The 114,905-nt window shown below is 54.8% G+C and carries 108 protein-coding genes, 5 tRNA genes, 1 other RNA gene and 1 other annotated feature (1 of these 115 running past the window's edge); of the genes, 55 read left to right on the forward strand and 59 right to left on the reverse strand.

Features of this window, described 5'->3' with window-relative positions:
- Positions 1–403: 403 nt before the first annotated feature.
- From clpB to rluD, 3 genes are all read right to left on the reverse strand, one after another.
- On the reverse strand, positions 404–2,977 hold the full coding sequence (gene clpB / locus ACMWL8_RS12595) for an ATP-dependent chaperone ClpB (protein ID WP_045260855.1): 2,574 nt from the start codon (positions 2,975–2,977) through the stop codon (positions 404–406).
- Positions 2,978–3,106: 129 nt separating this feature from the next.
- The gene (gene yfiH / locus ACMWL8_RS12600; protein ID WP_045260856.1) at positions 3,107–3,838 is read right to left on the reverse strand and encodes a purine nucleoside phosphorylase YfiH; all 732 of its coding nucleotides are present in this window, start codon (positions 3,836–3,838) and stop codon (positions 3,107–3,109) included.
- Complete coding sequence (gene rluD / locus ACMWL8_RS12605; RefSeq protein WP_028014116.1) at positions 3,835–4,815, reverse strand: 23S rRNA pseudouridine(1911/1915/1917) synthase RluD; 981 nt, start codon at positions 4,813–4,815, stop codon at positions 3,835–3,837. Before rluD ends, yfiH begins: the two co-directional genes overlap by 4 nt.
- Positions 4,816–4,946: 131 nt before the next feature.
- On the opposite strand from rluD, the gene bamD reads away from it, so the two are divergent.
- The 4 genes from bamD (at position 4,947) to pheA (ending at position 7,714) form a co-directional block, all read left to right on the forward strand.
- Positions 4,947–5,684 (forward strand): outer membrane protein assembly factor BamD, encoded by a 738-nt coding sequence (gene bamD / locus ACMWL8_RS12610; protein ID WP_023308867.1) that lies wholly within the window; start codon positions 4,947–4,949, stop codon positions 5,682–5,684.
- Positions 5,685–5,952: 268 nt separating this feature from the next.
- A complete protein-coding gene (raiA, locus tag ACMWL8_RS12615) occupies positions 5,953–6,294 on the forward strand; it encodes a ribosome-associated translation inhibitor RaiA (protein WP_003863162.1) in 342 nt (113 codons plus the stop codon).
- Between the two features lie 103 nt (positions 6,295–6,397).
- Positions 6,398–6,523 (forward strand) — a sequence feature (Phe leader region).
- On the forward strand, positions 6,399–6,446 hold the full coding sequence (pheL, locus tag ACMWL8_RS12620; RefSeq protein WP_100249759.1) for a pheA operon leader peptide PheL: 48 nt from the start codon (positions 6,399–6,401) through the stop codon (positions 6,444–6,446). (Overlaps the previous feature by 48 nt.)
- A gap of 30 nt (positions 6,524–6,553) precedes the next feature.
- A complete protein-coding gene (pheA, locus tag ACMWL8_RS12625; protein WP_028014117.1) occupies positions 6,554–7,714 on the forward strand; it encodes a bifunctional chorismate mutase/prephenate dehydratase in 1,161 nt (386 codons plus the stop codon).
- Here the strand turns inward: pheA and ACMWL8_RS12630 are convergent.
- Genes ACMWL8_RS12630 through aroF form a run of 3 tightly spaced genes read right to left on the reverse strand, consistent with a single transcriptional unit; the run spans position 7,711 to position 10,846 of the window.
- On the reverse strand, positions 7,711–8,583 hold the full coding sequence (locus ACMWL8_RS12630) for an SMP-30/gluconolactonase/LRE family protein (RefSeq protein WP_028014118.1): 873 nt from the start codon (positions 8,581–8,583) through the stop codon (positions 7,711–7,713). The genes pheA and ACMWL8_RS12630 overlap by 4 nt on opposite strands.
- 60 nt (positions 8,584–8,643) lie before the next feature.
- On the reverse strand, positions 8,644–9,765 hold the full coding sequence (tyrA, locus tag ACMWL8_RS12635; RefSeq protein WP_045260857.1) for a bifunctional chorismate mutase/prephenate dehydrogenase: 1,122 nt from the start codon (positions 9,763–9,765) through the stop codon (positions 8,644–8,646).
- A 10-nt stretch (positions 9,766–9,775) separates the two neighbouring features.
- The gene (aroF, locus tag ACMWL8_RS12640; protein ID WP_045260858.1) at positions 9,776–10,846 is read right to left on the reverse strand and encodes a 3-deoxy-7-phosphoheptulonate synthase AroF; all 1,071 of its coding nucleotides are present in this window, start codon (positions 10,844–10,846) and stop codon (positions 9,776–9,778) included.
- A 213-nt stretch (positions 10,847–11,059) separates the two neighbouring features.
- Between aroF and ACMWL8_RS12645 the strand changes: the two genes are divergently transcribed.
- From ACMWL8_RS12645 to ACMWL8_RS12660, 4 genes are all read left to right on the forward strand, one after another.
- Positions 11,060–11,434, forward strand: a complete 375-nt coding sequence (locus tag ACMWL8_RS12645) for a DUF2799 domain-containing protein (RefSeq protein WP_045260859.1) — start codon at positions 11,060–11,062, stop codon at positions 11,432–11,434.
- 228 nt (positions 11,435–11,662) lie between these two features.
- Positions 11,663–12,124: a YfiR family protein gene (locus ACMWL8_RS12650; RefSeq protein WP_370529584.1), complete on the forward strand. Its 462-nt coding sequence runs from the start codon at positions 11,663–11,665 to the stop codon at positions 12,122–12,124.
- Positions 12,117–13,337: a diguanylate cyclase DgcN gene (gene dgcN / locus ACMWL8_RS12655; RefSeq protein WP_045260861.1), complete on the forward strand. Its 1,221-nt coding sequence runs from the start codon at positions 12,117–12,119 to the stop codon at positions 13,335–13,337. The genes ACMWL8_RS12650 and dgcN overlap by 8 nt, the downstream gene beginning before the upstream one ends.
- A gap of 12 nt (positions 13,338–13,349) precedes the next feature.
- A complete protein-coding gene (locus ACMWL8_RS12660) occupies positions 13,350–13,835 on the forward strand; it encodes an OmpA family protein (RefSeq protein ID WP_045260862.1) in 486 nt (161 codons plus the stop codon).
- Between the two features lie 2 nt (positions 13,836–13,837).
- On the opposite strand, the gene ACMWL8_RS12665 is transcribed toward ACMWL8_RS12660, so the two are convergent.
- From ACMWL8_RS12665 to ffh, 7 genes are all read right to left on the reverse strand, one after another.
- Positions 13,838–15,208, reverse strand: a complete 1,371-nt coding sequence (locus tag ACMWL8_RS12665) for a PepSY-associated TM helix domain-containing protein (protein ID WP_045260863.1) — start codon at positions 15,206–15,208, stop codon at positions 13,838–13,840.
- Between the two features lie 39 nt (positions 15,209–15,247).
- Positions 15,248–15,652, reverse strand: a complete 405-nt coding sequence (locus tag ACMWL8_RS12670) for a DUF2946 domain-containing protein (protein ID WP_045260864.1) — start codon at positions 15,650–15,652, stop codon at positions 15,248–15,250.
- A 132-nt stretch (positions 15,653–15,784) separates the two neighbouring features.
- Complete coding sequence (gene rplS, locus ACMWL8_RS12675) at positions 15,785–16,132, reverse strand: 50S ribosomal protein L19 (RefSeq protein WP_002914145.1); 348 nt, start codon at positions 16,130–16,132, stop codon at positions 15,785–15,787.
- A 43-nt stretch (positions 16,133–16,175) separates the two neighbouring features.
- Complete coding sequence (gene trmD, locus ACMWL8_RS12680; RefSeq protein ID WP_003863138.1) at positions 16,176–16,943, reverse strand: tRNA (guanosine(37)-N1)-methyltransferase TrmD; 768 nt, start codon at positions 16,941–16,943, stop codon at positions 16,176–16,178.
- Positions 16,944–16,974: 31 nt separating this feature from the next.
- Complete coding sequence (gene rimM / locus ACMWL8_RS12685; RefSeq protein ID WP_045260865.1) at positions 16,975–17,514, reverse strand: ribosome maturation factor RimM; 540 nt, start codon at positions 17,512–17,514, stop codon at positions 16,975–16,977.
- 15 nt (positions 17,515–17,529) lie between these two features.
- Entirely contained in the window at positions 17,530–17,778 is a 249-nt protein-coding gene (gene rpsP, locus ACMWL8_RS12690; RefSeq protein WP_022649067.1) for a 30S ribosomal protein S16, read from the reverse strand.
- A 116-nt stretch (positions 17,779–17,894) separates the two neighbouring features.
- On the reverse strand, positions 17,895–19,256 hold the full coding sequence (gene ffh, locus ACMWL8_RS12695; protein WP_003863132.1) for a signal recognition particle protein: 1,362 nt from the start codon (positions 19,254–19,256) through the stop codon (positions 17,895–17,897).
- Positions 19,257–19,422: 166 nt separating this feature from the next.
- Here ffh and ACMWL8_RS12700 point away from each other — a divergent pair, with 166 nt between their 5' ends.
- Positions 19,423–20,214, forward strand: coding sequence for an inner membrane protein YpjD (locus ACMWL8_RS12700; RefSeq protein ID WP_032645009.1), 792 nt, complete (start codon positions 19,423–19,425; stop codon positions 20,212–20,214).
- A gap of 19 nt (positions 20,215–20,233) precedes the next feature.
- On the forward strand, positions 20,234–21,520 hold the full coding sequence (locus tag ACMWL8_RS12705; protein ID WP_032644905.1) for an HlyC/CorC family transporter: 1,287 nt from the start codon (positions 20,234–20,236) through the stop codon (positions 21,518–21,520).
- Positions 21,521–21,571: 51 nt separating this feature from the next.
- Here ACMWL8_RS12705 and grpE read toward each other — a convergent pair whose 3' ends face one another.
- A complete protein-coding gene (gene grpE, locus ACMWL8_RS12710) occupies positions 21,572–22,165 on the reverse strand; it encodes a nucleotide exchange factor GrpE (RefSeq protein ID WP_032644906.1) in 594 nt (197 codons plus the stop codon).
- A 122-nt stretch (positions 22,166–22,287) separates the two neighbouring features.
- Here grpE and nadK point away from each other — a divergent pair, with 122 nt between their 5' ends.
- The 3 genes from nadK to bamE all read left to right on the forward strand — a co-directional run bounded on the left by nadK (position 22,288) and on the right by bamE (position 25,390).
- Positions 22,288–23,166: an NAD(+) kinase gene (gene nadK, locus ACMWL8_RS12715; RefSeq protein ID WP_008502500.1), complete on the forward strand. Its 879-nt coding sequence runs from the start codon at positions 22,288–22,290 to the stop codon at positions 23,164–23,166.
- Positions 23,167–23,251: 85 nt separating this feature from the next.
- Entirely contained in the window at positions 23,252–24,913 is a 1,662-nt protein-coding gene (recN, locus tag ACMWL8_RS12720) for a DNA repair protein RecN (RefSeq protein WP_045260866.1), read from the forward strand.
- Positions 24,914–25,051: 138 nt separating this feature from the next.
- Positions 25,052–25,390: an outer membrane protein assembly factor BamE gene (gene bamE, locus ACMWL8_RS12725; protein WP_028014132.1), complete on the forward strand. Its 339-nt coding sequence runs from the start codon at positions 25,052–25,054 to the stop codon at positions 25,388–25,390.
- 102 nt (positions 25,391–25,492) lie between these two features.
- On the opposite strand, the gene ACMWL8_RS12730 is transcribed toward bamE, so the two are convergent.
- Together ACMWL8_RS12730 and ACMWL8_RS12735 are read right to left on the reverse strand one after the other, a co-directional pair.
- Positions 25,493–25,780: an RnfH family protein gene (locus ACMWL8_RS12730; protein WP_045260867.1), complete on the reverse strand. Its 288-nt coding sequence runs from the start codon at positions 25,778–25,780 to the stop codon at positions 25,493–25,495.
- Entirely contained in the window at positions 25,770–26,207 is a 438-nt protein-coding gene (locus tag ACMWL8_RS12735; protein ID WP_008502504.1) for a type II toxin-antitoxin system RatA family toxin, read from the reverse strand. Before ACMWL8_RS12735 ends, ACMWL8_RS12730 begins: the two co-directional genes overlap by 11 nt.
- Positions 26,208–26,363: 156 nt before the next feature.
- Between ACMWL8_RS12735 and smpB the strand changes: the two genes are divergently transcribed.
- From smpB to ACMWL8_RS12750, 3 genes are all read left to right on the forward strand, one after another.
- Positions 26,364–26,846, forward strand: a complete 483-nt coding sequence (smpB, locus tag ACMWL8_RS12740; RefSeq protein WP_045260868.1) for an SsrA-binding protein SmpB — start codon at positions 26,364–26,366, stop codon at positions 26,844–26,846.
- Between the two features lie 89 nt (positions 26,847–26,935).
- Positions 26,936–27,299, forward strand: a transfer-messenger RNA (tmRNA) gene (gene ssrA / locus ACMWL8_RS12745).
- A gap of 204 nt (positions 27,300–27,503) precedes the next feature.
- Entirely contained in the window at positions 27,504–28,745 is a 1,242-nt protein-coding gene (locus ACMWL8_RS12750) for an integrase (RefSeq protein WP_241276885.1), read from the forward strand.
- Between the two features lie 34 nt (positions 28,746–28,779).
- Here ACMWL8_RS12750 and ACMWL8_RS12755 read toward each other — a convergent pair whose 3' ends face one another.
- Positions 28,780–29,544, reverse strand: a complete 765-nt coding sequence (locus tag ACMWL8_RS12755) for a hypothetical protein (RefSeq protein WP_241276884.1) — start codon at positions 29,542–29,544, stop codon at positions 28,780–28,782.
- A 126-nt stretch (positions 29,545–29,670) separates the two neighbouring features.
- Between ACMWL8_RS12755 and ACMWL8_RS12760 the strand changes: the two genes are divergently transcribed.
- The 3 genes from ACMWL8_RS12760 (at position 29,671) to ACMWL8_RS12770 (ending at position 31,927) form a co-directional block, all read left to right on the forward strand.
- A complete protein-coding gene (locus ACMWL8_RS12760; protein ID WP_241276883.1) occupies positions 29,671–29,889 on the forward strand; it encodes a helix-turn-helix transcriptional regulator in 219 nt (72 codons plus the stop codon).
- Between the two features lie 32 nt (positions 29,890–29,921).
- Entirely contained in the window at positions 29,922–30,680 is a 759-nt protein-coding gene (locus ACMWL8_RS12765; protein ID WP_246893660.1) for a hypothetical protein, read from the forward strand.
- A gap of 626 nt (positions 30,681–31,306) precedes the next feature.
- A complete protein-coding gene (locus ACMWL8_RS12770; RefSeq protein ID WP_414751592.1) occupies positions 31,307–31,927 on the forward strand; it encodes an inovirus Gp2 family protein in 621 nt (206 codons plus the stop codon).
- 42 nt (positions 31,928–31,969) lie between these two features.
- Here ACMWL8_RS12770 and ACMWL8_RS12775 read toward each other — a convergent pair whose 3' ends face one another.
- From ACMWL8_RS12775 to ACMWL8_RS12805, 7 genes are all read right to left on the reverse strand, one after another.
- Positions 31,970–32,884 (reverse strand): hypothetical protein, encoded by a 915-nt coding sequence (locus ACMWL8_RS12775; RefSeq protein ID WP_241276744.1) that lies wholly within the window; start codon positions 32,882–32,884, stop codon positions 31,970–31,972.
- Positions 32,885–33,131: 247 nt separating this feature from the next.
- Positions 33,132–33,890: a Qat anti-phage system TatD family nuclease QatD gene (gene qatD / locus ACMWL8_RS12780; protein ID WP_010847071.1), complete on the reverse strand. Its 759-nt coding sequence runs from the start codon at positions 33,888–33,890 to the stop codon at positions 33,132–33,134.
- Positions 33,887–35,152, reverse strand: coding sequence for a Qat anti-phage system QueC-like protein QatC (gene qatC, locus ACMWL8_RS12785; protein ID WP_241276745.1), 1,266 nt, complete (start codon positions 35,150–35,152; stop codon positions 33,887–33,889). The genes qatD and qatC overlap by 4 nt, the downstream gene beginning before the upstream one ends.
- Positions 35,149–35,958, reverse strand: a complete 810-nt coding sequence (locus ACMWL8_RS12790) for a hypothetical protein (protein WP_241276746.1) — start codon at positions 35,956–35,958, stop codon at positions 35,149–35,151. Before ACMWL8_RS12790 ends, qatC begins: the two co-directional genes overlap by 4 nt.
- Positions 35,958–37,835, reverse strand: coding sequence for a P-loop NTPase fold protein (locus tag ACMWL8_RS12795; protein ID WP_241276747.1), 1,878 nt, complete (start codon positions 37,833–37,835; stop codon positions 35,958–35,960). Before ACMWL8_RS12795 ends, ACMWL8_RS12790 begins: the two co-directional genes overlap by 1 nt.
- A gap of 62 nt (positions 37,836–37,897) precedes the next feature.
- The gene (locus ACMWL8_RS12800; protein ID WP_010847067.1) at positions 37,898–39,673 is read right to left on the reverse strand and encodes an ATP-dependent helicase; all 1,776 of its coding nucleotides are present in this window, start codon (positions 39,671–39,673) and stop codon (positions 37,898–37,900) included.
- Positions 39,670–41,421, reverse strand: coding sequence for an ATP-dependent nuclease (locus tag ACMWL8_RS12805; RefSeq protein ID WP_241276748.1), 1,752 nt, complete (start codon positions 41,419–41,421; stop codon positions 39,670–39,672). The genes ACMWL8_RS12800 and ACMWL8_RS12805 overlap by 4 nt, the downstream gene beginning before the upstream one ends.
- Before the next feature lie 461 nt (positions 41,422–41,882).
- Here ACMWL8_RS12805 and ACMWL8_RS12810 point away from each other — a divergent pair, with 461 nt between their 5' ends.
- The 9 genes from ACMWL8_RS12810 to ACMWL8_RS12850 all read left to right on the forward strand — a co-directional run bounded on the left by ACMWL8_RS12810 (position 41,883) and on the right by ACMWL8_RS12850 (position 46,785).
- Complete coding sequence (locus ACMWL8_RS12810; protein WP_241276749.1) at positions 41,883–42,758, forward strand: GTPase family protein; 876 nt, start codon at positions 41,883–41,885, stop codon at positions 42,756–42,758.
- A gap of 212 nt (positions 42,759–42,970) precedes the next feature.
- Positions 42,971–43,672 (forward strand): WYL domain-containing protein, encoded by a 702-nt coding sequence (locus tag ACMWL8_RS12815; RefSeq protein WP_241276750.1) that lies wholly within the window; start codon positions 42,971–42,973, stop codon positions 43,670–43,672.
- 5 nt (positions 43,673–43,677) lie between these two features.
- The gene (locus ACMWL8_RS12820; protein WP_241276751.1) at positions 43,678–44,307 is read left to right on the forward strand and encodes a hypothetical protein; all 630 of its coding nucleotides are present in this window, start codon (positions 43,678–43,680) and stop codon (positions 44,305–44,307) included.
- Positions 44,283–44,804 (forward strand): IrmA family protein, encoded by a 522-nt coding sequence (locus ACMWL8_RS12825; RefSeq protein ID WP_375151381.1) that lies wholly within the window; start codon positions 44,283–44,285, stop codon positions 44,802–44,804. Before ACMWL8_RS12820 ends, ACMWL8_RS12825 begins: the two co-directional genes overlap by 25 nt.
- Before the next feature lie 125 nt (positions 44,805–44,929).
- Positions 44,930–45,349, forward strand: coding sequence for an antirestriction protein (locus ACMWL8_RS12830; RefSeq protein WP_241276752.1), 420 nt, complete (start codon positions 44,930–44,932; stop codon positions 45,347–45,349).
- A 14-nt stretch (positions 45,350–45,363) separates the two neighbouring features.
- Positions 45,364–45,831, forward strand: coding sequence for a RadC family protein (gene radC, locus ACMWL8_RS12835; RefSeq protein WP_241276753.1), 468 nt, complete (start codon positions 45,364–45,366; stop codon positions 45,829–45,831).
- Between the two features lie 10 nt (positions 45,832–45,841).
- A complete protein-coding gene (locus tag ACMWL8_RS12840) occupies positions 45,842–46,168 on the forward strand; it encodes a type IV toxin-antitoxin system YeeU family antitoxin (protein WP_241276754.1) in 327 nt (108 codons plus the stop codon).
- A gap of 30 nt (positions 46,169–46,198) precedes the next feature.
- A complete protein-coding gene (locus ACMWL8_RS12845) occupies positions 46,199–46,579 on the forward strand; it encodes a TA system toxin CbtA family protein (RefSeq protein ID WP_241276755.1) in 381 nt (126 codons plus the stop codon).
- A complete protein-coding gene (locus tag ACMWL8_RS12850) occupies positions 46,576–46,785 on the forward strand; it encodes a DUF5983 family protein (protein WP_241276756.1) in 210 nt (69 codons plus the stop codon). The genes ACMWL8_RS12845 and ACMWL8_RS12850 overlap by 4 nt, the downstream gene beginning before the upstream one ends.
- A gap of 270 nt (positions 46,786–47,055) precedes the next feature.
- On the opposite strand, the gene ACMWL8_RS12855 is transcribed toward ACMWL8_RS12850, so the two are convergent.
- The 3 genes from ACMWL8_RS12855 to ACMWL8_RS12865 all read right to left on the reverse strand — a co-directional run bounded on the left by ACMWL8_RS12855 (position 47,056) and on the right by ACMWL8_RS12865 (position 49,748).
- Positions 47,056–48,102, reverse strand: coding sequence for a bifunctional transcriptional activator/DNA repair enzyme AdaA (locus ACMWL8_RS12855; RefSeq protein WP_028014141.1), 1,047 nt, complete (start codon positions 48,100–48,102; stop codon positions 47,056–47,058).
- Positions 48,086–48,862: an isocitrate lyase/PEP mutase family protein gene (locus ACMWL8_RS12860; RefSeq protein ID WP_045260874.1), complete on the reverse strand. Its 777-nt coding sequence runs from the start codon at positions 48,860–48,862 to the stop codon at positions 48,086–48,088. The genes ACMWL8_RS12855 and ACMWL8_RS12860 overlap by 17 nt, the downstream gene beginning before the upstream one ends.
- A gap of 163 nt (positions 48,863–49,025) precedes the next feature.
- Complete coding sequence (locus ACMWL8_RS12865; protein ID WP_028014143.1) at positions 49,026–49,748, reverse strand: SDR family oxidoreductase; 723 nt, start codon at positions 49,746–49,748, stop codon at positions 49,026–49,028.
- Between the two features lie 98 nt (positions 49,749–49,846).
- On the opposite strand from ACMWL8_RS12865, the gene ACMWL8_RS12870 reads away from it, so the two are divergent.
- The 6 genes from ACMWL8_RS12870 to ACMWL8_RS12895 all read left to right on the forward strand — a co-directional run bounded on the left by ACMWL8_RS12870 (position 49,847) and on the right by ACMWL8_RS12895 (position 67,290).
- Entirely contained in the window at positions 49,847–50,764 is a 918-nt protein-coding gene (locus ACMWL8_RS12870; protein ID WP_045260875.1) for a LysR family transcriptional regulator, read from the forward strand.
- Between the two features lie 402 nt (positions 50,765–51,166).
- Complete coding sequence (locus tag ACMWL8_RS12875) at positions 51,167–51,523, forward strand: hypothetical protein (RefSeq protein WP_028014145.1); 357 nt, start codon at positions 51,167–51,169, stop codon at positions 51,521–51,523.
- An 819-nt stretch (positions 51,524–52,342) separates the two neighbouring features.
- Positions 52,343–62,443: a BapA/Bap/LapF family large adhesin gene (locus ACMWL8_RS12880; RefSeq protein WP_045260876.1), complete on the forward strand. Its 10,101-nt coding sequence runs from the start codon at positions 52,343–52,345 to the stop codon at positions 62,441–62,443.
- Positions 62,444–62,523: 80 nt separating this feature from the next.
- The gene (locus ACMWL8_RS12885; RefSeq protein ID WP_045260877.1) at positions 62,524–63,918 is read left to right on the forward strand and encodes a TolC family outer membrane protein; all 1,395 of its coding nucleotides are present in this window, start codon (positions 62,524–62,526) and stop codon (positions 63,916–63,918) included.
- The gene (locus ACMWL8_RS12890) at positions 63,915–66,110 is read left to right on the forward strand and encodes a type I secretion system permease/ATPase (RefSeq protein ID WP_028014148.1); all 2,196 of its coding nucleotides are present in this window, start codon (positions 63,915–63,917) and stop codon (positions 66,108–66,110) included. Before ACMWL8_RS12885 ends, ACMWL8_RS12890 begins: the two co-directional genes overlap by 4 nt.
- A 10-nt stretch (positions 66,111–66,120) precedes the next feature.
- Entirely contained in the window at positions 66,121–67,290 is a 1,170-nt protein-coding gene (locus ACMWL8_RS12895; RefSeq protein WP_088204896.1) for an HlyD family efflux transporter periplasmic adaptor subunit, read from the forward strand.
- A 152-nt stretch (positions 67,291–67,442) separates the two neighbouring features.
- On the opposite strand, the gene ACMWL8_RS12900 is transcribed toward ACMWL8_RS12895, so the two are convergent.
- On the reverse strand, positions 67,443–68,159 hold the full coding sequence (locus ACMWL8_RS12900; RefSeq protein WP_045260878.1) for an AraC family transcriptional regulator: 717 nt from the start codon (positions 68,157–68,159) through the stop codon (positions 67,443–67,445).
- A 97-nt stretch (positions 68,160–68,256) separates the two neighbouring features.
- On the opposite strand from ACMWL8_RS12900, the gene ACMWL8_RS12905 reads away from it, so the two are divergent.
- Positions 68,257–68,676, forward strand: a complete 420-nt coding sequence (locus ACMWL8_RS12905) for a nuclear transport factor 2 family protein (protein WP_045260879.1) — start codon at positions 68,257–68,259, stop codon at positions 68,674–68,676.
- 45 nt (positions 68,677–68,721) lie between these two features.
- Here ACMWL8_RS12905 and ACMWL8_RS12910 read toward each other — a convergent pair whose 3' ends face one another.
- Positions 68,722–69,903, reverse strand: a complete 1,182-nt coding sequence (locus tag ACMWL8_RS12910; RefSeq protein WP_045260880.1) for a PLP-dependent aminotransferase family protein — start codon at positions 69,901–69,903, stop codon at positions 68,722–68,724.
- Between the two features lie 20 nt (positions 69,904–69,923).
- Positions 69,924–70,811, reverse strand: coding sequence for a LysR family transcriptional regulator (locus ACMWL8_RS12915; protein WP_045260881.1), 888 nt, complete (start codon positions 70,809–70,811; stop codon positions 69,924–69,926).
- A 97-nt stretch (positions 70,812–70,908) separates the two neighbouring features.
- On the opposite strand from ACMWL8_RS12915, the gene ACMWL8_RS12920 reads away from it, so the two are divergent.
- Positions 70,909–71,511 (forward strand): short chain dehydrogenase, encoded by a 603-nt coding sequence (locus ACMWL8_RS12920; RefSeq protein ID WP_045260882.1) that lies wholly within the window; start codon positions 70,909–70,911, stop codon positions 71,509–71,511.
- Here the strand turns inward: ACMWL8_RS12920 and ACMWL8_RS12925 are convergent.
- From ACMWL8_RS12925 to ACMWL8_RS12955, 7 genes are all read right to left on the reverse strand, one after another.
- Positions 71,505–72,239 (reverse strand): class I SAM-dependent methyltransferase, encoded by a 735-nt coding sequence (locus ACMWL8_RS12925; protein ID WP_045260883.1) that lies wholly within the window; start codon positions 72,237–72,239, stop codon positions 71,505–71,507. The genes ACMWL8_RS12920 and ACMWL8_RS12925 overlap by 7 nt on opposite strands.
- A gap of 77 nt (positions 72,240–72,316) precedes the next feature.
- Positions 72,317–73,696: an amidohydrolase family protein gene (locus tag ACMWL8_RS12930; protein ID WP_045260884.1), complete on the reverse strand. Its 1,380-nt coding sequence runs from the start codon at positions 73,694–73,696 to the stop codon at positions 72,317–72,319.
- A gap of 1 nt (position 73,697) precedes the next feature.
- Positions 73,698–74,654: a carbamate kinase family protein gene (locus ACMWL8_RS12935; RefSeq protein ID WP_045260885.1), complete on the reverse strand. Its 957-nt coding sequence runs from the start codon at positions 74,652–74,654 to the stop codon at positions 73,698–73,700.
- Complete coding sequence (locus ACMWL8_RS12940; protein WP_045260886.1) at positions 74,651–76,201, reverse strand: hypothetical protein; 1,551 nt, start codon at positions 76,199–76,201, stop codon at positions 74,651–74,653. Before ACMWL8_RS12940 ends, ACMWL8_RS12935 begins: the two co-directional genes overlap by 4 nt.
- Positions 76,202–76,212: 11 nt before the next feature.
- Positions 76,213–77,628 (reverse strand): DUF1116 domain-containing protein, encoded by a 1,416-nt coding sequence (locus ACMWL8_RS12945; RefSeq protein ID WP_414751593.1) that lies wholly within the window; start codon positions 77,626–77,628, stop codon positions 76,213–76,215.
- Positions 77,628–79,169: an acyl-CoA synthetase FdrA gene (fdrA, locus tag ACMWL8_RS12950; RefSeq protein WP_045260888.1), complete on the reverse strand. Its 1,542-nt coding sequence runs from the start codon at positions 79,167–79,169 to the stop codon at positions 77,628–77,630. Before fdrA ends, ACMWL8_RS12945 begins: the two co-directional genes overlap by 1 nt.
- A gap of 107 nt (positions 79,170–79,276) precedes the next feature.
- Positions 79,277–79,882 (reverse strand): ankyrin repeat domain-containing protein, encoded by a 606-nt coding sequence (locus tag ACMWL8_RS12955; protein ID WP_041908539.1) that lies wholly within the window; start codon positions 79,880–79,882, stop codon positions 79,277–79,279.
- 319 nt (positions 79,883–80,201) lie between these two features.
- On the opposite strand from ACMWL8_RS12955, the gene ACMWL8_RS12960 reads away from it, so the two are divergent.
- Positions 80,202–81,131 (forward strand): LysR substrate-binding domain-containing protein, encoded by a 930-nt coding sequence (locus tag ACMWL8_RS12960; protein ID WP_028014168.1) that lies wholly within the window; start codon positions 80,202–80,204, stop codon positions 81,129–81,131.
- On the opposite strand, the gene ACMWL8_RS12965 is transcribed toward ACMWL8_RS12960, so the two are convergent.
- A complete protein-coding gene (locus ACMWL8_RS12965; RefSeq protein ID WP_032644909.1) occupies positions 81,128–81,286 on the reverse strand; it encodes a YqaE/Pmp3 family membrane protein in 159 nt (52 codons plus the stop codon). The two genes, ACMWL8_RS12960 and ACMWL8_RS12965, sit on opposite strands and share 4 nt — an antisense overlap.
- A gap of 179 nt (positions 81,287–81,465) precedes the next feature.
- Here ACMWL8_RS12965 and ACMWL8_RS12970 point away from each other — a divergent pair, with 179 nt between their 5' ends.
- Together ACMWL8_RS12970 and ACMWL8_RS12975 are read left to right on the forward strand one after the other, a co-directional pair.
- The gene (locus tag ACMWL8_RS12970) at positions 81,466–81,987 is read left to right on the forward strand and encodes a rhodanese family protein (protein ID WP_028014169.1); all 522 of its coding nucleotides are present in this window, start codon (positions 81,466–81,468) and stop codon (positions 81,985–81,987) included.
- 79 nt (positions 81,988–82,066) lie between these two features.
- Positions 82,067–82,246, forward strand: coding sequence for a hypothetical protein (locus tag ACMWL8_RS12975; protein WP_028014170.1), 180 nt, complete (start codon positions 82,067–82,069; stop codon positions 82,244–82,246).
- A 38-nt stretch (positions 82,247–82,284) separates the two neighbouring features.
- Here ACMWL8_RS12975 and stpA read toward each other — a convergent pair whose 3' ends face one another.
- A complete protein-coding gene (stpA, locus tag ACMWL8_RS12980; RefSeq protein WP_028014171.1) occupies positions 82,285–82,689 on the reverse strand; it encodes a DNA-binding protein StpA in 405 nt (134 codons plus the stop codon).
- Between the two features lie 493 nt (positions 82,690–83,182).
- Here stpA and alaE point away from each other — a divergent pair, with 493 nt between their 5' ends.
- Positions 83,183–83,632, forward strand: a complete 450-nt coding sequence (gene alaE, locus ACMWL8_RS12985; protein WP_028014172.1) for an L-alanine exporter AlaE — start codon at positions 83,183–83,185, stop codon at positions 83,630–83,632.
- Between the two features lie 32 nt (positions 83,633–83,664).
- Here the strand turns inward: alaE and ACMWL8_RS12990 are convergent, their stop codons facing one another.
- On the reverse strand, positions 83,665–84,009 hold the full coding sequence (locus ACMWL8_RS12990; RefSeq protein WP_023308923.1) for a DUF2002 family protein: 345 nt from the start codon (positions 84,007–84,009) through the stop codon (positions 83,665–83,667).
- Between the two features lie 160 nt (positions 84,010–84,169).
- On the opposite strand from ACMWL8_RS12990, the gene ACMWL8_RS12995 reads away from it, so the two are divergent.
- The 13 genes from ACMWL8_RS12995 (at position 84,170) to leuA (ending at position 98,889) form a co-directional block, all read left to right on the forward strand.
- Entirely contained in the window at positions 84,170–84,496 is a 327-nt protein-coding gene (locus ACMWL8_RS12995) for a DUF883 domain-containing protein (RefSeq protein ID WP_045260889.1), read from the forward strand.
- 243 nt (positions 84,497–84,739) lie between these two features.
- The gene (nrdH, locus tag ACMWL8_RS13000; protein WP_041908533.1) at positions 84,740–84,979 is read left to right on the forward strand and encodes a glutaredoxin-like protein NrdH; all 240 of its coding nucleotides are present in this window, start codon (positions 84,740–84,742) and stop codon (positions 84,977–84,979) included.
- Positions 84,976–85,386 (forward strand): class Ib ribonucleoside-diphosphate reductase assembly flavoprotein NrdI, encoded by a 411-nt coding sequence (gene nrdI, locus ACMWL8_RS13005; RefSeq protein ID WP_045260890.1) that lies wholly within the window; start codon positions 84,976–84,978, stop codon positions 85,384–85,386. Before nrdH ends, nrdI begins: the two co-directional genes overlap by 4 nt.
- Entirely contained in the window at positions 85,359–87,503 is a 2,145-nt protein-coding gene (nrdE, locus tag ACMWL8_RS13010; protein ID WP_045260891.1) for a class 1b ribonucleoside-diphosphate reductase subunit alpha, read from the forward strand. Before nrdI ends, nrdE begins: the two co-directional genes overlap by 28 nt.
- A gap of 9 nt (positions 87,504–87,512) precedes the next feature.
- Positions 87,513–88,472, forward strand: coding sequence for a class 1b ribonucleoside-diphosphate reductase subunit beta (gene nrdF / locus ACMWL8_RS13015; protein ID WP_045260892.1), 960 nt, complete (start codon positions 87,513–87,515; stop codon positions 88,470–88,472).
- 332 nt (positions 88,473–88,804) lie between these two features.
- Positions 88,805–90,007, forward strand: a complete 1,203-nt coding sequence (proV, locus tag ACMWL8_RS13020; RefSeq protein ID WP_045260893.1) for a glycine betaine/L-proline ABC transporter ATP-binding protein ProV — start codon at positions 88,805–88,807, stop codon at positions 90,005–90,007.
- Positions 90,000–91,064, forward strand: coding sequence for a glycine betaine/L-proline ABC transporter permease ProW (proW, locus tag ACMWL8_RS13025; RefSeq protein ID WP_028014178.1), 1,065 nt, complete (start codon positions 90,000–90,002; stop codon positions 91,062–91,064). The genes proV and proW overlap by 8 nt, the downstream gene beginning before the upstream one ends.
- A 9-nt stretch (positions 91,065–91,073) precedes the next feature.
- Positions 91,074–92,069, forward strand: a complete 996-nt coding sequence (proX, locus tag ACMWL8_RS13030) for a glycine betaine/L-proline ABC transporter substrate-binding protein ProX (protein ID WP_045260894.1) — start codon at positions 91,074–91,076, stop codon at positions 92,067–92,069.
- A 172-nt stretch (positions 92,070–92,241) separates the two neighbouring features.
- Complete coding sequence (locus tag ACMWL8_RS13035) at positions 92,242–93,426, forward strand: MFS transporter (protein ID WP_028014180.1); 1,185 nt, start codon at positions 92,242–92,244, stop codon at positions 93,424–93,426.
- Positions 93,427–93,741: 315 nt separating this feature from the next.
- Positions 93,742–94,272: a transcriptional repressor MprA gene (gene mprA / locus ACMWL8_RS13040; protein WP_041911975.1), complete on the forward strand. Its 531-nt coding sequence runs from the start codon at positions 93,742–93,744 to the stop codon at positions 94,270–94,272.
- A gap of 128 nt (positions 94,273–94,400) precedes the next feature.
- Complete coding sequence (gene emrA / locus ACMWL8_RS13045; protein WP_021241959.1) at positions 94,401–95,573, forward strand: multidrug efflux MFS transporter periplasmic adaptor subunit EmrA; 1,173 nt, start codon at positions 94,401–94,403, stop codon at positions 95,571–95,573.
- A gap of 16 nt (positions 95,574–95,589) precedes the next feature.
- Positions 95,590–97,137, forward strand: a complete 1,548-nt coding sequence (emrB, locus tag ACMWL8_RS13050; RefSeq protein ID WP_028014182.1) for a multidrug efflux MFS transporter permease subunit EmrB — start codon at positions 95,590–95,592, stop codon at positions 97,135–97,137.
- Positions 97,138–97,233: 96 nt separating this feature from the next.
- Positions 97,234–98,889, forward strand: a complete 1,656-nt coding sequence (gene leuA / locus ACMWL8_RS13055; RefSeq protein WP_045260895.1) for a 2-isopropylmalate synthase — start codon at positions 97,234–97,236, stop codon at positions 98,887–98,889.
- Here leuA and ACMWL8_RS13060 read toward each other — a convergent pair.
- From ACMWL8_RS13060 to mltB, 19 genes are all read right to left on the reverse strand, one after another.
- Positions 98,876–99,640 (reverse strand): AraC family transcriptional regulator, encoded by a 765-nt coding sequence (locus tag ACMWL8_RS13060; protein WP_045260898.1) that lies wholly within the window; start codon positions 99,638–99,640, stop codon positions 98,876–98,878. The two genes, leuA and ACMWL8_RS13060, sit on opposite strands and share 14 nt — an antisense overlap.
- Before the next feature lie 53 nt (positions 99,641–99,693).
- The gene (gene luxS, locus ACMWL8_RS13065; RefSeq protein ID WP_008499539.1) at positions 99,694–100,209 is read right to left on the reverse strand and encodes an S-ribosylhomocysteine lyase; all 516 of its coding nucleotides are present in this window, start codon (positions 100,207–100,209) and stop codon (positions 99,694–99,696) included.
- A 153-nt stretch (positions 100,210–100,362) separates the two neighbouring features.
- Positions 100,363–101,907 carry a glutamate--cysteine ligase gene (gene gshA, locus ACMWL8_RS13070; protein WP_045260896.1) on the reverse strand — a complete coding sequence of 515 codons (1,545 nt, stop codon included), beginning with the start codon at positions 101,905–101,907 and terminating at the stop codon, positions 100,363–100,365.
- An 83-nt stretch (positions 101,908–101,990) separates the two neighbouring features.
- On the reverse strand, positions 101,991–102,419 hold the full coding sequence (locus ACMWL8_RS13075; protein ID WP_008499541.1) for a YqaA family protein: 429 nt from the start codon (positions 102,417–102,419) through the stop codon (positions 101,991–101,993).
- Positions 102,416–102,982 (reverse strand): fructose-1-phosphate/6-phosphogluconate phosphatase, encoded by a 567-nt coding sequence (yqaB, locus tag ACMWL8_RS13080; protein WP_045260897.1) that lies wholly within the window; start codon positions 102,980–102,982, stop codon positions 102,416–102,418. The genes ACMWL8_RS13075 and yqaB overlap by 4 nt, the downstream gene beginning before the upstream one ends.
- Positions 102,983–103,099: 117 nt before the next feature.
- Positions 103,100–103,176 (reverse strand) — tRNA-Arg (locus tag ACMWL8_RS13085).
- Between the two features lie 161 nt (positions 103,177–103,337).
- A tRNA-Arg gene (locus tag ACMWL8_RS13090) sits at positions 103,338–103,414 on the reverse strand.
- 29 nt (positions 103,415–103,443) lie between these two features.
- Positions 103,444–103,520: transfer RNA gene (locus ACMWL8_RS13095), tRNA-Arg, on the reverse strand.
- 64 nt (positions 103,521–103,584) lie between these two features.
- Positions 103,585–103,661: transfer RNA gene (locus ACMWL8_RS13100), tRNA-Arg, on the reverse strand.
- Positions 103,662–103,665: 4 nt separating this feature from the next.
- A tRNA-Ser gene (locus ACMWL8_RS13105) sits at positions 103,666–103,758 on the reverse strand.
- 342 nt (positions 103,759–104,100) lie between these two features.
- A complete protein-coding gene (csrA, locus tag ACMWL8_RS13110) occupies positions 104,101–104,286 on the reverse strand; it encodes a carbon storage regulator CsrA (protein WP_000906486.1) in 186 nt (61 codons plus the stop codon).
- A gap of 241 nt (positions 104,287–104,527) precedes the next feature.
- Complete coding sequence (alaS, locus tag ACMWL8_RS13115) at positions 104,528–107,155, reverse strand: alanine--tRNA ligase (protein WP_045261268.1); 2,628 nt, start codon at positions 107,153–107,155, stop codon at positions 104,528–104,530.
- Between the two features lie 131 nt (positions 107,156–107,286).
- Positions 107,287–107,787, reverse strand: a complete 501-nt coding sequence (recX, locus tag ACMWL8_RS13120) for a recombination regulator RecX (protein WP_028014188.1) — start codon at positions 107,785–107,787, stop codon at positions 107,287–107,289.
- Between the two features lie 68 nt (positions 107,788–107,855).
- Positions 107,856–108,914: a recombinase RecA gene (gene recA, locus ACMWL8_RS13125; RefSeq protein ID WP_028014189.1), complete on the reverse strand. Its 1,059-nt coding sequence runs from the start codon at positions 108,912–108,914 to the stop codon at positions 107,856–107,858.
- 89 nt (positions 108,915–109,003) lie between these two features.
- Positions 109,004–109,501, reverse strand: coding sequence for a nicotinamide-nucleotide amidase (gene pncC, locus ACMWL8_RS13130; RefSeq protein ID WP_028014190.1), 498 nt, complete (start codon positions 109,499–109,501; stop codon positions 109,004–109,006).
- 129 nt (positions 109,502–109,630) lie between these two features.
- Entirely contained in the window at positions 109,631–110,509 is an 879-nt protein-coding gene (locus ACMWL8_RS13135) for a metal ABC transporter substrate-binding protein (protein WP_045261267.1), read from the reverse strand.
- A gap of 14 nt (positions 110,510–110,523) precedes the next feature.
- Entirely contained in the window at positions 110,524–111,384 is an 861-nt protein-coding gene (locus tag ACMWL8_RS13140; RefSeq protein WP_045261266.1) for a metal ABC transporter permease, read from the reverse strand.
- Positions 111,381–112,034: a metal ABC transporter ATP-binding protein gene (locus ACMWL8_RS13145; RefSeq protein WP_045261265.1), complete on the reverse strand. Its 654-nt coding sequence runs from the start codon at positions 112,032–112,034 to the stop codon at positions 111,381–111,383. The genes ACMWL8_RS13140 and ACMWL8_RS13145 overlap by 4 nt, the downstream gene beginning before the upstream one ends.
- Positions 112,035–112,290: 256 nt before the next feature.
- A complete protein-coding gene (mltB, locus tag ACMWL8_RS13150) occupies positions 112,291–113,391 on the reverse strand; it encodes a lytic murein transglycosylase B (RefSeq protein ID WP_168733281.1) in 1,101 nt (366 codons plus the stop codon).
- 253 nt (positions 113,392–113,644) lie between these two features.
- Here mltB and srlA point away from each other — a divergent pair, with 253 nt between their 5' ends.
- Positions 113,645–114,208, forward strand: a complete 564-nt coding sequence (gene srlA / locus ACMWL8_RS13155; RefSeq protein ID WP_003862164.1) for a PTS glucitol/sorbitol transporter subunit IIC — start codon at positions 113,645–113,647, stop codon at positions 114,206–114,208.
- Positions 114,205–114,905: the 5' portion of a PTS glucitol/sorbitol transporter subunit IIB gene (locus ACMWL8_RS13160; RefSeq protein ID WP_045261264.1), read on the forward strand. Its footprint extends 259 nt past the window's final position; only the first 701 of its 960 coding nucleotides appear in the window; its start codon is at positions 114,205–114,207; its stop codon lies beyond the right edge, outside the window. The genes srlA and ACMWL8_RS13160 overlap by 4 nt, the downstream gene beginning before the upstream one ends.

The raw sequence follows: 114,905 nt of genomic DNA on the forward strand, positions 1-114,905 counted from the left end.
TCGTAATGAATTACGTATGTTCACTCAGAGACTTGGTATTCATTTTTCGTCTTGCGACGTTAAGAATCCATGTCACTTTGAGTGCCCACACAGATTGTCTGATAAATTGTTAAAGAGCAGTACCGCTTCGCTTTTTCGCTGCGGCGCGGGGTGTGCATATTACGCTTTCCCGCTTCAGAGTCAAGCGTTTATTTCGCTTTTCTCTGCTGACCCGGCGGCGTGTGTGCCGTTGTTCCGTGTCAGTGGAGGCGCATTATAGGGAGTAATTCCGAAGCTGCAAGGATAAAGTGAAAATTATTTACTGACTGCTCACTTTCCAGGCGAAACGCATCCCAGACCTCAATTTTCGCCTGGTTTTTAAACAAAAACGAGCCGCAAGCGGCTCGTTTTTGCGTTTTGTGACTTACTGCACTGCCACAATACGATCGTGGTTGGCTTCCAGACGGATAACTTTGCCCGGAATCAGTTCTCCGGAGAGGATCTGCTGCGCCAGCGGGTTTTCGATCTGCTGCTGAATAGCACGTTTCAGTGGACGCGCACCATAAACCGGATCGTAACCATTCTCGCTCAGCAGCTTCAGCGCATCGTCAGAGATGTGAATTTCATATCCACGCTCTTCCAGACGTTTGTACAGACGCTGCAGCTGGATCTGCGCAATCGACGCAATGTGTTTCTCACCCAGAGGATGGAATACCACCACTTCGTCAATACGGTTAATGAACTCCGGACGGAAGTTATGGCTCACCACACCGAGCACCAGATCCTTCATATGGCTGTAGTCAAGTTCACCGAAACGTTCCTGAATCAAATCGGAACCCAGGTTCGAGGTCATGATGACGACCGTATTACGGAAATCGACCGTTCTCCCCTGCCCGTCTGTCAGACGACCATCATCCAGCACCTGAAGCAGGATGTTGAACACATCCGGATGCGCTTTTTCCACCTCATCCAGCAGGATGACGGAATAAGGACGCCGGCGCACCGCTTCGGTCAGGTAGCCGCCCTCTTCATAACCAACATATCCCGGAGGTGCACCGACCAGGCGCGAGACGGAGTGTTTCTCCATGAACTCGGACATGTCGATACGCACCATCGCATCGTCGCTGTCGAACATAAAGTTTGCCAGCGCTTTACACAGTTCGGTTTTACCGACACCGGTCGGCCCCAGGAACAGGAACGAACCGATCGGGCGATTTGGATCGGAAAGCCCAGCACGGCTACGGCGAATAGCGTTGGAGACCGCTTCAACCGCCTCGTCCTGACCAATCACCCGCTGATGCAGATCCTGCTCCATACGCAGTAGCTTATCGCGTTCGCTTTCCATCATGCGCGCCACCGGAATACCGGTCCAGCGAGCGAGCACTTCGGCAATTTCGGCATCCGTAACTTTATTACGTAACAGACGCATGGTTTTGCCTTCAGACTGCGTGGCGATCTCAAGCTGTTTCTCCAGCTCAGGGATTTTGCCGTACTGCAGTTCAGACATACGTGCCAGGTCACCCACACGGCGAGCCTGCTCAATGGCAATTTTGGCCTGTTCGAGTTCCGCTTTAATGGTCTGCGTGCCAGAGAGGGAGGCTTTCTCGGCTTTCCACTCTTCTTCCAGCTCAGAATACTGGCGCTCTTTATCGTCCAGCTCTTCATTGAGCATATCCAGGCGTTTCTTACTGGCTTCATCAGACTCTTTTTTCAGCGCCTGCTGTTCCAGCTTGAGCTGAATGATGCGGCGGTCGAGTCGGTCCAGTTCTTCCGGCTTCGAGTCAATCTGCATACGAATGCTCGACGCCGCTTCATCGATCAGGTCGATTGCTTTATCAGGCAACTGACGATCGGCGATATACCGATGCGAAAGCGTCGCCGCCGCAACGATGGCCGGGTCAGTAATTTGCACATGGTGGTGCAGTTCATAACGCTCTTTCAGACCACGCAGGATCGCGATGGTATCTTCAACGCTTGGCTCGGCAACAAACACCTTCTGGAAGCGACGTTCCAGAGCGGCATCTTTCTCAATGTACTGACGATACTCATCAAGCGTAGTGGCACCGACACAGTGAAGTTCACCACGCGCCAGCGCAGGTTTCAGCATGTTCCCGGCATCCATTGCGCCGTCAGCTTTACCGGCCCCGACCATGGTGTGCAGTTCGTCGATAAACAGAATGACGTTGCCTTCCTGTTTTGCCAGGTCATTAAGCACGCCTTTCAAACGCTCTTCAAACTCACCGCGGTATTTCGCACCGGCCACCAGCGCGCCCATATCCAGCGCCAGTACGCGGCGGCCTTTCAACCCTTCCGGCACTTCACCGTTTACGATACGCTGCGCAAGCCCTTCAACGATGGCGGTTTTACCGACCCCCGGCTCACCAATCAGTACCGGGTTGTTTTTGGTACGACGCTGCAGTACCTGAATCGTACGGCGGATCTCTTCGTCACGGCCGATAACCGGGTCAAGTTTGCCCTGCTCGGCACGTTCGGTCAGATCGACCGTAAATTTCTTCAAAGCCTGACGTTGGTCTTCGGCTCCCTGATCGTTCACGCTTTCACCTCCGCGCATTTTCTCAATCGCCTGAGTCACATTGGCGGTGGTTGCACCGGCAGATTTCAGCAGGTCGGTCAAGGTACCGCGTGATTCAAGCGCCGCCAGAACAAAGAGCTCCGACGAAATAAAGTTGTCCCCACGTTTTTGCGCCAGCTTGTCGCAAAGGTTCAGCACGCGAACCAGATCCTGAGACGGCTGCACATCGCCGCCGGTACCTTCTACCTGCGGTAAACGGCTCAGCGCCTGATCGATAGCGGTGCGTAACTGGCCAGCATTAATGCCAGCAGACGTTAATAAAGGATGTACCGATCCCCCTTCCTGATTCAGCAAGGCGCTCATTAAATGAAGAGGTTCGATGAATTGGTTGTCGTGCCCCAGTGCAAGGGACTGGGCATCGGCGAGAGCAAGCTGGAATTTATTAGTAAGACGATCCAGACGCATAACTCCTCCCATAACAGGTCAAATTTGCTACTGGAGATTAAATGAGGTCATCCCTCAATTATTCAAGGTTAATGACCTGAATTATGTGAAAAGAAAACGGCACGTGCCGGATCGTCTTGATTCTTTAGGTTATATCAGCCAAATGAAACTTGCCATACGACCCGTCGTCTTGTCGCGGCGATAGGAGAAAAAATCATCCTTTTCGGTGAACGTACAGCGATCGCCGCCGAATATCTGCGTTACGCCAATATTATTCAGACGCTGGCGGGCAAGCTGGTAAATATCCGCCAGATATTTTTCCCCGGCAGGCAGGAAGGCCTCAATGGCTTGCGGATCTTTTTCCATGAATGCTTCGCGAACCTCCGGCCCCACTTCAAAAGCACGAGGGCCAATCGCCGGACCTAGCCAGGCCATGATATTGGCGGGATCATCATTGAAGCAGGCGACGGTCTCTTCCAGCACGCCCTCGCATAAGCCACGCCAGCCCGCGTGCGCTGCTGCTACCTCCGTACCGGCACGGTTACAAAACAGAACCGGCAGACAATCGGCGGTCATTACGGCACAAACCGTGCCCGGCGTATTACTGTAAGAAGCATCGGCGCGTTTGGAAGCGTAAGGTTCTCCCGTCAGCTTCAGTACCGCTTTGCCGTGAACCTGCTCCAGCCAAACCGGCTTCGACGGCAGATTTCCCGCAGCAAACAGACGCGTGCGGTTCTCTTCAACGTGTTCCAGGCTATCGCCGCAGTGTGCGCCGAGGTTTAAAGACTCCCACGCGCCCTGGCTCACGCCGCCAATACGGGTCGAACTACAGGCGGCCACGCCTGCAGGCAGCGGCCACTCCGGGACAATCAGTTTGGTCATAACCAGTCCACTTGATCCTTATGTTCTTCGAAATCGGCACGCATGGCGTCAATGAGTTCCACCATATCCTGCGGGATAGGCGCATGCCATTCCATCTGGATACCACTGATCGGGTGATAAAGACGCAGCATGGTCGCGTGCAGCGCCTGACGATCGAATTTACGCAGTACGCTGATGAACTCATCCGACGCGCCTTTTGGCGGACGCGGACGACCGCCGTACACCTGATCCCCCACCAGCGGATGGGTAATGTGCGCCATGTGAACGCGGATCTGGTGAGTACGACCGGTTTCCAGGCGCAGGCGCAGGCGGGTATGAATACGGAAGTGCTCCATAATGCGATAGTGCGTCACCGCCGGTTTACCCATCGGATGCACCGACATATGGGTACGTTTCGTCGGGTGACGGCTGATCGGCTCTTCTACCGTGCCGCCAGCGGTCATGTGTCCAATCGCCACCGCTTCATATTCGCGAGTAATCTCACGCAGCTGCAGCGACTCCACCAGACGGGTCTGAGCGGGAACGGTCTTCGCCACCACCATCAGGCCGGTAGTGTCTTTATCCAGACGGTGAACGATACCTGCACGTGGGACATCCGCAATCGGCGGATAATAATGAAGAAGTGCGTTAAGTACCGTACCGTCTGGATTCCCTGCGCCCGGATGAACAACCAGGTCGCGCGGCTTGTTGATCACCAGAATGTCATCATCTTCATAGACGATGTCCAGTGGGATATCCTGCGGCTCGAAGCGGATTTCCTCTTCGATTTCAGCATTGATGGCAACAGCTTCCCCACCAAACACTTTCTCTTTTGGTTTGTCCCAGATCTTGCCGTTTACCAGCACGCGCTGGTCAAGGATCCATTCTTTTATGCGTGAACGCGAATAATCAGGGAACAATTCGGCCAAAGCCTGATCTAAGCGTTGACCGAGCTGATTTTCGGAGACTGTTGCGGTGAGTTCTACTCGTTGTGCCATAAACTGCTTCTTTGTTTAACGTTGGGTTTTACGGCTTTGCCGTTTAATATAGTGTGCTATTGTAGCTGGTCTTAATCGGGAGCAGGAACAGAGTTTCTCCCGGACAAACATTTGAGGAAAGTCAAAACGTCATGACGCGCATGAAATATCTGGTGGCAGCGGCCACGTTGAGCCTGGCTTTGGTGGGCTGCTCCGGTTCGAATGAACAGGTCCCTGACAATCCGCCGAATGAAATCTATGCGACTGCACAACAAAAGTTGCAGGACGGTAACTGGAAACAGGCGATAACGCAACTGGAAGCGTTGGATAATCGCTATCCATTTGGTCCGTATTCGCAGCAGGTACAGTTAGATCTTATCTACGCCTACTACAAAAATGCCGATCTGCCGCTGGCTCAGGCAACTATCGATCGTTTCATGCGTCTGAACCCGACTCATCCTAACATCGACTACGTCATGTACATGCGCGGCCTGACCAACATGGCGCTGGACGACAGCGCCCTGCAGGGCTTCTTCGGCGTAGATCGCTCCGACCGTGACCCGCAGCATGCGCGCGACGCCTTCAATGACTTCTCCAAGCTGGTGCGCGGCTATCCGAACAGTCAGTACGTGACCGACGCCACCAAACGTCTGGTGTTCCTGAAAGATCGTCTGGCGAAATATGAGTACTCCGTTGCGGAATACTATACCCGCCGTGGCGCATGGGTTGCCGTGGTTAACCGCGTAGAAGGTATGCTGCGTGATTACCCGGATACTCAGGCTACGCGTGACGGCCTGAAGCTGATGGAAAATGCTTACCGTCAGATGCAGATGACCGCTCAGGCTGAAAAAGTGGCGAAAATCATCGCCGCGAACAGCAGCAACACGTGATATCGCTTCAATGCAAAACGGCAGCCCGAAGGCTGCCGTTTTTTTATTCAATTCAGACATCCGCTGAAGCGCTTTAGCCTCAACACATCCCGTCAACTATGACCGTAATTCGTACCTTCCACAAGGTAAATCTCATCTCTTCCTGCCTTGCCTCACAAAAAAGATTCCCTGACAAAAACCGACAAAATAACGTGATCTAAATCACACATTTTGACATTAGGTTGGGTATGCTGGAATCACCAAGACGGAAAGACAAGAGGTAAAATTTATGACAATGAACATTACCAGTAAACAAATGGAAATTACTCCGGCAATTCGCCAGCACGTCGCAGACCGTCTCGCCAAACTGGATAAATGGCAAACACATTTGATTAATCCACATATCATCCTGTCCAAGGAGCCCCAGGGTTTCATCGCTGACGCAACTATCAATACTCCAAACGGCCATCTGGTCGCCAGCGCAAAACATGAGGATATGTACACCGCTATTAACGATTTGATCAACAAGCTGGAACGGCAGCTCAATAAAGTGCAACACAAAGGTGAAGCCCGTCGCGCCGCAACGTCGGTGAAAGACGCCAGCTTCGCGGAAGAAGTTGAAGAAGAGTAATCCTTTAAATTGAGTGTACCGCCAACGCGCCTTCGGGCGCGTTTTTTATTGACAGGGTGAAAACAGTACGGGTACTTTAACGGTATCAATCACAGGATGACTTTATGAAACTTACGCCGTTCTTCTTCGCATTCTTTTTTACCTTCCCCTGAACGGGAGGCGTTTCGTCGTGTGATAAAGAATGCGAAGACGAACAACAAGGCCTCCCACACCGGGGGGCCTTTTTTATTGATAACGATAAAATGAGACAGGCAACACTATGACACCGGAAAACCCGTTACTGGATCTGCGAGTAAAAATCAGCGCGCTGGATGAAAAATTACTGGCGCTGCTGGCCGAACGTCGCGCCCTCGCCGTTGAAGTGGGCAAAGCCAAGCTGGACTCCCATCGTCCGGTCCGTGACATCGACCGCGAGCGGGATCTGCTGGAACGTCTCATCCAGCTCGGCAAAGCGCATCACCTCGATGCCCACTACATCACCCGGCTGTTCCAGCTCATCATCGAAGATTCCGTTCTGACCCAGCAAGCGCTACTCCAGCAGCATCTCAATAAAACCAACCCGCACTCGGCGCGCATCGCCTTCCTTGGGCCTAAAGGCTCCTACTCTCATCTGGCCGCACGCCAGTATGCCGCACGTCATTTTGAAGAGTTTATTGAAAGCGGCTGCGCAAAATTCGCCGATATTTTTAACCAGGTTGAGACCGGCCAGGCGGATTACGCCGTGGTGCCGATTGAAAACACCAGTTCCGGTGCCATCAACGACGTCTACGATCTACTGCAGCATACCAGCCTGTCGCTGGTCGGCGAGCTGACGATCCCTATAGATCACTGCGTGCTGGTCTCCGGTTCAACGGACCTGAACACGATCGAAACGGTCTACAGCCATCCGCAGCCTTTCCAGCAGTGTAGCCAGTTCCTGAACCGCTATCCGAACTGGAAAATTGAGTACACCGAAAGCACCTCGGCGGCAATGGAAAAAGTAGCGCAAGCTAACTCCCCAACCGTTGCTGCGCTCGGCAGCGAAGCGGGCGGCGCGCTGTATGGCTTACAGGTTCTGGAACGCAATCTTGCTAACCAGACGCAAAACATCACCCGCTTCGTGGTGCTGGCCCGCAAGGCAATCAACGTGTCAGACCAGGTGCCGGCGAAAACCACGCTGCTGATGGCGACCGGCCAGCAGGCGGGCGCGCTGGTAGAAGCCCTGCTGGTGCTGCGCAACCACAATTTGATCATGACCAGGCTGGAATCACGCCCAATCCACGGTAATCCATGGGAAGAGATGTTTTACCTCGATATCCAGGCCAACCTGGAATCTGCATCCATGCAGAAAGCCCTGCGCGAACTGGGTGAAATTACCCGTTCAATGAAAGTGCTGGGCTGCTATCCGAGCGAAAACGTCGTCCCGGTCGATCCAAGCTAGCATTCGATAAAACGGCTTTTCTTCATCCCTGCCACATTAACCGGCAGGGTGAAGACGGCTCCGGAAAGCGGATACTTCGCCACCTCCTCCGCATCCATATTTTCCCGCGTGGTGGTAATGAACAGCGTTTTCATATCATCGCCGCCAAAGCAGACCATCGTCGGGCAACGCACCGGCATGCGGTATTCTTCCAGTTGCTCCCCTTGTGGAGAAAAACGCGCGATACGCCAGCCGTCAAACAGCGCGCTCCAGTAGCAGCCTTCCACATCCATCGCCGCACCGTCCGGTATCCCCTCGCCCTCTTTAAACTGACGAAACACCTCACGCCTGCCGGGTTCACCCTGTTCATCAAGCGGGGTACGGAAGATCACACCGTTGGGCGTGTCTGAGGTAAACATCCACTGCTTATCCGGGCTAAACGCCAGGCCGTTGTGCCCGTGGATATCGCACTGGATCACTTTCGGCGTCAGGTCGTTGTCGATGCGCATCAGCAGGGCGCCGTTGTAATCTCCCGGCCCCCAGAACGTGCCCGCATAGAAGCGGCCCTGGTGGTCGGTGCCCCCATCATTAAAACGTGCGAGCTGCGGGTTAGAGGGGTTATCACACACCTTGCGCTGCAGGAGCCCATGCTTATCGGCAAGCCAGATGCCGTTGCGCATAGCGACGATAAAACCGCCTCGCTCACGCAGGGCAAAGCAGCCCACCTCTTCGTGGAAGGAAAGCACGGTATGTTCCGCCGTCGGCAGGTGGTAGCGGTGGATCTCCCCTTCCAGAATATCCGCCCAGTAAAGCGCATTTTCTTCTGCGCTCCACGTCGGGCATTCGGGCAGATGCCCGGTGTAGTTCAACAGCAGCTGCGGTTCAGCCATGACAGTTCCCCAAAATGAAAAAAGCCAGCATTGCTGGCTTTCAGTATATACATCATTGGATTACTGGCGACTGTCATTTGCCTGGCGCAACAGCGTGCGGCTTTCACTCTGGAAACGCGTGGCGTAATCGCCGAACCAGTGCTCCACTTTGCGGAAGCTGTCGATAAACGCCCGCTTGTCTCCGTGCTCCAGCAGCGTAATGGCTTCGCCAAAGCGCTGATAGTAGCGCTTGATCAGCGCCAGGTTATTTTCAGACGACATGATGATGTCGGCGTAAAGCTGGGGATCCTGCGCAAACAGACGCCCGACCATCGCCAGCTCAAGACGATAGATGGGTGAAGAGAGCGCCAGCAGCTGTTCAAGCTGCACGTTCTCTTCCGCCAGATGCAGGCCGTAGGCAAAGGTCGCAAAGTGGCGCAGCGCCTGAATGAACGCCATGTTCTGATCGTGCTCGACCGCGCTGATGCGGTGCAGCCTCGCGCCCCAGACCTGAATCTGTTCCAGGAACCATTGATAGGCTTCAGGCTGACGGCCGTCGCAGTAAACCACCACCTGCTTCGCCAGGCTGCCGCTGTCCGGGCCAAACATCGGGTGCAGCCCCAGCACCGGGCCCGTATGCGCAGCCAGCATCGCCTGCAGAGGACCGTTTTTAACGGAAGCCAGATCCACCAGAATGCAGTCTTTTGGTAAAGGAGGAAGCTTCCCGATGATCTGCTCCGTCACGTGGATCGGCACGCTGACGATAACCATTCCGGCATCTTTCATCAGTTCCGGTGCTTGTGCCCAGTCCTCTTTTTCCAGAATGCGCACCTGATAGCCAGAAAGCGTCAGCATTTTCTCGAACAGACGCCCCATCTGCCCTGCTCCGCCAACAATCACCACCGGACGCAGGGACGGACAGAGGGTTTTAAAGCCCTTGTCGTTTTCGCTGGAATAGGATTCCCGCATCACGCGACGCAGAACATCTTCAATCAAATCCGGCGAAACGCCCAGCGCCTGCGCCTCTTTACGACGGGAGGCCAGCATTGAGGCTTCGCGCTCCGGGACGTAAATCGGCAGGCCGTATTTGCTTTTCACCTCACCGACTTCGGCAACAAGCGCCATGCGGCGCGCCAGCAGGTCCAGCAGCGCCTTATCCACTTCATCAATTTGATCGCGCAGTGCGGTCAATTCAGCAACCATAACTACCCTCTTAAACCAGACGCGTCGCCAACTGGCCGCTTAAATCTTTATGGATCTCACGCAGCAGCGCATCGGTGGTTTCCCAGCTGATGCAGGCATCCGTCACGGAGACGCCGTGCTTCATCGCGCTGCGCGGCTGTTCTGATGACTGATTACCTTCATGAATGTTGCTCTCAATCATCAGGCCGATAATCGAACGGTTTCCGTCTTTGATCTGTGCGACCACGGATTCCGCAACCGCTGGCTGGCGACGGTAATCTTTATTCGAATTACCATGACTGCAATCTACCATCAGTGCCGGACGCAGTCCCGCCTGTTCCATCTCTTTTTCACACTGCGCCACGTCCGCCGGGCTGTAGTTTGGCGCTTTACCGCCGCGCAGGATCACATGACCGTCCGGGTTGCCCTGCGTTTGCAGCAGGCACACCTGGCCCGCCTGGTTGATCCCAACAAAGCGGTGCGGCATGGCGGCTGCGCGCATGGCGTTGATCGCCGTCGCCAGGCTGCCATCGGTACCGTTTTTAAAGCCAACCGGCATCGACAGCCCAGACGCCATCTCACGGTGGGTTTGCGATTCAGTCGTACGCGCACCAATTGCGGACCAGCTAAACAGATCGCCAAGGTATTGCGGGCTGTTTGGATCCAGCGCTTCGGTTGCCAGCGGCAGCCCCATGCTGACCAGTTCCACCAGCAGGCGACGCGCAATCTTCAGGCCTGCTTCCACATCAAACGAGCCATCCATGTGCGGATCGTTGATCAATCCTTTCCAGCCAACCGTCGTGCGTGGCTTTTCAAAATAGACGCGCATCACCAGATAGAGGCTATCGCTGACCTCCTCCGCTAATGCTTTAAATCGACGCGCATACTCAATGGCGGTTTCAGGATCGTGAATAGAGCAAGGACCACAAACCACCAGCAGGCGCGGATCGCGGCCGGCGATAATGTCAGAAATGGTCTGGCGAGAGTGCTCGATCTGAGCCTCCTGCGCGGCGCTCAGCGGAAACTCCGCTTTCAGTTGATCCGGGGTAATCAAAACCTGTTCGTCAGTGATATGAACGTTGTTCAGCGCGTCTTTTTGCATGATAGCGATCCTGTAAAGCTCGTTTGCGATAGTTGTTTTCCTCAGTGAGGTGAAACCACGATACCATAAAAAGTAAACATTTCAATCCAAAATACGTACACATTAGTTTACATTGGCACAATAAAGGCAAAAATCAGCCGCTAAAATCGTAAAGTTTAAATTACACCCTAAATTTCTCCCGCCAGGCTATGCTGAAGAAAAAGGAGAAGGGTTATGCGATCGATTGCTTTCGTCCTGCTGTCGCTGTTTTTATCGGGCTGTCAGATTAATCCTTACACTTTCCAGCCCAACTGGACGAGCCCGGACTGGTTCAGCGCGGGTAAAGAAGACGCCATAAATGGCCTGCCGGTTAAAGATAACCAGACCCTGGCCGATAGTTTTAACGCCCCCCACATCGATCGTAATGAATATCTTCGCGGCTATGCTGATGGTCAGAAGAAAGTGTGTGAAGAAGGCTTTATTCATGCATGGGGATTAGCGGGCAAATCTTATCCAGCCAGTTGTGATACTGTTGAAAATGCAGCGAAACTGCATGCGTCATGGCAAAAAGGAATGGATGAAAGTATGCGTTCCAGCAGGCTTAATTAAGTCTGCTTTTATTCTTTGGAAAATAAACAACTGTAGGATTTAGCTTAGGTCAGCCATGGGCTATTTCTGACATAATGACGGTTCTGATAAACAATGGTATTCTGCCCGCAACTCTTAAGGACATCTATTTCCGGAGCGGTACGGCGGATTCTGGTGAGAAATTTATACTTGAACTCTTTGTTCCGACTCACTCTGGTGCTAATGCTGTTCCTTATGGTGGGCCCGGCGATGGCAGGCGCGCTCTCGGAGACAGATAAATCGGTACGTTCTATTGTCTCAGGCATAGTGAGCTATACGCGATGGCCGTCGCTTTCCGGTCAGCCTAAACTCTGCATCTATGCCACTTCTCACTATACGCACGCGCTCAGCGAAGACCAGGGGCATAACGAGTTACCTTATACCCCCGTTATTGTACGTAACGATCGGGAAGCCCTGGCCGCGACATGCGATGCTGTTTATTTCGGGACTGAACCACCTGCGAAACAACTTGAATTAATAAGTCAATATCAGGGCAGAGCATTGCTATTAATCTCAGAGCAAAATCCGGAATGTGTTATTGGCAGCGCCTTTTGCCTGATAATCGATCGTGGCCAGGTGCGATTTTCCGTCAATCTGGATGCGTTGACACGCAGTGGCGTCAGGGTTAACCCGGATGTATTGATGCTTGCACGGAATAAGCAGCATGGATAAAGATTTCATCTCGACGCAGCGTCCGACCTTTAAAAGAACGCTGAGGCGAAACAGCATGATAAGCGTCATCATCACAATGACGTTAATATGGCTGTTGCTCTGTTTTGCCTCGGTCGTAACATTAAAACAATACGCGCAAAAAAATCTCGAATTAACCGGCGCCACAATGAGCCACAGCCTTGAAGCCTCTCTGGTTTTCAACGATTCACTGGCGGCCAACGAAACGCTCGCTGCGCTGGGTAAGCAGGGGCAGTTTGCCGTAGCAGAAGTCATCAACGGGCATAAAAAGCGCTTTGCCTACTGGTCCTGGAACCCGAAGGATAATAACGACACGCTGGGGGCGCTGGTCAGCCGCTGGCTTTTCCCCGTTCCGGTTGCGCAGCCCATCCTGCACAACGGCGCGAAGATAGGTGAAATACGTCTTACCGCGCGTGACAGCCTTATCAGCCATTTCATCTGGATGTCGTTTGCCGTCCTCACCGGCTGTATTCTTTTTGCAACCGTCGTCGCACTCACCATTACCCAGTCTCTGCACCGCGGCATGGTCACTGCGCTGCAAAATATCACCGACGTTGTGCATGACGTCCGCACCAATCGCAACTTTTCCCGTCGGGTGAAAGATGGGCGCATTGAAGAATTCCATCAGTTTGGAGAAGACTTCAACAGCCTGCTGGACGAGATGGAGGAGTGGCAGCTTAAGCTCCAGGCGAAAAACGCTCAGCTGCTTCGTACCGCCATGCACGACCCGCTCACCGGTCTTGCTAACCGCGCTGCGTTTCGTAACAGTATTGCGGCATTAATGAATGACCCCTCGGCAAAAACAAACTCGGCCCTGCTCTTCCTCGACGGTGATAATTTTAAGTTTATTAACGACACCTGGGGACACGCGGCAGGAGACTGCGTGCTGATTGAAGTCGCCAGCAGGATGGTGGAATTTGGCGATAAACGCCATCAGTCCTACCGCCTTGGCGGTGACGAATTTGCCATGGTGCTGTACGGGGTGCATTCTGAACCAGAGGTTCAACACATTTGTGCTGCGCTAGCGCAGCAGTTTATCCGTCCGTTTGATCTGCACAACGGACAAAAAGCATCGATGTCACTCAGCATTGGCTTTGCTCTGGCGTGGGAAAATGCTTCCGTGGAAGCATTACTGGAGAGGGCTGACCGCAACATGTACCAGGTTAAAAACCAGCGTACGAAAACAATAAGTTAGAAAGGATACACTATGTTAAAACGTTACTTCGCGCCGTTAGTTATGGCCTCACTGGTTCTGGCAGGCTGTCAGTCGCCGCCCCAGGGCAAATTTACTCCTGAGCAAATCGCGGCGATGAAGTCATACGGTTTTAACGAACTGAACGGCGACTGGTCGCTTGGTATGTCGGACACCATCCTCTTTGATAAGAATGACGCCAGACTGCGTCCGGAAAGTGAAACACAGATCCAGTCCATGGCCTCTCGTCTGGCGAAAACTGGCCTGAATCACGCGCGAATGGACGGTCATACCGATAATTACGGTGAAGCAAGCTACAACGAAGCCCTGTCGTTAAAACGCGCCAATGCCGTGGCCGACGCCTGGGCGAAAGGCGCGAATATCCCGCGCAGCAATCTCTCCACCCGGGGATTAGGCCAAAAATATCCGATTGCGAGCAACAGCACTGCACAAGGGCGCGCTGAAAACCGCCGGGTGTCAGTGGTTATCAGCGCGCCATAGGATTATTTAGCGGATGATTCGGTGAGCGACACGCCTGTTGCCGCTCGCCAGCGCAGCCAGTCAATCAGAACAAACAGCGCCAGACTCACGCCCATCACCGGCAAAGCCAGCCCCAGCAGTGCGCTGATGACCACGGTAGCACCTCTTCCCCACCCTGACAGCGCCAGCCAGCTCTGAGTAAGCGTCTGCACCGGATTCATTGCCGACTGTGCCGGACGACGCATCCACCACATCCGGTATCCCCAGATGATAAGCACGCACAGGGCAAGGCCGAAAGCAACGAGCAGCAGCTGATTCACCAGCCCGAATAAGATCCCCATATGGAAATCCACGCCCCAGCGGGTCAGTTTTGCCATGAGCGGGAAATCCTCGAATCGGGTTCTGTCGAGGATCTGCATCGTACCGGGATCAACCGCAACGGCGTCCACCTGAGTCGGCCAGCTGCGGTCGATCTCCGTCACTGTCCATGCGCGATCCATTGTTTTCGCCGGGCGGATCTCCAGCCTGTTGGCATCAATCCCCGCTTTACGCGCCGCGCTCAACACGCCGTCAAACCGCGTCAGATCCATCGCCATTTCCGGCATCACCATTCCGCCGTGATGGCCACGGTGTTCGGCATGTTCATCCACGACCTCATGTTGGCCGGATAGCGTCGTGTTCACCTGCGGGGTGAGCCAGTTCATCTCTGCACGCAGCTTATCCACGTTCCCGCCCGCCCACTGGGACCAGGTCAGGCCGGTTGCAGAGAAGAGCAGCATGCCCCCCAGTAATATCCATCCGAGCGTCACATGCACCCGACGGCGGTTCTGGAAGCGATTGTTAATCCGGCGTTTTGGTCGGGTATAAAACCACAGGGCAATCCCTCCCAGTGCGGCCACCCACATCCAGGAAGCGGCCAGTTCGCTATAGAGCCGCCCAATATCGCCCAGCATCAGAGAGGTATGCAGATAATCAATGGTCTGACGCAGCGGTAAAATCCCGCTGGTACCGTACACCGTCATATCCCCCAGCACCGTGAGGCTTACCGGATCGATAAAGATTGCCCGGTTTTCCGAGGGCCCCAGCGTCGGGTCCGCAAACATCACGCGGGTGGTTTCACCTTCAACCAGCCCCGGGCGAACGGCGTGCAAACGCAAATCTGAGCCAACGGCCTTTTCCGCCGTGGCGATTTGTTCCGCCAGCGGCTTCGGTTCGCCCACGGAATTCGTGTGGAGCGCGTCCCGGTAGAGCGCATTCTCGAGCTGCGGGGTCGCCACGTACAGCGTACCGGTCAGCGCGGCGAAGAAGATAAACGGGCCGACAAATAGCCCGACGTAGAAATGGAGGCGACGCAGCAGGTTTCCCCATGCCGCGCGCGGAGTGCAGGTAGTCATACATTTCCTTTTTAAGGCAAAAAGTTATCGATTGAGTTTTTAAAGGGAAAAAGCAGACTGCCGCGGCGGCGCGCGGGTATCAGGGTAAAGCCAGGGGAAAAAGTGCCAGTGGCTGACCGCCTGACGCGGCGGCTTAACGCGAAGCCTCTGCAGCACGATACTGAGCAGCACTATCAGCGCGAGCATCACGCCAGGGACATGCGCTAACAGCACGCAGTAGCCGCACGCCTCCGCATGGTCAACCGGCATCGTGTGCGGCATATCGCCGTGATGCTCGTCCATCGACATCATGCTCATGTCATGATGCATGCCCGGCATGGCGCTCATGGGGTCTTTCTGCAACGAGACGGAGATAAGGGGTGCCACTACGATCAGCAGGATCGCAAACAGCGCGGTCAATGCCGCTGCGCGTTTCCGGTTAGGCTGATGCAGTACGTTATCCACGTCCCCTCCATTCAAGAGGCAAGCATTGTAAATGATTTATGACGAAAGGGTTAACGCGAGAGGTGCGATGGGATAAAAAAAGGGCCAGCCTTTCGGCCAGCCCTTTCTAACAGGATGTCGCTTAAGCGAATCTTAGTTCAGACGCTCTTTAATACGAGCAGACTTACCAGTACGCTCACGCAGGTAGTACAGTTTAGCTTTACGTACAGCACCACGACGTTTAACAGCAATGCTGTCAACTACCGGAGAGTGAGTCTGGAAGACACGCTCAACGCCTTCGCCGTTGGAAATTTTACGAACAGTGAATGCAGAGTGCAGACCGCGGTTACGAATAGCGATAACCACGCCCTCGAATGCCTGCAGACGTTTTTTGGAACCTTCAACAACCCATACTTTCACTTCCACGGTGTCACCTGGACGGAAGGAAGGTACGTCCTGCTTCATCTGCTCTTGTTCAAGTTGCTTAATAATGTTGCTCATAATTTAATCTCTTATCCTGGGTAAACTGATATTCGGGAGCGTATCACGCCTTCCCATCATGTTCATGCTGCTGGTGCGCGTGTTCAGTTTTGAACTCGGCCAGCAACTTTGCTTGCTCTTCAGTCAGAGCCAGGTTTTCCAGAAGTTCAGGTCTTCTAAGCCAGGTTCGGCCCAGCGACTGCTTCAAACGCCAGCGACGTATCTCGGCATGGTTTCCTGACAGTAACACTGCCGGTACTTCCATCCCTTCTAACACTTCAGGACGAGTATAGTGTGGGCAGTCCAGCAATCCATCGGCAAAGGAATCTTCCGTTGCCGAAGCTTCATGGCCCAGTACCCCCGGAATAAACCGGGCGACGGAGTCAATCAGCGTCATTGCCGGTAACTCACCACCGCTGAGAACGTAATCGCCGATAGACCATTCTTCGTCAATCTCGGTTTGAATTACGCGCTCATCTATCCCTTCGTAACGACCACAGACCAGAATCAGCTTTTGATTCGTCGCCAGTTCGCTCACGCCCGCTTGATCAAGCTTGCGTCCCTGAGGTGACAGATATATCACCTTTGCGCCTTCACCTGCCGCGGCTTTTGCTGTGTGAATGGCGTCCCGTAAGGGTTGCACCATCATTAGCATCCCCGGTCCGCCGCCGTAAGGACGATCGTCCACGGTACGGTGCCGGTCATGAGTAAAGTCACGCGGACTCCAGCTCTGGATGCTCAGCAGGCCATTCTTTACTGCCCGGCCAGTTACCCCGTAATCGGTAATCGCGCGGAACATTTCAGGAAACAGGCTAATTATGCCAATCCACATAGCGCCGTCTTTTACCGTTTATCCGGAGAATTTAAAAACCAGGATCCCAATCTACTTCAATGGTTTGAGTAGTGAGATCGACTTTCTTGATAACCTGTCCATCGAGGAACGGGACCAGCCGCTCCTTGATGCCAAATGCATCTTTCAGGTTTGCCTTAATGACGAGAACGTCATTTGACCCGGTTTCCATCATATCGATGACTTTCCCCAGGCTGTAACCTTCAGTGGTGACTACCTGGCAGCCCATAAGGTCTTTCCAGTAGTAGTCGCCCTCATCCAGCTGTGGCAACTGCGACGAATCCACGACAATTTCACAATTAGTCAGCGCATTCGCGGCATCACGATCGTCAATGCCTTTCAGCTTGATGATGATGTCCTGATTGTGGTGACGCCAGCTTTCCAGCTCGACCTCTTCCCACTTACCGGCTTTCTGGATGAACCAGGGCTGGTAATCAAAAATGCTATCAGCGTCTTCAGTGGAGGAAAACACTCTGAGCCAACCACGGATACCGTAGCAAGAACCCATTTTTCCCAATACGATCGGTTCAACAGGTGCTTTATTGCTCATCATGACCACCGTGACAGATTAAGCTGCTTTGTTTGCTGCTTTGATCAGCGTAGCAACGCGATCGGAAACAGTAGCGCCCTGGCCAACCCAGTGAGCGATACGATCCAGATCCAGACGGGTTTCTTCTTCTGCGCCAGAGGCCAGTGGGTTGAAGAAACCAACGCGCTCGATGAAGCGACCGTTGCGTGCATTACGGCTGTCAGTCACAACAACCTGGTAGAACGGACGCTTTTTAGCGCCGTGACGTGCTAAACGAATAGTTACCATAACATCCTCTTGTGTGAATAAAACAACCGGGCCCCATCGAGGAACGGAGCCCGGGTGTCATATTAAAAGCCCGAAAATTTTACTCATTTTCGGGCAAAAAGCAATCTCAAAAGCGATTAACGCCCTGGAAAACCGGGAGGCATCATGCCTTTCATGCCGCGCATCATCTTCGCCATGCCGCCTTTCTTCATTTTCTTCATCATGCGCTGCATGTCGTCGAACTGTTTCAGAAGGCGGTTAACGTCCTGCACCTGCATGCCGCAACCGGCAGCGATACGGCGCTTACGGGAACCTTTGATGATTTCTGGCTTGGCTCGTTCTTTCAGCGTCATGGAGTTAATGATCGCCTCCATACGCACCAGCACTTTGTCATCCATCTGGGATTTAACGTTGTCAGGGATCTGGCCCATGCCCGGCAGTTTGCCCATCAGGCTTGCCATGCCGCCCATGTTTTTCATCTGACGCAGCTGCTCAAGGAAGTCGGTCAGATCGAAACCGTCACCTTTTTTCAGCTTGCTGGCGAGCTTTTCAGCCTGCGCGCGGTCGACCTTGCTCTCGATATCTTCGATCAGCGACAGCACGTCGCCCATGCCGAGGATACGGGAGGCGATACGGTCCGGGTGGAACGGCTCCAGCGCTTCGGTTTTCTCGCCCACGCCGAGGAACTTGATCGGCTTACCGGTGATATGACGAATAGAAAGCGCCGCACCGCCGCGGGCATCACCGTCGACTTTGGTCAGCACCACGCCGGTTAACGGCAGCGCTTCGTTAAACGCTTTCGCGGTATTCGCCGCATCCTGACCGGTCATGGCGTCAACGACAAACAGGGTCTCTACCGGGTTGATAGAAGCGTGCACCTGCTTGATTTCGTCCATCATCGCTTCGTCAACGTGCAGACGACCGGCGGTATCCACCAGCAGCACGTCGTAGAATTTCAGCTTCGCTTCTTTCAGCGCGGCGTTAACGATGTCGACAGGCTTCTGGGCAACGTCGGACGGGAAGAAGTCCACGCCGACCTGCTCGGCCAGCGTTTCCAGCTGCTTGATCGCCGCCGGGCGATAGACGTCCGCAGAGACAACCAGCACTTTCTTCTTGTGCTTTTCGCGCAGGAATTTACCCAGCTTACCGACGCTGGTGGTTTTACCCGCACCCTGCAGGCCCGCCATCAGCACCACGGCCGGCGGCTGAGCCGCCAGGTTAAGCACCTGGTTCTCTTCGCCCATCGCCGAAACCAGTTCGTTACGAACGATTTTGACGAACTCCTGACCCGGGGTCAGGCTCTTGTTAACTTCATGACCAACCGCCTTCTCTTTTACGCGGTTGATAAAATCACGAACAACCGGCAACGCCACGTCTGCTTCCAGCAGCGCCATGCGCACTTCGCGCAGCGTTTCCTTGATGTTCTCTTCAGTAAGGCGTCCGCGGCCGCTGATGTTGCGCAGCGTGCGCGACAAACGATCGGTTAAATTATCAAACATTGTCTCTCGCCTGAGTAGAAACGTTGGGCCGCATTGAGCGACACATACACAGAATTTTGCCGGAGTATAACATGAAGGCGCCTTTGTTGTTATGCAACGGTTGGAGCAGGCGTCACGTAACGTTATACTGCTTCTCTTTCTTATTAAGACAACTGTCGATGCCTATATGCCTGTTTTCGCACTGATCGCCCTTGTTGCCTACTCTGTCAGCCTCGCGCTGATTATTCCCGGACTGCTGCAAAAAAACAGCGGCTGGCGGCGCATGGCTATTCTTTCGGCGGTCATCGCACTGATAAGCCACGCGTTTGCGCTGGAATCACGCATTATTCCCGGCGACGGCAGCGTGCAAAACCTGAGCGTCCTCAACGTCGGCTCGCTGGTCAGCCTGATGATCTGTACGGTAATGACCATCGTCGCGTCTAAAAATCGCGGCTGGCTGCTGCTGCCGATTGTCTATACCTTCGCGCTGATCAATCTGGCTTTAGCCACCTTTATGCCTAATGAATTCATTACGCATCTGGAGGCGACACCGGGGATGCTGGTGCACATCGGCCTGTCACTGTTCGCCTATGCGACGCTGATCATCGCCGCGCTTTACGCCATGCAGCTCGCCTGGATTGATTACCAGTTGAAAAACAAAAAGCTGGCGTTCAACCATGAAATGCCGCCGCTGATGGTCATTGAGCGTAAGATGTTCCACATCACCCAGATAGGCGTGGTGCTGCTGACGCTCACGCTCTGCACCGGCCTGTTTTACATGAAGAACCTGTTCAGCGTGGAGAATATCGATAAAGCAGTGCTCTCCATCATCGCGTGGTTTGTCTATATTGTCCTGTTGTGGGGCCATTATCATGAAGGCTGGCGCGGTCGTCGCGTCGTCTGGTTCAACGTCGCGGGTGCGGGTATTCTCACCCTTGCCTATTTTGGCAGCCGCTTCATACAGCAATTTGCTGGCTAAGTTATAAAAGGAGTTCCCCCTGGAACACATCTCTACCACCACGTTGATCGTTATCCTGATCGTCATGGTGGTCATCTCCGCCTATTTCTCCGGCTCGGAAACCGGCATGATGACCTTAAACCGTTACCGGTTGCGTCATCGTGCTAAACAGGGTAACCGTGCCGCCCGCCGCGTTGAAAAACTGCTCCGCAAGCCGGATCGGCTGATAAGCCTGGTGCTTATCGGCAACAACCTTGTCAATATTCTGGCCTCAGCCCTCGGCACCATCGTTGGGATGCGCCTGTACGGCAATGCCGGGGTGGCGATTGCCACCGGCGTGCTGACGTTTGTGGTACTGGTGTTTGCCGAAGTATTGCCAAAAACCATCGCCGCGCTTTACCCGGAAAAGGTGGCCTACCCGAGCAGCTTCCTGCTGGCACCGCTGCAGATCCTGATGATGCCGCTGGTCTGGCTGCTGAACATGGTCACGCGCGTTTTAATGCGGATGGTGGGGATCAAAGCCGACGTCACTATCAGCAGCGCGCTCAGCAAAGAAGAGCTGCGCACCATCGTGAACGAATCCCGCTCGCAGATCTCCCGGCGCAATCAGGATATGCTCCTGTCGGTGCTGGATTTGGAAAAAGTGAGCGTGAACGACATCATGGTGCCGCGTAACGAAATCGTCGGTATCGACATCAACGACGACTGGAAAGCCATTGTCCGCCAGCTGACGCACTCTCCGCATGGGCGCATCGTGCTCTATCGCGACTCGCTGGATGACGCCATCAGCATGCTGCGCGTGCGCGAAGCCTACCGTCTGATGACCGAGAAAAAAGAGTTCACCAAAGAGGTGATGCTGCGCGCCGCCGACGAGATTTACTACGTGCCGGAAGGTACGCCGCTCAGCACGCAGCTGGTTAAATTCCAGCGCAACAAGAAAAAAGTCGGCCTGGTGGTCAACGAGTACGGCGATATTCAGGGCCTGGTGACGGTCGAAGATATTCTGGAAGAGATTGTCGGAGACTTTACCACATCGATGTCCCCTTCCCTCGCGGAGGAAGTGACTCCGCAGAACGACGGTTCGGTGCTGATTGACGGTAGCGCGAACATCCGTGAACTCAACAAAGCCTTTAACTGGCATTTGCCGGAAGATGAAGCTCGTACCATGAACGGGATGATTCTGGAAGCGCTTGAAGAGATCCCGGCGGCGGGCACGCGGGTGCGCATTGAGCAGTACGATATTGATATCCTGGACGTGCAGGACAATATGATTAAGCAGGTGAAGGTGCTGCCCGTTACGCCACTTAGGGAAAGTATTGCCGAATAAAACGTAGGCCGGGTAAGGCGAATGCCGCCACCCGGCACTACAGATAGCAAATTAGGCTTTCGCTTTCGCCACGGTCACCATCGCAGCGCGAATGGTACGGCCGTTCAGGGTGTAACCTTTCTGCATCACGCCCAGCACTTTACCGGCTTCAATCTCTTCAGATTCCACCATCGCAATGGCCTGGTGAACGTTTGGATCCAGCGGCACATCTGTATCCGCAATCACTTCCACGCCAAACTTACGCACGACGTCGAGCATGGATTTCAGCGTCAGTTCGATACCTTCGATCATCGCCGCGTTGTCCGGATTCGCTTTGTCAGCCACTTCCAGCGCGCGGTCGAGGCTATCGATCACCGGCAGCAGTTCGTTGACGAATTTCTCCAGCGCAAATTTATGCGCCTTCTCAACGTCCTGCTCGGTGCGACGACGCAGGTTTTCCATTTCCGCCTTGATGCGCAGAACGGTGTCGCGTTCGCGATTCTGTGCTTCTACCAGTTGGGCTTCCAGATTCGCAATTTTTTCATCGCGCGGGTCCACCTGCTCAGCAGATGCGTCTGGCTCTACAGCCTCAACTTCATCGTGCTGTTCCGTGATAATTTCTTCAGGGGCTTGCCCCTCAGGCGTTTTCTGTTCTTTACTACTCATGAATTTCTCCGCGTTTTTCTGCATTCATCTCGCTAACTTCGCTTATTATGGGGATCAGTTTCCTGGATTCAAGGGAACAAGCGAGATTGTCATCATTCATCAGGCACAAGGACCTCCAGAAAATGAATAATCATTTCAGGTGTATTGGGATCGTCGGGCATCCGCGTCACCCTACCGCATTGACGACACATGAAATGTTGTATCGCTGGTTGTGTAGCAAAGGCTATGAAGTGATGGTCGAGCAGCAAATTGCGCAGGAACTGCAGCTGAAGAGCGTCAAAACCGGCACGCTGGCGGAAATTGGCCAACAGGCCGATCTCGCCGTGGTGGTGGGCGGCGATGGCAACATGCTCGGCGCGGCACGCACGCTGGCGCGTTATGACATCAAGGTCATCGGTATCAACCGCGGCAATCTCGGCTTTTTAACCGACCTCGACCCGGACAACGCGCAGCAACAGCTGGCCGACGTGCTGGAAGGTCATTATATCAGCGAAAAACGCTTTTTACTGGAAGCGCAGGTGTGCCAGCAGGACTGTCAGAAGCGCATCAGCACCGCGATTAACGAGGTGGTGCTTCATCCCGGCAAAGTGGCACACATGATTGAGTTCGAAGTTTATATCGACGAAATCTTTGCCTTCTCCCAGCGTTCTGACGGGTTGATTATCTCCACCCCGACCGGCTCAACCGCCTACTCGCTTTCTGCGGGCGGCCCGATCCTGACGCCCTCTCTGGATGCTATTACGCTAGTGCCGATGTTCCCGCACACGCTCTCCGCGCGCCCGCTGGTGATTAACGGCGACAGCACGATACGTCTGCGCTTCTCGCACCGCCGTAACGACCTGGAGATCAGCTGCGACAGCCAGATCGCGCTGCCAATCCAGGAAGGTGAAGATGTTCTTATTCGCCGGTGTGATTACCACCTGAACTTGATTCACCCGAAAGATTACAGCTATTTCAACACATTAAGCTCGAAGCTTGGCTGGTCAAAAAAATTGTTCTGATTTTGCATCCAGTACTTTACTGTATAAAAAACCAGTTTATACTGTATGGAAACACAGTTATGGTTTTTCATACAGGAAAACATTTATGCTGGCACAACTGACCATCAGCAACTTTGCCATTGTTCGTGAGCTTGAGATCGATTTCCACAGCGGCATGACGGCGATCACCGGCGAAACCGGTGCGGGTAAATCCATTGCCATTGATGCCCTCGGCTTGTGCCTTGGCGGCCGTGCAGAGGGCGACATGGTGCGCATGGGCGCAAACCGTGCCGATCTTTGCGCACGTTTCTCCCTGAAAGATACCCCTGCTGCCCTGCGCTGGCTGGAACAAAATCAGCTCGAAGATGGACGTGAGTGTTTACTTCGCCGCGTGATCAGCAGCGACGGACGCTCCCGAGGCTTTATCAACGGCACGGCAGTCCCGCTCTCCCAGCTCCGCGAACTCGGCCAGCTGCTTATCCAGATCCACGGTCAGCACGCGCATCAGCAACTCGTCAAACCAGAACAGCAGAAAGCCCTGCTTGATGGCTATGCGGGTGAGTACGCGCTTACTCAACTTATGGCGGAGCACTACCGCCAGTGGCATCAGAGCTGCCGCGAGCTCGCCCAGCACCAGCAGCAAAGCCAGGAGCGCGCCGCGCGTGCGGAGCTGCTGGCGTACCAGCTTAAAGAGCTGAACGAATTCAACCCGCAGGCGGGTGAGTTTGAACAAATTGACGAAGAGTACAAGCGCCTCGCCAACAGCGGCCACCTGCTCTCAACCAGCCAGAATGCCCTCAACATGCTGGCAGATGGCGAAGACGTTAACCTGCAGAGCCAGCTGTACAATGTCCGTCAACTGGTCACCGAACTGGCCGGCATGGACAGTAAACTTTCTGGCGTACTGGATATGCTGGAAGAGGCCGCGATTCAAATCTCAGAAGCCAGTGACGAACTGCGTCATTATTATGAACGGCTGGACCTCGACCCGAACCGCCTGTTTGAGCTGGAGCAGCGCCTTTCTCGTCAGATTTCACTGGCGCGCAAGCACCATGTCACGCCGGAAGAACTACCAGGCTATTATCAGTCTCTGCTCGAAGAACAGCAGCAGCTTGACGATCAGGCGGATTCGCAGGAAACCCTCTCTCTGGCCGTGAACCTGCATCATCAGCAGGCGCTGACCACGGCGAAAAAACTGCATGAGATCCGTCAACATTACGCTCAGGAGCTAAGCCAGCACATCACCGACAGCATGCACACGCTGGCGATGCCGCACGGTGTATTCACCATTGATGTCCGTTTTGAAGAGAACCACCTGACGGCAGAAGGGGCGGATCGCATCGAGTTCCGCGTCACCACCAACCCGGGGCAGCCGCTGCAGGCAATCTCCAAAGTGGCATCCGGTGGTGAACTGTCGCGTATTGCGCTGGCGATTCAGGTGATTACCGCGCGTAAAATGGATACCCCGGCGCTGATTTTCGATGAAGTGGATGTCGGCATCAGCGGCCCAACGGCGGCAGTGGTGGGTAAACTGCTGCGCCAGCTAGGTGAGTCAACGCAGGTGATGTGTGTCACCCACCTGCCGCAGGTCGCGGGATGTGGTCATCATCACTTTATTGTCAGTAAAGAAACCGACGGCGAAATGACCGAAACGCACATGAAGCCGCTGGATAAACGCGCGCGTCTGCAGGAGCTGGCACGACTGCTCGGCGGCAGTGAAGTCACGCGTAATACGCTCGCGAACGCGAAAGAACTGCTGGCGGCATAAACTTTTTCGGGATCTCAGGGTCATACAGAACAACAAAAACGCCGCCAGACCGGTTTCAAAGTGGGGCAAGGTCTATTATCATCGGCATATTACATATGAGCCGCGTTCTGCTCGGGCCCGAAAAGGAATCAAATCACTATGCGTTGTAAAATGCTGACCGCTGCCGCAGCGGTTCTTCTGATGTTGACCGCAGGCTGTTCCACTCTGGAGAAAGTGGTTTACCGTCCTGACATCAACCAGGGGAACTACCTTACCCCTAACGATGTGTCCAAAATCCGCGTGGGGATGACACAACAGCAGGTCGCTTATGCACTGGGAACCCCGATGATGACCGATCCGTTCGGCACTAACACCTGGTTCTATGTATTCCGTCAGCAGCCTGGCCACGAAAGCGTGACCCAGCAGACCCTGACGCTGACCTTCAGCAGCGCCGGTGTGTTGACCAACATCGACAACAAACCTGCCCTGACAAAATAATCAGAAGCCAGAAATGCAAAAAGGTGCTCAACGAGCACCTTTTTTGTTTTTCTTTATCCCTTTCCCCCTTTGGGAAGAGAGACAGGGTGAGGTGGAAACACGCTACTTAGCCGACTTCTCCGCGCGCTGGCGACGCAGCTCTTTCGGGTCGGCAATCAGAGGACGATAAATCTCCACCCGATCGCCCTCTTTCAACACGTCGCCCAGCTTCACCGGACGGCTGTAAATCCCGACCTTGTTCTTCGCCAGGTCGATATCTCTGCGAAGCTCAAGGATGCCGGACGCACGGATAGCCGCCTCTACGGTTGCCCCCTCTTCCAGCATTACACGCTGTAGGTACTGCTTCTCCGGCAGCGCGTAGACCACCTCTACAGCAATCTTATGCGACACTGTAAACCTCTTTGGCGCGGGTGGTAAACGCCTGAACCATATTTGACGCCAGCTCTTTAAAGATGCGGCCAAACGCCAGCTCAATTAGCTTATTGGTGAACTCAAAGTCCAGATGGAACTCAATGCGGCAGGCGTCAGCGCTCAGTGGCGTAAACTTCCAGCCACCCATCAGGGTTTTAAATGGACCATCCACCAGATGCATCAAAATACTCTGATTGTTAGTCAGCGTATTGCGGGTGGTGAACGTCTTGCTGATCCCCGCTTTGGAGACATCCACCGCCGCAGTCATCTGCGTCGGGCCAGACTCCAGAACGCGGCTCCCGGTACATCCAGGGATAAACTCTGGATAAGACTGAACATCGTTCACTAACTGATACATTTGTTCCGCGCTGTAAGGAACGAGCGCAGTACGGCTAATCTGAGGCATAGCATTTTCCATGGTCACACAACGGACAAATAATAACATTTATCACCTGTTAAAAAAACGCTAAGCCTCATCTCGTGCTAAGATAGCGCGTTAGACCTCACAGGACGCAATGAGGTGACTTTTTGAAATCAGATTACCGACGGCTTTACGACACTTATGACGAAGAAAAAAGCACATAAACCAGGCTCGGCGACCATTGCGCTCAACAAGCGTGCTCGCCACGAGTATTTCATTGAAGAAGAATTCGAAGCTGGCCTTGCGTTGCAGGGCTGGGAAGTAAAATCGCTGCGCGCCGGGAAAGCCAACATCGGCGACAGCTACGTGATCCTTAAAAATGGCGAAGCCTTCCTGTTCGGCGCGAACTTTACGCCGCTGACCGTCGCCTCGTCGCACTACGTATGTGACCCAACGCGCACCCGTAAGCTGCTGCTGAACAAGCGTGAGCTGGAATCCCTCTACGGACGCATCAACCGTGAAGGTTTCACCGTAGTCGCCCTGTCGTTGTACTGGAAAAATGCCTGGTGCAAAGTAAAAGTTGGCGTCGCGAAAGGTAAAAAACAGCACGACAAACGTACTGACCTGAAAGAACGCGAGTGGCAGTTGGATAAAGCGCGCATCATGAAAAACGCAGGACGTTGATTCTGCACACTTATTGTACTATTCAATAAGTTAGCGTTCCGGGCTGGTATCCAGGAAGTGAAATCTGGTATACTTAGTTCAACACTATTGGGGCTGATTCTGGATTCGACGGGATTTGCGAAACCCAAGGTGCATGCCGAGGGGCGGTTTGCCTCGTTAAAAGCCGCAAAAAAATAGTCGCAAACGACGAAAACTACGCTTTAGCAGCTTAATAACCTGCTCTGAGCCCTCTCTCCCTAGCTTCCGCTCTTAAGACGGGGATCAAAGAGAGGTCAAACCCAAAAGAGATCGCGTGGAAGCCCTGCCTGGGGTTGAAGCGTTAAAACTAATCAGGCTAGTTCGTTAGTGGCGTGTCTGTCCGCAGCTGGCGTGCGAATGTAAAGACAAACTAAGCATGTAGTACCGAGGATGTAGAAATTTCGGACGCGGGTTCAACTCCCGCCAGCTCCACCAAAATTCTCCATCGGTGATTACCAGAGTCATCCGATGAAGTCCTAAGAGCCCGCACGGCGCAAGCCCTGCGGGCTTTTTTGTGCCCTCAATTTGTCCCGCAAAGTCCGAAGTGAACTAATTAAATCCGAACCTTTTAGGCACCTTGTTAGGCACCTCATAAAGCTTTATTGTTTTTGAGGTGCCTAAAACTATGGAAACCCGGCAATGGCAAGACAAACTAAACCTCTCTCCGTTAAGGAAATCGAATCTGCCAAACCCAAGGAAGCGGACTATGTGCTCTATGATGGCGATGGCCTTGAGCTACTGATCAAATCCAGCGGGAGTAAAATCTGGCAATTTCGCTACATTCGCCCCATTACCAAGAAGCGAGCGAAAAAGAGTATTGGACCCTACCCGTCAGTTACGCTTGCCGATGCGCGAAGCTATCGGGCAGAATCACGTTCTCTCCTTGCGAAACAAATCGATCCTCAGGAACATCAGCAAGAACAACTGCGTAGTTCGCTTGAAGCCAAAACCAATACTTTCCAGCTCGTTGCGGAACGTTGGTGGAATGTGAAGAAAGCCAGTGTTACCGAGGACTATGCAGCGGACATTTGGCGATCTCTTGAAAGAGATGTTTTTCCTGCGATTGGTGACGTCAGCGTTACAGATATCAAAGCTCATACTTTGGTTCAGGCCGTGCAACCGGTTCAGGCAAGAGGAGCACTGGAAACTGTTCGCCGCCTGTGCCAGCGCATCAATGAGGTCATGATCTATGCCCAAAACACGGGGCTAATTGATGCGGTTCCTAGTGTCAATATTGGAAAGGCATTCGAGAAGCCGCAGAAGAAAAACATGCCCAGCATTCGTCCCGATCAGTTGCCTCAGCTGATGCAGACAATGCGAACAGCTAGCATTAGCCTTTCAACAAGATGCCTGTTCATGTGGCAACTTCTTACCATTACCCGCCCTTCCGAAGCGGCTGAAGCCCGTTGGGAAGAGGTAGACATGGAAGCACGAGAATGGAAGATCCCTGCATCACGTATGAAAATGAACCGTGACCATACCGTCCCATTGTCAGATGAAGCAGTGGCTATTCTGGAAATTATGAAGCCGTTGAGCGGCAATCGGGAATTCATTTTTCCCAGCCGTATCAAACCAAAGCAACCAATGAATAGTCAGACGGTTAACGCATCATTAAAGCGTGCGGGCTTTGGCGGAGTACTGGTTTCGCACGGCCTGCGATCTATCGCCAGTACGGCCCTTAACGAGCAAGGCTTTCCACCAGATGTGATTGAAGCAGCACTTGCTCATGTGGACAAAAATGAGGTGCGTCGCGCGTATAACCGCAGCGACTATCTTGAACAACGTCGCCCCATGATGCAATGGTGGGCGGATTTTGTAAAAGCCGCAGATACAGGTATTTTATCCACAAATGGCGTTCAAAACCTGCGATTGGTTATTTAACTTTCAATCGATTGCGCCTGATAGGGCGCAAAACTTATAATTTTTTTGGCTTAAGAACTTTTTCATTCAAAGCTGTACCAAGCTCATCATTTTTCTTACCCCATAGCTGGATCTTACTTACAAGATTTTCTTCTTTTAAATCAATAAAGTTATTGTGTTTTTTTTGTTCCTCAATGAACAACCAAAGTGGTCGCTCAATTGCTTCTGCGGCATCAGTCCAGCGCTTCCATCCTCCCACGGGTTGAGGAGTAATTTGCAGTAATCGAATAGCCTCTTCTATTATTGGATTATAGACTTCTGCCTTGGTAGCCCCACCTTTCGCTGCGGCCTTAACTCTCACTTTATGGATTTTTCTCTCTTCATCAATAAGCTCACAGCACATACATGCGCCAGAACACTCATGCAGCAACGTGAGAGCGACATTTAGAGCCTGAATCGATCGCCGTTTGTCATAATTCCAGGCTGCTTTAGCCCATTGATACTCAATACCTGCCAGCAAGAGATTCAATCTGAAATTTTCATTCAGCCCTTTGATCCACCCATTAGCACGCAAGTGCGAAAGCTCTATATCTAACCGAGGCCTACACTTAATAATCGCATCGTCGCACATTGAGTAGTTACTCAACGCCTGAATCAAGAAATCACTAACTATCTGATTGTTATCATCTAATAAAGAAAGCTCATCTAGAATTTTATCACCAGCAGGCCATTTGTCTGATTTGATTTCTTGCTGCAAGCCATCACGCATTCTTACGTATTGCTCACAAATCATACCAAAACACCAGTTCAAATCATCCATATATTAATCAACCAGTTATCTGCATATGCCGTAAAAAAAGTTTTTTATGGCAGCTACATTTTTTCACATGTTCGTAGAAGTTAACCTCAATCTCATTCAAAACCAAACGATAAAGAGGAAGCCAAGATGATCACATCCAATGTAAGAATTTTACGTTTAAACACGATTGTCATTAAAACTGGCATAGCCAGATCCACCATTTACGACTGGCTAAACCCAAAATCACCAAGATACGACTCTTCTTTTCCTAAGCCACGGAAGCTTGGAAAGCAGTCTGTAGGCTGGCTCGAGTCAGAAATTGACGAATGGATCATTGAACGCGCTCAGGCCTTAAATGAAGCTTAATTTCTATTACTCACAGGTTAAGAGGGAAAGTTATGTCACAGCGTATCACATACAGTACACCTAATAATACAACGGTTGAAACTCTCAGAAAATACAGCCGCTTAAAAAAATGCTCATTATCAGCTGTAATTTCATTGGCAACGGATGCCGTCGCGCCAGTTTTAGAAAAAATAATATCACATCATGATGAAGCTAATGAAATTGAAAACAATCTCTTTCAAGCTTGTTTCTTTTCCAAGAACAGACCATTACGTAGCATACCTGTCAGGTCGCAAGAAGAGTATTACCTTGCCATTTGGAATACTTACATCAAATATAACATCGACAACCTTGACCACAATCTTTATAAACACAACTTGCCTAACAGAAGGATTGGGGATAATGAGAAAAAAAAGATAATTGAAAATCAAGAAGGAATTATAGACAAATACAATGCTAAGAAAGGAATATTCATTTATTTAGACAGAAGGATCAACTATGCTCACAAGTTATCAGCTGGGTACTCAAACCTAATATTAATTAAAGAAACATCTTATGAAGATGTTTCCTTTGACTTCAGCAAAATGATTATCGCCCCTATATTAGACCTAATCACATTAGGAATAGATGAAACTGTTCGTCGAAAAAACGGCAACAAAACTGTGCAGTGCATCTGCTGGATTCCAGTTTATTATATAAACAACAAGGTATTAATGATACCAGTAGTTCATGAGGACGATGTTTCTGCCTCAACGAAAAATGGAGGGAAAATCATTATTGTTGAGCCATTCAAAGACGAAGTAAAAATGTAATTAATGATACCAATTTTATGTTTTTTTTGGATAAATGCATAATCCTACTAAATCGCTAAATTTAATAATGACACCAATATTAAGCAAAGCAGAGTACATTGCATAATGAAACACTAAGAACCTAACTTTCAATCACCTATGAGATTTTTATAGAAAACATGAAACCTCACATAAACATTTTGGTTAAAGCAGCAGGTCGCCCACAAGGAAGTAAATATTATAAATATATCCAACTAGCAAAGAAACGTGGTCTCACGCAGTCACAGACTGCAAAACATTTATGCATAAGTATTTCCACAGTGAAAAGAAATTGGGATGGTGCCGTAATAGACTAGCTTATTCGAACTAATTGCAGAGTAACTTTTATACAGTCATCACAGGCTGGGACTAACTTCATCTCAATTTTAGGTGTAGGAAAAGGTATTATAATATAATGGCTATATACCTTTACTACTGATTATGAGTTAGACAATAGATATATTACCAGTTAGATCAGGATAGTATGTCCGTACTAATGTATGATACCAGAATATACTCTTAACTCATAATAAGTATAGCCCTGCGTGTGTGGCAACAACCAATACGGCCCCTGACAGACCGTAGGATCAACCACATAGGTTTATATTATGAACACATACTTAGGATCTCATGGATTACATAACGCAGACAATCTGGATAGAATACTTGAGGTGCTCGGCTATGCCACCGACCAATATACCAGTATTACGGCTGTGCGTGTTGATTTCCATTATCCTCCGATACTTGATAACGGAGATACCATCGGCTGTTTCATTAATTGTGAGCCTGGGGCAATATCTCGATCCATCAACTCACTAAAAGAGATACTTAAAAACAGTGAGCGTCGCAGGAGGCGTAACGGTGTCAGAGTTCATCCCAATACTCTGCGTGACGTATGGGCTAAGGAATTCAGCCAATCAGGGAAATGTCACTTTCACGTTTGCTTTTTATTCAACGAACAGGCTTACAATAAGCTGGGCGATTATAATATCGATACCAGCTTACGCATGATGATCACCAGAGCCTGGTATAGTGCATTAGGATTGGAGCTGGAGGACTACCCAGGGCTGGTTCACTTCCCTGATAACTGCCGGTATATCTTGGACCGAAACTCAGCAGATTATATCTATGAGTTTGGGGATCTGATCCATCGTCTAGACTATCTGACCAAACTCGACAGCAAAATTTACGAAGAAGGTGAACGGAATTTCGGTGGTAGCCACAAGTAGCCATGTGAGCAGGCCTTTCCAATAGGGAAGGCCTTTTTCACGTCAGGGATAAGTGATATGTCCTACAATCGCGCAGATGAGCCGATAGTCGTTAACGTAGAAGATCTCCGGATTTTCTGCATTTTGCTCGCCGATAAAGAAGACCCAAGCTTTATCTTTCAGCCCTTTGTCTTTGGCCTCTATTGCCTCTGTTCGGGCGGCCTCCAGCTCTTTACGAACCACAGTACGCTTGGCTTTTGACCAGCTAGTCCATTCAATGTGGATCTGGTAGCTTCGGGTAGATTTAGGTTTACCTGACTCATCCTTTCCCCATTCGCCAGACAACGGGATAATGAGTTTTTCATCATTTTCTGAAAATTTATTCCAAAGTAGGGGGGCATAAAAGATCTTTGACTCCGGGTAGGGCTGAACTTCTTTCCTGAGCCTTTTAAACGCCGTCATATAGATTTGACCACTGATACCGGGAACGTTAAGCGACATTCCTCGATCATATGGGAAGCGGATGAAGGCGCGACAAATATTACGGATAGCATTCGCTTGACGGCGGGATTGTCGTTCGGGTGAACGGCCTTCGCCAGATGCTGAGGATACTGAACGAGTTGAACGGGCGTTGTTTTCACCACCCGCGATATCTGGCTCAACCACTGGACGTTGTTCAATCAACTTTAATCCCGAGGGCATTAAACCAGGGGCACTGTCCAGTATGTTGCGAACACTCCCCTTTTGGCCCTGCCGAATGACAGTGGTTTCAGCATCAGCATCACAATCATGATGATGTTGAATATGTCGCTTCTTTTTAAAATAGGCTCTGACTTTTTTATCTTTTTCCCATGCAGCAGGATGCATGGTTATACCACACCCCCAGCACACATAGCCTTCAATATCAACGCTATCAAGCAACCACAGGTCCTCTGCTTCTACAATCTCACGGGTATGTTTATCACGTGCAGATTCCATTACACTTTCCTTTTGTAGAATAAAAATCCAGCATACCTAGTTTTGGCAGTCAAATGCGCACAAAGATTATTCTCAATAGACCTCGTCGGTGATATCTCTTGTTGCCAATTCCCACTAAAAGTTATGAGGTTCCTTTGCTTAAATACGTTGCGGTTACTCGCTATGTCAACAAACGGCATGCGCATTGAGACTTACACCATCCGACTAAAATATCTGTTAAATCTGTGGCAATTGAATACCATTTCGTTTAAAAGTTGAGAGCAATTCGATCGTTCCCCATCTGTCTAAGCAACGTTTTCGTATTGTTTAACAATTGTAGCTTTACATCATTTTCAGGCATTGACCACGCCTCGCCCAGCAATCGAACTGTAATATTGAAATCCCATGGCATCACAGTTCGATTGTTAAATTGAGCAAATGGCCCGTCGCTCTCTGGCACAACCCTGTCTTTAGGAAGCTTAGTAGCAAGAGCTTTGCCTGTGGCAGAGTTGAAAGCTGCCGGACCAATACTGAACCAGCATCCTTGTGCTGAAGCATTCCTCAATTCCGTAATAGTTCCGGTGAACCAATGTAAAATAGGAATTCCGTGAGAGGGGAACGCTTTTAACGTAGCTAGCACATCCGGAACGGCCTGTCTTGAGTGGATGCTCATTGCTCGTCCCCCAACATCGTGGCACTTTCTAACCACATCGGAAAACACTCGAAGCTGCATCGCGTAACTGGTGGAGTATCGTTTTGAACCATCCAACCCAACCTCACCTACAGCAGCTACGTTTTGAATCAACTCGAGAAGCATTTCCAATTCCTGGAAACGATCAGCGACAATTTCAGGATGAAGTCCAGGACTGATCATTACAGATTCATGTTTTTCTAAAACATGACTTGTAGCATGGAAAGCCTTTGGGCTCGTAGTAACTAACCAAGTGAAAACATTACGCTTAACCGCACCGGCATAAACATCTCTAGCCTCGGGATACAAATCAACGTGACAGTGAAAATCAATCAAAGTAATTTATCCTGAATGAGTACAGTTTCTAGCTCTTTAATACCTTGTTGCAAAACTCTACGATACATGGGTCGCTCTTTTATCGGTGCAAAAACCAACGAACCACCAAGAAATCTGTCTAGCCCTCTCTTCCTTACATCAAGGATGGCAAGTGCTACAGCCATAGGATCATCTGGTGCACCAGACTTGTCACTGCCAACAACAGATTCAAAGCGATAAGACGTCGTATCCCCATCAGGTTTCCATGCAAAGAATGCAGCCCGACGGATCAAGCATGGAACGCAACGTCCACAGTGCTGTCGATTATAGGTTCGAAAACGGCCACAACTCGTAGAATCAGCAGCCCATTTTTGCAAAAGGTCTTGGTCAAGGCATTCCCGCATCATTTCGCCCTTAGTTTTGAAACGGTACGGCAACTCAAGCTGTACATGGATGCCCAAATTATCCAGAACTCTTTGCAACATATCGATAAACATAGGATGAGTTGTACGAGTACTCAAACTAGATACGCGCCCCGGAACTAAAGGAGGGTTTATAGATATCACCCCATTTTCGGGAATAAATATTGTTGGTTTTGGTAAGTTTATTTTCGTTGAAGCAAGTAATGCAAATGCATAAAAAGCTAATGAGCGACCACGTGTCGAAGGCTCGCGCGATCCTTTGAAACTGATGCCATGACTCCATTGATAATGTGAACCATTTCCCATCAGCATGGATGCGTATGCCCTCTGCCGCTCAGAATCTTTATGTGCGAGTTGAGAGACAAATAGTGGTTTTCGCCCCTTAGCCACCAAATCAATTCCACCTATTAGGCTATCCAGCCCTCCGGATAATAAAGATATGCAATCATTAGTGAGAAAAGCGCCATCTCCTTGAGGAGGTTCCATACCTGCATTATTGAAATTTAATAACCAATAATCACCAGTTAGAACTTTTAGCATATCTTCAAGATCGGATTTTAGCGGTAGCCACTTATCTGGATTGCACAATCCAACCGTAAGCTGAATATTCCGGGTCCAGCCATCTGCACTTGTTTTTCTAGGGCTTGATAGATCCGCGCTACATACCGCGAGGCAAAACTGTACAAAATCCCAAATCTCTATTGAAGGTCGAAACCCACCCCGTTTTAATGCACCATGCCATCGATTCGCAATTGTACCAATACCTGCACGCTTAGCGCCTTTAAAATAGGAGAATACTCGCTCATCAGCAGGAACCTGCGCTGGAATCAGTTCTGCTTTAGCACACATAACTTTAATCATTCTGAAAATACCTCTAGGGCAGACAAGAGAATAGACTGAGCCAAGCTTTTCGGTTCTGTATTTTTTGTAGTTTGTTTTTCCAATACCACCCTAACCTCAGCACCGACCCACTCGCGAATATCAGAACGCCGTTCCTGAATTAATAAAGGATCATATTTTAATTTTTCGTAAGTCTGTCCGAGCTGGAGATCAATTCGATTACAAATCTCATTCGCAATGGTCAACCCCATGACTTCAGCTATTTGCGCATCAGTGAGATTAAATATGTCCACGTCCGGATAAAGTTCATAGAGTTGCGCCATAGCCTCGGCGCCAGCATTACGGAGCGATTCGTCATCAACGCTTCCTGTCGCAGGAATAACCTCTTTCAAAATTTCAAGAGTAAGATCTGTTGCCGAAAGATTCTCTTGACGAACGTGAGTAAGCCAATCAATCACTCGCTGGTCGTTACCATCCCTAACAGACGTCAGGAACTCACCAAGACTACCGACACCGCTGGCAACACCTCGCATAGTAGCAGCAGCTCGTCTCGCGCCTCCCATTCCTTTGGAGACCATGCTTCTTGTCGCACCACGTAAATTATCGTGGCTGCCATTTTGCAGATATCCCCCAAGTAGCGAACGAGCAGGTCCAAACCTTCGTTCTGGTGCTATTGCACCATCAGGAATTACATTTCCATCGTTGTCCTCCGATGGTGAATCAGGCGAATCCCCTCCACCTGTTGTAGAGTCACTTTCAGGTTTTAACCATTCAGGATCAAACGGTGAACCTGCGCGGCCTCCCCCACTAGAAGTTGATGTTCCCATTAGCGCCTCCTCCCAAGGTTCACAATTGCATTCCTAGTCGTTTTTGGTAATTCGTTAAGATCTTTCCATCGTTCTAAAATTTGCTGTGCCCATGGCTGGGCACCAAGAGTTGGGATTAAGCCCGGGCCAATAAGTTTCAGAGGAGCCTGATCCAACAAGCTGACCGCTTTATTTTCAATTTCCGTGTAAACCTTGCAGCACTCAATCAGCATTACAATTTCTTTGCTACTCTTCCAGGTACGTGAGGCACTATTACTCTGCCAGGCCTTAGTCATCGCCAACTCTGTCTGTGCAGGTCCTATTTTCCTCATAAGTTCAACTAAGGACTCATGACCATTAGTTGCAACTTTCAGTGCGTCTCTCAATTTTCTAGAATCAGGAGTCATATTGTCATCACCGAAGTCACGAGTTCCAGAGTCACGACTGAGGTGGAGAAGCGGGCGTAGATCCTCGGTTCCCAAAGCTGGCTGGAGTTGGAGCCATTGCTGAGTAAATGGCGTATTCTTGAAAGGCTCAGGTAAACTACTCTGACCCGCTGCAGCAGCTTCAGCATCCGCCAAAACTTGTACCCGACCGTCATTATCTGAATGAACACGACTAGCAAGTTCTTCAGCAAGGTTTTCGTCGCACCTTTCAAGGAGATGCCATTTTGCCAGTGCGGCTATATCTAACGTTATTCCCTGAGGTGCAGAAAGAGCATCACGCAAATAAACAGTATTTAAAAATCTTTTCATTAGTCGAGGATTAGCGTTTACTGCTAAAGAACTATGAAGAAGAGCCGCAAGTCCTTGGGCTAAATCCATTAAACTTTTGAGTGCATTAACATGTTCTACCAGTTCATATAAAAACTCTTGATTGATCGTTTCACCTTTCCAACTATTACGAAGCTTCTCAGGGATAACGCTAAGAGCATGATCGAATCTTTCCTTACTGAAATGGCCTGCGTTGGTCTCTCGCTCAAGCAGCAAAAGTACCAGATACGCTTTCGCCTCATTCAAACCTAGGCGAGGAACATGGAGTGGAACCTGTATTAATTTATCGAAATAGTTAGTTGCAACATCACCCGTTATTCCTGCGCCATCAAAGTGAACCTTCACTGCAGCTTTTATAAAATCATTATCTGCAGCAATAACGAAAGCGCTACGGCGAATAAATAGTAATAAACGAATTGACTCAAGTGTTGAAATTGCTGTTTGTGGCAAACATCTGTCTAAATCATCCACAAAGATTACTAACGTAATTTTCAACTCTTCCAGAATACTCTCTAAAGTATCCCTGAATGCCTGAATATGGGCTGGCATCGAGAATGGTTCACTCGGTTTTAGAAGACCGCTGGAACTTAGCTCGAGACTATCTGTATCTGATGATTCATTGCTCGATTTGTCATCCGACGTAAACCAACCAGCCAATTTACTAACGGTTTTTCCAAGAGAACCGATAGGAATGCCAGTAGTTAAAGTCAATGCAGCTTCGCCACTTAATTGAGCGACTCGGAGAAGATTTATCCTTCGCCACAGTTCAGATACTTTGTCGGTGATAGTCTTATTTTCATCTGTAAGCCGAACAATCTCGTCCCCCACAATTTGTAGCAATGCACTTCTGGCGGACTCAAAATCTTGGTATAGCCACGGATTGAAAGTGAGTACGACAAAGGAATGCTTTTCTTGATTTCTCTCTTCCACTAACGACTCTTCAACTGAAGAGCTCTCTAGGCGTGATGCAATCATTTTCACCAGAGAAGATTTACCTGCTCCCCAGCCACCTGAAACTCCTATAGAAATAGGTTCCCCATTTGCCTGCTTCAGCAGGCTTGCACATGCATCAGCAACAACACCAAAATTCAAATAATCGACAGTTGTCTCGTTATCATGCCACATAGTGAAAAATCCATTTAAAATTAATTAAAATCAATAGGATATGAAAACTGTTGGTTTCTGGTTCACAAATCCACTCTTGTGTAGGGCACTTGGCCTGTGGCCAGCAAATCAACGCAACGCCCTGCAAAGGCGTTTGGTATCGCAAGAGCAACAAAATTACGAGCACGGGTGAGGCCAACGTAGAGTACGCGCTTTGCCTCTGCATCTACTCGCGCTTGCCATGACTCGAAGAGTGCTTCAATCCTGTTTTCAGGGGCTCGATTCGGCGGGACTACGACGCATACTGCATCGTACTCACGACCTTTCACTTCATGTATGTTGCCACATGCGAAACTGAGAGCAGCGGGCACTTCAAGATGCTTTGACCATTGCGCATCAGGAGGCTGTTGGAAGAAACGACGTAAGCTTACGCCAGCAGGGAGTGGCAGATGCAGCTTCTCAATTTCCGCATGAACACAGGCTATCCAGGCAAGGCGCTCTTCATCGGAATCTCTACACGTTTTTGGAAGGTTAATGAGAAAACTTAGGGCGCATCTCCGATGGGCACGCCGGTCCAATCCAAGACGTTCGATGACTTTAACCAGATGCTCATTTCGTTGACGCACCCCCATTAAATCCAGCAATAATATTTCGACTGACTGGATTACATTCTCCTTCGTTCTTGGGGTTGCGGCAGGTGACCAGAACTCTGACACTTTACGAGCCAGCGACTCAATTCGCGAGTTCCCGGTTGAAATGCTGGAAGTGACGCCAGCTGCCTGCAACGCAACTTTGCCTGAGTGAGCCAAAATAATCGCCTTGGTTGACTCCAGCCCCAGTTCCCTAATCCTTCTAAGGAATGCCTGACCAATAATTGCCGTTGGGCCGCGGCCACCGTAGGTAAGAAGTAAAATTGGATAGTCAACACCTGCACTTTCACCAAGCGACCGATCAACCTGACCTTCTCGCCTTAGGGTGGCTGCTAACTGGCAAATTGCTGGACTACTACGAAAATTCCCCGTCAACCCCTTTTGCGCAGCAATAGGATATGTATCCTTAAATAGCTGTATTCCTTGAGGATTACCATTACGAAATTCGTAGATTGCTTGGTCAGGATCACAAACGAACGTAACATTTACCCCATGTGCTCTGAGCCATGTCAGTATTTGCAGATCGAGTGGATTGCAATCTTGACCTTCATCAACCATAACTTCTTGAAAACGTGCTGCTAATGCGCGAGCAAGTGACTCACCAATCACATTATCTCTAATCAACCGCAATGTTTGAGCACGAGCATCCCCTGCACTCATATAGCCAGCTTGTAACAAAGAACGTCGCCGATTTGCTGCTACTTGTTGATATCGATTCTGATGTTGACGTACATGATTTTGCAAACCTGCATGTCGAATCTTATCAGGATCAATAACGTTGGTTTCTGGATCAAACAAATCTAGACTTACCGGTTGACCTCGAAAGGCAAATTGACCTGATAAACGAATTTCTACACCAAGCGTATCCCAACTATCTAGGATAATTGGCCGTGTTTGACTCGATATCGCACAACTTGGCAGTACAACGAAATGCCTGACGAAAGCATCAAGTGTTCCCATGAAACTAGGATACTTTAAAAGAGTATCGAGCCCAGCAGCCAGGCATCGTTCGCGGAACTCGTCTACAGCGGAGTTTGTAAATGAAAGTATCGCTATGCCCTGACGAGAAGGCAACGTAGCGGCGATCCTCGCTAGCCGAGCAATGATAGTTCGCGTTTTTCCGGCTCCAGGACAAGCATTAACGAAGGCTCCGCCAACGTGAGAAGCAAAATTCTCTTGCTCTGGGGTTAGATTGTAGATGCCAGTCATATACATGAAGCTCCACGAATTGCATCAATAAGATAAGGCGGAACAACAAATGGTTCACCCGCCTCAATGCGCGAAGCCATGGCTTGCGCCAAATCGCCTTTGCGAGTTTTTTTCGTCTCAATTAATTTAAGAAATGCATTGGGACGATCTTGTTCTGGAATGCCCTCTATCTGCGCTTCCCAGTCTCTACGTGAATTACGATGCAAACGAAGAAACACGCTTTTCAGGAAACTTTCGTTTCCAGCGCCAAAAATTTCGTGCTCCAATGTGTGCTGATTGGTTAGAACGATCAAAGCATCTGGAGCTCCATGCGTTGCAGCCAGATTTTCCAGATCAACTTTCCTATTTCCCAACACGGTTGGGTCCGCATCAGTGATCACTATCAGCCTATCAGCAATACGTGCATCACCATATGGCCGTAGCAGTACCTCTACATATGGACGGAAGTCCACACCTTCAATCGGCACAATTACAGCCCCCTTGAACCTAAGCCACCCATCTAAATCATTAGCTAGCACAAGCTTTTGTGCTAACACGGGCAACAATAGTGCTTCCGCGATCCCTTCCACCAAGATAGCTCTGTTACCAAACAGCAAAGCGGAACGAGTCACGTCAAGATATCGGCTAATTTTATCTAATGTCTTTGGCTTTAGCCCTATTTCAGCAATGGGCACACTCACTGATTCTGAGATGGCTTTTCCATCTTGTTCACGATGCCTCGAACGCATTACCACTAGGTGACGTGGAGAAACCCATGCTGTCAGGTTGGGGGAATGGGTTGTCACAACAATTTGGATGCGGCCTTCAGGCTTTCCTGGCTCAATGATACGTGATGCTGATTGGCGTGCTTGATCCAAGAGGAACTCAAGCACAAGTACCTGTAATTGCGGATGCAAATGCGCTTCAGGTTCTTCAACAAGGAAAATCGTGAGGTCTGCCTCTTTGGCCTTATTCAGCTCTACAACCACAGTGGCCATGTAGAGTAAATTTGAGTACCCCAGACCAGAAGACCGAATATCTTCGGGTATCAAACCAGTATCGGCCATACGAAATCTCAAATCACGAGCTACATCGAGTAAGGTTTCGCTGCCAAAATCCAATGCCGCTATCTGCGGACGTACTCCATTAGTGAGTAGTCCGAGAGCAGCACTGATATCCGTATTGATTGTAGTTAAGATCTCAGGCCGATTATCCGCACGCCTGACACCAGTGAGGAAATCCTGCTCCCGCTCTTTTGGCAAGAAATTACGCAGCAATGCCATCACTCTAGTGCCGCTGCTAGTACCCAGCACCTGATGTGCGTCCCTTAAAGGAGGGAGATAAACGTGTCTGATCAACTCAGAAGAACCAAGCTCTGGTCCATTAGTGTCGAAACGTCCAGCCCACACGGTAGTCTTACCACGGGGAGCATGTTCAGAACGCGATTCATATCGATAGCCGAAGGTAGCCTCGCTCTTGGTAGGATCGGGAACTGCAGATATCAATAGACCTTTGAGGGTATCGCTTAGACCCTGGAAAGCCCCTTCGATTTGAAAACTTGGGACTGTCGAATAGCGTCGTACATCCTCATCCTCTGGATATCGTTCGCGGCGTCCACTCAACGGCAAAGTAAGCAATCTGATTGCGTCTACGACATTGGATTTTCCACCATTATTTTCACCAACCAATACAGTCAAATCTGGGCGGAGGCTAACGGTCACATCATCACAAGATCGAAACCGCGAAATTTTCAGCTTACCTAAATACATAAATATCCTTATATTACATAAACATATAAGTCATCATGATAAGACCACGTGGAGGGCTTCATCCAAAATACTTTAATATATTGATAGTCCTGCCCGACTCGAGGTTAACGGCCGTTAACTGTTTACTTTGCAGAGGATAAACAGAATTCGACGAATTTATTAGAATGAAGCGAAGCGATAATTACTGATTAACTACTCTACAATTACAATAATATCAACACCTTCCTTATGGCAATGTGCCAGAGGCATCATTTTTTCACTATTGCCCAAAAAAATGATTTAGATCCAATCTAATAGCTATCTCCGGCTCAAATTGAGATTCTTTATGAATCCTTTGAAATACATTTCATAACTCGGCTAACACACTTCCAATCCAAATAATTTCAGATAGATATTATCTTCATGAATCCCCCTGACGCCTTCTTGCCTCAGGGGTTTTGTTTTTCTACTGAGGTCGTATCGTGAAAAAATCAGAAGGTCTGCAGGCCATCGAAAAGCCACTGGCATCACTTCCCCACGCCATTGGCAAACATATTTTTGACCATATTCAAAAGCTCACTCACTACGAACCGGTCATCGGCATTATGGGAAAAACAGGCGCAGGGAAATCGTCGCTCTGCAATGCTCTGTTCCAAAGTGAGGTTACGCCCATCAGCGATATCAGTGCCTGTACCCGCGACGTGCTGCGATTCCGGCTGCGCAGTGTTCACCACAGCCTAATACTCGTAGATTTACCCGGTGTAGGTGAGAGTGAGCAACGGGATAAAGAATATGAATCTTTATATCGCCGAATCCTTCCTGGGCTGGATTTAATCGTGTGGGTAATCAAAGCCGATGATCGTGCTTTCTCCGTCGATGAACGCTTCTACAAGCGAGTGATGACTGACCACCAGCAGCGGACTCTTTTTATCGTTAACCAGGCTGACAAAATAGAGCCCAGCCATGAGTGGTATGTCACAGGCAATGCGCCATCACCGAACCAGTCGGTTAATATCGAGGCCAAGTTGGAGTCCATTCGCCAGCTATTTTCACCACACCATCCGGTGTGCGCTGTCTCAGCGAGAACAGAATGGAATCTGCCATCAACGGTAGAAACGATGATGCGTTGCTTGCCGGATCGTGCCACCAGCCCATTGGCGGCACAACTGCATGGGAGGTTATGCAGTGAACTGGTAAAAAAGCAGGCTCGTGAGGGCTTTGGTAATGCGGTCGGAGAAGTGTTTGATTCTGCGGAAGCGGCATCATTTGTACCCTCGCCACTAAAAGCGGTCATCCGTACTGTCCGTGAGGCGGTGGTGTCCGTTGCTCGAGCCGTTTGGGACTGGATTTTCTTCTGAGCTGGCCTACCTGCCATTATCCTCGGGACATATCCTGTCCGTTCTGGCGTTTTATAAGGCGCTGAATTTCGACTGTTTCCCCTTGACGCCCCGTCACAGTTGATTTTGGCAACTGTAAAAAATACGTCGTCTGGTGTCCATTCCCTGTCCCACACCCTCGCTAGAATATTCTTTTTATTTTCAGCTAATTATCACACTGGAGAACCTGCCTCATGGCTCAGGTTGAACGTCGTCATGATCGGCTTGCCGTCCGACTGTCGTTAATTATCAGCCGTCTGGTGGCTGGCGAAACACTGGATTTGCATGTGCTGGCAACTGAATTTGGTGTGTCGGTTCGAACCCTGCGCCGGGACTTTCGAGAACGGCTAATGTATCTGGACCTGGAGTATCGTAAAGGCCGATGCCGTTTGTTATCCGGTAGCCGACAGAGAGAGCTGGCGGTAATGACATTTGCTCGCCAGTCAGGCGTTGAAGCACTGTTTCCAGATATGGATAACCATCTGGTCAGTTCACTGTTGAGCGGACCAGGGGAGTCTCCTTGCCTTATCTGGCAGGGAGCAGCTCAGGCTTCATCACCAGACTCAGGCGTATTCACTCGGTTGGTGAGCGCGGTATCTGAACATCGAAAGGTGACGCTGCTCGGTAAAGGCTGCCGCTGTACAGGTCTCGCTCCCTATCGGCTAGTTCTGCGTGAAGGCGAGTGGTATCTGACGGGGGAGCATCAGGCACGGATTGCCGTCTTTCCTTTGACGGATATTCGAACAATCACGCTCCATAAGGATAGTTTTGCCCCGGATATCACGGTGCGCGACATCCTCTCACGCCCGGATTTTCTTCAGGCTTTACCCCTCTTTCGCTTTTTCAATTCATTGCTAGTCGCAACCAACGGCGGCCTTATACATCAAAAGGAATAATCATTATGAAACTGCTTACTACTACAGCGCTGGCTGCCAGCATTTTCCTGGGGGCTGTTTTCCCAACTGAAGCCGGAAATATTGTCGGAACTGTTAAAGCCTGGCAATACATGCAGGCTGAAGGCTGGAAATCTGCCGATGGCATGAATGACAACACACTGCACAACATGCTCTATCAGGCCAGTGTGATTGATAACTATCCGTGGACGAAACAGTTTCTGTTACGTGTCCGTGGTGGCGGTGCGCTTTTTCTTGCCGATAAAAAGACGCACACGATTCGCCAACTGAAAATGGAGCCTGTAGGTGAAACCTACAATGACATTGAAACGGTCTATCAGGGAGAAGACAAAGGTGAAGGATGCTATTTCGCTATTATCGACAATCAATCCTCAGCACGACAAAAAGCGATTGATGATCTTCTTAGCTACCCGCCAGTTGATGATATCGATGCTAAAGCAAAAAAGATCAGACAGCAGATGACCCCGAAAGTCGTTATGGTCATGCCGGATAATTGTGTGAACAAACAGCAGCAGGCTGCTCTGGCAGCTAAACGTTCGGAAGAAGATCAGAAGTTACAACAATGGGTAGCACAACAAAGTTTGACGGAGCTATGTCGTCGTACTGGCAACTGCTAAGGGCCTTCCAACAACAGCAAAGCGATCCCTTACCAAAATCAGGAGCATCATTTTTGAACCAATTTCTTAAAGCCCTACCTTTCATCGCTGGTTTGACGTGGTGCCATTTGCAACCCGCACAGGCCGACGAACAACGCTACATCAGTATCCATAACACCGATACAGTCTGGACTCCCGGCAATATTTGTGTTTATCAGTTTCGCCTCGATAACGGCGGAAGTGGGACAGGTTTCAGCCAACTGAATGTGTCACTGGATTTGAAAGACAAAGCTGGCAAAACGCTCGCGCAGGGCGTCATGGAAGTTGGTCCCTTTGGAAAAAGCGACGCAACACGTTCACAGGACGCTTTTCTGGAGCATGAATGTGTTGAAGGTGTCAGTACCGTTGAAATTTTGAAGGTAACTGAATTACATGCAGGTCATCAGACTGATCTGCCACTGTCCATATTCGATCCGCAGTATTACCAGCCATTGTCAGTATCAGTTGCCGTGAATTAATCGTCGCGGTTGGCTGAGACGGGCATCTGCCACACCTCAGCTACCACTCACTTAAAACATGCCAGGCCATGCCTCCTACGGGAAGCATGGCCTTTTTGTTTTCAAACTACTCATACGGAATCACCATGAATCAAACCACATCACCCGTCACCGCATCACCTGTACCCGACAGGCAGCGTCTTAACTTCTGGCCCAAGCACTTCGGCAAAATCCCCCAGTGGATGCTGCTGGAGCCCCGCGCCTTCGCTTGGATGGATCGCCTTTGTGAAGCCTACAACGGCGGATACTGGAATTATTACACGCTCAGCAACGGTGGTGCCTTCATCGCACCCGACAGTGAGGATAACCGGGCCATGTTCAACAAACTAAATGGCAACTGCGCGGAGATGAGCAGCGAAGCCGCTGGCATCGCAGTCTGCCTGCTGAACTGGAGCCACCACGCCTGCAGAACCGACAGTCCCGCCATGAGCGAACACTACTATCGCCTGCGCGAATTTGCGCTGAGCCATCCTGAAAGCAGCGTCATCATGCACATAATCGACTGATGCCGGAGGACGTTATGGAAACGACTGCATTATCTCTTCCTCTTTCATCACACCGCACCATAAAACGCGCCCTGACGCTGATCGAAAATCACCTGCGTGAACCGGGCGTGTCGTTTACCTCAGCATCACTCACCCGCGACTGGCTGCGGCTGAACCTCGCAGGGCTGGAGCGTGAAGTGTTCATGGTGGTGTTCCTGGACAATCAGAACCGGCTACTGGCATACGAAACACTGTTTCACGGCTCCATCGCCAGCACGGAAATTCATCCCCGCGAAGTGGTTAAAGCCGCACTGCGGCACAACGCCGCTGCGGTCATCTTTGCCCACAACCATCCGTCCGGGTATGCCGAGCCCAGTGACGCAGACCGACGCATCACTGAACGACTGAAAAAAGCGCTGGCGCTGGTTGAGGTGTGCGTGCTGGACCATCTGATTGTCGGCAGCAAAGAGATTGTCTCGTTCGCCGAACGCGGCTTGTCCTGAAGGAGGACATATGCATTCTCAACAATGGGGGCTTATGTGCAGTAAAACGCCGAGCTTCGATGCTAGGCTGGTGCAGGAAGGCAACCGACTGCACTTTCTGGCTGACCGGGCAGGATTTACCGGCGACTTCAGCGACGATGAAGCACTACGCCTTGACCAAGCTTTTCCGCTGATAATGAAACAGCTGGAGCAGATGCTTACAACCGGTGAGCTGAATCCTCGCCTTCAGCAACGTGTTACCCTAAATCACATTGGACTGACCTGCGAAGCCGACACGCTTGGCTCACACGGTTATGTTTACATCGCGATTTATCCCTCTTCGACTGTAACCGGCTGACCGGCCACCTCCCAAAACAGGACACACCCAATGCAAACTTTACCGTTATCCGAGCCACGGGCGGCTGAACCATGCCCGTCGCCCGTGCAGGTCTGGCAGCTGCTGCTCACACATCTGCTAGATAAACATTATGGCCTCACGCTCAACGATACGCCGTTTGGCGATGACAGCGTAATTCAGGCGCACATCAACGCCCGTATCTCTCTGTGTGATGCTGTCAATTTCATTGTGGAAAGGTATGAATTGGTGCGCACCGACCATAGCTGTTTCAGCCTCACCGAACGCTCTTCACTGATTGGTGCCATCGACATTCTGCGTGCCCGTCGTGCGACCGGACTGATAGTAAGCAGCGGCTACAGCACCATTACCCGCATCACAACGGGCCGGTATCAGGGAGGAGAAACACAGTGAAAATTCGCCTGAACCTTAACGCTGACAGCATCAATGTGCTGGCGCTGAACATGGGGAAAATCGCGGTCGATGTTGACGGTGTTGAGATCGTGGAGCTGATAGCTGCCGTTAATGCTCAAGGGCTTACGCTGCGTATCGCGGAGGAACCCGGCGAGGTGATTGTGGAAACCAGCTCTCACCTTCTCCTAAGTAGCCTTGTAAGATAAGGCCAAGCGGACCGATAAAATGAAAATTAGTTTTAGGCACCATCTTAGGCACCAAAGAATAATTGAATTGAAGAATTAGCATTTTAATTCAGGTGGTTAGCGGACTAATTCAGACTCCGCCAGCCCACCAAAATTCTCCATCGGTGATTACCAGAGTCATCCGATGAAGTCCTAAGAGCCCGCACGGTGCAAGCCCTGCGGGCTTTTTTGTGTCTGCATTTTATCCCGCGAAGTTCGTAAAATATCCGGCAATAATGGAACATTACGCCATCAAACATTGTTTCGCTCATGCTCAATGAGCCATTCTTTGCGTGAAATACCACCGCCGTAACCCGTCATCTTTCCATCTTTGCCAATTATCCTGTGACAAGGGATCACAATCGCAATCCGGTTTGCACCATTAGCTGCAGCGACGGCGCGCACAGCATTGGGCTTATTCATCGCTAGCGAAATGGCCTGATAGTGCGAAGTCTGTCCATAGGGAACTGCACGCAACTCATGCCAGACGGATTGTTGAAAATCACTGCCCGGGGCATCCACAGAGAGCTCAAACTGTCGGCGAGTTCCGGCAAAATACTCGCTGATTTCTTTTACTGTCTGCCGGGTATGGCTGTTTTCTCCGGTGACAATTCTGGCGTTAAATAAACGCTGGATATCGCGGAATTCTGTTTCTAACATCCGGCGATCGGTAAACTCCAGCAGACAGACTCCCCGCTCAGTCGCGCAGACAAACATAGGCCCAAGCGTAGTGGTAAACCGATGAATGACAATCACCTCGGTTGCCTGAGTCGGCGCTGCGCCAGTAAGCCGCTTGTAGATGTAACCAAACCCGCTCAGGGATTCATAGCCATTGTCCAGCGCAACGTCAGTAGCCGCTCGTCCGCTTTTTAGCTCCTGCAGGGCAACGTTCACCCGCTGCATTCGCTGGAAAGCCTGGAAAGTGATGCCGTGATGTTGCAGGAACCAGCGTCGTACCCGCTCCGGACTGATTCCGTGCTGGCGAAGCTGTGCGTCAGCCACACGGGATTTAATATCGCGCCTGACAAGCGCAAGCGCCTGTTCAACAAATAATGGCGCGCTGTGCGCATTTTCAGCGGGTCTGCAGACCTTACAGGGACGAAAACCGTCCGCCAGGGCAGATTTGGCATCTTTATAAAATTCAACATTTTCACGCCTGGGCTTTCGCGCCCGGCATACCGAAATGCAGAATACGCCAGTAGTTTTGACGCCAACAAAAAATACGCCGGTATATTCTGAATCTCGTTCGAGTAATGCCTGATACCAGATATCACACAAATTCTTATCGGTTATTTTCATCGCTAAAAAGTCCTGCAAATGACTGACGAGTTCGAATCGCATGCATTACATCACTCAGCGTTGACTGCATGGCTGAATGAACAAAATTGCCCATTGAAATGCGGTTTACCCCGGCCCGTTTCAGCCTGTCGAACGACGGAAGATCGGGCATACACATGACGTTCAGAGGCAGGCCCGTTGCCTCTGCAATGAGGCTGATGTCTTTCTCTGACGTCAGACAGGGAACAAAAAGGCCATCAGCACCTGCAGCTTTATAGCTCTGACCCCGTAATATCGTCTCCTGCAATGCGTCTTCATGTCCGAGCAGGTAAGTGTCAGTCCGAATGTTCAGAAACAGGCTACAGTTTTCGCTTCTCAGCGCATTGCATACTGTTCTCAGATTACGGGAAAAATCAGAGATATCGTCAAGCTGACGCTTACCATTAATGACTCTGCTGTCTTCAAGGTTAACGCCTGCTACGCCAGTCTGAGCAAGGCGCCTGAGATTAGCTACTATCTCTTCGGCTGAATCACCATATCCTGCTTCCATGTCAACGCTCAATGGCAGGCTGCTGACAGCCCGGATACGGGTGACCACATAAAATAACGCATCAAACGGCATTCCCTGCCCGTCTTCATATCCCAGCATGGACGCTATTGCTGCACTGGACGTTCCCAGTGCCTGATAGCCTGCTTCTTGCGCTGCGACAGCACTGGCGGCGTCCCAAACGTTAGCGATAAGCAGGGGCTGATCCTGGTTGTGGAGTTCTGCAAAATTCATATTCATTTCCTCTCGATAGATTGAAAATGAATCTAAGCATTCAGTATGAACGCCACAACCGAAATTCAGACGACCATTTTTTAGCAAGCGTAGTCTGGATTCGCAGACCAGTCAGATCTGTTGTAAACCAGCTGCGCTAACCTGCATTTTTTCATCCGCAACGTTAGTTCGCAGATGCCGTCGGTCTGATCGTAATTTCTGTTGTATCGACACTCTCAGGCGCCTCGATGATGTGGCGCACAGCGCGGGCGATATCAGCAGGTTTGAGGGCAATAGCACGGTACGCGTCCATCGCCGCCATAGTTTCCGGGTGCGTAATGGTCGAGGCCAGTTCGCTTTCCACTACCCCAGGGTTAACGCAGGTCACGCGGATGTTCGAACTTTCCTGACGTAAACCATCCGAAATCGCCCGTACGGCGAATTTGGTCGCACAGTAGACGGCAGCCGTGGGCACCACGGACAAGGCACCAATCGAGCCGATATTAATGATTTGTCCCGAGCCCTGGGCTTCCATAATCGGCAGAACGGCGCCTATCCCCCACAGCACGCCCTTGATATTCACGTCAATGGTGCGCTCCCACTCATCCTGCTTGCCTGCCGAAAGCGGAGAAAGAGGCATGATGCCTGCGTTGTTAATCAGCACGTCAATGCGGCCCCACTTTTCACGCGCTGCCTGTACGAAGTCAGCCATCGACTGGCGGCGAGTAACGTCTAAGACTGCGGCCTCTGCTTCCCCCCCTGCACTGCGGATTTCAGCAGCCAGGGCGTTGATGCGATCCAGCCTGCGAGCGCCCAGGAAAACGTTCGCGCCTGCCTTGCCTAACTCTCTGGCAATACCTTCTCCGATACCGCTTGATGCACCGGTAATTAAGATAACTTTGTTCATGTTTTGCTCCTTACGTTGAGTTCAACGTGATAATAGATACTCACCATTGTTTCTTGTATCCTGCATTTACTGGACTCACTGGTTAGCAATGTTAAACAATGAAAATCGATCTCAATCTGTTACCTGTTTTTCTGGCGGTCGCCGAGGAGCGCAGCTTTAGCGCTGCCGCCGCGCGGCTGGGCATAACCCGCTCCGCTGTCAGTCAGGGGATTAGGCGTCTTGAAGATGGTTTTCAAACCCTGCTGGTGATGCGCACCACGCGCTCGGTAAGCCTCACTGAAGCAGGGGAACGGCTGCGTAAATCGTTGCAGGCCCCTATCGCCAATATTGAAGCAGCATTTGAAGACGTCGCGTCGGACAGCACACCGCGCGGCCAGCTCAGAATCGCGGTCACCTCAATCGCGGAAGCGTTTCTCTCTGGCCCGCTGCTCGCTTCGTTTGCGGCTGCGCATCCTGCGGTATCGCTTGATATCTTCGTGTCGGACGAGGAGTTCGATATCGTGGCGGCGGGCTATGACGCCGGGGTAAGGCTGGGTGAAGTTATTGAAAAAGACATGATCGCCGTTCCCCTTACGGGCCAGCAGCGTGAGAGGGTGGTGGCTTCACCGTCCTATCTGGCGACTCACGGCGTACCTGAGCACCCCCGCGAGCTGGTGGCTCACCGGTGTATCGGCTGGCGCCCAGCCCCGGACGTTGCCCCCTATCGCTGGGAATTTGAGGAGGCGGGCGTTCCTTTCGATGTGGCGATTGAACCGCAGATCACCACAAACGATCTGCGCCTTATGCTCAGCCTGGCACTGGCCGGCGGCGGCATAACCTTAGCCACGGAGGATACATTCACTCCGTATATTGAAACGGGGCAACTTGTTGCCCTGCTGGATGCGTTTCTTCCGTCTTTTCCAGGCTTTTATCTCTATTTCCCCCAGCGTCACAATATGGCGCCCAAGCTAAGAGCCCTGATCGAGCACGTCCGCCAGTGGCGACAGCCAGCGGCAACGCAAAGCGTTCAACGCTAACAAGGCGCAGTAACTTTCATGCAGATTTTCCTTACCCTGCCGCTGCCCTTTGATAAACATCAACGACACCGCCCTCCTCCCATGGAAAAGTAAAAACGGACACAATTCACTCAGGGGATATGTCGTGCCGGGGATGGCTTAACGATGTATCCCGTACGCTGGACAAGACATCACACAAGGATGGAGCCTTAAAATGTACAGACCCATGGTCGTTATTTTCTTTATTCTGCTGACCCTTGCAGCCCTCATAGAAATAGGTTTTTTATCCTTCGGGTGATCCTCAAGCAAGGAGGCGCTTACCTGGGTACTTTGATCTCATTACAGTTTTTTCCTAAAGCCACCCCGCTTCGTCTGTGCCATGCTGAATCACGCTCATAACCGATAACGTTAAATGAGGATATTATGAAAAAAACAATTATCGCATTATCTGCCGTTCTGCTGGCTTCCCCAGTATTTGCTGCGACCACACATGCAACTGACGATACCGTCGCTGCGGCGAACGCAAACGCCAACGAAGCGAAGCAAAAACTGCACGAAGAGCAGAACAAAGGCGAAGAGCTGAAGCTGAAACAGCAGCATGCTGCGGAAGGTAAGAGCGAAAGCTTTGGCAGCAAAGTCAGCGAAGATTCCCAGAAAGCCTGGCATAAAACCAAAGAAGGCACCGAGAAGGGGTGGGATGCCACTAAAGAAGGCGCAGAGAAAGGCTGGAACAAAACCAAAGAAGGTGCCAGCGAGCTGGAAAAGAAAGTTACTGAATAACCGACACACTCACCTCAGGGCCGCGTTAGCGGCCTTTTTTATTGCTTCAAATAAAAGCGATACGTCGTGTATATCTGCCCCTTTTTGTTCGCCGCCTTATGACGACAGAGGGTATTTATGCAAATGTCCGGATGCCCATCCCTGTGGTCATTTTTTTCGACCTCAGTATCAGGCTAATGAATGACCGTATTGAAAATACAGCAGGTTATTATATTTCCGCTCGCAGTAGCATAATTCAAACACCACATAAGAATATATTTTAAATCTCTATTAATATAATATATCCTACATCAAAAATGTTACCATAACTTAAATCATGATTAAGCACCTTTAAATAATATCATTTTTAATTGCATTTAAAAACGTCACTACCAATTATTAAACTACATCTAAAACATAAATAAAAAAGCATACCGCAATCAGAAAAAATCCAACAAAAACAATCTAATAATAAAATAAATACATAAACCCCATCAATAAATTAATGGCCTCTTTACGACCTACCTCTTTATTTACGAAAGCTTAATTTGCACATTCACCGTTTTCTGGCTATATCATTTTTATATCCTCAAAACCAAATCCTCTATTAATTACAGGGTTTTATAAGGCACAAAATACGCATAGCAAACATTCTGTCTCGTAAGTAATTACATTCGCTCTGATGTTGCCACTCTGAATCCTGGCGGGCATCGTTCGCTCTAAAAAAGACGGTGAGTGCTGTTTAAAAAACAGTAACTCCGCCGGGGGCGCCCTTTACCTTCTCCAGAGATGGCTCGTCTTGCTCGTCGTTCACGATAACTCTGCTGGAGTAATACCTAAATGAGCCAAATCTCTGTTATATCAAAACTCACTGGCGTCGAAACGACTACGGAAGGCACACAGGTTACGTTGAGCCATTCCTCTATCGTTGAGCTTCATTTAGAGCGAGCCGATGTCTCCCACTTCGCGCGAAGTGGTAACGATCTGGTGGTGACACTGCACTCAGGGGAAGTGATCACCCTTAAAAATTTCTATGTCACCGACGCGCAGGGCGTGAGCCAGCTGGTGCTCCAGGAGAGTGACGGTGCGTTATGGTGGATTGAAGATCCCACCGGGGCCGCCACGTACGAATCCATCGCGTCCACGGACGCCTTGCTGGCTGCATCCGGGAGTGATGCAGGTGGTGCCGCCATCTGGCCGTGGGCGCTGGGCGGCATTGTCGCGGCTGGCGCCATCGCGGCGGTGGCAAGCTCCAGCGGCGGCGGCGGGGATGACGATGATGGGAATAACAACAATCCTAACCCCAGTACGCCAGTCGATCCCACCAACCCGGATACAACACCGCCGAATGCCCCCTCCAGCCTTCAGTTCTCGTCGGACGGTAAAAGCGTCACCGGTACCGCCGAGCCCGGCAGTACCATCACGCTGAAAGACGCGAACGGCAACGTCCTTGGCACCGGAAAAACCGGCAGTGACGGCAACTTTACCGTGTCTCTCGGCACTCCGCTGACCAACGGCGAACAGGTGACCGCCACCGCGACGGATGCGGCCGGGAATACCAGCCAGGGCACAACGATTACGGCGCCGGATCTCACCGCACCCGATGCCCCAACGATCGGCAGCGTGACGGACGATATTGATCCTCAAACGGGGTCGGTCACCAACGGCGGCAGCACCAACGATCCACGCCCGCAGCTCAGCGGCACCGCGGAGGCGGGCTCCACCGTAACCATCTATGATGGCGGAGTCGCCATTGGCACGGCGCTCGTCGCCAGCAACGGCACCTGGACATTTACTCCGTCAACCGATTTGACTGAAAGCACCCACCAGATTACCGTGCGGGCAACCGACGCCGCCGGCAACCTCGGACCGGCCTCAACGGTATTTACCCTCACCGTGGATCTTACCCCGCCGACCGCGCCGACCGCGATTGTGCTGACCGACGACACGGGTGCGATCAGAGGGACCATAACCGCAGGCACGCCTACCGATGCGTCAAAGCCGATCCTGGCGGGAACGGGCGAGCCCGGTGGCACAATCACTATCTACGATAACGGCGTCGCGGTTGGAACCACAACGGTGCTGCCGAACGGCACCTGGAGCGTCACGCCAGACGGCCCGCTCGCGGACGGAACGCACACGATAACCGTCGTTGAAACCGATGCAGCCGGAAACCAGAGTGCGGCCTCAGAGCCAATCATCTTCACCGTGGACACCACGCCGCCGCTGGCCCCCGGCGACCTCGTCGTATCGAATGATGGCGGCACCATCACCGGCACCGCGGAGCCTGGCAGCACGGTAACCATCCGTGAAGGCGACGCTATCCTTGGCACCCCTGTGGCCGACAGCGAGGGCAACTTTAGCCTGACGCTGACCCCGCCTAAGCTCAACGGCGAAATCCTGACCGCAGACGCCACCGACGCTGCGGGCAACACGGGGCCAGCAACCTCCGCAGCAGCGCCGGATATCACCCCACCGCAGGCCCCGGTTATCGTGTCGGTGATTGACGACGTGCTGAACACAACCGGTCCCGTGGACCAGAATGGGCTGACCAACGACCGGGCGCCGACCCTGAACGGCACGGGCGAACCCGGTTCGACCATCACGATTTTCAACGGCAGCGATATCATCGGCACGGTGGCCGTCCCCTCATCCGGCCTGTGGAACTTTACGCCGCCCTCACCGCTGGCCGATGGTACGTACGTGCTGACGGCGACGGCAACGGATGCCGCCGGCAACCCGAGCGGGCAATCGAACGCGTGGACCATTATCGTCGACGGGACGGCACCGGCCGCCCCGGTGATTACGCAGGTCGTTGACGATGTGCCTGAACGAACCGGCTCGCTCGACCTCAATGAGACCACTAATGATTCAACCCCGACGCTCAGCGGTACCGCCGCGGCCAACGCCACGGTCACCATCCGCGTGGATGGGGTTGATATTGGAACCACCGTCGCCGATGGCCTCGGCGCGTGGAGCTTCACTCCGGACACCCCGATCGCTGAGGGTCAACATACCCTGACCGCCGTCGCAACTGACGCGGCGGGAAACATTAGCGACGTTTCCAACAGCTGGGGCATCATCATTGACAGCGTTGCCCCGGATGCGCCGGTCATTACCCAGGTGGTGGATGACGTGCCAGAGCGCCTCGGCGCGCTCAACTCTGGCGACAGCACCAATGACACCACGCCGACGCTCAACGGCACCGCGGAGCCGGGCTCAACCGTCACCATCCGCCAGGACGGCGTCGATCTCACGACAATTGTGATCGACAGCAGCGGCACGTGGACCTATACCCCAACTACACCGCTTGTTAACGGCACCTATACCTTTACCGCCGTCACCACCGATGGAGCGGGTAATACCAGCCAGCCGTCAGGCGGCTTTACCCTGACCGTCGATACCACGCCGCCAGCGGCGGCCACCATCGCCACCGTAACCGATGACGTCGGCGGCGTTAACGGGCCGCTTACCAGCGGCGACACCACCGACGACACCACGCCGACCCTGAGCGGCACCGCCCCGGCAGATGCGGTGATTACCGTCTATGACGGTACCACCCTGCTCGGCACCGCGACCCTCGACGGCAGCGGCGGCTGGAGCTTTACCCCCGTTATCCCGCTCACCGACGGCCCGCATACGCTGACGGTGCATGCCACGGATGCCGCGGGCAATACCACCATCTCAACGCCGTTTGAGCTGACGGTAGATACCGTTCCGCCAGCAACGCCGGATATCCCGGCAATCACCGTCAATCCTGACGGCACAGAAACGCCGCTGAACCCGGGAGAAACCACCCGCGACACCACGCCGACCCTGAGCGGCACCGGCAATCCGGGCGATACCGTGACCATCTACAACGGTGGGGTCAAGCTTGATGATGTGCTCGTGGACGGCACCGGCAACTGGACCTGGACGCCAGCTACCCCGCTGCCTAACGGCACCTATGACATTACCCTGACCGTTACCAATATGGACGGCACGGGCAACGAAAGCGCCCCGTCCCAGCCGGTCACCATCACCATTGATACCGATGCGCCAACAGCACCAGCAGCACCGGTGATCACCGACAGCGTCAGCCAGATAACCGGCCCCGTTCCCGATGGCGGAACCACCAACGATCCGCGCCCGGTCCTGAGCGGCACCGGTACGGCGAATGACGTTATCAACATCACTGATACCGTTAACGGCACACCGACCATCGTGGGCACCGTGACGGTAGACAGCAACGGCAACTGGAGCTGGCGTCCTGACAGTAATATTGGGGAAGGCAGCCACGTCTATACCGCGACCGCCACCGATGAAGCGGGCAACGTCTCTGACCCGTCGCCAGCGATTACGATTACCGTGGATACCGTAGCACCGGATGTCCCGGTGTTTGACGCCGTCGGGGGCCAGCCGAATGGGGGCTTAATCACCGATGCGACGCCAACCGTCGGAGGTACCGGCACGACTGGCGACACGGTCATCGTTTACAACAACGGCGTTGAGGTAGGACGTGTCGATGTCGTTAACGGAGAATGGAGCTTTGTCCTGCCACCACAGCAGGACGGCCTGCTGAACATCACCGTTGCGGGAGTCGATGCCGCAGGTAACGTCAGCGCGCCGAGCCCGGTCGTTTCCGTCACGCTTGATACCCTTGCGCCGGAAATCCCCGTCATTAGCGCCGTTGCTGACAGCCAGCTCTCCAACAACCAGCTGTATACGCAGGACGGCACGCCAACCCTTACCGGGACCGGTGAGCCGGGAACTACCGTGATCGTTTCCGTAAACGGCACGCCATCTGCCGTGACGGTAACGGTGCAGCCGGATGGCACCTGGAGCTGGACTGCCGACGCGACGCTGCCGGATGCTACATATACCTTCACCGTCTCTTCCAGCGATCCGGCGGGTAACCTCTCTGGCAGTTCAGCACCGCTGAGCGTGACGGTCGATACCGTCGCCCCGGCCGATCCGGGCAACATGCTCCTGGCTGATGAAGGGACACCGCTGACCGGTACCGGCGAAGAGGGAAGCACCATTACCGTGAAAGACAGCGGTGGCACGGTCATTGGTACCGGCGTTGTCGGCAGCGACGGCAGCTTCTCCATTGCGCTGAGCCCGGCGCAGCTGGATCCAACCACGCTGACCGTGACCGCCACGGACGCCGCAGGAAATGCCAGCGCTGACGTGCCTTTTATCGTCACCGACTCGCCGCTTGAGCTGCCGCAGGTTCCCGTTATTACGGCCATCGTCGATGACGTGGACCCGGTAACCGGCGATGTGAAAGGCAAAACCACCAACGACACCACGCCAACGCTTACCGGTACGGCCGAAGCGGGCTGCGTGATTACTATCTATCAGGACGGTAGCACGACGCCATTAACAACGGTGACCGCCGACGGCAGCGGCAACTGGAGCTATACGCCGGCCGCGCTTGGCGAGGGGCTGCACACCTTTGAGGTGACCGCGACCCTCAACGGTGCCACCAGCGGCCGCTCTCCGGCGGCCAGCGTAACCGTCGATCTGACCGCGCCGGGCACGCCAACTATTGGCTCGGTCATTGATGACGTGGGTCCTGTCACCGGTCCGCTGACCAGCGGCCAGACCACCAACGACAGCCAGCCAACCCTCACCGGCACTGGCGCGGTGGGTGATACCATCTCCATCTACAACAACGGCGTGCTGCTGGACAGCGTGGTGGTTGGTAATACCGGCACCTGGAGCTACACCACGCCCGCCCTGCCAGAAGGCAGTAACGTTCTGACCATCCGCGAGACCGATCCGGCGGGAAATCAGAGCGGTCCTTCGGCGGACTTCACCATCGTGGTGGATTCAATTTCCACCACGCCGGTCATCACCAGCGTAACGGATAATGTGGGCAATACCGCCACCCCGGTAGCCAGCGGCAGCGAAACGAACGACGCCACGCCAACCCTTTCGGGGACAGCGGACGCAAACAGCATCGTGACCATTTTCGATGGCGCTACCCAGATTGCCGTGGTTACGGCTGATGGCACCGGCGCGTGGAGCTTTACGCCAGAGACCGCGCTTGTCGAAGGGCCACACGCGTTCACGGTTCAGGCAACCGATCCGCAGGGTAACCTGAGCCTGGTCTCAGCCCCGTGGAGCGTGGTGGTTGACCTCACGGCGCCGACAGTTCCAACGCTGGATACGGTAAGTGATAACGTCCCTGGCGGCGTCACGGGCAATCTCATCAGCGGGCAGGCGACCAACGACAACACCCCAACGATTAGCGGCACCGGACAGACAGGCAGCACCATCTACATCATGAATAACGGTACGCAGTTGGGTACGACGACCGTCGACGGAAACGGTAACTGGTCCTTCACCCCGACCACGCCGCTGGACGACGGCAGCTACTCCCTGCGCGCGTACGCAACGGATGCCGCGGGCAACGCCTCGGCGAACTCGTCGGTCTTCGCCTTCACCGTCGATACCGCAGGCCCCGGCGTGCCGGTGGTGACCAGCGTGATTGACGATGTCGCACCGATCACGGGGACGCTCACGTCGGGTAACAGCACTAACGACGCGCGTCCGACCTTCAACGGTACGGGCGACGTGGGTTCTACGGTGCACGTGATTGTTGATGGCAACGAAATTGGCACCGCCGTGGTCAATGCCCAGGGCAGCTGGACCTTCACGCCGGGTATCGATCTGATCGACGGACCGCATGCCATTACCTTCAACGCCACCGACGCGGCGGGCAACGTGGGTACTGCAACGGCACCGTTTAACCTGACGGTGGATACGGGCGTGCCGTCTGCGCCGGTCATTTCAGCCGCGGCAGATAACGTGGGCAGTATTCAAACCCCGCTCACTTCCGGGCAAAGCACCGACGACACTACGCCAACGCTGAGCGGCACCGCAACGGCCAACGCCACGGTCACCATCTATGAAAACGGGCAGCCTGTCGGCACCGCGCTGGCAGACGGTACCGGAGCATGGAGCTTTACGCCGTCCACGCCGCTGGCGGCTGGCAGCCACACCTGGACCGCCACGGTCACCGATGCCGCAGGGAACATCAGCCCCGCCTCGCCAGGCTTTACGCTGGTTGTCGATAGCACGGCACCCACCGCACCGGTTATCAGCCAGGCGATTGACGATGTGGGGAGCATTACCGGGCCAATCACGTCCGGGCAGACGACCGACGACACCGTACCGCGGCTGGTCGGAACCAGCGAACCGTTTGCCACCGTGAATATCTATGAGGGAACCACGCTGGTCGGGACGGGCACCGCAGACGGCAGCGGCAGCTGGAGTATCTTACTCAATACCACGCTGACAGAGGGGGCGCACAGTTTCACCGCGCAGGCTACGGATGCCGCAGGCAACACCAGCGCGTCGTCCGCAAGCTTCAGTCTGACGATTGACACCGCGCCGCCAGCGCTGCCGGTGCTCACCAGCATTCTGGATGACGTTGGCAATGCGGCAACGCCAGTCGCGAACGGAGGAATAACCAACGACGCGCAGCCAACCCTCAGCGGTACGGCGGAAGCGGGTTCTACGGTGAAAATTTTCGATAACGGCGTGCAGATTGGCAGCGTGGTCGCCACCGGCGGGGCGTGGAGCTATACGCCTTCTCCGGCGCTGGGCAACGGCCCGCACACGTTGACCTTTACCGCCACCGATGCGACGGGCAATGCCAGCGCGCCAACCGCCGGGTACACGATTAACGTCGATACCCTTGCTCCGGCAGCGCCGGTCATCAGCTCGGTAATTGATGATGTCGGCAGCGTCATCGGACCGGTAACCGGCACCAACCCGACCAACGACACGCGTCCGGCGCTTAGCGGGACCGCCGAAGCGAATGCAACGGTACGGATCTACGATGGCATCACGCTGGTGGGCACCGTCACCGCCGACGGCAATGGCAACTGGACGCTGCCGGAAACCACCACGCTGACGCAGGGCACCCACAACTTCACCGCCACGGCCACCGATGCCGCAGGCAACACCAGCCCGGCATCGGCCGTGACGACGATTATCGTCGATCTGACCGCGCCAACGGCACCAACCGGAACCTTCAACGCCGACGGTAGCGTATTAACCGGCAATGCTGAAGCAGGCAGTACCGTCACCATCCGTCTCGCGGACGGCTCAACGGTCACGACCACAGCGGGCAGCAACGGCACGTACAGCTACACCTTCGTTAACAAACAGACTGAAGGCCAGACGCTGCAAATCACCGCCACCGACGCGGCGGGCAATATCTCACAGCCCGGCTCGGCGCTCGCGCCGGTGGTGCCGCTCTCCGCCAGCAATAATGTCGAAGAGCTGGATCTCAGCACCACGGCCACCGTCACCAACAGCCAGTACAGCGACTACGGCTTCCTGCTGGTCGGCGCCGTGGGCAACGTCCTGACGCTGCTCGGTAATGACACCGCTCAGGTCAACTTCACCGTGGGCAGCGGCGGCAGCGCGGATATCGTCGTGAACGCCAACGCCACGGGGGCCGTGCTCTCTCTGCTCAACACCCTTGAGCTGGTGGTTCAACGCTTTGACACCGTTAACAACACCTGGACTACCGTAGTCGATACCGGACAGCCGCAGTTTGCTGACCTGCTGACCCTCGGCGCAACCGGCGTATCGCTGAACCTGACCGGGCTGGCAGACGGCAACTACCGCGTGCTGAGCTATAACACCAACCTGCTGGCAACCGGCTCCTACACCAGCCTCGACGTGGCGGTGAAAGAGACCGGGCCGGGCACCGTTACGGGCGACACCAGCCTCGGCGGTAACGTGATCACCGACGTTGACCCAACCGCAGGCAGCGACAACGCTCCGGCAGGGGCAACGGTCACGGCCGTCACTAACGCCCAGGGTGTCACCACCAGCGTCACTGCCGACGGCACGGTGATCCAGGGTCAGTACGGTACGCTGACCATTAACCGCGACGGCAGTTACACCTACGATCTGACCAACACCAGCGCATCGGTGATTGGCCGGACGGAGAGCTTCAGCTACACCATCACGCATAACGGCGTCAGCGCGTCGGCGAATCTGGTGCTGTCGCTGGGCACCGGTACCGCCACCAGCGGTATTGTCGCGGTTGACGACACGAACTCGCTGACCTTCGATACCACCGTCAACGCGATTAACAACGGTACGTCGTCCCAGGGCGGCTTTACCCTGGTAGGAATCAATCTCGGCAACACGCTGGGGCTGAACCTGCTGGACGATATGACCAATCCCATCATCTATAACGTGGAGGAAGGCACTACCCGCACCATGACCATCCAGGCCTCCGTGGGCGGCGTGGCGCTGGCGTCGGTGTTTGATCTGTACGTCTATAAGTTCAACAATGCGACCCAGACCTTCGAGCAGATGCGCGTTGAACCAGGCTGGCTGCGCGCGCCGCTGTTGGGCGGCACCTCGCCTCAGCTGACGCTGCAACTGCCGGCCGGTGAGTACCTGTTCCTGCTGAATACGGCTGCAGGGATCACCGCCCTGACGGCCTACACGCTGAACGTGCTGCAGGATCATGTCTACAGCGTGGCGAGCGTCAGCGCGAGCACTACCGGGGACGTTCTGTCGGATGATATTGCGCCAGTCGGCACGCTGGTGACGGAAGTTAACGGCGTAGCGGTGAACAGCAGCGGTCTGACGAACATTACCGGCGAGTACGGTACGCTGAGCATCAACGCTGCCGGGGAGTACACCTACACCCTGAATAGCGGCGTCGGCGTTGACCACATCAGCACCCCGGATACCTTCGTCTACACCATTACCGCGCCGGACGGCACGAAAGACACGGCTTCGCTCAACATCACCCCAACCGCGCAGCCGATGGATGCGGTGAATGATGTCAGCACCGCGATGGACGTGACGTCGGTACACCACACCGCCGCGTACTCGGATACAACCGTCGGGTCGGCGAGCTGGAACGCCGCGCTGCTCGCTTCAACCCAAGGCTCCGGCTCCGGCACCTTCGTGGTGGATGCCAATACCGCGCTGCACAACGTGGTGCTGTCGTTTAACGTCGCCTCGTTGCTGACGCTTACAGGGTTGACGGTTGACTGGACGCTGACCAACGGCGCCACCACCGTCAGAACCGGCTCGTTCAACGGCGGGCTGCTGCTGGGCGGCACGGCAACGGTCAACCTGACGGGTCTCGACCTGGAGGCGGGGACCTACACCCTGAGCTATACCGGCAGAATGGGGCCGCTGGGAGTAGGAAATATCACCATCACCCCAAGCGTCACCGGCACAAGCTACTCGCTATCGCAATTCGACGCCACGGGCACCCACACCGTTGACGGCAACATTTTCGACGGCACCGGTTCCGCAGGGACGATGGACCAGCTGCACTCGGTGGATACCCGCGTGAGCATTACCGGCTACGACGGCGTTACCACTACGCTGGATCCCTACACCGGCAGCACGCAGTCGAGCATCACGGGTCACTACGGCACGCTGGCGATTGCCGCAGACGGCAGTTACACCTATACGCTCAACCCGGGGATATCGCTCTCTACCATTACCACGAAGGAGGTCTTTAACTACACCCTGACCGATGCCAACGGCACCACCGACACCGCGTCGCTGACCATCAACATGGCGCCGAAATTTATCAGTTCGGAGCATAACGATGTGATTAGCGGTACGGCCTACGGCGACACGCTGATTTATCAGGTGCTGAACAGCACGGCGGGCAACGCGACGGGGGGCAACATCACCAGCGCCGGCGGCGACCACTGGACGAACTTCTCCCTGGCGCAGGGAGACAAGATCGACATTGGCGATCTGCTGGTGGGCTGGGACGGTAATACCGCCTCGCTGGGGAATTATATCAATGTCACGCAAAGCGGTAGCAACACTGTGATCTCCATCGACCGTGACGGCGCAGGGAGCACCTACACTAATACTGCACTCGTTACGCTTGATAACGTGCAGACCACGTACGACGAGCTTGTGAACCAGCAACACATCATTACCTGATAGCACCTGCAGGACATGACCCGGGCGCACAGCGCCCGGGCATAAATAATAAAGCTGTACTTATTTATTAGGGACAAGACATGGGAATAAAGATGCCTTACTGGTGGCTCTCGTGCTGCCTGATATCTATACCCGCCATCGCGGCAAACCCGGCGGCAACCATCAATACCGGACAGCTCCGCGAAACGCAGGAACTCCCCTCACTGAATGGCCGCGTCGCCCCGGTGGCAGGCAAAGCCGCTCCCGGTTCACTACAGCTTGGCGAGGCCGTTAATCGCGCCGTCACCTGGCACCCGGCGATCGCTGAAGCCGTGGGCAAACTCTACGAACAGAACGAAGAGGTCGACGTCGCCAAATCGAAATACTATCCGCAAATCAACGCCGGCATGGACAACGGGTATTCCCACGACGGCGACCAGAACGGCTTTACGCCGTCGCTGGTGCTCTCTCTTTCACAGATGCTCTACGACTTCGGCAAAGTGGCAAGCCAGGTGCGGGCCGAAAACGCCGGGGTCGCCCAGCAGCAGGCCAACGTGCTGGTCAGCATCGACACCATCGCCCACGATACCGCTATCGCCATGGTGCAGGTGCAAACCTGGCAGCAGATGGTCGACACCGCCAAAGAGCAGCTTGACGCCCTCTCATCAATCGGCAAGCTGACCCGCCTGCGTAACGACGAAGGGGCCACCTCGCTCTCTGACGTGGTGCAGACCGACGCGCGCATTGAAGGGGCGCGCGCCCAGCTGATGCAGTATCAGGCCAGCCTCGACAGCGCCCGCGCCACGCTGATGAGCTTTCTCGGCTGGAACAGCCTGAACGATATCAGCAATGACTTTCCGCAGAAGCTGGCCCGCAGCTGCGATATCGCCGAGCCGGACGATCGTCTGGTGCCTGCGGTCCTCGCTGCCTGGGCACAGGCGAACGTCGCTCAGGCTAACCTTGACTACGCCGACGCGCAGATGACGCCAACCGTCTCGCTGGAGCCGGAAGTCCGTCACTATCTGAACGATCGCTACGCGGGTAACGAAACGCGGGACCGCACCCAATATTCCGCCTGGGTGAAAGTCCAGATGCCGCTCTATCAGGGCGGCGGACTCACCGCCCGACGCAACGCCGCCGGTCACGCGGTGGAAGCGGCGCAGTCGACCATTCAGCGCACGCGCCTCGATGTCCGCCAGAAGCTGCTGGAGGCCCGCAGCCAGGTCATGAGCCTGCAAAGCACGCTGCAAATTCAGGGCCGCCAGGAGGCGCTCAGCGCCCGCACCCGCGAGCTCTACCAGCAGCAGTATCTCGATCTCGGCTCGCGCCCGCTGCTGGACGTGCTCAACGCCGAGCAGGAGGTCTATCAGGCGCGCTTTACCCAGCAGCAGACCCTCGGTCAGCTGCAGCTCAACTGCCTCTATAACACCGGGCAATTGCGTCATGCGTTCGATCTTGATAACCGCACCATCCAGACCGTGGAGATCCAGCCATGAAGCAACGCGACATCCCGCAGGGGGAAACGATGACGGATGAGGCGCTGGAGCAGTGGGCTCAGGCGTTTGGCTTTGTCGCCACGCGCTACCGCGTTGCCTGTTCGCCAGGCTCGCTCGTCGCGGGCGCGCCTTGGCTGAAAGGCAAACCGATGGTGCCCGCGCTGACCCAGCTTGCCCGTGAAGCCGGGCTGACGTTCCAGCTGCTGACGGCCGATCAGCAGTCGATCAACAGCTGGCGTCTGCCGGTGGTAGTGGCGCTGAACGACGGAAAAATCGGCGTGATCGAGAATTTCGACGGAGAAGATACGCTCGAGGTCAGCTTTTTCGACGACAAGACATACACCAACCGCCTGTCGATGAGCGCAATGCTGCCCGCCATCCGCCACGTTATCGCCCTGCGTCCACTGGCCGCGCTGAAAGACAGCCGCGTGGACGCCTACATCTCAAAGTACCGTCCGGACTGGCTCTACCGGCTGGTGATGCGCGACCTGCGTCCCTACAGCTGGGTGATGCTGGCGGCGCTGTTTATCAATGTGCTCTCCCTCTCCGGCATTGTCTTTTCCATGCAGGTGTATGACCGGGTGATCCCCGCCCAGTCCTACCCGACGCTCTACGTGCTGACCATCGGGGTGCTGATCGCCACCCTGTTTGGCTTTGTACTGCGCGTTGCGCGCGGGCACATTATGGATCTGCTGGGCAAACGCTCGGATCTGCGCGTCTCGGATCGCGTGTTCGGCCACGCGCTGCGGCTGCGCCACAGCGCCATTCCGCGCTCCACCGGCAGCTTTATCTCCCAGCTGCGCGAGCTGGAGCAGATCCGCGAGATGGTCACCTCCTCCACCATCTCGACGATTGTCGATCTGCCCTTCTTCTTCCTGTTTGTGGTGGTGCTGGCGATCATCGCGCCGCAGCTGGCGTGGATCGCCCCGGTAGCGGCGGTAATCATGGTCCTGCCGGGCCTGCTGCTGCAAAAGAAGCTGGCGGAGCTGGCGAAGCAGTCGGCGCATGAATCCACCCTGCGCAACGCGGTGCTGGTGGAGAGCGTGCAGGGGCTGGAGGACATCAAGCTGATGCAGGCGGAGAACCGCTTTTTGCAGCAGTGGAACAGCTATATCCAGATCACCGCGGAATCCGGCCTACGCACCCGCGAGCTGACCCAGAACCTGATCAGCTGGGGGATGACCGTCCAGAGCCTGGTTTACGCCGCCGTGATCGTGGTTGGCGCGCCGATGGTGATTGACGGCACGCTGACCACCGGCTCGGTGGTGGCCGCTTCGATGCTGGCCTCGCGGATGATCGCCCCGATGGCGACGCTGTGCGGCGTGCTCGCCCGCTGGCAGCAGGTTAAGGCCGCCAAAGAGGGGCTGGACAGCATTATGCAGCTTCCTACGGAAAATCAGCGTGAAGAGACGCCGATCCGCCAGGACGTGCTGCGCGGACACTACCTTTTCGAGCAGGCGCAGTTCCGCTATCAGCCGGAAGATCCGCGCATGGCGCTGCGCATTAACCGTCTGGAGATCAGGCCGGGCGAGAAAGTGGCGATCCTCGGGCGTAACGGCGCGGGCAAATCCACTCTCCTGCAGGCGATGGCGGGCGGCATGGATCTGGCCGCCGGCGAGTTGCGGCTCGACAACCTCAGCCTGCCGCATCTGGACGTGGCCGACGTGCGGCGAAACGTCGGCTTTATGACCCAGAATGCGCGGCTGTTTTACGGCACCCTGCGCGAGAACATCACCCTCGGCATGCCGCGCGCCACCGACGAAGAGATCTTCGAGGTGCTGGAGATGTGCGGCGCGGCCAGCTTTGTGCAGAAGCTGCCAAAGGGGCTGGACTACCCGATTATGGAGAACGGCGTGGGATTGTCAGGCGGGCAGCGGCAGTCGATTCTGCTGGCGCGGATGCTGCTGCGCGATCCGAATATCGTGCTGATGGACGAGCCGACCGCTTCCCTTGATGAACACACCGAGCGGGAATTTATCCAGCGCCTGGGGGCGTGGCTCGGCAACCGGACGCTGGTTGTCGCCACCCACCGCGTACCGGTGCTGGAGCTGGTGGAGCGCGTGGTCGTACTGAAAGATGGGATGCTGGTCATGGACGCGCCAAAAGCGCAGGCGCTGAACAACAGCCGCATGCAGCAACAGCAGCAGGCAGCAACCGGACGGGAGTGGAAAAATGAAAATCAGTCAGCGTGACGTAGCGGCGATGGACGATCTGGATAATGCGCTCGACTCCGAAAGCGGCTATACCGGCGCGCGGCGGATTGTGATCTTCTCGCTGCTGATGTTTGTGGCGCTGGGCGTCTGGGCGTGGTTTGGGATGCTGGATGAAGTCTCAACGGGAACCGGAAAAGTGATCCCCAGCTCGCGCGAGCAGGTGTTGCAGTCGCTGGATGGGGGGATCCTCACCGAGCTGAACGTTCACGAAGGCGATCAGGTGCAGGCCGGACAGGTGCTGGCGCGGCTGGATCCAACGCGTTCCGAATCGAACGTCGGCGAAAGCGCGGCGCGTTACCGCGCGTCGCTGGCCTCCAGCGCCCGTCTGTACGCCGAGGTGAACGATCTGCCGCTGAAGTTCCCGCCTTCGCTGGAGAAATGGACCGAACTGACCGCCGCCGAAACGCGGCTCTACAATTCGCGCCGCGCGCAGCTTGAGGACACGCAGCGTGAACTGCGTTCAGCGTTAGATCTCGCAAACAAAGAGCTGGCGATCACCCAGCGGCTGGTAAAAACCGGCGCCGCCAGCCACGTGGAAGTGCTCCGCCTGCAGCGGCAGAAAAGCGACCTAGAGCTGAAGCTCACCGACGTGCGTTCCCAGTATTACGTTCAGGCGCGCGAGGCGTTATCCAAGGCCAACGCCGAGGTGGATATGGTCTCGGCGATCCTCAAAGGCCGCGAGGATTCCGTCACCCGCCTGACGGTAAAATCCCCGGTGCGCGGGATCGTGAAAAATATCAAAGTCACCACCATCGGCGGCGTCATACCGCCCAACGGCGAGCTGATGGAAATTGTGCCGGTGGACGATCATCTGCTGATTGAAACCCGCCTCTCGCCGCGCGATATCGCCTTTATCCACCCGAACCAGGAGGCGCTGGTGAAGATCACCGCCTACGATTACGCCATCTACGGCGGGCTGCACGGGGTGGTGGAGACCATATCCCCAGACACTATCCAGGACGAGGCCAAGCCGGAGGTGTTCTACTACCGCGTGTTTATCCGCACCAGCCAGGATTACCTGGTGAACAAGGCGGGCAGGCATTTCTCGATCGTGCCGGGGATGATTGCGACGGTGGACATTAAGACCGGAGAGAAAACGGTGCTGGATTATCTGATCAAGCCGTTTAACCGGGCGAAGGAGGCGCTGAGGGAGCGATAGTCTTCGCCGGGCAGCGGCTACGATCTTCTCCCTCTCCCCAAAGGCTGAGGGTTCCCCACACATTAATGCTAGCACTGAACAATCCCCTCGCCCCTTTGGGGAGAGGGTTAGGGTGAGGGGAACATACGGCTGTGGTGGTCATTCCGTTCACTTTAGCCACCTTTAAGCCCCCACTGCCCCGGCGTTTTACCGGTCCACATTCTGAAAACCTCAATAAATGCGCTGACGCTGCTGTAGCCGCAGGACAGCGCAATCCATCCCACCGGCTTCCCCGCCGCCAGCCAATCCATTGCCTGCATGACGCGCGCCAGCTGCCGCCAGTTGACGAAGTTCATTCCCGTCTGGGCGCTAAATCGACGGTTAAACGTACGCACGCTCATCCCGGCATGGCTGGCATGGCTCTTGACCGATTGATTATCATCGACACACTGCAGCAAGTGGCTGACCACGTTCTTCAGACGCGGATCCGTCGGTACGGGCAGATAAAAGCGCACCTGAGGCGTCAGGGCAAGCTCATCCAGCAGCAGAGTGAGCTTTCGCGGATCGTACTCGTTTTCTGCAACGCTTAAGCGGGAAAACAGTGCATGAGTGAGATCGTCGGGCTCGAACAGCGCGGGGACATCGGGAAGCATTGCACAGCACGCAGGGTCAAGATAGATAGCGCAGCCTTCTATCGCGCTTTCAGAAAAGGCGGCGTGCTGCTGGCCCGGCGGGATCCAGCCAATATGGTTTGCCGGTACAACCGAACGCCCCTGTTGGGTCTCAATCACCAGCAGCCCCGTTGCAATACGCCAGAGCTGTCCGGTGGGATGGCTGTGCCACGCGGTGCGGTAACCGCCGGGATGACAAAGCGTCTCTGTACCGATCATCTTATCCTGGCCGAAAATCGTTATTCATCGACGTATTACAGAAACTGCGCCGTCGACTGTCAAGGATAATGGTGGCTCGACTACACAAGGAGCCAACATGAGCATCATCACAACCCTGATAGCCCAGCCTGACAATACCCTACAGCGCGAGAAAATGGCGTGCCTGTTAAGCCGCTTGTTCAAAGGCGAATTAGATCCCGCAGAGGTGTTCACGCCCGATTACCAGCAGTACACGGATGGTCACGCGCTTGATTATCGGGGTTTTGTGCAGCACCTGAACCACGTCCGCTCGCAGATCCGCGCGATCGCATTCAGGGTTGAAGAGCTGGCCTGTCACGAGAATCTTTTAGCAGACCGGCACTGGGCTACGGTGACATATCCAGATGGTCGCCAGGCGGAATTAGAGGTGTATATGTTTGCCACACTGCGCGAGGGGAAAATCTGTCGTATCCATGAAGTGACGCAGACGATCGGCGGCGATGCTTCAGACCGCGCGCTCGCCCACGCCACGCAATAAGCTCACCCTGCGCGCACAACGGCAACTGCCGTTATGCGCGCTCTGTTACAGGGAGATCTTCAGGCGTCGAACCGCTTCTTTAAGCTGCTCATCCGTTGGGGTGACGAATGACATGCGCAGCGTTGTCGGGTCCGGTTCGTTGCAGTAGAAGAACTCGCCCGGTACAAACACCACGCCGTTGCTTAAGGTTTTTTCCAGCCATTTCGTCGTATTCATGCCGTTGTTCATTTTTGCCCACAGGAACATCCCGCCCTTCGGCTTGTGGAACGACATCACATCGCCCAGCTCGGCTTCCAGTTCCGTTGCAAACGTCTGGTATTTCTGGCGATAGGCCTCGCGGATCGTTTTAATCTGGTTCGCCAGACGCCCGGTTTTCAGGTACTCGTAGGTCATCAGCTGGGACAGCGTGCTGGTGTGCAGATCGGTGGTTTGCTTGAGGTTCACCACCGCGCGCTTCAGCCATTCCGGCACCAGCACCCAGCCCACGCGGGTGCCCGGCGCGAGGATTTTGGAGAAGGTAGAGGTGTACACCACGTTATCTTCATTGCCGATATCTTTCGCATGGGCAATAAGCGGTCGGAACACGTCATCGGTGTAGTTAATTTCGCTGTACGGATCGTCTTCGATAATCACGAAATCATGGCGCTTTGATAATTCCACCAGCTGTTTACGGCGCGCTTCTGAAAGCGTTACGCCGCCAGGGTTACCAAAGGTTGGAACGATATAAACCGCCTTGATGGTTTTCTTCGCCACCAGCGCTTCAAGTTCATCGACCTTCATGCCGTCGCCGTCGGTGCCGACGGATTCAAAATTCGCCTGTGCCAGGCCAAAGACCTGCAGCGCGGCGAGATAGGTAGGACGTTCAACGACAACCGTATCGCCCGGATTAATTAACGCACGCGCCAGCACGTCCAGAGATTGTTGAGAGCCGGAAGTAATGACCACGTCATCGGCCTTACAGGCGATGCCGCGCCCCTCGCAGATGCGTTTAATTTCTTCGCGCAGCCCCGGTACGCCTTCCGTCAGGCCATACTGGAACGCCTCGCCAAAATTCTGTGACAACACGGCATCGGCGGCAATTTTAAGCCCTTCGCGATCGAACAGGTCCGGATTGGGAATACCGCCGCCCAGCGAAATCACGCCTGCCATTTTGCTATGTTTTAATAATTCACGGATGGCAGATGATTGCAGGCCCTGCGCGCTGCTGGCGAGTTTGTTTGCAGACATTCTTTGATTACCTTCTTTTTTTATATTGTGCCCAATCTTAGCAGAATATGAGCAATAAATTCCGTTAGCTTAGGGAGGGGACGCAAATCCTGACGCCACAGTAAATGCACCGGCCTCGGCGCGGGCGTGAACGGCTCCAGCACACGCACCAGCCTGCCGCTTGCCAGCTCTTCCGCCACCAGCACTTCCGGTTGCAGCAGCAGCCCTGCCCCGGCTCGCGCCGCCATGCGTAAGCCGTAGCCGTCGTTGCATCTTAAGATCGCATCCCGCTTCCAGCGCACCTCCCCTTCCGCACCCGGCAGCCGCCACTCGTTGCGCGCGGTCCACACCGTGTGCGACAGGCACAGATGATCCACCAGATCGGCGGGCGTCTGCGGCGTGCCGTGTCGCGCCAGATAATCCGGCGCGGCGCAGATCACCATGTTGTAGGGACACAGATATTTCGCCACCAGATCGTCATTGCGGATATCGCCAATGCGAATGGCCAGATCGACCCCCTCTTCCACCAGATCGACCATCCGGTTGGTGAGATCCAGTTCGATACGCACTTCCGGGTAGCGCTGCAAAAATGTGGCCGTCAGAGGGGCGATCGCGCAGCCGCCAAACGACGTGGGGGCGGTGACGCGCAGGGTGCCGGCGGGCGCCGCGCGCAGCCGTTCAACCGCGCTTTCGGCAATCGAGACCTGCTCCAGCACGCGCCTGGCCTCTTCGAAATAAACGCGTCCGGCGTCGGTCAGGCTCTGGCGACGGGTATTGCGCTCCAGCAGCCGCGTGCCGAGCTGAGATTCGAGCAGCGCAATATATTTCCCGACCATCACCGCCGACATCTCCAGCCGCGCCGCCGCGCCGGTGAAGCTGCCGCTCTCTACCACCGCGATAAACGTCTCCATGCCGCGAAGTTTATCCATATTCCAAACCCCTGGTTAGTAATCATCTAACTTTAGCCCAGTTTATCTGACTTTTTATTTATTAAAGAATGAGGGCTCACAACATGAGGAGTCGGATATGAAAATCGTCATTATTGGTGCCAGCGGTACGGTCGGTCGAGCCGTAACCGAAGAGTTAAGCCGTCGTCACGAGGTCATCCGCGTAGGCCGCACGCGGGGCGACTACCAGGTGGATATCACCTCGCAGGCGAGCGTGCAGGCGCTGTTTGAGAAAATCGGCCCGGTGGACGCGATTGTCTCCGCCAGCGGTGGTCTCTACTTTGGCCCGCTCGCGACCATGAAGGACAGCGACTTCAACCAGGGCCTGCAGGACAAGCTGCTCGGGCAGGTGCGTCTGGCGCTGACCGGCCAGCATTATCTGAACGAAGGCGGCTCGATTACGCTGATAAGCGGGATTGTGGCGCACGAGCCGATTGCGCAGGGCGTGAATGCCACCACGGTCAATGCGGCGCTGGAAGGGTTTGTCCGCGCCGCAGCCTGCGAACTGCCGCACGGGATCCGCATTAACCTGATTAGCCCAACGGTACTGACGGAGTCCGCCGAAGCGTATGACGGGTTCTTCCCTGGCTTTGAAAGCGTTCCCGCCGCGACCGTGGCCCAGGCCTACCGCCGCAGCGTGGAAGGGGTGCAGAGCGGGCGGGTGTATAAGGTAGGTTACTGAGCCTTACGGGCGGACATCAGCACCAGCATCGGGCGCTCCGCCTCTTCGGACAATGCAGGCCAGGCGTCAATCTGCGCCTGCGTTGGTCCCCACTCATTGACTTCACTTATCGTTAACCCGGCCTTTATCACCGCGTTAAGCGTGGTGCCCAGCGTGCGGTGGTATTTAATCACTCCATCCGCCAGCCAGTTGCTGACGCGCTGGCTTTCGTCCTGATAATGGTTCACGCCCCAGAACCGCTCGCCGCTGTCGTCGGTCAGCCAGCCCTGACGGGTGGCGCAGGTGTAAATTGGGTGCTCCATCGAGAAGACCAGGCTGCCACCCGGTTTTAGCGCGCGCTGAACGTTGGCGAATAGCGTGCCCAGCTCCGGCAGGTAGTGTAGCGCCAGCGAGCTGTAGACAAGATCGAGACTGTTTTCGCGAAGCTGAAGAGATTCCAGATCGCTACGCTGATAGTGAATCTGCACGTCATCCGTCAGTTCAGCCGCGCGGGCAAGCATTTTTTCTGAGATATCGACGCCCGTAACGTCAGACGCGCCCAGCTCGCGCGCCGCGCGGCAGAACCAGCCGTAACCGCAGCCGAGATCGATAACCGCTTTGCCGGTTAAATCAGGCAGCATTGCCTTGAGCGCAGGCCACTCAGGCGCACCGTCCAGCCCGTGCACCGAACGCGGAAGCTGAGCGTAGCCTTCAAAAAACGCCGGGTTGTCGTAGATGTTTTGTGCCATGGCAGATCCCTCTTAAATAATGTGACTCCCAGTATAAAACATTGCCGGGTAAGGCGAAGCCGCCACCCGGCTCGCTTTTAGCCCACCGTACCCCAGACCAGATTTCCCTTGTGGAACGTCGCGGTGCGCGGAGAAATGCGCGCCACCGCCTCGGCGGAACACGAGGCGTCCACCAGCACAAAGCTGGCGTCGTCCTGCGCTTTTGGCCATACGCGTTCACCTTTATCGTTCAGCGGCAGCACGTCGCCGGTGGCGATGCCGAGCGCGCGGGAGAGCGTCTGCTCGTTCGGGCGAATATAGAGCTGGGCGTACAGATTGGCTTTCTCCAGCATGTCACCCAGACCGTACGGCGACCAGTGGTCAATCACGCTGTCGGTGCCGGTCATAACAAACACGCCCTTCTCCCGCAGCTGCTTCAGCGGCATGTGCAGGGTGCCAATCGGCACGGTGGAGGCGATGGTCACCTGCTGCGCCGCCATGCGGGTGGCAATCTCATCCACCTGCTGCTCGTTGAGCGTCGCCAGCGCGAAGGCGTGGCTGATGGTCAGCTTCCCCTTTAGCTCCGGCGTTTTCTCCACGGTTTCCACCATGTAATTCACCGCCGCCACGCCCGCCGGGCTGGTTTCGTGCAGGTGAATGTCCACCCCTTTGTCGTAGTCCAGCGCAATCTGGAACATGGTGTCGAGGGATTTCTCCATCGCGCCGTCAACGCTGGTTGGGTCCAGCCCGCCTACGTAATGCGCCCCCGCCTGCATCGCCTCGCGCATCAGCTTTTCGGAATTCGACAGCAGAAGGCCGTGCTGGGGGAAGGCGACGATTTCGCAGTCAAAACCTGCGCTACGGCGCGCCAGCACCGCCTGCAAATTTTCCAGGTTTTTCAGGCCGGAAACCGGCTCAATATTGCAGTGGCTGCGGGCGATGGTGGACCCTTTGGACTGGATCAGGTCGATCAGCTTTTCGGCGCGTTCTTGCGTGTAGGGCTGTAACTCCGGCAGCAGCTTCTGCTCCAGGCGGATCATGTCCTGAATGGTGGTGCCCGCCGGACGGTTCAGGGAGCGCCACGGGCCGCCGTAGAAGGTTTTATCCAGGTGAATGTGCATGTCGCGCATCGCCGGAAGCATCAGCTTTTTACCCGCGTCGTAGTGCGGCAGGGTCGCGTCGGCGTGGCTGTTGTTATCATGCAGGGCGACGATTTTACCGTCTTTAATCTCCAGCGTTTTCAGCTCGGTGCGGGTGCCTGTCGCCACGCTGCCATCGAATTTAAACCCGGCTTCAAGCAGCACGTTGTCCAGATAGTAATGTTTCGCGGTGATGTTCATCGGTTTACCGGTCTCGCAGAGTGGCTTTGCAGAGTCGGCAGCATACGCGACGGAGCCGGTTGCGCCAAACAGCGCGCAGGCGGTGACCATTTTGCCGCTCTGGCTGATAAACTCGCGGCGGCTTTTGTTTTCACTCATCTTATCTTCCTTCATTAACAATGTGGGTACCCGTTTCACCGCGCAGCGCCGCGGGCAGGCAGTCCGGCGAGGTGATGATCACGCGCCTGCCGCCGTGGCGTAAAAATGCCAGCGAGGCGACGATTTTGGGCAGCATGCTGCCCGCCGGAAAGTGGCCTTCGTCCATGTAGCGCGTCATCTGTGCCACGCTGACGGTGTCCAGCGCCTGCTGGTCTGGTTTGCCGAAGTTAACGCAGACTTTCTCCACGCCGGTGGTTATCACCAGCACGTCGGCGCAAATCTCACGGGCCAGCAGCGCGGTGGAGAGATCTTTATCGATAACCGCATCCACGCTCTGATAATCCCCCTGCTCGCTGCGCACCACGGGAATGCCTCCGCCGCCCGCGCCGATGACCACAAAACCTTTCTGCGTTAGCGCCTTAATCGCATCCGCCTCGACGATGCTCAGCGGCTGGGGCGAGGCCACCACGCGGCGATAGCCCCGGCCTGAATCCTCGACAAAATGCCAGTCCGGGTGCGCGAGCTGTAGCTCGTCGCGCTGCGCCTCGCTGAAGAACGCGCCGATCGGTTTTGTCGGGTGCTTAAAGCCGGGATCGTTTTTATCCACCTCCACCTGAGTGACGACCGTGACCGCCTTTTGCTCCCCGCGCGCCGCCAGGCGGTTGTTGAGCGCCTGCTGGATCAGATAGCCGATACCGCCCTGGGTATCCGCCACGCAGTTTGCCAGCGGGGTCAGCGGCAGCCCTTCCCGCTCGTGGGCGATCTCGGCGCGGCGCAGATCCAGCCCCACCTGCGGGCCGTTGCCGTGGGTGAGGACGATGTCATAGTCGGAGGCCAGCATTTCAAGCACAGACTCGGCCACCGCTTTGACCGCCTGCGCCTGATGTTCAACCGACTGGCTGGCGTTGTCTTTGATAATGCTGTTGCCGCCGATGGCGACGACCATTAGCTCTTTCATACGTTTTCCTTCGCAACAGTAACTTCAGCGCTCGCAACTTCGCGGCTGTCGAGGAAATGCTTCACCACAAACATGCCACCCATCATCAGGTAGGCCGTGACGAACATCAGGGAACTGCCCTCGGCAAAGCCCACCACTGGCGCGTGGATCACGCCAAACAGCGCCAGCAGCGCGCCTCCTGCGGCGGCGACGGCCCCGCGCAGCGGTTTGTTAATGATGGCGAAGATAGCGATACAGCCCCAGAGCATGCTGGCGAGCGGCGCACCGTTGCCGAGGTGCATCAGCCCCTCGTAGTAGATCCCTTTGCTGTGCAGCACGTCGGTGCCAATTTTCGCCGCGCTGGTTCCCGCCGCGCTCATCACGCTATTCATCATGGTCAGCGCCCAGTTAGCGATCCACGGGAACAGGCAGATAAAGATGACGGGCACCTCCACTTTGGGGGTTTCCCGCACCACCTGGTTGGCGGTGACGACGCCGATAAACACCAGAATCGGCACGATAGCGGTCATCGGTATGATGGCGAGCATAAAGGCCCCCAGCCCGAACAGCGGCACGATGAACATGGTCACGCCGGACGCCAGCGTGTAGCCGATGCTCGCCCCCATCGCCTTCCAGCCGGGATGGCCCACGTAGACCGTGACCGGGAACGGGTTGCCCATCAGGCAGCCGAGCATGGAAGCCAGGCCGTTCGCCAGCATCACCTTGCGGGTCGGGTACTCATCCCCCGCTGCGTGGGCGCTTTCGATGTTCTCCAGGTCAAAGATGTAGTTCGCCAGCCCCAGCGGTACGGCAGACGCCAGATAAGGCAGCGCGTGCGGCAGGCCCTGCATAAAGCTGTCCACGTGCACTTCCGGCGGATTAAAGCCGAAGGATGACATGGACGCCTTAATGGCATCCGGGCTTTGCAGTCCGGAAATCCACGCCAGCGCTGTTCCGGCAATCAGCAGCAGCAGGCCGGTCGGGATTTTGGCGAAAATCGGCTTTTTACCGAACCAGTTAATGAAGATCAGCAGCAGAACGATGAACGACACGGTGGGCGCTTCGAACGCCTGCAACATTGGGTTCATCGCCAGCAGCAGCAGGCCAAGACCGGACAGGCATGACAGCAGCACGGTACGCGGGATCATCTTGCGGATGGTCTCCCCCAGGAACGAGCCGCCCGCGAGGATCATTGCTTCCACAAAGCACCACACCAGGCCAATCTGAATCGCGAAATCCGCATCGCCGGTTTGCTGGTAGACGGGCATCAGGACCAGGAAGGTCACGGTAAAAATCGAGGGTGCGCTCGGGCCGGACGGCAGCGCGGTGACGTCCGTACGTCCGGTGGCGCGCGCCATTTGCAGGCCAAACCATGTGTAGCATAAGCTCGCTACCAGCACCGCCAGCCCGAAGGCCGGCGCGATGCGTCCATAAACAATCTCCTTCGGGATGCCGACGACAAAAATGAGCAACCCCATCATGGTCAGCAAATTAGTCAGGTTGTTGGTCATCAACCCGAAATAGGCCGCCCAGTCACCTCTTTTCCACTCCAGTTTCATGTTTTTCATGGATGCATACCTTATAGAACGTAGCGATCGCGGAAGGTCAACAGCGCCTTTTCAAAACAGCTAAACGGCGGGTGAACGATGCCCGCCCCAATCATGCCGATGCCCGCGTCTTTGTGGGCAATGGCGGTGTTGATCACCGGCAGAATGCCGCTGCCCGCCACTCTGGTGATGTCGATGGCGGTTGGAATGCCCATAAACGACAGCAGCGGAATGGTGACGTTCGGGTTCTCGCCGAGGGTGATCTCGCGCATCTGGCGCGAGAAGTCGATGGCTTCCTCCACCGTGCCGCCCACCAGCGCAACGATGGCCGGTGCCGTCGCCATCGCAAAGCCGCCGATGCCGTAGGTTTCGGTGATGGCGCTGTCGCCAATATCCAGCCCGGAGTCTTCCGGCTTGTAGCCTGCGAACATCGGGCCAATCACCTGCTGCGCCGGGCCGGTGAACCACTGTCCCGGCAGGCCGGAGACGCGCAGGCCGAACTCGTAGCCGTTGCGCGCCATGGTGGTAACCACGGTGCTGTACTCAATGCCGTGAGCGGCATCCAGCGCGGCTTTACACATCGCCATCCACGTCGGGCCGGAGAAGTAGTCGCTGCTGGCGACAAACTCAAACACCTCGCGCTGCTGCTCCACCGGGTAGCCCGCCTGAATCAGCCCCGGCGTCAGGGCCTGGATCAGCAGCGTGGTGCCGGCGTTGTTGCGGTTGTGGCACTCGTCACCCATGTGCAGCGCCTGGGCCAGCATCAGGCGCAGGTCGATTTCGCCGATGATATTCATCGCGTCGCGCAGCATCGGGCCGAGCACGTCGCGCATCCTGTTCAGGCGGTCGATCACGCTCTGGTCGTTAGCGCCCATACGCAGGATCTTCGCCATCTGCTCGCTGAGGTTGGTGAACGCCCGGTTGCCGTAGGTTTTGTTCTCAACGATGTGCATAAACATCGAGGCGGAGGTGACGCCTGCCATGGAGCCCACGCAGTCGTGCTCGTGGCACGGCGAGAAGGTGATCTCCCCGGAAGCCGCCAGCCTTGCGGCATCCTCCAGATCCGTTGCCAGCCCTTCAAATACCAGCGCACCGGTAACCGCGCCCTTCATCGCCCCGCACATGTTTTCCCAGGCGACGGGCGGACCGGCGTGCAGAATGGTGGTGCGGGTCATGCCCGGCACTACGTTAATTGCCTGGTCATAGCCCACCAGCACCGGGTGAGACTGGATGATGCGCTCAAGGGCGATTTTGTTCGCGGCAGCGATCTTCTCCGCCAGCGGTTTCTCTGCCAGCTGGTCGAGCGCTTCAACAACCTGCATATTGCCCTGCCCCGGCGGCGTCCAGTCGAGCTGGGTTACGGGAATGTGCTGCTTTTTGAGGTCGTCGCTGAACATCGCAATGCCGACGTTAATGACGTTTAGCGGCTGGTTGAATAAAGTGGTCATTATGCTTTCTCCCCTTTGCAGACAAATTCACGTGCCAGTAATCCGGTGTTGGTGCTGCTGCTGGCCCAGATGACGCCTGCGTCGGTCAGCAGCTGGCACTGCTGCGCCAGCGACTGCGGATCCTGGTCGGTGCCAAGCACGTAGCCGAGGATCTCCAGCGGACGGTTATCGGCTTTCGCGATCGCCTGTGCCTCTTTGATCGCCTCGATCATCACCCCCACCGGATCCTCGTGCGCGCCGAAGCCGAGCACGAAGTCCATCACGATGACGCCCACCCGCGGATCGCGCGCCTCCTGTAGCAGGCGGCTGATGCGGTTGGTCGGGTCGATCATTGGGTGCGGTTTGCCGTTGGTGAAGTCGTCGTCACCGAAGTCCAGGAAGGTGTGGGCCTGGCTGACGCTGATGTCCTTCAGGCGCTTAGCCGGATCCGGCTGGATATTGCTCCAGACATCGTCGAACTTCTCCAGCGCGGCAAACATCGCCTCGTCGCACAGGGTGCCGCCGCAGAACAGGCCGCGAATGTACTTCTGCTGTGGGGTCAGGCGGGCGCGCACCTCTTCAATCAAAGGCCAGTTGAGCGGATGGAGATCCAGGGACTCTTTTTTAATGCCGGTAAGCAGCACCGCCTTCAGCGCCGCTTCTTTGGTGCCACGCGCAAACTGCAGGCCGTCTTCATCGGCGGGCGGTTCGCTGCGGCCGAGGAAGCAAACAACCACCGGCTTGCGGCAGGCTCTGGCGCGGGCCAGCACCTTTTCTGCCACCGCTGGCGCAGGCGGCTTGGAGATGAGCGCAATCACCCGGGTGCCCTCATCCGCCTCAAGCATGTCAATGGCGTCGAGCATCATGAGACCGCCGATTTTCTCGCTGAGATCGCGTCCGCCGGTGCCGATCAGCTGCGACACGCCGCCGCCGAACTCGTGAATGCGCACGCTCAGCTCCTGGCTGCCGGTGCCGGAGGCGCCAACAATCCCAATCGGCCCGCGACGCACCGCGTTGGCGAAGCACAGCCCCGCACCGTTGATGATGGCGGTTCCGCAGTCAGGCCCCATCATCAGCAGCCCTTTCTCATGCGCCAGTTGCTTCAGCGCCAGTTCGTCCTCCAGCGACACGTTATCGGAAAAGAGCATGACGTTAAGATCGTTTTCCAGCGCCTGACGCGCTTCGCGGGCGGCAAAGGTGCCGTTGACGGAAATGACCGCCAGGTTGCTGTCCGGGCGATGAGTTTTGGCGCTGGCAATCGTCGCGTAGCGTGCTTCATGGGTGCCGCTGCTCGCTTTATGGGTAAATAAAGCTTCTATTTCCGCCAGCGTTTCATCGTTCGCCGCGTCGCCTTTAATCACGATCATCAGGTCGCCATTTTTGGCTTCCGCTAATTCCGGCGTGAGCAGCCCGAGATTTTTCAGAACGCCTTTATTCATTTCCGTCGCCATTGCCACAAACGCCTGTTCGACGCCCGGCAATTTATTGGCTTTGGTGGAAACCGACATTAAGGAAACCGAATCGAAATACGTATTCTTTTTTATGACGATTTTGGTTGGCATTGTTTTCTCCTGAATACGGATAAAAGGGGGCCGCCGTCGCGCAGAATGCACGTCGGTAAAAATACTGTTTGAATTAACGGCCAGCCGGACGTGGCTGGCCGAATGCGTTATGCGCCCGCCGCCAGCAGCAGGTCGGCTATTGCATCGAAGCCTTTTTCCCGCGCCAGTTCGAGCGGGGTTTTGCCGTATTTATCGGTCATGTGCGGGTTCGCGCCGTGGTCCAGCAGCAGTTTCACAATTTCCTGCTGCTTTGCGCCGCCGTCATTCAGCACGATGGCTTCCAGCAGCGGCGTCCAGCCAACAAAGTTAGTGTGGTTGACGTTAATATCGGTTTTTTCCAGCAGCTCGCGCACGATTTCAACGTGGCCTTTTTCACTGGCAGGGGTAATGCCCACGCCGCCGAAGCGCGTCAGACGGTCGAGATCCGGATTCGCCGGAAGAACGATGCGCAGCAGGGTTAAATCATTAGTCAGGCAGCTTATCAGGAAGGGGTTAAAACAGGTCTGGTCCTGTTTATCAATATCCGCGCCAGCGGCAATTAAAAATTCCACGCAGGCATAATGCTTTTTCAGGCTGGCAATAATAATGGCGGTTCTTTTCTGGCGGTTGGTGGCGTTAATATCCACGCCGTTATCCAGGCAGGCTTTTAGCGCGTCGATGTTGCCCTCTTCTGCCGCCAGCAGAAATTCCGTAACGAGTGCGTTTGCAGACATATTCAGTCTCCCAATGTTTCACTTCTGATGACCTGAGAATAGCAACAGCCTGGTCACAAAAGAATCCGCTTAAAAATGATTCATCGACACGCAATTCATTGTTGAGTTAAATTCAACAGTCAGGCTAAAACGTGCGTCTGTGCAACCTTTTTCTTATGGTTTACCGCTTTTTAGCGCCTCAGACAGCATTATCCTTATGGTTGTAAAAGCCTTGCAGGACGCGGCTCCGCGTAAATAGTCAGAACTGTGACACACTTCAAATATGATGTAACGGCGCTGTTAAAATATGTTCAAAACTGATGACTGAGGATGCTGTGATATGAATTCCATCTTTACCGAAGAGAACCTGCTGGCCTTCACCACCGCGGCACGCTTCGGCAGCTTCAGCAAAGCCGCCGCCGAGCTGGGTGTGACGACCTCCGCCATTAGCTACACCATTAAGCGCATGGAGACCGGGCTGGATGTGGTGCTGTTTGTGCGCAACACGCGCAGCATCGAGCTGACGGAGTCCGGGTTTTATTTTTACCGTAAGGCCACCGACCTGCTGAACGACTTCCACGCCATCAAGCGCGGGATTGATACCATTTCGCAGGGCATCGAGGCGCGAGTGCGCATCTGCATTAATCAGCTCTTGTATACGCCGCGCCATACCGCGCGTTTGCTGCAGGTGCTGAAAAAGCAGTTTCCCACCTGCCAGATCACGGTGACGACCGAGGTGTATAACGGCGTCTGGGATTCGATCATCAACAATCAGGCCAACATCGCGATTGGCGCGCCGGATACGCTGCTGGACGGCGGCGGGATTGATTACACCGAAATTGGCGCCATTCGCTGGGTGTTTGCCATCGCGCCGGAACATCCCCTCGCCTTTGTTCCCGAACCGATAGCGGAGAGCCAGTTGCGCCTGTACCCCAACATCATGGTGGAAGATACCGCGCATACTATCAACAAGAAGGTCGGCTGGCTGCTGCACGGGCAGGAGGCAATTCTGGTGCCGGATTTCAACACCAAGTGCCAGTGCCAGATTCTGGGGGAAGGGATTGGCTTTTTGCCGGAATACATGGCAAGAGAAGCGATGGAAGACGGTCTGCTCATCACGCGGCGTATTAACAATCCGCGTCAGGACTCGCGCATGCTGCTCGCCACGCAGCATGCGGCGACCGGCCAGGTGACGCGCTGGATCAAACAGCAGTTTGGCCCGGAAGGCGTATTAACCGGTATATACAGTGATTTACTGTGGCGTGCTTAGTTTTTCGTCTGCACCCAAAACGCGTGGATAAGGCCCGGGAAGTAACCCAGGATGGTCAGAAGGATGTTCAGAATAAACGCCCAGCCCAGTCCCTTGCCAAGCAGCACGCCCAGCGGCGGGAGAATAATCGTAAAAACAACGCGCCAAAAACCCATAATCACTCCGTGCAAGCTAACCAATTGAAAATTAAAAAGAGACATTTCTCTAAGCATAGCCAGTTTACGGGTTACTGCCATTCGTCTCTCGCGCTTTTACCTGCCTTTACCCTCTTTACACTGGCTTAAGCCCTTCCTTAAATGTTCTACTACTCATAAATTGACCGTAAGGAAACACCATGTCTCTTTCTCTTATTTCGCCACAGCAGGCGAACGCGCTTATTAAAGAAGGCGCAAAACTGATTGATATTCGCGATCCCGATGAGTATGCCCGCGAGCATATTCCGGCAGCACGCTCCATACCGCTGGATTCTTTACCCGGCGGGCTCAACGCTGCCCCTGGTGAAACGGTGATTTTCCACTGTCAGTCCGGGACACGGACATCAAACAATGCTGCGCGACTTGCGCAGGCAGCATTGCCGGCTCAGGCCTTCGTGGTTGAGGGGGGCATTCAGGGCTGGAAGCAGGCCGGGCTGCTGACCGTTGAAGATAAATCCCAGCCGCTCCCGCTGATGCGGCAGGTACAAATTGCCGCCGGGCTGCTGATCCTCTGCGGCGTGGTGCTGGGTTATAGCGTCTCCAGCGGCTTTTTCCTGCTGAGCGGTTTCGTCGGTGCCGGGCTGCTGTTCGCCGGTGTGACAGGTTTTTGCGGTATGGCACGGTTGCTGAAAGTGATGCCGTGGAACCGTCATACCTCATAAGCAGTAATCAATGAATTACGCTGTACCCGACATCAGACGTCGGCTAAGGTGAAGATCGCTAAAACGATGAGGAGGTTATATGTTTTCTGTCGGTGATTATGTGCAACCGCTAAAAGGCGGCCCAAAGCTGAAAGTGCTCGAAGTGAACGGTGAAAACGTGGTGGCGGTACAGGCCAGCAATGAACAAGGCGAGAAATATACGCTGAAAGCGGCCGATTTGGCGCCGTATACCGAAGAAGGTGATTTCGGCGTCTGCTGAACAGACAACCGGGCGGCTTGTTCCGCCCGGTCCACGTATTAGATCAGAAAATCATCCAGTGATTTACCCTCTGCCAGTGCGCTGGCAATAGCCTTCGGCGTGCGGCCCTGGCCGGTCCACGTTTTTTCTTCACCGTTCTGGTCAATAAAGCGATATTTCGCTTCACGCGGTTTACGCTTTTTAGTCGGTTTACCCGCCTGCGCCAGTTCTGAACCCAGCAGGTCAGTCGGAGAAATACCATCGGCTTTCATCAGTTCCAGCAGGTTATTAATTTTTTCCTGCTGTTCAGCGCGCTGCTGCTCTAATTCCGCCAGCTCATTGCGTTTTTCTTCAGTAACGACCCTGACCTTTTCCAGCATTTCCTCAAGAACGTCCAGGGTTAATTCTCGCGCCATCGCGCGCAGGGTTCGGATATTATTAAGATTCTGTAACGTCAAAGACATATTATTGAAAACCTTTTCTTTGGGGTAAATAGATAAATCGCCCCAAGAATAATTCATTTCAGTTGAAATATCTACCCAAAGGTCCAAACGGGCATAAATGTAAATATATTTAAATATCGCCGTTAATAATAGCGCATAGCATTGGCGGGAAACACGTAGATCTAATCACCAAATCAATATAAATGGTCAACTTTAATCCAAATCACAGCATACTGCGCTCTCATCAGGGGAGTGGATTTCTGCGTCAAAAGCAAAACATCTAAGACACTGATTTATATCAGTAAAACATTTGATGAGACAGATTATAACGAACCGGATAAAAAACAACCGATTTTAGAGAATTTTGTGGACAAAAGGCGAGTAAATAAAAATTAATCACTAGTTGTTAGTTCAAACATAGAGATATACGCTATGCACCTCAAACAAACCAACCTAAAGCACTAGCCGCTGAAGGAAAACCGATTCCACTGCGTTCTTCTCAAGGAGTTCAGACATGTTCTCGCCGCAATCTCGCCTGCGCCACGCGGTGGCGGATACTTTCGCGATGGTTGTCTACTGTTCCGTTGTGAACATGCTGATTGAAATATTCCTCTCCGGAATGACCTTCGAGCAGTCACTTTCTTCTCGTCTGGTGGCGATCCCGGTCAATATTATTATCGCATGGCCTTACGGGCTATACCGCGATGCCGTTATGCGTTTCGCGCGCCGCATCAGCCCGGCGGGCTGGATGAAAAATCTTGCCGACGTGCTGGCGTACGTCACGTTCCAGTCGCCGGTCTACGTGGCTATTCTCCTGACAGTGGGCGCGGACTGGCACCAGATCGCCGCAGCGGTCAGTTCGAATATCGTGGTATCAATGCTGATGGGTGCGGTATACGGCTATTTCCTCGACTACTGCCGCCGCCTGTTTAAGGTCAGCCAGTACGGCCAGGTAAAAGCGTAATGTGAAGCGACTGGCGAAAGCCAGTCGCAGATTTACTGTACGTCGCCAAACAGTCCCTTCAGAAACCGCTCCAGCGCCATACGCGAACTGAAACCGTGCGGAATACCATAATGCTCATGCCGTTCACCGCCTAAATAGAGCGGAAATTGCTGATAGTGGTCGCAGGTTTTAATATCCGAGGCAGGCTCAGCAAATGACAGACTTCTGTCTTTCAGCGTCGGGTGAATAATGAGAGCGGTACGTCCCATCCTGGCTTCACGATTAACATAAACATAATTCTCGCCGCGGCGATATCCATACGCTTTTGGCGTCACCTCATCCATGGTGAATCCCTCTTTTTCAAGAACGCGTGCCACCTCGTCAGGTCGTAAATACATATCTTTTCCTCGTTATCTTTTCCTGCCCGGCAACCTTACAGTAATCAGCATTAGCAGGGCTTTCAGAATAGTCCATAAACTGGCGGATAACGCGTGACGCGCTTCAGATATTAAATTTCTGAACTAAACTAAACGGGAACACAAAATTACGGAGGATCGTATGTTTAACAGACCGAACCGAAACGATATTAACGACGACGCGCAGGATATTCGTAATGATGTCAGCCAATTAGCGGACACGCTTGAGGAAGTGCTGAAATCCTGGGGATCGGATGCGAAGGATGAAGCAGATGCTGCGAAACGTAAGGCTCAGTCTCTGCTCCGTGAAACCCGCGCCCGTATGAACGGACGTTCACGCGCTACGCAGGCGGCCTGCGAAATGGCAAGCTGTGCTACGACCTTCGTACGTGAGAAACCACTGTGTACGCTGGGAACCGTCGCGGCGGTCGGCATTTTTGTCGGAGCCCTACTCAGCCTGCGTAAGTAAGCCCGCATTCTCAACCCCGGTAGCCTCAGGCTCCGGGGCTTTTTTATGCCTGTAAGCCTGAAAAACCCGTACAGCCCGCCCTGCCCCGCTGTGCTCATCATCAGGGCAATATTAATCTGAATTTCCCATATCTTGTATGGTTGAATCTTTTATCAACTACATCTAGTATTCCCTTAAGAAAGACACACACTCTATGACGCGTTAACTCGCGCCGTTTTCTCATTCTAAATGGAAATACGAATCATGAGCATTATTATTTACACTCGTAACGATTGTGTTCAGTGCCACGCCACCAAACGGGCGATGGAGAGCCGCGGCGTGGCGTTTGAGATGGTAAATATCGACCTGGTGCCCGATGCCGCGGATACCCTGCGCGAACAGGGATTTCGTCAGCTTCCGGTGGTGGTTGCCGGTGATACCAGCTGGTCTGGCTTTCGCCCGGACATGATTAACCGCCTGAGCGCTCAGGCCACGCGTGCATGAGTGGGCTGGTCTTCTTCTCCAGCAGCTCAGAAAACACGCTCCGCTTTATTGAGCGCCTCGGGCTGCCTGCGGTGCGTATTCCGCTCAATGAGCGGGAGCGCATTCAGGTAGACGAACCTTACATTCTGGTGGTGCCCAGCTATGGCGGCGGCGGTACGGCAGGAGCAGTACCTCGCCAGGTGATCCGCTTTCTGAACGATCCTCATAACCGGGTACTGATTCGGGGCGTGATCGCGGCGGGCAATCGTAATTTTGGCGATGCCTTTGGCCGCGCCGGGGATGTCATCTCTCGAAAATGCGGCGTGCCGTATCTCTATCGTTTTGAACTGATGGGGACACAGCAGGACGTAGAAAACGTGCGTAAAGGAGTGAACGAATTTTGGCAACGACAACCGCAGAACGGGTAATTCAGGCGACGCCGGACTACCACGCATTAAACGCGATGCTTAACCTCTATGACCGGGAGGGGCGCATTCAGTTTGGCAAAGATCGCGAGGCGGTAGAGGCTTTTTTCGCCGCCCACGTGCGGCCCAACAGCGTGACGTTTTCAAGCCAGAATGAACGTCTCGACTATCTGGTTAACGAGGGCTACTACGAGGAGCGCGTCCTGGCCCGCTACGATCGTCCCTTCGTGGTAAGACTGTTTGAACGTGCGCACGCCAGCGGTTTTCGCTTCCAGACGTTTCTTGGCGCATGGAAGTATTACACCAGCTACACCCTGAAAACCTTCGACGGCAAACGCTACCTGGAAAGCTTTGAAGATCGCACCGTGATGGTGGCCCTGACGCTGGCCCAGGGCGATGAAGCGCTGGCTGAACGGCTGACGGAGGAGATCCTCTCCGGCCGCTTCCAGCCCGCCACGCCGACGTTTCTCAACTGTGGTAAAGCCCAGCGCGGCGAGCTGGTCTCCTGCTTCCTGCTGCGCATCGAAGACAATATGGAGTCGATTGGCCGTGCGGTGAACTCGGCGCTGCAGCTTTCCAAACGCGGCGGCGGCGTGGCGTTTCTGCTCTCGAACCTGCGGGAAGCGGGCGCGCCGATCAAACGCATCGAAAACCAGTCTTCCGGCGTCATCCCGGTGATGAAAATGCTGGAAGATGCCTTCTCCTACGCCAACCAGCTTGGCGCACGCCAGGGGGCGGGGGCGGTTTACCTGCACGCGCACCACCCGGACATCCTGCGTTTTCTCGATACCAAACGTGAAAACGCCGACGAAAAAATCCGCATCAAAACCCTGTCGCTCGGCGTGACGATCCCGGATATCACGTTTAAGCTGGCCAAAGAGAATGCCGACATGGCGCTCTTCTCGCCGTATGACGTGGAGCGGATCTACGGCAAAGCGTTTGGCGACGTGGCGATAAGCGAGCTTTATAACGAGCTGGTTGCAGACGATCGCATCCGCAAGAAATACATCAACGCCCGCGATTTCTTCCAGACGCTTGCGGAAATTCAGTTTGAATCCGGCTATCCGTACATCATGTACGAGGATACGGTAAACCGCGCCAACCCGATTGCCGGGCGCATTAACATGAGCAACCTGTGCTCGGAAATTTTGCAGGTCAACAGCGCCTCCGCTTACGACGAAAACCTGGACTACGCGGAGATCGGCAAAGATATCTCCTGCAACCTCGGGTCGCTGAATATTGCCCACACCATGGATTCGCCGGATTTTGGCCGCACGGTGGAGACTGCCGTTCGCGGGCTGACGGCGGTATCGGACATGAGCCACATCCGCAGCGTGCCGTCCATTGAGGCGGGCAACGCCGCGTCGCACGCCATCGGCCTGGGGCAGATGAACCTGCACGGCTATCTGGCACGGGAAGGCATCGCCTACGGCAGCCCGGAAGGGCTGGATTTCACGAATCTCTATTTCTACACCGTCACCTGGCATGCGCTGCATACCTCAATGATGCTGGCGCGCGAGCGCAACCAGCGGTTCGCAGGCTTTGAGCAGTCGCGCTACGCCAGCGGGGCGTATTTCAGCCAGTATCTGGAAGGCGACTGGCAGCCGAAAACCGAAAAAGTGCGCGCGCTGTTTGACCGCGCCGGCATTACCCTGCCGACGCGCGAGATGTGGCAGCAGTTGCGCGACGATGTGATGCGCTACGGCATTTATAACCAGAACCTGCAGGCGGTACCGCCAACCGGTTCGATTTCCTACATCAACCACGCCACATCGAGCATTCACCCGATCGTGTCGAAGATTGAGATCCGTAAGGAAGGCAAAACCGGACGCGTCTACTACCCTGCCCCGTTAATGACCAATGAGAACCTGGCGCTGTACCAGGACGCGTACGAGATCGGCCCGGAAAAAATCATTGATACCTACGCCGAGGCCACGAAGCACGTGGACCAGGGGCTGTCGCTGACGCTCTTCTTCCCGGACACCGCCACCACGCGGGATATCAACAAAGCGCAGATTTACGCCTGGAAGAAAGGCATCAAAACGCTGTACTACATTCGCCTGCGCCAGCTTGCGCTGGAAGGCACCGAAATCGAAGGCTGCGTGTCCTGCGCGCTGTAAGGAGAAAGGATGAAACTGTCACGCGTGAGTGCCGTTAACTGGAACAAGATTCAGGACGATAAAGACCTGGAGGTGTGGAACCGCCTGACCAGCAACTTCTGGCTGCCGGAAAAGGTGCCGCTCTCCAATGATATTCCAGCCTGGCAGACGCTGAGCCACGCCGAACAGCAGCTGACGATCCGCGTCTTTACCGGCCTGACGCTGCTGGACACCATTCAGAATACCGTCGGTGCACCCGCTCTGATGAGCGACGCGCTGACGCCGCACGAAGAGGCGGTGATGTCGAACATCAGCTTTATGGAGGCGGTACATGCCCGCTCCTACAGCTCGATTTTCTCGACGCTGTGCCAGACCAAAGACGTGGACGCGGCCTACGCTTGGAGCGAAGAGAGCGCGTCATTGCAGCGAAAGGCGGAGCTGGTGCTGGAGTATTACCGCGCCGACGAGCCGCTGAAGAAGAAGATCGCCAGCGTGTTCCTGGAATCCTTCCTCTTCTATTCCGGCTTCTGGCTGCCCATGTACTGGTCGAGCCGGGGCAAGCTCACCAACACCGCCGATTTGATTCGCCTCATTATCCGTGACGAGGCGGTGCACGGGTATTACATCGGCTATAAGTATCAGAAAGGGCTGGAGAAAGTCAGCCCGGAAAAACGCGAGGAACTCAAAGGTTTCGCCCTCGATTTGCTGATGGATCTGTATGACAACGAGTTGAGCTATACCGAAGAGCTGTACGCCGGAACGGGCTGGGAAGAGGACGTGAAGGCGTTTCTCTGCTACAACGCGAACAAAGCGCTGATGAACCTGGGCTACGACGCGCTTTTCCCGCCGGAGATGGCGGAGGTAAACCCGGCAATCCTCGCGGCGCTGTCGCCCAATGCGGACGAAAACCACGATTTCTTCTCCGGGTCCGGATCGTCGTACGTGATGGGTAAAGCGGTGGAGACAGAAGATGAGGACTGGGATTTTTAATGTATGAATTAACGTTCATTAATTAAATATAAATCTCATTATTTCCACACCACTATTTCACCAGGAACTACACTGTAATTTCCCCGTCATATTCGCCTGAATCACACCGATTCAGGCGAATTTCCCGACGCAGCAGCAAAAAATTGAGAAAAATTCAAACCGTCCTCAGCCCTTTATTCATGGGAAATTCAGCCGTTTCGCTTGCAGCAAAATTCCGGCGTCAGGCTAACTCAGGGTTGTCTCAGATTCTCAGTATGTTAGGGTTATGCCCGTTAACAATTTACCATGGTAATCATATCGACATAAACAAATAACAGGACACTCTCTATTGCATGGCAATTAAATTAGAAGTGAAAAATCTTTATAAAATATTTGGCGAGCACCCGCAGCGCGCATTCAAATATATTGAGAAAGGCCTTTCGAAAGAGCAAATTCTGGAAAAAACCGGGCTATCGCTTGGCGTTAAAGACGCCAGTCTGGCCATTGAAGAAGGCGAGATTTTTGTCATCATGGGGTTATCCGGTTCGGGTAAATCCACTATGGTTCGCCTTCTCAATCGCCTGATTGAACCCACCCGCGGACAGGTGCTGATTGACGGCGTGGATATCGCCAGAATCTCAGACGCAGAACTCCGCGAGGTGCGCAGAAAGAAGATCGCAATGGTGTTTCAGTCATTCGCGCTGATGCCGCATATGACGGTGCTCGATAATACCGCCTTCGGTATGGAATTAGCCGGCACGCCTGCTCAGGAACGTCAGGAAAAAGCCCTGGATGCTTTGCGTCAGGTTGGGCTGGAAAATTACGCTCATGCCTACCCGGACGAGCTTTCGGGCGGGATGCGTCAGCGCGTTGGATTAGCCCGCGCGTTAGCCATTAATCCAGACATATTATTAATGGATGAAGCCTTCTCCGCCCTCGATCCTTTAATTCGCACCGAGATGCAGGATGAGCTGGTAAAATTACAGGCCAAACACCAGCGCACCATTGTCTTTATTTCTCACGATCTCGATGAAGCCATGCGTATTGGCGACCGCATTGCCATTATGCAAAATGGCGAAGTGGTGCAGGTCGGCACGCCGGATGAAATTCTGAATAATCCGGCGAATGATTACGTGCGCACCTTCTTCCGCGGCGTGGATATTAGCCAGGTATTTAGCGCGAAAGATATTGCCCGCCGAACGCCAAACGGCATTATTCGAAAAACGCCAGGCTTCGGCCCGCGCTCCGCGCTGAAGCTATTGCAGGATGAAGACCGTGAATACGGTTATCTGGTTGAACGCGGCAATAAATTTGTCGGCGTTGTCTCCATCGACTCTCTGAAAACCGCCCTGAGCGAAAACCAGGGAATCGATGCGGCGTTGATTGACGCTCCACTTGCCGTGGATGCCGAAACGCCGCTTAGCGAGTTGCTCTCTCACGTGGGTCAGGCGCCTTGCGCCGTGCCGGTTGTCGGTGAAGAACAACAGTACGTTGGCATCATCTCAAAACGGATGCTGCTACAGGCTTTAGATCGCGAGGGGGCAAACAATGGCTGATCAATCAAACCCATGGGGTACCACTGAAGCTGCGGACAGCGCGGCGCAATCTGCCGATGCGTGGGGTTCCACGCCCGCACCTGCCGACGGCGGCGGCGCGGCGGACTGGCTCAACAGCGCACCCGCGCCTGCGCCAGAGCATTTCAATATTATGGATCCGTTCCACAAGACGCTGATCCCGCTGGACAGCTGGGTGACAGAGGGGATCGACTGGGTCGTTACCCATTTCCGCCCGGTGTTCCAGGGGATCCGCATCCCGGTGGATTACATCCTGAACGGCTTCCAGCAGCTGATGCTGGGCATGCCGGCGCCCGTGGCGATAATCCTGTTCTCGCTGATCGCGTGGCAGTTCGGTAGCGCGGGTATGGGCGTCGCCACGCTGATCTCCCTGATCGCCATTGGCGCGATTGGCGCGTGGTCTCAGGCGATGATTACCCTGGCGCTGGTGCTGACCGCCCTGCTCTTCTGCATTGTCATCGGCCTGCCGATGGGGATCTGGCTGGCGCGCAGCCCGCGGGCGGCGAAGATTATTCGTCCCCTGCTGGATGCGATGCAGACCACCCCGGCGTTCGTCTATCTGGTGCCTATCGTGATGCTGTTCGGCATCGGTAACGTGCCGGGCGTGGTGGTGACCATTATCTTCGCCCTGCCGCCGATTATTCGCCTGACGATCCTGGGCATTAACCAGGTGCCGGCGGATCTGATTGAGGCCTCGCGCTCGTTCGGCGCCAGCCCGCGTCAGATGCTGTTTAAGGTTCAGCTTCCGCTGGCGATGCCGACCATTATGGCGGGCGTTAACCAGACGCTGATGCTGGCACTGTCCATGGTGGTGATCGCCTCGATGATCGCCGTTGGCGGTCTCGGCCAGATGGTGCTGCGCGGCATTGGCCGTCTCGACATGGGGCTGGCGACCGTCGGGGGCGTCGGGATTGTGATCCTCGCCATTATCCTTGACCGCCTGACCCAGGCTGTCGGTCGTGATTCACGCAGTCGCGGCAACCGTCGCTGGTACACCACCGGCCCTGTCGGGTTACTGACCCGCCCATTTACAAAATAAGGAACAACGATGCGACATAACGTACTTTTTGCCACAGCGTTTGCCACCCTTGTCTCCACCAGCGCGTTTGCCGCTGACCTGCCGGGCAAAGGCATTACCGTGCAGCCGGTGCAGAGCACCATTTCGGAAGAGAGCTTCCAGACCCTGATCGTCAGCCGCGCGCTGGAGAAGCTGGGCTATACGGTCAACACGCCGAGCGAAGTGGATTACAACGTGGGCTACACCTCGATTGCCTCCGGTGATGCCACCTTTACCGCCGTGAACTGGCAGCCGCTGCACGACGACATGTATGCCGCCGCAGGTGGCGATAAGAAATTCTATCGCGAAGGCACCTTCGTGACCGGCGCGGCGCAGGGTTATCTGATCGACAAGAAAACCGCTGATAAGTACCACATCACCAATATTGAGCAACTGAAAGATCCGAAGATCGCCAGACTGTTCGACACCAACGGTGACGGCAAGGCCGACATGATGGGCTGCTCGCCGGGCTGGGGCTGCGAAGCGGTGATTAACCACCAGAACAAAGCGTTCGATCTGGCGAAAACCGTCGACGTGAGCCACGGCAACTACTCCGCGATGATGGCCGACACCATTGCCCGCTTTAAAGAAGGCAAGCCGGTGATCTACTACACCTGGACGCCGTACTGGGTCAGCGACGTGCTGAAGCCGGGCAAAGACGTGGTGTGGTTACAGGTGCCGTTCTCCTCCCTGCCCGGCGAGCAGAAAGATATCGACACCAAACTGCCGAACGGCATGAACTATGGCTTCCCGGTGAACACTATGCACATCGTGGCGAACAAAGCCTGGGCGGAGAAAAACCCGGCTGCGGCGAAGCTGTTCTCGGTGATGAAGCTGCCGCTGGCGGACATCAACGCCCAGAATGCGATGATGCATGCGGGCAAATCCTCTGAGGCGGATGTTAAAGGCCACGTGGATGGCTGGATCAAAGCCCACCAGCAGCAGTTTGATGGCTGGGTGAAAGAGGCGCTTGCGGCGCAGAAGTAAAAACACAACACAACCTTACCCTTCCCCCCGGACCGTACACCCTTCTGGGGAGAGGGTTAGGGTGAGGGGATTAACCGCACAAACACACACATAACAATCCCCCAACATTCTCAATCATTAGCTATTATGGTTTCCGGAAAAATAATCACTTAACTCACGATTCCTGAAACTAATGACAAAAACATCTCAGGGGCTTAGCCCCGCACTCATCCTTTTAATGTCCGTGGCAACGGGTCTGGCAGTCGCCAGCAACTATTACGCACAACCTCTGCTTGATACTATCGCGCGCGCCTTCGATCTTTCAGCCAGCTCCGCCGGCTTTATCGTCACCGCTGCGCAGCTCGGCTATGCGGCAGGGCTGCTGTTCCTGGTGCCATTGGGCGATATGTTTGAGCGCCGGATGCTTATCGTCTCTATGACGCTTCTGGCGGCAGGCGGCATGCTGATCACCGCCAGCAGCCAGTCGCTGACGATGATGATCGTCGGTACCGCGCTAACGGGGCTTTTCTCCGTCGTCGCGCAAATCCTGGTGCCTCTCGCCGCAACGCTCGCCTCGCCGGAAAAACGCGGCAAAGTGGTCGGCACTATCATGAGCGGCCTGCTGCTGGGCATTCTGCTGGCGCGAACCGTTGCCGGGCTGCTGGCAAGCCTCGGCGGCTGGCGCACCGTCTACTGGGTGGCGAGCGTATTGATGGTGGTGATGGCGCTGGCGCTGTGGCGCGGGCTGCCGAAGGTGAAGCAGGAGAACCACCTGAATTACCCGCAGCTTCTGGCCTCCGTGTTTAGCCTGTTCACGCAGGATAAACTGCTGCGCACCCGCGCTCTGCTGGGGTGTTTAACCTTCGCCAACTTCAGCATTCTCTGGACGTCGATGGCGTTTCTGCTGGCAGCACCGCCGTTCAATTATTCCGAAGGGGTGATTGGTCTGTTCGGTCTGGCCGGTGCCGCCGGTGCATTGGGCGCTCGCCCGGCAGGCGGGCTGGCTGATAAAGGCAAATCGCACATGACCACGACAGCCGGACTGATTTTGCTCCTGCTCTCCTGGGCGGCCATCTGGTATGGGCACGTCTCGGTGCTGGCGCTGATCGTCGGTATTCTGGTGCTCGATCTCACCGTACAGGGTGTTCACATCACCAACCAGACCGTGATTTACCGCGTGAAGCCCGAGGCGCGTAACCGCCTCACGGCCGGATACATGACCAGCTACTTCATTGGTGGTGCGGCGGGTTCGTTAATATCAGCGTCAGCGTGGCAGCATGCCGGCTGGTCAGGTGTGTGCGGGATAGGGGCACTCGTCGCCGCGCTTAACTTGGTTGTATGGTGGCGCGGCTATCATCGTCAGGAAGCAATTCATTAAGTTTTACATTGCTTTGGGCCTCTTAGGGTGTAAAGGGGCCCGGCAGTCTGTTAATGTAAACGTAATCATTTATCCCAGAAATTTTAATGTGGGTGACATATCTACAATTGGCATGAATAGTTCAGACCCCCGTCCCCACATCCTCTCTTCAGCGGGTTTATACCCTACGCTTTCTGTGCTCACCGGGTCACGGACTTACCCGGCGCTCTTTGATGGTGGCATTCGTTTGGCGGATATAACCGCACAAATAATTCATTTACATTATTTGTCACCATCGTTACTATATCGGCTGTAATTAATGAGGTTATGCCCAAAATGGATAGTTCGTTTACGCCCATTGAACAAATGCTTAAATTCCGCGCCAGTCGTCATGAGGACTTCCCGTATCAGGAAATCCTGCTGACCCGCCTGTGCATGCACATGCAGGGTAAGCTGCTGGAAAATCGTAATAAAATGCTGAAAGCTCAAGGGATTAACGAGACGTTGTTTATGGCGTTGATTACGCTGGAGTCTCAGGAAAACCATAGCATTCAGCCTTCTGAGCTGAGCTGCGCGCTGGGATCGTCCCGTACCAATGCGACCCGTATTGCCGATGAGCTGGAAAAGCGCGGCTGGATTGAGCGCCGTGAAAGCGATAACGATCGCCGCTGCCTGCATCTGCAATTGACCGATAAAGGTCACCAGTTCCTGCGTGAGGTGCTGCCACCTCAGCACAATTGCCTGCACAAACTCTGGTCTGCCCTCAGTACTTCCGAGCGCGACCAGCTTGAGCATATCACTCGCAAGCTGCTCACCCGTCTGGACCAGATGGATGAAGAAGGCGCTGTTCTTGAGGCGCTGCGCTAACGCGACGACACGCTCAACAATCCAGATTTATATAAGAAAACCGACAGGCCAGCACGTCACACTGCTGGCCTTTCTGACAACAGGTCGGCTCAGCCGATGTGAAAATAAGAAGATCGTGGAGAACAACAATGAGCGCAAATGCGGAGAGCACTACCCCGCAGCAACCGGCCAATAAGAAAGGCAAACGTAAAAGTGCCCTTCTTCTGTTGACCTTGCTCTTTATTATTATTGCCGTGGCATATGGGATCTATTGGTTTTTAGTATTGCGTCATGCAGAAGAGACTGACGACGCATACGTGGCAGGGAACCAGGTACAGATTATGGCGCAGGTGTCGGGCAGCGTGACGAAAGTCTGGGCTGACAATACCGACTTTGTGCAAAAAGGCGATGTGTTGGTGACCCTCGATCCAACCGACGCCCAGCAGGCCTTTGAGAAAGCCCAGACCGCGCTGGCCTCCAGCGTCCGTCAGACCCGCCAGCTGATGATCAACAGTAAACAGCTGCAGGCCAACATCGACGTGCAGAAAACCGCACTCGCGCAGGCGCAGAGCGACCTGAACCGCCGTGTACCGCTCGGCACCGCTAACCTGATTGGCCGTGAAGAGCTGCAGCACGCGCGCGACGCGGTTGCCAGTGCCCAGGCACAGCTGGACGTGGCGATTCAACAGTACAACGCCAACCAGGCGATGGTGCTCGGCACCAGCCTCGAAAACCAGCCCGCCGTACAACAGGCGGCGACTGAAGTACGCAACGCATGGCTTGCCCTGCAGCGTACCAAAATCGTCAGCCCGATGACCGGCTACGTCTCCCGTCGTTCCGTCCAGCCAGGGGCGCAGATTAGCCCAACCACGCCGCTGATGGCGGTCGTGCCGGCAGACAACCTGTGGGTAGACGCCAACTTTAAAGAGACGCAGCTCGCCCATATGCGTATCGGCCAGACCGCAACCGTGGTCAGTGATATCTATGGCGATGACGTGAAGTACACCGGGAAAGTGGTGGGTCTGGATATGGGGACCGGCAGCGCCTTCTCCCTGTTGCCTGCGCAAAACGCCACCGGTAACTGGATCAAAGTGGTTCAGCGTCTGCCCGTGCGTATCGAGCTGGATGCCAAACAGCTGGCGGATCACCCGCTGCGTATCGGCCTCTCAACGCTTGTGACGGTCGATACCGCCAACCGCGACGGTCAGATCCTGGCAAGCCAGGTGCGTAGCAGCCCGGTTTATGAAAGTAACGCCCGTGAAATTAGCCTCGATCCGGTCAACAAACTGATCGATGACATCGTGAAGGCAAACGCCGGTTAATCCGAAGGTGAGCGTTATGCAACAGCAAAAGCCGCAAAAACCGCTGGAAGGCGCGCAGCTGGTCATTATGACCATTGCGCTGTCGCTGGCGACATTCATGCAGGTGCTGGACTCCACCATCGCAAACGTGGCGATCCCAACCATCGCCGGCAACCTTGGCTCGTCGCTGAGCCAGGGGACCTGGGTCATTACTTCGTTTGGGGTGGCAAACGCCATCTCCATCCCTATCACCGGCTGGCTGGCGAAGCGCGTCGGTGAGGTGAAGCTGTTCCTCTGGTCCACGGTAGCGTTTGTTCTTGCCTCCTGGGCGTGCGGCATGTCCAGCAGCCTGACGATGCTGATTTTCTTCCGCGTCATTCAGGGGATTGTCGCCGGGCCGCTGATCCCGCTGTCGCAGAGTTTGCTGCTGAGCAACTACCCCCCAGCAAAACGTTCGGTCGCGCTGGCGCTGTGGTCAATGACCGTTATCGTCGCGCCTATCTGCGGACCGATTCTGGGCGGGTACATCAGCGATAACTACCACTGGGGCTGGATCTTCTTTATCAACGTACCGATTGGCGCCGTCGTGGTATTGATGACGCTGCAGTCGCTGCGGGGACGAGAGACGCGCACCGAACAGCGCCGTATCGACAGCATCGGGCTGGCGCTGCTGATCCTGGGTATCGGCAGTCTGCAGATCATGCTCGACCGCGGTAAAGAGCTCGACTGGTTCAACTCGCAGGAGATCATCATCCTGACCATTGTCGCGGTGGTGTCGATAAGCTTCCTGATTGTCTGGGAGCTGACGGACGACAACCCGATTGTCGATCTCTCGCTCTTCAAATCGCGAAACTTCACCATCGGCTGCCTATGTATCAGCCTCGCCTATATGCTCTACTTCGGCGCGATTGTTCTGCTGCCGCAGCTGTTGCAGGAGGTGTATGGCTATACCGCGACCTGGGCGGGTCTGGCCTCAGCGCCCGTTGGGGTGATCCCGGTTCTGCTGTCGCCGATTATTGGCCGCTTCGCCCACAAGCTCGACATGCGTCGGCTGGTGACGTTCAGCTTCATTATGTACGCCGTGTGCTTCTACTGGCGCGCGTATACCTTTGAGCCGGGAATGGACTTTGGCGCTTCGGCATGGCCGCAGTTCATTCAGGGCTTTGCGGTGGCGTGCTTCTTTATGCCGCTGACCACCATTACGCTCTCTGGCCTGCCGCCTGAGCGTCTGGCGGCGGCATCAAGCCTGTCGAACTTCACCCGTACGCTAGCAGGTTCCATCGGGACGTCGATCACCACCACCCTGTGGACCAACCGTGAATCGATGCACCACGCCCAGCTGACCGAAGCGGTGAACCCGTACAATCCGAATGCCCAGCAGATGTACAGTCAGCTTCAGGGCATGGGGATGACGGAGCAGCAGGCATCCGGCTGGATTGCCCAGCAGATCACCAACCAGGGGCTGATTATCTCGGCAAACGAGATTTTCTGGATATCGGCGGGGATCTTCATCGTCCTGCTGGGGCTGGTGTGGTTTGCCAGACCGCCGTTTGGCGCCGGTGGCGGCGGCGGAGGGGCGCACTAATTCGCGTTGTCCAGAACGCGACAGCGATTGTCAGTTTCGATAAAGCAGCGCTCCTGAAATCAATTCACGATAGTGAAAAGACAACAGGAGCGCATCATGCTGAACACACCCGCCGACAAATACCAGCCTTATCCCACCGTTTCATTGCCCGGCCGCCGCTGGCCAGAGCAGACCATCACCCGCGCGCCGCGCTGGCTTTCGACAGACTTACGCGACGGCAACCAGGCGCTTGCCGAGCCGATGGACAGCGCGCGCAAGCTGCAGTTCTGGGATTTGCTGCTGGGCTGCGGATTTAAAGAGATTGAGGTCGCCTTTCCGTCCGCCTCGCAGACCGACTTCAACTTTGTCCGCCAGCTTATCGAAGAGAACCGCATTCCGGATGACGTCACGATTCAGGTGTTAACACAGGCGCGGGAAGATCTCATCCATCGTACTTTTGAATCCCTGCGCGGCGCGAAGCAGGCCACCGTCCACCTGTATAACGCCACCGCACCGCTGTTCCGCCGCCTGGTGTTCGGCATGGAGAAAGCGCAGATCGTCGAACTGGCCACCCGCGCCACGCGGCTTATCCGCCAGCTTTGTGAAGAGAACCCTGAAACCCGCTGGCAGTACGAGTACTCCCCGGAAACCTTCTGCTTTACCGAGCCGGAGTTTGCGCTGGAGATTTGTGAAGCCGTGGCGGAGATCTGGCAGCCGTGCGATGAACGGCCAATGGTGATCAACTTACCCGCTACCGTCGAGGTCAGTACGCCGAACGTCTATGCCGACCAGATCGAGTATTTCTGCCGCCACTTCAGCCGCCGCCGCGACGTGTGCATCAGCGTGCATCCGCATAACGACCGCGGAACGGGCGTCGCCAGCGCGGAGCTGGCGGTGATGGCCGGGGCCGACCGCGTAGAGGGCTGCCTTTTTGGCAACGGCGAACGCACGGGCAACGTTTGCCTGGTAACGCTGGCGATGAACCTCTACAGCCAGGGCATTAGTCCCAATCTGGACTTTAGCGATATGAATCGGGTGGTCGAAACGGTAGAGGCCTGCAACCAGTTGCCTGTCCATCCGCGCCATCCGTGGGCTGGACGGCTGGCCTATACCGCCTTCTCCGGCTCGCACCAGGACGCCATCAAGAAAGGCTTTGATGCCCGCAGGCCTGGCGATCGCTGGGAGATGCCCTATCTGCCCGTCGATCCGCAGGACATCGGCTGCACCTACGAAGCGGTGATCCGCGTGAACAGCCAGTCAGGAAAAAGCGGCAGCGCCTGGCTTATTGAGCAAAACCACGGCCTGAAGCTGCCCCGCGCCCTGCAGCAGGATTTTAGCCAGCACGTGCAGCAGGAAACGGATCGCCACGGGAAAGAAATGACGCAGAACGCACTGTGGCAGCTATTCCGCACCCGCTACGGGCTGGTAACGACCCCGCAGCTGGCGCTGCAATCCTACCGCAGCGACGGCCAGCAGGACGGCCAGCTGCGGCTGACGGCAAACGTCGTCACGCAGGGGGGAACGCGCCAGCTGGAGGGTCAGGGCAACGGTCTGCTCTCCGCTGCCGCGCAGGGCCTGAGCCGCTGGGTCAACGCGCCGTTTGTGATTAAGGATTATCACGAACATACGCTGGGCGAACGCAGCGACAGCCGCTCGGTGGCCTATATCCGCTGCCTGTTCCAGGACGGCACCAGCAGCTGGGGCGTGGGCATTGACAGCGACGTGGCGCGCGCGTCGCTTCAGGCGCTGTTTAACGCGGTCAGTCGTTCTTAAAGTAATCGCTGGGTGAGATACCCATCGCCCGGCGGAACATCGCCGTAAAGGCGCTGTGGCTGCCGTATCCCAGATCCAGCGCCACGCGCAGCACCGGCTGGCCCTGCGCCAGCCGCACTAAGGCTTCCAGCAGGCGCGCCCTTCTCACCCACTCGCCGTAGCTTAACCCGGTCTGCTGCTGAAAATGGCGGTTCAGCGTACGCTCGCTCATCCCGAGCAAGCTCGCGCTCTGTTGACCGCTCCAGCTTTCACCTGGTAACTGACGGACCTGCCGACACAGCTGGCGTAACGCTTCACTTTCCGGTTCCGGCAGGTGAAACGGCAGCACCGGCATGATGCGAATTTCATCCAGAATGAGCTCATACACGCGCTCGTCACGGCTTCCCGGCGAGTACGACTCAGGTAGCGTCAGGGAGGTGAGGATCAGCTCGCGCAGCAGCGGGGAGATCTGCACGATCTGACAGGTCGCCGGGAGATCGGCTCGCGCCAGCGGATCGATAAACAGCGTGCGGGCTGCAACGTTGCCGGTGATGCGAAGCGAGTGCTGTGTCCCCGCCGGTAGCCAGACGCCGCGCCCGGGCGGCACTACCCAGCAACCGGATGCGGTATCGACCCGCACGACGCCCGTCAGGCTGTGCAGCAGCTGCGCGCAGTCGTGCTCATGCCACGGCTCGCTATCGCCATGAGCATAATCATGCGAAAACGGCACAAGCGGGCGATGGGTAAAGGAGAAGGTGGTGGTTGTCGTCATGAGGATTGTAGGCCCGGCCAGCGAAGCGCCACCGGGCATCCACAGGCACAATACTAGATGTGCAGCTCCTGCAGTTTTTCTTTTGGCAGGGCCAGCTCTTCATTGCTGTTTACGCGAACGTCACGCTCGATGATGTGACGGGCAATTTCCTGGGCTTCTTCCAGAGAGTGCATCTGGTAAGTGCCGCACTGGTAAACGTTCAGCTCAGGGATCTGGTTCTGCTCTTTCACTTTCAGCACGTCTTCCATCGCCGCTTTCCACGCATCGGCGACGCGTTTCTCTTCAGGCTGACCAATCAGGCTCATGTAGAAGCCGGTACGGCAGCCCATCGGAGAGATGTCGATGATCTCAACGCCATTGCCGTTCAGGTGGTCACGCATGAAACCGGCGAACAGGTGTTCCAGGGTGTGAATGCCTTTCTCCGGCATCACTTCTTTATTCGGCACGCAGAAGCGCAGATCGAAGACGGTGATCGTGTCGCCGTGCGGGGTGTGCATGGTCTTCGCCACGCGGACTGCAGGTGCTTCCATACGGGTATGGTCGACAGTAAAGCTATCTAATAACGGCATACGTCACCTCCGATAGTGATTTTTTTTAAAATAAACTGAACTCTTCTACAGAATGCACGTCTGAGTATATGAAAGACGCGCATTTGTTATCATCATCCCTGAATTCAGAGATGTATATTTTGGCCACAGCGATGTGGCCTTTTTCTTTTCTGCTTAAGCCTGCTTCGCCAGAAACGCCTCAAACGACTCCGTATCCGCCGCTTCAACCTCTTTCTGACGCACCAGGGACGCGTCGCGCTCCGCGACAAAATCCGCTTCGCTCAGGATCTCTAACGGCTCCTGCATCAGCATCTCACGGTACTCCGCTGAGAGTGAACGCCCCGTGCCGCCAATCCCCTGCTCGATCATGGTGCGCAAAATGCGCGCAGAGAACGTCAGTTCCGGGTTATCAAAGCATTCAACCAGCTGGTCGCAAATCTGTTGATACGCGTCGCCGCCGTCGATGCTGTCCAGAGTGCGGGCAACACGCTTCAGGTCACGGAACAGATCCTTACCTACCTTAGCCAGCGGGAACTGCGCCGTTTCGCAGCCAATACCCAGCGTCAGACCCGGTTTACGGCCTTCCAGAATCACGCGGTTCCAGTTCGTGCGCGTACAAAGCAGTTCGTCTGAACTCATTTCCGGCGCATCCGCCAGCGCGCACCAGACCATAAACAGATCCAGGAAGCGAACCTGCTGCTCGTCAACGCCAATCGGTGAGAACGGGTTGATGTCCAGCGAGCGCACTTCAATGTATTCAATGCCGCCGCGCTGCAGCGCATCCGACGGCGTTTCACCGCTGCGCGTCACGCGCTTCGGACGAATTGGCGCATACAGTTCGTTTTCAATCTGCAATACGTTGCTGTTGATTTGCAGGCGCTTTCCGTCTTTTTCGAGGCCGATTTTCGCGTACTCTTCCGACGGAGTTTTAATCGCCCGCTTCAATCCTGCCACATATTCGTGCAATTCGTTAAACGTAATACCGAGATTGCTTTGCGATTTATTGGTATAGCCCAGATCGCTCATGCGCAGAGAAGTCGCGTACGGGAGATAGTACATGCCACACTCGGTTTTTTCGAACGGCAGCGTAGTCGGTTTCCCCTGCAGGAACGATGAACAAATGGCAGGCGACGCGCCAAACAGATACGGAATCACCCAGCCAAAACGGTAATAGTTGCGGATCAGACGGAAATAACCGGCGGAGATCGCTTCTTTATCCGTATCTCCCCCCTTCGCCTGCCAGAACGCCATCGGCAAAGAGAAATTGTAGTGCACGCCAGAGATCGTCTGCATCAGCGCGCCGTAGCGATTTTTAAGACCTTCGCGATAGAGCGTTTTCAGCCGACCAATGTTTGACGTGCCGTACTGCGCCAGCTCAATCTCCTGGCCCTGCTCGATATAGCACGGCATGCTGAGCGGCCACATACGCTCATCGCCGAGATTGCGCGCGGTGTAGCGATGGATGTCGCGCAGGATCGTCAGCATATGATCAATATCGCCGTCCACCGGCGTAATGAACTCCAGCAGCGCTTCAGCGAAATCGGTTGTGATCCATTTATGTGTCAGCGCCGAGCCTAACGCCTTCGGGTGACCCGTCGTCGCTAAGCTACCGTCCGCGTTAACGCGCAGCGTTTCACGCTCAAGACCACGCTGAATACCCTTCAGAGCCTGAGGGTGGTTTTCCAGCCAGGCCAGCGCCTGAGATACGTCCGGGATCAAATTGACCTCCCGCCTGTCAAAGTAATGTTACTCAGCATAATTGTAATGGTTGACGATTGAAGGTCGCGTATTCATTCCACCAATTAGTGCCACCACGTCATACCCTGTAGTGTTGCCCACGCCACGAGAACATAGCGCAACGCCTTGCCAAGGCACAAAAAAAAGAGCACCGGTCCCCAGGAGATGCGCATCCATCCCGCCAGCAGACACAGTAAATCGCCTATTACAGGCATCCAGCTTAATAACAGCGTGGCAGCGCCATAGCGTTTTAGCCAGCCGACTGCCTTTTCCTGCCAGCGCGATTTTTCGCGCAGCGGAAAGAAACGCCCAAGAATAACGTTAGTCAGCCCTCCAAGGCTATTACCCATTGTTGCTATTAATACAAGCAGCCAGGGCTGACTCACGCCGGACAACAGCATCGCCACCAGTACCACTTCCGAATTTCCCGGTAACAGCGTGGCGCTTAGAAAACTGCTGGCGAATAATGAGGCAAGTGACAGCGCGTCACTCACAGTAAGCGCACATCCACCGCCGCCATTCCGGCATCACGCGCGGCCTGAATACCGAAGTCGGCATCTTCAAACACGACGCATTTTGCCGCCGGTACGCCCATTAATTCTGCGCAAAGCAGGAAGGTGTCCGGCGCGGGCTTGTGATTTTTAACATGATCGGCGGCCACCACGGCAGAAAAATAGTGGCGCAGGCCAAGATGGTTGAGCAACGCTTCTGCTATCGCGCTCTCGCTGCCCGTCCCGACAGACATCGGGCGACGCCCGTGCCACTCTTTTACCACATCAATCAGTGGCAGAGGGCGTACGGTATCTAAAAGCATGGCTTTTACCGCATCGGTTTTTTCACGCGCGAGAAGGTGTGGGTCGAGATCGGCCTGATTCAGTTCAATCACGGCCTGCGCAATACGCCAGGTTGGGGATCCGTTGAGGGCAATCATCGCCTGAAGGTCGAAACGCATGCCGTAGCGGCCAAGGACCTCGGTCCAGGCTTGACGATGCGTGGGTTCAGTATCCAGGAGGGTGCCATCCATGTCGAAGATCAAACCGTCATACTGTGCGTACATCGTGCTCTCGCTAAACGATTAACAAAGCATTACTTTATCGTAAAAGGGGGTTTTTGTCGCTGACAGAGAGTGTGATTGCTGACGGAACGTCGAAGGAATAGACAAAAGAAGAGAAGATGGTGCATCCGGGAGGATTCGAACCTCCGACCGCTCGGTTCGTAGCCGAGTACTCTATCCAGCTGAGCTACGGATGCATCGGGGAAATGCTTTTAGAAACAGTAAATGGTGCATCCGGGAGGATTACTCGGCTGCGCCTCGCCCTTCGGGCTGTTGCTAAAGCAACGTTATCCTCCCTGGTGCTTGCGATTAACTCGCAGACCTTGAAAAAACAGCATCGCTGTTATCTCGGAGAATATGGTGCATCCGGGAGGATTCGAACCTCCGACCGCTCGGTTCGTAGCCGAGTACTCTATCCAGCTGAGCTACGGATGCATCAGGGAACTGCTTTCAGAAATAGTAAATGGTGCATCCGGGAGGATTCGAACCTCCGACCGCTCGGTTCGTAGCCGAGTACTCTATCCAGCTGAGCTACGGATGCATCGGGATTTACTACTGTACTGCTCGATATTCATATCACTTCGAAAGCAATATGAAGTAATAGATGGTGCATCCGGGAGGATTCGAACCTCCGACCGCTCGGTTCGTAGCCGAGTACTCTATCCAGCTGAGCTACGGATGCAAAATGGCGGTGAGGCGGGGATTCGAACCCCGGATGCAGCTTTTGACCGCATACTCCCTTAGCAGGGGAGCGCCTTCAGCCTCTCGGCCACCTCACCACACAACGCCTCTTTCGAGTGCTTCGAGTGACTCGTTAAGAGCTTCTCGTCGCTGCGTGGCGCATATATTACTTTCTGGGACTTATAAGTCAAACAATTTTCCAAAAGCTTTTATCGTTTGCACAAATCACACGCAATTCGCATGTAAAAGCCGCAAAGAGGGTGTTTTATAAGCGGATTTTGCAGGCATCTTCACAGAAAACTGATGCGGAAAAGACAGTGTTGGGGCGAGATAAGGGTAGCGGAGTGATTAAAAAGAGAGCGATTGAAATTAAACGGTAACTTTGAGCAGGAAAAATAGCGGGAGGGTTGCGTCTCGCCCGACAGCGAGACGCGACAATATCAGTAACTGGACTGCTGGGATTTTTCAGCCTGGATACGCTGGTAGATCTCTTCACGGTGGACAGATACTTCTTTAGGAGCGTTAACACCAATACGTACCTGGTTACCCTTTACCCCTAAAACTGTCACGGTGACCTCATCCCCAATCATGAGGGTCTCACCAACTCGACGAGTCAGAATCAGCATTCTTTGCTCCTTGAAAGATTAAAAGAGTCGGGTCTCTTGTATCCCGGCATTATCCATCATATAACGCCAAAAAGTAAGCGATGACAAACACGTAAAGTGTAAGCAGTCACGGCATCACATTCTGTTAAACGTAAGTTTAGCCGATATACACAAACTCAACCTGACTTTATCGTTATCGATAGCACAGTGAACAAGACGCCATAACGTTGCCGCTATGGCGTCTGCTTGTGCTTTGTAGTTATTACAGTTTCGCGCTTACCCAGCTTTCAACGCTGGCTAATGCCGCAGGAAGTGCCGCCGCATCCGTACCACCGGCTTGCGCCATGTCCGGACGACCGCCACCCTTGCCGCCCACCTGCTGAGCGACCATACCAATCAGTTCCCCTGCTTTAACGCGGTCGGTCACATCCTTAGAGACGCCCGCAATCAGAGAAACCTTACCTTCTGCCACCGTCGCCAGCACGATAACGGTAGAACCAAGCTGGTTCTTGAGATCGTCGACCATAGTACGCAGCATCTTAGGCTCAACGCCCGCCAGATCGCTGACCAGCAGTTTGACGCCCTTAATGTCTACAGCCTTGCTGGAGAGGTTTGCACTCTCCTGCGCCGCAGCCTGCTCTTTCAGCTGCTGCAGCTCTTTTTCCAACTGACGCGTGCGATCCAGCGCAACGCGCACTTTCTCGCCCAGATTCTGGCTATCGCCTTTCAGCAGCTGCGCGATGTCGTGCAGCTGATCGCTCTGCGCATGCAGGCTGGCGATTGCGCCTTCACCGGTCACCGCTTCAATACGACGCACACCTGCAGCCGTACCGGATTCGGAAACAATGCGGAACAGGCCGATGTCACCGGTGCGCGAGGCGTGAGTACCGCCGCACAGTTCGGTAGAGAAGTCGCCCATGCTCAGCACGCGAACGCGCTCGTCATATTTCTCGCCAAACAGCGCCATCGCACCTTTTTTCTTCGCGTCCTCAAGATCCATAATGTGGGTCTCAATTGGCAGGTTACGACGGATCTGCGCGTTCACCAGGTCTTCCACCGCGCGAATTTCAGACGGCTTCATTGCTTCAAAATGCGAGAAGTCGAAGCGCAGCATTTTATCGTTTACCAGAGAACCTTTCTGTGCAACGTGGGTACCCAGCACGTCGCGCAGGGCTGCGTGCATCAGGTGGGTTGCAGAGTGGTTCAGACGAATGCGCGCACGGCGTGCTTCATCAACGTTAGCCTGTACGCCCTCGCCCACTTTCAGAGAACCGGATACCAGTTTGCCCTGGTGACCGATCGCCTGACCGTATTTCTGGGTGTCGCTGACGCTGAAGCTAAAACCGTTGCCTTTCAGTTCGCCTTTATCGCCAACCTGACCGCCGGATTCCGCATAGAACGGCGTTTTGTCCAGAATGACGACGGCTTCCTGACCCGCGCTGATGCTGTCTACGGCTTTACCGTCAACAAACAGGGCGGTCACTTTGCCGGTCAGTTCCAGCGCTTCATAACCTTTGAATTCAGACGCGCTATCAACGCGGATCATCGCGTTGTAGTCTGCCCCGAAACCGCTGGACTCACGCGCACGACGACGCTGCTCTTCCATCGCGGCTTCAAAGCCTGCTTCATCAACTTTGATGTTGCGCTCGCGGCAAACGTCCGCCGTCAGGTCAACCGGGAAGCCGTAGGTGTCGTACAGGCGGAAAGCGGTTTCGCCATCCAGCGTGTCGCCCTTAAGCTTCGCCAGTTCTTCGTCCAGCAGCGCCAGACCGCGCTCCAGCGTACGAGCGAACTGCTCTTCTTCGGTTTTCAGAACCTGCTCAACCTGCGCCTGCTGGCGTTTCAGCTCGTCGCCGGCTGACCCCATAACGTCAATCAGTGGCCCAACGAGTTTATAGAAGAAGGTGTCCTTCGCGCCCAGCATGTTGCCGTGACGGATCGCACGGCGAATGATGCGACGCAGCACGTAGCCACGGTTTTCATTCGACGGAATAACGCCGTCGGCAATCAGGAACGCACAGGAACGAATATGGTCTGCGATAACGCGCAGCGATTTGTTGTTCAGATCGGTCGCGCCGGTAACGTTCGCAACGGCTTTGATCAGAGTGCTGAACAGGTCAATCTCGTAGTTGGAGTTAACGTGCTGCAGAACCGCGGCGATACGCTCCAGGCCCATACCGGTATCAACGGACGGCTTCGGCAGCGGCTCCATGGTGCCGTCAGCCTGGCGGTTGAACTGCATGAAGACGATGTTCCAGATCTCAATATAGCGATCGCCGTCTTCTTCCGGGCTGCCTGGAGGGCCGCCCCAGATATGGTCGCCGTGATCGTAGAAGATCTCGGTGCACGGACCGCAAGGACCGGTGTCGCCCATCTGCCAGAAGTTATCAGACGCATATGGCGCGCCTTTGTTATCACCGATGCGAATAATACGCTCGCGCGGGATACCCACTTCTTTTTCCCAGATTTCGAACGCTTCGTCATCGGTTTCGTAGACGGTCACCCACAGACGCTCTTTCGGCAGGTTGAACCAGTTTTCACCGGTCAGCAGCTCCCATGCGTATTGAATGGCATCATGTTTGAAGTAGTCGCCGAAGCTGAAGTTACCCAGCATTTCGAAGAAGGTGTGGTGGCGCGCGGTGTAACCGACGTTTTCCAGGTCGTTGTGTTTACCGCCCGCACGCACGCAACGCTGTGAAGTTGTGGCGCGGGAATAATTACGCTTGTCGAGACCAAGGAACACATCCTTGAACTGGTTCATCCCGGCGTTGGTAAACAGCAGAGTCGGATCGTTGTTCGGTACCAGGGAGCTGCTGGCAACAACCTGGTGTCCCTTACTATGGAAAAAATCGAGAAACGCCTGACGGATCTCAGCGGTGCTCTTGCTCATAATTATCCTGAAATCAAGCTAACGAAATGTCGTAGCCAGCCTGTATCGGTAAACCGTTGGACGGACCAGCTACTGGAAAAAGTGGGAATAAGATAAGTTTTCTTTAGTGGGAAGTAAAATCCCGCATGCGTTCAATCGGCAAAATTACGCCAGATATCCTGAATATCTTCCATCAGAAAGCCGCGGTAGAGCAAAAAGCGCTGGATTTTGACTTTTTCTGAAAATTCACGCGGCAGCGGTTCGCCGTACTTACGAATCGCCTGCTCTTTTGCCAGTTCGCACCAGTCCGTGTCGCTTTCGCGCATCGCTTTTTCGATGGACTCCCTGGCCACCCCTTTCTGGTTAAGCTCCTGGCGGATGCGCGCGGGCCCATACCCTTTGCGACCACGGCTGGCGAGAAAACGCGAGGCAAACCGGTCATCGTCCAGGTAATGATGCTCATAGCACCAGGCAACCACGCGGTCGTAGTCTTCCGCAGTGGCATCAATCTCTTCCGGCCCGTTTTTGCTCATGACGGGCGCTGACAGCTTCCGCCGCAGCTCCTGTTCACTGTGGTCGCGCACGGCGAGAATGCGTACCGCACGATCCAGCAAGCGCGCGTAGGCGGGTCGGCGTGATGTCGGTTCACTCATAAAAAACCTGCAGAATCAGAAATGCAAAAAGGGCCGCGTCAGCAGCCCTTCATCTTTACACGAGAGACTTAAAAGTCTTCGTTGGTTTCTTCAGCATCCGCGGCATCCACCACGAAATCAGGTTTGGAGTCCTGGTTGTTCAGCAGAAGCTCACGCACCTTCTTCTCAATCTCTTTCGCCGCAGCCGGGTTCTCTTTCAGCCAGGAGATAGCATTCGCTTTACCCTGACCAATCTTGTCACCGTTGTAGCTGTACCAGGCGCCCGCTTTTTCAATCAGCTTCTCTTTCACGCCCAGGTCAACCAGCTCGCCGAGGAAGTTGATACCTTCGCCGTAGAGGATCTGGAATTCAGCCTGTTTGAACGGTGCTGCGATTTTGTTCTTCACAACCTTCACGCGGGTTTCGCTACCCACCACGTTCTCGCCCTCTTTCACCGCGCCGATACGGCGGATATCCAGACGGACAGAGGCGTAGAATTTCAGGGCGTTACCACCGGTGGTGGTTTCCGGGTTACCGAACATCACACCAATTTTCATACGGATCTGGTTGATGAAGATCAGCAACGTATTGGACTGCTTCAGGTTACCGGCCAGCTTACGCATCGCCTGGCTCATCATACGTGCCGCGAGGCCCATGTGAGAGTCACCGATTTCACCTTCGATTTCCGCTTTTGGCGTCAGCGCCGCAACGGAGTCGACGATGATCACGTCAACCGCACCGGAGCGTGCCAGCGCGTCACAAATTTCCAGCGCCTGCTCGCCGGTGTCCGGCTGGGAACACAGCAGGTTGTCGATATCAACGCCCAGCTTACGGGCATAGACCGGGTCCAGCGCGTGCTCGGCATCGATAAACGCACAGGTTTTACCTTCGCGCTGCGCCGCTGCAACAACCTGCAGGGTCAGCGTCGTTTTACCTGAGGATTCCGGACCGTAGATTTCTACGATACGCCCCATCGGCAAACCGCCCGCGCCCAGTGCGATATCCAGAGAAAGCGAACCGGTGGAGATAGTTTCCACATCCATGGAACGGTCTTCACCCAGGCGCATGATGGAGCCTTTACCGAATTGCTTTTCGATCTGGCCCAGTGCTGCCGCCAACGCTTTCTGTTTGTTTTCGTCGATAGCCATTATTACTCCTGTCATGCCGGGAGAAGCAACTGCGCTTCACCATGGACTTCTGTTCTGTTGGTGCAATTATACTGTATAGTCATACAGTATCAAGTATTTTGTAGAAATTGTTGCCAGAGCGTTTTTAACGCATAAACGGTAGCCTGACGACGCACGCTTTCGCGATCGCCGCTGAAGCACTCCCGGCGGGTGATCCCCTCCCCTTTGGACGTGGCAAACCCGAACCAGACGGTGCCGACAGGCTTCACGTCGCTGCCGCCGTCCGGCCCCGCGATGCCGCTGATGGAAATGGCGTAATCTGCCCGCGCCTCTTTCAGCGCGCCAATGGCCATTTCAATGACAACCGGTTCGCTGACCGCGCCATGCTGTTCCAGCGTGGCTTCGCGTACGCCAATCATCTGCGCCTTAGCTTCGTTACTGTAGGTCACAAAGCCACGTTCAAACCAGGCGGAGCTGCCGGCGATATCGGTAATCGCTTTCGCCACCCAGCCGCCGGTGCAGGATTCCGCGGTGGTAATAGTCGCGCCACGCTGCTTCAGGGCAAGGCCAACGATCTCGCTAAGCTGCATCAATTCATGGTCAGTCATTCTTGCTCCAGGCTTGAGAAAAACGTGCAGCACAAGATAGCACTTTCTCGTCAGATATGGGGATGCGCTTCAAGTTTTACGAGGGGGCTTCAGAAAAAAGCCGGTGCGGGCGCACCGGCTGTAGAAATATTATTTCATGCTGTTCGCAAGCGTATCGACATTATGGCGAAACGCCTTAACGTAGGTGTCTGCTGCCCCACCTTTTGCCGACAAGGCTTCCGGGTAAAGTTCGCCGCCCGGCTGTGCGCCCGTCGCCGACGCAATCTGCTTCACCAGACGCGGATCGAGCTGGTTTTCCATAAACCACGTTTTCACGCCGTCGGCTTTAATCTGCTTGATAATCTCCGCCACCTGAGACGCGCTGGCCTCGCTCTCTGAAGAGAGTCCTTGAGGTGCCATGAAGGTTACGCCATAAGCGCGGCCAAAATAACCAAACGCGTCATGGCTGGTCAGCACTTTGCGCTTTTCCTGCGGGATCTGGCTAAAGCGCGTTTTGGCCCAGCTGTCCAGTTGAGTCAGTTGCGCAATGTATGGTTTTCCTGAAGCCTCCAGCGCCGCTTTGTCTTCTGGATCGGCTTTCACCAGCCCGTTCAGAATATTTTGCGCATACAGCGCACCGTTCGCCGCGCTGTTCCAGGCGTGCGGATCGGTCACGGTCTTTCCATCTTCCTCAAGCGTGTGGGTTTTCACCCCGTTTGAGGCAACGACCAGCTGGCCTTTGAACCCGGAGGCTTTCACCAGGCGGTCGAGCCAGCCTTCCAGCCCCAAACCGTTGACCACGACCACGTCAGCCTTGCTCAGCGCCGCGCTGTCCTTAGGCGACGGTTCGAAGGTATGCGGATCGCCGTCCGGCCCCACCAGCGTCGTCACGTTTACACGATCGCCCCCCACCTCCTGCGCGATATCCCCCAGTATCGAAAAGCTGGTGACCACATTCAGCGTTTTCGCCATCGCGCTATGCGACATTATCCCCAGCGCTAGCGCCATGATTAATCCTGTACTTTTCATCGTTTCCCCTTGCGTTAAAAAAGCGCCCGCAGGCTGCCAGCCAGCCTGCTGCGCGTGCCAAATAAAACGGAAATAAAGAACAGCGCGCTGGCGGTCAGCACAATAGATGGCCCCGCGGGTAAACTTGCCGCCCAGGAGAGGCTTAGCCCCAGCCACGCGCAGAAAATACCGCTGATACCGGCCATCAGGAGTAATCCGGGTAAGGTGCGTACCCAACAGCGCGCCGCCACCGCCGGGAGCATCATCAGCCCGACGGCCATCAGCGTGCCAAGCACCTGAAAACCGGCCACCAGGTTCAGGACCAGCAGCGCCAGAAACAGACCGTGCAATAAGCCTGGTAGCCAGCGGGCATTCACCTCCAGCCAGGCGGTGTCAAACGCCTCCGTCACCAGCCCGCGGTAAAAAAGAGCCAGCATGATAAGGGTGAAGATGCACACGCCGGTCACAAACAGCGCGGCGTCGTTGTCCACCGCGAGGATTGAGCCAAACAGCAGATGCAGCAGATCGACATTCGAGCCGCGCAGAGATACCAGCGTGACGCCCAGCGCCAGTGATCCCAGGTAAAAACCGGCAAAGCTGGCATCCTCTTTCAGCGGCGTGCGGCGGCTGACCAGCCCGGCCACCAGCGCAACGGCAATCCCGGCGATAAACCCGCCGACGGTCATAGCCAACAGCGACATCCCGCTGAGCAAATACCCCACGGCGACGCCGGGCAAAATGGCGTGAGAAAGCGCATCGCCCATCAGGCTCATCCGGCGCAGCTGAAGAAACACGCCGAGCGCGGTGGTGCTGACGGAGAGCGCCAGGCAAACCACCAGCGCGCGGCGCATAAAGCCGAATTCGATAAACGGCTGGAAGAATGTGTGCCAGATCATGCCACCCTCACCCGTTCGGTTTTCCACTGGGGGGCGTCAGCATCCAGCCGCAGCGTCTGCGGGAAGTGGCGCGCCACGCGCTCGCTGTCGTGCAGTACCGCGAGCAGCGTTTGCCCCTGCATATACATCTCCAGCATCAGATCCATCAGCACGTTGCAGGTCGCTTCATCAACGCCGGTGAAGGGCTCGTCGAGCATCACCAGCGGCGCCTGCTGTACTAACACGCGGGCAAAAAGCATGCGCTGAAACTGGCCGCCGGAGAGTTCATCAATGGTGGAGAGCGCCATTGAGTCAAGCCCCACGCGCTCAAGTGCACCACCAATGCGCAGACGCGCTTCGCGACGAAAACCGGCGAAAAGCGAAATTCCGGGCCAGCAGCCCATGCTCACCACGTCCTGCACGGTCAGCGGAAACTGCGCTTCCAGCGCGTGACGCTGCGCCAGCCATCCGATTACCGGTCGTCTACCCTGCCAGTGAAATCTGCCGCTGACGGGCGGAATAAATCCGGCGAGGGTTTTCAGCAGCGTGGATTTGCCGCAGCCGTTGGCGCCGATAATGGCGGTCATGCTGCCGCGTTCAATCACGCCCGAAAGCGGACGCGTGACGGGCTGGCGGTCGTAGCCCGCAACCAGTGCGTTCATCACGATCATGGCAGCGCCACCGCCCAGCGCACGGCCAGCCCGAGAAACAGAATGAGCACCATCGCCAGCAGCAGCCGAACCGGGGATGAGAGAGAAAACAGGGACATGGATATTTCAACTCAAAATAATGTTATAACATAACAATAATGAAAGGCGATGAAGATGTAAACGGCGGGAATGAAATGGGAGTGTGGCGAAATGTTTCTGCGGGAAAGAGGTGCGCGCGGGTGCCCTCTCCCACAGGGAGAGGGCGGAATAAGGCGAGTTACTGACTAAACGGCGACGCAGCCGGGACGCGAGCCTGCGATACCGCCAGCCCCAGTTGCCACACCGCCATCGCATAGTGGGTGCTATGGTTGTAGCGGGTGATGGTGTAGAAGTTCGGCATGCCGTACCAGTACTGGTAGCCGGTTCCCACGTCCAGACGCAGCAGGCTCACCTGGTCAACATTGCCCAGCGGCTGGGTTGGCGTTAAGCCTGCCGCCGTCAGCTGCGCAACGCTATATTTGGTTTTAAAGCCGTTTTCCAGACCAAACGCTTCACCGTTCGCCTGCACGGCAACCTGGCCGCCCGGCGTCCAGCCGTGTGCTTTAAAGTAGTTCGCCACGCTGCCGATGGCATCCACCGGATCCCACAGGTTAATGTGACCATCCCCGTTAAAGTCGACGGCATACTGCTTATAGGAGGACGGCATAAACTGGCCGTAGCCCATCGCGCCGGCAAATGACCCTTTCAGATCGAGCGGATCGTCCTGCTCGTTGCGCGCCATCAGCAGGAAGGTTTCCAGCTCGGAAGAGAAATACTCCGCGCGGCGCGGGTAGTTAAAGGAGAGCGTCGCCAGCGCATCCAGAATGCGGGTTTTGCCCATCACGCGCCCCCAGCGGGTCTCTACGCCGATAATCCCGACGATGATTTCCGGCGGCACGCCGTAAACCTGCCACGCGCGGTTGAGCGCATCTTCATACTGGTTCCAGAACGCCACGCCGTTTTGCACGTTGTCCGGGGTAATAAACTGTTTGCGGTAGCGCAGCCATGCGCCGTTCGGCCCGCTCGGCACCTGGGCGGATGGTGCCTGCCTGTCCATCAGGCGCAGAACGTAGTCCAGACGCTTCGCCTGAGACAAAATTTCATGCAGCTGCTGGCGGTCGAAACCGTGTTTGCTCACCATTTTATCGATGAACTGCTCGGCCGCCGGGTTATTCGCGAAGTCGCCTCCCATCTGCATCATATTGTGCTGCGGCTCCAGCAGGAATCCCCCGGAAGGCGCGCCCGCCGTTTGCTGAACGGCTTCGGTCTTAGGTTTGCTGCTACAGGCAGACAGCAGGATAAGCGCAGGCAACAGCGCTGCATAACGACGCTTGAACATGAGACATCCATTTAACGGGTTCGATAAGAACCCAGTATGGTAAAGCATCCGCAACACCTCAAGGAAGCGGTACGCGCCTCCACAACGCAAATCCGCGCTTTTTTCCACCGAAAATCATTCACCTCATCAATTAACTTTCAAAATAATACATTTTTCTTTCATTGTGAGATCTAACTAACACTTTAAAACCTTTCAAAGTGATTATTATTAGCCGCAGTTATACAAAAACAAAAAAGCCCCACAGGAGAGAAGAATGATAGAGACCATCACCCACGGCGCCGAGTGGTTCATCGGGCTGTTTCAGAAAGGCGGAGAAGTGTTCACCGGCATGGTGACCGGGATCCTGCCCCTGCTGATCAGCCTGCTGGTGATCATGAACGCGCTGATCAACTTTATCGGCCAGCAGCGCATCGAACGCTTTGCCCAGCGCTGCGCCGGTAACCCGCTGTCCCGCTACCTGATATTGCCATTCATCGGCACCTTTGTTTTCTGTAATCCGATGACCTTAAGCCTCGGCCGCTTTATGCCGGAAAAGTACAAGCCGAGCTACTACGCCGCCGCCTCCTACAGCTGCCACTCGATGAACGGCCTGTTCCCGCACATCAACCCCGGAGAGCTGTTTGTCTACCTCGGGATCGCCAGCGGCCTGACCACCCTTGGTCTGCCGCTCGGCCCGCTGGCGGTGAGCTACCTGCTGGTTGGCCTGGTGACCAACTTCTTTCGCGGCTGGGTGACTGACCTCACCACCGCTATTTTCGAGAAAAAAATGGGCATCCAGCTTGAACAGAAGGTCCATCTTTCAGGAGCGACAGCATGAACCGGATCCGCATTGAGAAAGGCACGGGCGGCTGGGGCGGCCCGCTGGAGTTCGACGCCACCGAAGGCAAAAAGATCGTCTACATCACCGCGGGCACGCGCCCGGCGATTGTCGACAAGCTGCGCGAGCTGACCGGCTGGGAAGCGGTTGACGGCTTTAAAGAGGGCGAGCCGCCGGAAGCGGACATCGGCGTGGCGGTGATTGACTGCGGCGGCACGCTGCGCTGCGGCATCTATCCGAAGCGCCGCATTCCGACGGTGAATATTCACTCCACCGGGAAATCCGGCCCGCTGGCGCAGTACATCCTTGAGGACATTTATGTCTCGGGCGTGAAGGAGGACAACATCACTCTGGTGAATGGCACTGCCGCGCCGCAAAAAGCAGCCCCGCGCGAGTACGACACCAGCAAGAAAATCACCGAGCAGAGCGACGGCCTGCTGGCGAAGGTCGGTATGGGGATGGGCTCCGCCGTGGCGGTGCTGTTCCAGTCCGGGCGCGACACTATCGACACGGTGCTGAAAACGATTCTGCCGTTTATGGCGTTCGTCTCGGCGCTGATCGGCATCATCATGGCGTCCGGTCTGGGCGACTGGATTGCCCACGGCCTCGCCCCGCTCGCCAGCCACCCGCTCGGGCTGGTGACGCTGGCGCTGATCTGCTCCTTCCCGCTGCTGTCGCCGTTCCTCGGCCCGGGCGC

The organism is Enterobacter sp. 04-C-12-SI-ECC, assembly GCF_047530715.1.
Taxonomy (GTDB): Bacteria; Pseudomonadota; Gammaproteobacteria; order Enterobacterales; family Enterobacteriaceae; genus Enterobacter; species Enterobacter bugandensis.

Bases quoted from the DNA above. Each gene is read 5' to 3' on its own strand.
- rimM (WP_045260865.1), bottom strand. From the start codon at position 17,514: ATGATGAGCAATAAAGCACCTGTTGAACCGATCGTATTGGGAAAAATG.
- recA (WP_028014189.1), bottom strand. From the start codon at position 108,914: ATGGCTATCGACGAAAACAAACAGAAAGCGTTGGCGGCAGCACTGGGC.
- rluD (WP_028014116.1), bottom strand. From the start codon at position 4,815: ATGGCACAACGAGTAGAACTCACCGCAACAGTCTCCGAAAATCAGCTC.
- ACMWL8_RS12990 (WP_023308923.1), bottom strand. From the start codon at position 84,009: ATGTATTTACGACCTGACGAGGTGGCACGCGTTCTTGAAAAAGAGGGA.
- leuA (WP_045260895.1), top strand. From the start codon at position 97,234: ATGCTGAACACACCCGCCGACAAATACCAGCCTTATCCCACCGTTTCA.
- rpsP (WP_022649067.1), bottom strand. From the start codon at position 17,778: ATGGTAACTATTCGTTTAGCACGTCACGGCGCTAAAAAGCGTCCGTTC.
- ACMWL8_RS12790 (WP_241276746.1), bottom strand. From the start codon at position 35,958: ATGGGAACATCAACTTCTAGTGGGGGAGGCCGCGCAGGTTCACCGTTT.
- ACMWL8_RS12795 (WP_241276747.1), bottom strand. From the start codon at position 37,835: ATGTGGCATGATAACGAGACAACTGTCGATTATTTGAATTTTGGTGTT.
- ACMWL8_RS13035 (WP_028014180.1), top strand. From the start codon at position 92,242: ATGACAAAAACATCTCAGGGGCTTAGCCCCGCACTCATCCTTTTAATG.
- ffh (WP_003863132.1), bottom strand. From the start codon at position 19,256: ATGTTTGATAATTTAACCGATCGTTTGTCGCGCACGCTGCGCAACATC.
- ACMWL8_RS12775 (WP_241276744.1), bottom strand. From the start codon at position 32,884: ATGGAATCTGCACGTGATAAACATACCCGTGAGATTGTAGAAGCAGAG.
- ACMWL8_RS12925 (WP_045260883.1), bottom strand. From the start codon at position 72,239: ATGGCACAAAACATCTACGACAACCCGGCGTTTTTTGAAGGCTACGCT.
- ACMWL8_RS12735 (WP_008502504.1), bottom strand. From the start codon at position 26,207: ATGCCTCAGATTAGCCGTACTGCGCTCGTTCCTTACAGCGCGGAACAA.
- ACMWL8_RS13135 (WP_045261267.1), bottom strand. From the start codon at position 110,509: ATGAAAAGTACAGGATTAATCATGGCGCTAGCGCTGGGGATAATGTCG.
- emrB (WP_028014182.1), top strand. From the start codon at position 95,590: ATGCAACAGCAAAAGCCGCAAAAACCGCTGGAAGGCGCGCAGCTGGTC.
- tyrA (WP_045260857.1), bottom strand. From the start codon at position 9,765: ATGGTTGCTGAATTGACCGCACTGCGCGATCAAATTGATGAAGTGGAT.
- ACMWL8_RS13140 (WP_045261266.1), bottom strand. From the start codon at position 111,384: ATGATCTGGCACACATTCTTCCAGCCGTTTATCGAATTCGGCTTTATG.
- ACMWL8_RS12855 (WP_028014141.1), bottom strand. From the start codon at position 48,102: ATGAAAATAACCGATAAGAATTTGTGTGATATCTGGTATCAGGCATTA.
- fdrA (WP_045260888.1), bottom strand. From the start codon at position 79,169: ATGCCAACCAAAATCGTCATAAAAAAGAATACGTATTTCGATTCGGTT.
- recN (WP_045260866.1), top strand. From the start codon at position 23,252: ATGCTGGCACAACTGACCATCAGCAACTTTGCCATTGTTCGTGAGCTT.
- yfiH (WP_045260856.1), bottom strand. From the start codon at position 3,838: ATGACCAAACTGATTGTCCCGGAGTGGCCGCTGCCTGCAGGCGTGGCC.
- proX (WP_045260894.1), top strand. From the start codon at position 91,074: ATGCGACATAACGTACTTTTTGCCACAGCGTTTGCCACCCTTGTCTCC.
- nrdI (WP_045260890.1), top strand. From the start codon at position 84,976: ATGAGTGGGCTGGTCTTCTTCTCCAGCAGCTCAGAAAACACGCTCCGC.
- ACMWL8_RS12940 (WP_045260886.1), bottom strand. From the start codon at position 76,201: ATGAAAAACATGAAACTGGAGTGGAAAAGAGGTGACTGGGCGGCCTAT.
- ACMWL8_RS12915 (WP_045260881.1), bottom strand. From the start codon at position 70,811: ATGGATAAACTTCGCGGCATGGAGACGTTTATCGCGGTGGTAGAGAGC.
- ACMWL8_RS12880 (WP_045260876.1), top strand. From the start codon at position 52,343: ATGAGCCAAATCTCTGTTATATCAAAACTCACTGGCGTCGAAACGACT.
- aroF (WP_045260858.1), bottom strand. From the start codon at position 10,846: ATGCAAAAAGACGCGCTGAACAACGTTCATATCACTGACGAACAGGTT.
- radC (WP_241276753.1), top strand. From the start codon at position 45,364: ATGGAAACGACTGCATTATCTCTTCCTCTTTCATCACACCGCACCATA.
- ACMWL8_RS12945 (WP_414751593.1), bottom strand. From the start codon at position 77,628: ATGACCACTTTATTCAACCAGCCGCTAAACGTCATTAACGTCGGCATT.
- rplS (WP_002914145.1), bottom strand. From the start codon at position 16,132: ATGAGCAACATTATTAAGCAACTTGAACAAGAGCAGATGAAGCAGGAC.
- pheA (WP_028014117.1), top strand. From the start codon at position 6,554: ATGACACCGGAAAACCCGTTACTGGATCTGCGAGTAAAAATCAGCGCG.
- ACMWL8_RS13060 (WP_045260898.1), bottom strand. From the start codon at position 99,640: ATGACGACAACCACCACCTTCTCCTTTACCCATCGCCCGCTTGTGCCG.
- grpE (WP_032644906.1), bottom strand. From the start codon at position 22,165: ATGAGTAGTAAAGAACAGAAAACGCCTGAGGGGCAAGCCCCTGAAGAA.
- trmD (WP_003863138.1), bottom strand. From the start codon at position 16,943: ATGTGGATTGGCATAATTAGCCTGTTTCCTGAAATGTTCCGCGCGATT.
- ACMWL8_RS12840 (WP_241276754.1), top strand. From the start codon at position 45,842: ATGCATTCTCAACAATGGGGGCTTATGTGCAGTAAAACGCCGAGCTTC.
- ACMWL8_RS12830 (WP_241276752.1), top strand. From the start codon at position 44,930: ATGAATCAAACCACATCACCCGTCACCGCATCACCTGTACCCGACAGG.
- ACMWL8_RS12820 (WP_241276751.1), top strand. From the start codon at position 43,678: ATGAAACTGCTTACTACTACAGCGCTGGCTGCCAGCATTTTCCTGGGG.
- ACMWL8_RS12975 (WP_028014170.1), top strand. From the start codon at position 82,067: ATGTTTTCTGTCGGTGATTATGTGCAACCGCTAAAAGGCGGCCCAAAG.
- ACMWL8_RS12875 (WP_028014145.1), top strand. From the start codon at position 51,167: ATGAAAAAAACAATTATCGCATTATCTGCCGTTCTGCTGGCTTCCCCA.
- ACMWL8_RS12885 (WP_045260877.1), top strand. From the start codon at position 62,524: ATGGGAATAAAGATGCCTTACTGGTGGCTCTCGTGCTGCCTGATATCT.
- ACMWL8_RS12905 (WP_045260879.1), top strand. From the start codon at position 68,257: ATGAGCATCATCACAACCCTGATAGCCCAGCCTGACAATACCCTACAG.
- raiA (WP_003863162.1), top strand. From the start codon at position 5,953: ATGACAATGAACATTACCAGTAAACAAATGGAAATTACTCCGGCAATT.
- qatC (WP_241276745.1), bottom strand. From the start codon at position 35,152: ATGATTAAAGTTATGTGTGCTAAAGCAGAACTGATTCCAGCGCAGGTT.
- dgcN (WP_045260861.1), top strand. From the start codon at position 12,117: ATGGATAAAGATTTCATCTCGACGCAGCGTCCGACCTTTAAAAGAACG.
- recX (WP_028014188.1), bottom strand. From the start codon at position 107,787: ATGAGTGAACCGACATCACGCCGACCCGCCTACGCGCGCTTGCTGGAT.
- ACMWL8_RS12665 (WP_045260863.1), bottom strand. From the start codon at position 15,208: ATGACTACCTGCACTCCGCGCGCGGCATGGGGAAACCTGCTGCGTCGC.
- alaE (WP_028014172.1), top strand. From the start codon at position 83,183: ATGTTCTCGCCGCAATCTCGCCTGCGCCACGCGGTGGCGGATACTTTC.
- clpB (WP_045260855.1), bottom strand. From the start codon at position 2,977: ATGCGTCTGGATCGTCTTACTAATAAATTCCAGCTTGCTCTCGCCGAT.
- ACMWL8_RS12910 (WP_045260880.1), bottom strand. From the start codon at position 69,903: ATGTCTGCAAACAAACTCGCCAGCAGCGCGCAGGGCCTGCAATCATCT.
- ACMWL8_RS12920 (WP_045260882.1), top strand. From the start codon at position 70,909: ATGAAAATCGTCATTATTGGTGCCAGCGGTACGGTCGGTCGAGCCGTA.
- csrA (WP_000906486.1), bottom strand. From the start codon at position 104,286: ATGCTGATTCTGACTCGTCGAGTTGGTGAGACCCTCATGATTGGGGAT.
- ACMWL8_RS12750 (WP_241276885.1), top strand. From the start codon at position 27,504: ATGGCAAGACAAACTAAACCTCTCTCCGTTAAGGAAATCGAATCTGCC.
- ACMWL8_RS12755 (WP_241276884.1), bottom strand. From the start codon at position 29,544: ATGGATGATTTGAACTGGTGTTTTGGTATGATTTGTGAGCAATACGTA.
- yqaB (WP_045260897.1), bottom strand. From the start codon at position 102,982: ATGTACGCACAGTATGACGGTTTGATCTTCGACATGGATGGCACCCTC.
- ACMWL8_RS13145 (WP_045261265.1), bottom strand. From the start codon at position 112,034: ATGATCGTGATGAACGCACTGGTTGCGGGCTACGACCGCCAGCCCGTC.
- ACMWL8_RS12760 (WP_241276883.1), top strand. From the start codon at position 29,671: ATGATCACATCCAATGTAAGAATTTTACGTTTAAACACGATTGTCATT.
- smpB (WP_045260868.1), top strand. From the start codon at position 26,364: ATGACGAAGAAAAAAGCACATAAACCAGGCTCGGCGACCATTGCGCTC.
- mprA (WP_041911975.1), top strand. From the start codon at position 93,742: ATGGATAGTTCGTTTACGCCCATTGAACAAATGCTTAAATTCCGCGCC.
- pncC (WP_028014190.1), bottom strand. From the start codon at position 109,501: ATGACTGACCATGAATTGATGCAGCTTAGCGAGATCGTTGGCCTTGCC.
- ACMWL8_RS12805 (WP_241276748.1), bottom strand. From the start codon at position 41,421: ATGTATTTAGGTAAGCTGAAAATTTCGCGGTTTCGATCTTGTGATGAT.
- ACMWL8_RS12860 (WP_045260874.1), bottom strand. From the start codon at position 48,862: ATGAATTTTGCAGAACTCCACAACCAGGATCAGCCCCTGCTTATCGCT.
- ACMWL8_RS12895 (WP_088204896.1), top strand. From the start codon at position 66,121: ATGGACGATCTGGATAATGCGCTCGACTCCGAAAGCGGCTATACCGGC.
- proW (WP_028014178.1), top strand. From the start codon at position 90,000: ATGGCTGATCAATCAAACCCATGGGGTACCACTGAAGCTGCGGACAGC.
- ACMWL8_RS12825 (WP_375151381.1), top strand. From the start codon at position 44,283: ATGTCGTCGTACTGGCAACTGCTAAGGGCCTTCCAACAACAGCAAAGC.
- mltB (WP_168733281.1), bottom strand. From the start codon at position 113,391: ATGTTCAAGCGTCGTTATGCAGCGCTGTTGCCTGCGCTTATCCTGCTG.
- nrdH (WP_041908533.1), top strand. From the start codon at position 84,740: ATGAGCATTATTATTTACACTCGTAACGATTGTGTTCAGTGCCACGCC.
- ACMWL8_RS12800 (WP_010847067.1), bottom strand. From the start codon at position 39,673: ATGACTGGCATCTACAATCTAACCCCAGAGCAAGAGAATTTTGCTTCT.
- ACMWL8_RS12770 (WP_414751592.1), top strand. From the start codon at position 31,307: ATGAACACATACTTAGGATCTCATGGATTACATAACGCAGACAATCTG.
- ACMWL8_RS12765 (WP_246893660.1), top strand. From the start codon at position 29,922: ATGTCACAGCGTATCACATACAGTACACCTAATAATACAACGGTTGAA.
- ACMWL8_RS12960 (WP_028014168.1), top strand. From the start codon at position 80,202: ATGAATTCCATCTTTACCGAAGAGAACCTGCTGGCCTTCACCACCGCG.
- ACMWL8_RS12865 (WP_028014143.1), bottom strand. From the start codon at position 49,748: ATGAACAAAGTTATCTTAATTACCGGTGCATCAAGCGGTATCGGAGAA.
- luxS (WP_008499539.1), bottom strand. From the start codon at position 100,209: ATGCCGTTATTAGATAGCTTTACTGTCGACCATACCCGTATGGAAGCA.
- srlA (WP_003862164.1), top strand. From the start codon at position 113,645: ATGATAGAGACCATCACCCACGGCGCCGAGTGGTTCATCGGGCTGTTT.
- ACMWL8_RS12965 (WP_032644909.1), bottom strand. From the start codon at position 81,286: ATGGGTTTTTGGCGCGTTGTTTTTACGATTATTCTCCCGCCGCTGGGC.
- bamD (WP_023308867.1), top strand. From the start codon at position 4,947: ATGACGCGCATGAAATATCTGGTGGCAGCGGCCACGTTGAGCCTGGCT.
- ACMWL8_RS12815 (WP_241276750.1), top strand. From the start codon at position 42,971: ATGGCTCAGGTTGAACGTCGTCATGATCGGCTTGCCGTCCGACTGTCG.
- nrdF (WP_045260892.1), top strand. From the start codon at position 87,513: ATGAAACTGTCACGCGTGAGTGCCGTTAACTGGAACAAGATTCAGGAC.
- ACMWL8_RS12870 (WP_045260875.1), top strand. From the start codon at position 49,847: ATGAAAATCGATCTCAATCTGTTACCTGTTTTTCTGGCGGTCGCCGAG.
- alaS (WP_045261268.1), bottom strand. From the start codon at position 107,155: ATGAGCAAGAGCACCGCTGAGATCCGTCAGGCGTTTCTCGATTTTTTC.
- ACMWL8_RS12660 (WP_045260862.1), top strand. From the start codon at position 13,350: ATGTTAAAACGTTACTTCGCGCCGTTAGTTATGGCCTCACTGGTTCTG.
- ACMWL8_RS12935 (WP_045260885.1), bottom strand. From the start codon at position 74,654: ATGAAAGAGCTAATGGTCGTCGCCATCGGCGGCAACAGCATTATCAAA.
- ACMWL8_RS12845 (WP_241276755.1), top strand. From the start codon at position 46,199: ATGCAAACTTTACCGTTATCCGAGCCACGGGCGGCTGAACCATGCCCG.
- proV (WP_045260893.1), top strand. From the start codon at position 88,805: ATGGCAATTAAATTAGAAGTGAAAAATCTTTATAAAATATTTGGCGAG.
- ACMWL8_RS12650 (WP_370529584.1), top strand. From the start codon at position 11,663: ATGGCAGGCGCGCTCTCGGAGACAGATAAATCGGTACGTTCTATTGTC.
- ACMWL8_RS12955 (WP_041908539.1), bottom strand. From the start codon at position 79,882: ATGTCTGCAAACGCACTCGTTACGGAATTTCTGCTGGCGGCAGAAGAG.
- nadK (WP_008502500.1), top strand. From the start codon at position 22,288: ATGAATAATCATTTCAGGTGTATTGGGATCGTCGGGCATCCGCGTCAC.
- bamE (WP_028014132.1), top strand. From the start codon at position 25,052: ATGCGTTGTAAAATGCTGACCGCTGCCGCAGCGGTTCTTCTGATGTTG.
- ACMWL8_RS12900 (WP_045260878.1), bottom strand. From the start codon at position 68,159: ATGATCGGTACAGAGACGCTTTGTCATCCCGGCGGTTACCGCACCGCG.
- stpA (WP_028014171.1), bottom strand. From the start codon at position 82,689: ATGTCTTTGACGTTACAGAATCTTAATAATATCCGAACCCTGCGCGCG.
- emrA (WP_021241959.1), top strand. From the start codon at position 94,401: ATGAGCGCAAATGCGGAGAGCACTACCCCGCAGCAACCGGCCAATAAG.
- ACMWL8_RS12970 (WP_028014169.1), top strand. From the start codon at position 81,466: ATGTCTCTTTCTCTTATTTCGCCACAGCAGGCGAACGCGCTTATTAAA.
- ACMWL8_RS12630 (WP_028014118.1), bottom strand. From the start codon at position 8,583: ATGGCTGAACCGCAGCTGCTGTTGAACTACACCGGGCATCTGCCCGAA.
- ACMWL8_RS12890 (WP_028014148.1), top strand. From the start codon at position 63,915: ATGAAGCAACGCGACATCCCGCAGGGGGAAACGATGACGGATGAGGCG.
- ACMWL8_RS12700 (WP_032645009.1), top strand. From the start codon at position 19,423: ATGCCTGTTTTCGCACTGATCGCCCTTGTTGCCTACTCTGTCAGCCTC.
- ACMWL8_RS12930 (WP_045260884.1), bottom strand. From the start codon at position 73,696: ATGAGTGAAAACAAAAGCCGCCGCGAGTTTATCAGCCAGAGCGGCAAA.
- ACMWL8_RS12995 (WP_045260889.1), top strand. From the start codon at position 84,170: ATGTTTAACAGACCGAACCGAAACGATATTAACGACGACGCGCAGGAT.
- ACMWL8_RS12645 (WP_045260859.1), top strand. From the start codon at position 11,060: ATGCGATCGATTGCTTTCGTCCTGCTGTCGCTGTTTTTATCGGGCTGT.